We start from the raw sequence: 114,208 nt of genomic DNA on the forward strand, positions 1-114,208 counted from the left end.
GATATACGGTTGGGTTTTTGTTTTTCATACGTGGGTTATACCGATCCCCCGGCCAAACGCCCCCCGGCCGAAGATAGCAGCCATTAACCGACCGCCCCCCCACCGAATCCGGTGGGGGCGCGTTCCGTTCTTCCGGTCCCCTCCCCCGCCGCGCAAAACCTCTGTGCACACACCCCTTCCCGCAGCCACACACGAACTACACGCCGAATCCCCGTGTGCACCCCCGAAAACCTGTGTGCATCCACCGCCAGACGCGAGGCCGACACCACCGCGCCCCACACACCCCTCACTCCCCGCCGGTCACCCCACACCGGCGCTGCCAACCCACGCGCCCCCTCGCAAAACCTCTGTGCACACCCCTCTTCCCGCACCCACACACGAACTACACGCCGAATACCCCTGTGCACCCCCGAAAACCCCTGTGCACACGGCGGCTGCACAGGCTCGACCTTGCAACCGACGCCCCGCACTCCCGCACCTCCAACACCCCTGTGCACACGGCGGCTGCACAGGCTCGACCTTGCAACCGACGCCCCGCACTCCCGCACCTCCAACACCCCTGTGCACACCCCCGATGCAGCGCCCACACCCCTGCTACACGCCCAACACCCGTGTGCACCCCCGAGAACCTTTGTGCACACCCCACGCGCCAGCCAGTCGACGCCACCGCGAGCGCAAAACCCGTGCACAAACCCCTTCCCCCACCCACACACGAACTACACGCCCAACACCCGTGCGCACCGCCGAAAACCCCTGTGCACACCCCATCTGCCGACCGGGTGAATCGGCACGGCGCGTGCCCGCGGTGCGGAGCGAAATCGGTTGTCCACAGCACCGCCCTTCATCCACAGGGCGCGGAATCGTCGGCTCGTCCGAGCGCGGGCGTCGGGCACGATGCGGTCATGGGGGAACACATCATTCGACGTGCCGAGGCATTGCGACGCGGCGCGACGGACCGCGAGCTTCAGCGACAGTGCCGGACGGGCGTGTGGAACCGACTGCACCCCGGCCGGTTCACCCACGCATCGGTCTTCCTGGACCTGGACGCCGAGGCCCGGCACCGTCTCCTCGTCGAAGCGGTGCTCGACGTGGCGTCACGGGAGGCGGTGCTCAGCCACCAGTCGGCCGCCGTGGTGCACGGTTTCGACCTGTGGAACACCGCGCTGTCGCGGGTGCACCTGACGCGGAATCGAACCTCCGGCGGTAGCTGCACCTCGCGGCGTCACGTGCATTCAGTCCCGCTGCCACCGGAGGACGTCACCACGGTCGACGACCTGCGCGTGACGACGCCGGCGCGCACCGTCGTCGACCTGGCGGCGACGCTGGGTTTCGAGCAGGCCCTCGTCGCTGCGGACCACGCGGTGCACAGCAGGTCCGTCAGCCTCGCCGGGATCGCGGCCGCGCTGGCGTCCGACCGAAAACACGCGGGCCGGGTACGCCGGGTGCTCGATCTTGTGGACGGCCGCGCCGAGAGCGTCGGCGAATCCCGCAGCCGTGCGCTGTTCATCCGTGAACAGTTGCCGCTGCCGGACCTGCAGGCGACGTTGCACTCCGAGAAGGGTGTCCGGCTCGGCCGCGTCGACTTTCTGCTCGACGGAGTCGTCGGCGAGTTCGACGGTCGCATCAAGTACGGCCGACTCGTCCCTGCCGGCGAACTCTCCGAGGAAGTGCTGTGGGCGGAGAAGAAACGGGAGGACGCGATCCGCGACGCCGGCTGGCAGGTGGTGCGCTGGACCTGGGACGAGCTTGCGACACCCGCGGTGATCGTCGACCGGGTCATGCGCGCCGTCGCCCGTGCCCGCAGATCCGAACCGCCACTCGGTCACGTGGTCCGGATGCCGCGGATCGGGTGAGCACACACCCGTCCCCGCGATCACACCCCTACTGCGCGCCCACCACCTGTGTGCACCCTCGAAAACCCCTGTGCACCGCCTTTTTCCCAGACCGGGGAGCAGCTACTTCGCGGCCAGCGAGGGGTGGACGTTGATGCGCGACAGGTCGCCGTCGTAGTGCTCGAGGAGCAGTGGGTCCATCACCCGCCGCCACAGCGGTGGCACGAACGCCAGCAGGATCAGTACCGCGTACCCCGCGGGCAGCTGTGGCGCGTTGGGCATCGATCGCAGGGTCTGGTAGCGGCGCAACGGGTTTGCGTGATGATCGCTGTGCCTCTGCAGGTGGTACAGGAAGAGGTTGCTGCACACGTGGTCGCTGTTCCAGCTGTGTTCCGGCGCGACGCGCTCGTAGCGTCCGTCGGCCCGCTTGCGACGCAGCAGACCGTAGTGCTCGAGGTAGTTCGCGGCTTCGAGGAACGTCACCCCGAGGACGGCCTGCACGACGAGCCACGGTGCGACGCTCCACCCGAATGCGGCGATCAGCACCGCGAACAGCACCACACTCATCGCCCAGGCGTTGAGGACGTCGTTGCGGATGCTCCACGTGCGTCGACCACGCCGGGCCAGTCGAGTCTTCTCGAACCCCCAGGAGGAGCGGATGCCCCCGACCACCGACCGCGGCAGGAACGCCCAGAACGACTCGCCGTAGCGTGCGGACGCCGGGTCCTCGGGGGTCGCGACGCGCAGGTGGTGCCCGTGGTTGTGCTCGACGTAGAAGTGCCCGTAGAAGGACTGGGCGAGCGCGATTTTCGCGAACCACCGTTCGTGCCGGGGACGTTTGTGGCCGAGTTCGTGGGCGGCGTTGATGCCGACGCCCGCGACGACACCGACGGTGGCGGCCATCGCGAACCGTTCCGGCCAGCCCATCGGTGCGGTGGTCCACATGTAGCAGGCGAACACCAGGCCGGCGTACTGCAACGGCAGGAACAGATAGGTGCACCAGCGGTAGAACCGGTCGGCTTCCAGCGCGGCCATGACGTGCTCGGGCGGGTTGGACTTGTCCAGCCCGGAGACCAGGTCGACCAGCGGAACGATCACCACCAGCAGGATTGCACCTGCGGCCCAGAACAACCCGAGCCCGAACAGCTCCACCAGCGCCCACGCCGCGAACGGACTCAGCGGCGCCAGCAGCCCGAGCAACCAGAGATAGCGCCTGGAATCCCGCCACGGCACCCCAGGCGTCGTCGGCGTGAGGTTCCCACCCACTGCACGAAGATCCGACGTCACGTCACTCCATCCCCCCGATGTCCGCACGCTGTGCTTGTTTAACGCGGCGGTAAGTATCGCTAACCGCGGCGGACCCCACAAGCCGTCCAACCCGACGAATGGGTCACAGCGCGGGCAGCCAGGCCCCGTGCAGCCCGGAGGGCACGCGGATCGGCATCCGAACCCTGGCGATGGGCCCGGATTCCGGGGCGTCGGCGGGCAGGATCACGAACCATGAAGTGACGGTGCCGCGGTCGGTGCCGAGCATGCCCCAGTAGTCGTTCTCTGCGCCGGGGAGGAAGATCGGCTCACCGACGGACAGCGCACCCGCGTCCCAGGACGTCTCGGTGCCGGTGTCGGGGTCGAAGAACCACAGCGAGTCCATGTGCCCGTCGCGGGAGCCGCGCTTGCCGATCGACGCGAGCGGCCCGGCGGCCCGCGTCAGCGTCCGGTCGTCGACGCGCGGAAATTCGATGTCGCGGTCGCACACGACCTCGCGGTCGACGCTGCCGCGGTCGGGGTCGATCCGCGCGCGCACCAGACCGCCGCGGCACTGCGCCTCCGCGGTCGTGAAGGCGGCCGGGTACTCCCATTGCGCGTAGTCCACCTGCACCCGGCCGTCGGGCAGGTCCCGGGCGCCGGCGAAGTGCCACACCCAGAACGCCTCGCAGGTCGCCCACCGCACCGGTCCGCCGTCCCGCGGGATCAACGCGACGCGGGTTCCGTCGTCGGGCCGCCAGTCCAGCGGTGAGCCGCCGGTGAGGATGCCGGCCATGTCGAACACCAGGGGGCACAGCACCAGCACCACATACCGTTCGGTCAGGGCCATGTCGTGGATCATCAGCGGCCGGTCGAGGCCGTCGACGACGGTCGGCGGACGCGACAGCGACCCGTCCGCGGCGACCACCGACCACGTCAGGTACGGCGCCTCGAGGAGGTAGTTGAACAGCACCAGCTCGCCGGTGACGGGGTCGATCTTGGGGTGTGCGGTGCTGCCGATCGGCATCGCCCCGTCGCAGGTGTCGGGGCCGAGGGTGGTCAGGTCGTCGGGGTCGAGCCGGTACGGCCGGGTGGTCTCGGCCATCGCGAGCAGCCGGCCGCCGTGCCGGACGACGTTGATGTCGGGAAGTTCGCGTGCGGTGCCCGCGAGCGCGGGCCCGACCTCGTCGGCGTCCGGGGTGTAGAGGTCGGTGGCCCCGCCCCAGATGGCGTGCCCGGCACGTTCCTCCGCGACGACCATCGGGGTCCGCACGAACCGGTTCGTGTAGCGGGCGTGGCCGTCCTCGAGTTCGATCCGGTGCACCATGCCGTCGCCGTCGAGCGGGTACACGTACCGGCCGATCGGGTCGAAGCGCGGGTTCGGCCCGTTCCGCAGGTAGGCGCCGTGCAGGTCCGCGGGGATCTCGCCGACGACGTCGAGGTCGTGGACGTCGACCTCCTCGCGTTGCGGCGCGAACACCCCGGTCAGGTGGGTGTGGTGGGCGAGGTCGACCGGGGCGGGACGGGGAATGCCGGGTGCACTCATGGGATGGCCGCTTCCGTGTGGTCCGTACGTGGCGCCACAATCCAGAATCCTCCTCCGCTGACCACCGGTCACGCGGAATAGACCAAGATGTCGGGCATGGGGGGAACAGGGAACACGATCGTGCTGCCGATTCGAGCGCTCGCCGGGCGGGGGGTGCCGCCCGAGGGACCCGAGCACGGCAGGGGCCCGTACTGGTACGTCCTTGCCTGTCGGACGCCGAAGGTCTGCACGGCACACGGACTTCCGCAGGTTCGACGGATCTCGGTGGGCGCGCGGACGAGGCCGGTGGCCTCGCGTACCCCGGCGCGGCGTTTCGGATTCGCCGCCAACATCTTCTCGACCGCGGCCGGGTTCTCCGAGGACGCGCAGCGGGCCGTCGTCGTCAGAACGCGCTGGCCGGTGTGCCGAGCGTGCGACCGTCGTCGCCGCGGCTACTTCACGCTCTTCCTGGTCATGCTCGTCGGCGCGTTGCTGGGCTGGATCGGCGCCGCGGCGGTCGCGGTCACCTCCGGCCCGAACCCGGCGTTGGCATGGCCGTTCGTCGCGTGCCTGGCGCTGGCCCTGGGTTCGGTCGTCCCGTTCGTCGTCGGATCGTTGCCGCGGCTGATGCGCATTCACGCGGCGCCCGACGGCTCGGGTCTGATCGTGGAGGATCCGGACCCGAAGTTCGTGGCCGCGCTCGCGCCGGGTGGATCGACTCGATCCGAGCGTGGACCGGTCACCAATCCGAGCTGAGGATGCCTCGGATCGGGCGGTCGCCGTCGTCGTCGGACGTGGCCGCGTCACGACGCCGGTCAAGTGTTCGCCCGAGTTCGTCGAGCCTGCGCCCTCCTTCGTCCGCCAACGCCTCCCGGACCGACTCGTCGAGCTGCAGGTACTCCTCGGCGAACGATCGAACCAGCGGACCGAGCACCTGATCGAAGACGGGCGACGCGGCGAGGTCGCGAAGGCTGCGCCTGCCCGCGACGACCTCCGCGGTCGCTGCCGTGAAGTCCGCGTCACGGCACTTCGCCGCCAGCAGCTTCAGACTCGATGCGAGGTGAGCGGACACGGCGCGGTCACCACGCGCGACATCGAGCGGAGTCTCGTCCGGCGTTGTCATCTAGACCCCCGGATGGTCGTAGGAACGGACCGGGAGCCGGTTGGCATCGAGATCGTGGAGGCCCCCGAGCGTGCCCGCGATCACGCCGACGCCACCCTGGACCGCGTTCCAGGTGTTCGAGTGCAGGGTCAGCACCTCACCCCACACACCCATCGCCCTGGTGATCGTCACCGCGGCAACCGCGCCCGCCAGCAGGGGCCCGATCACCGTCGTCCCGGCCGCCGCCGCGGCAGCCATCTCCACGGCAGCCTGGATGAGGAGGTCCATCAGGAACTCCCACAGCCCCTTGAGCCCCTGCGCGGCCTCGCACATGCCGGTCGCCATGGCCGTGAGCTGGTCGCCGATCTGCTCGACCACCCTCGCCTGGTCGTTGACGGCACCACCGAGCTCCGCGAAGTAGGCGGCCGCCGCATCGGCGGCGTTGCCGTCCCAGGAGTGCCGTACCCCTTCGACACCGCTGCGGATCACGTCGGCGCAGGTGCGGTTGTACTCGGCGAGGTTGGCCAGTGCGTGCCCCGCCTTGCTCACGACCTCCCAGTCGCCGGCGAACTGTTCGGCGACCCACTCCCACGGGTTGGTGCCGCAGACGAGGTCCGCGACCTGCCCGACCCAGTACGACGCGCTGATGTACTGCGATCCACCGACGATGTTCTCGACGAGGTCCGGCACCGGATCGGTCGCGGTGGGGTCCGTCAGGTGCTCGAGCGGGTTCGGCGCCATCAGGCCACCTCGTACGCGGCGTCGAGGTTCGCCGCGTTGGCGGCGTCCATCTCGCGGTAGGACCGCGCCGCGCGGTTCAGTTCGGCGCCGGCGTCGGCGCTCAGCGTGGCCAGGCCGGTGTACGCGGGGCCGAGCTCCGCGAGCACGTCGGAGACCTTCTCGACGACGGGCGCGAACATCCGCCCCTCCGCGTAGCCGATCTGCAGCCATTTGTGCAGGTAGTCCTTGGCCTGCTGGGTCTGCGACGCGAGTGTTGCCAGCGTCGCCGCGAACGAATCCACGTCGTCCGGGTCGACCTTGAATTCCGACATGTGTGTCCCCCTGCTACATCCCCCAGCGCGCGAGCCCGCGCACTCCCGCGCGCAATCCATCACCGGCGCGGCCCCGTTTCGCCTGGTGCGGAACCGCCCCGCAACCACGCCTGAACTGCCCCGATCGGCCGTTTCGTGCCGCCCGCGACGCTCCCCCGGCCAAAAATCGCTTTACCGACAGTGGCACGATGGTCGGGTGACCGCTTCGGAGCCCTCCCACCACGCCCACATCCAGCCGCGCGTCCTGAACCAGTCCGCGAAGCTGCAGAACGTGCTGTACGAGATTCGGGGCCCGGTACACGCGCACGCCGCACGGCTGGAGTCGGAGGGGCACCGCATCCTCAAGCTGAACATCGGCAACCCCGCCCCGTTCGGGTTCGAGGCGCCGGACGTGATCATGCGCGACATGATCGCCGCGCTGCCCACCGCGCAGGGCTACTCGGAGTCCAAGGGCATCCTGTCGGCGCGCCGCGCGATCGTCACCCGCTACGAGCTGGTGCCGGGCTTCCCGGATCTCGACGTCGACGACGTCTACCTGGGCAACGGCGTGTCCGAGCTGATCACCATGACGATGCAGGCGCTGCTCGACAACGGGGACGAGGTGCTGATTCCGGCACCGGACTACCCACTGTGGACGGCGACGACGTCGCTCGCGGGCGGCACCCCGGTGCACTACCTGTGCGACGAGGCCGACGGCTGGAACCCGGACATCGCGGACATCGAGTCGAAGATCACGCCGCGCACCAAGGCGATCGTGGTGATCAACCCGAACAACCCGACCGGCGCGGTGTACTCGCAGGAGGTGCTCACCCAGATCGTCGCGCTGGCGCGCAAGCACTCGCTGCTGCTGCTGGCCGACGAGATCTACGACAAGATCCTCTACGACGACGCCAAGCACATCTCCCTGGCGACGCTCGCGCCGGACCTGCTGTGCCTGACGTTCAACGGCCTGTCGAAGGCGTACCGGGTGGCCGGCTACCGGTCCGGCTGGGTGGCGATCACCGGCCCGAAGGATCACGCCACCAGCTTCCTGGAGGGCCTGAACCTGCTGGCGTCGATGCGGCTGTGCCCGAATGTGCCCGCGCAGCACGCGATTCAGGTGGCGCTCGGCGGCTACCAGAGCATCGAGGATCTGATCCTGCCCGGCGGCCGGCTGCTCGAGCAGCGGGATGTGGCGTGGGAGCGGCTGAACATGATCCCGGGTGTCTCGTGTGTGAAACCCCGTGGCGCGCTGTACGCGTTCCCGCGGCTGGACCCGGACGTGTACGAGATCCACGACGACGAGAAGCTGGTGCAGGACCTGCTGCTGCAGGAGAAGATCCTGATGGTCCAGGGCACCGGATTCAACTGGATCGACCACAACCACCTGCGGATCGTGACGCTGCCGTGGGCCCGTGATCTGGCCGTCGCGATCGAACGATTCGGCAACTTCCTCGCGAGCTACAGCCAGTAACGATTCCGCAGCGGATTCACCGTGAGTCCGCGCGTCGGACATTCATGCGCATGGTCCCGACCGTAGGGTGTTTCGCGAACCGCCCCCTACCCAGTACGGAGCGCTGCACGCATGACAGTTCGACTCGTGCCTCAGATCGTCGTCGCGGGGGTGGCTGCCGCAATGGTGGCAGTCGTCCCGCCGACGGCACAGGCCGCCCCCGTCCGGCAGGACGCGTCGCTGCCCCTGTCGACGGTCAGCGGCGTTGGAACACTGAGTTTTTCGGGCCGCACCGACGAGGTGACGCTCCAGATCCCGGTCCCGCAGGGGCTCAGTCCGGCAGCCCTCCGCGGCACACTGCAGGTGCCGGCGGGTGCCGGTCGCGGGTGGGTCGACGTGCTGTCGGGCGGCCGGGTGCTCGGGCGGGTCGAGGTGCCGTCCGGCGAACCGACGGCACAGGTCACGCTGCCGCTGGCGGGTGCCGCGGTCGTGAACAACGCTGCGCAGGTGACGCTCCGCTCGTATCTCGTACCGGTGGACGACTTCTGGTGCGCGGACGACTGGTCCGACGGGTCGCTGTCGATCGTGAACGCCACCGTCGACTACACCGGTGACGAGGCGCCGCCGACGGTTCTCGCGGACTACCTCCCGCCGGTGCTCACGCGCCTGTCGATATACGTGCCGCCGGAGCCGACGCACGACGTGACCGCGGCCGCGCTCGAGTTCGGCGCCGCGATCGCCGCCCGCTACGCCAACCAGGACCCGGCGATCGAACTGCGGGCGCTGGCACCCGGCGCGGCACTGCCCACCGATCCGGTCGGCCGGCTGGAGCGCCAGGTCGTGGTGACCGAGTCGGACGTCAACTCCACCACCCTGACCACGTCACCGGCCGGGGTTCCGGTGCTGACACTCACCGGTAGGGCCGACGGACTGCTCAATCAGACGCGGCTGCTGACGAGCAACCTCTCCACGATCACGGTCGCCACGGAGGCCACCGCGGGTTCCCTGGCCGCAGCGCCCGGCATCGCACCCTCCCTGACGACGCTCGGCGACCTGGGCGCCAGCAAGCTCACAGCGACGTCGACCGGCCGCGTCCAGGTGCGGATCGGGATCGACCAGACCAAGCTCGGCCGACCGGCAGGCCCGGTGGACGTACACCTGATCGGCAACTACACGCCGCTGCCGAACACCCAGAACGGGCAGATCACCATCACCGTCGGCGACACGACCCTCGACCGGTGGCCGGTGGACGCGGACGGCCGCATCGACCGCTGGGTGACGATTCCTCCGGAGTCGATGTCGCGGTACACCGAGCTCGTGGTCACGTTGCAGGTGGCGGGCGCCATGACCTGCGGTTCGACCCAGCCGGTGACGCTGAGCCTCGATCCCGCGGGCGCGGTGCGGAGCGAGACCACCCTCCCACCGCAGCCGGGAGGCTTCCAGGCCCTGCCCCAGTCCCTGATGCCCACCACCCAGATCGGGTTGCAGGACGGCACATTCGCCGATGCGCGGCGGGCGATGACGATCGTCACCGGCCTGCAGGGGCTGACCGTCACCCCGTTCCGGCCCGAGCTGGTCGACCTCGACACGGCCGTGAACTCCGACAGCCCGGCGATCCTGATCGCCGCGGACGGCGGTCTGCCGGACTCGGTCCCGCTGCCGCTGCAGGTGACCGGCGACGACACGGTGGAACTGACGAACCTGACCGCGGACACCGCGCCCGAGACGGTGGACGTGCCGGGATTGCGGTTCGGTTCCCTCCAGGCCGCGTGGGACGACGACCACGACCGGATGCTGTTGGTGGCGACGTCCACCGACGCGCCGCAGAGCGTGGACCGAATCCTCGACTGGCTGTCGGCGGACCGGAACCGGTGGTCCTCGCTGTCCGGTGATGCGTTGTTCCAGACCGGCGACCGCGACCCGGTGACGGTGTCGGCCGAGCAACCCGCGCCGACGGTCGACGAGACCACCGGGGTGGTCCGTGGGGTGCTCGCCGCCGGTGGGCTCCTGCTGCTGGCCGGGGTGGCCGTCGCGGCGGCCCTGTTGATCCGCACCCGGCGCCGATCGAAGTCCTGAGTCGAGCGCTCGATGACGACGACATCCGTGCCCGTGCCGGTGGCGCCGGAGCCGACCGGCGGCCGGGTGCTGGGCACGATCGTCGCGCGGTTCGCGCTGATCGCGGTCCTCACGGGGATCGCGTTCTGGGAGTCGTTGACCCGCACCACCATCGACACCCTGCCCGGCGGCCTGCTCGGCTATCTGCTGATGGTGCCGCTCGTGGTACTGGCGATGGCGATCGGGATCACGCGCCGCAAGCACGACGAGCTGCCGATCCACGATCGTGAGGTGGACGTCATCGTCGGCGGTATCGCGCTGGCGCTGTCGGTCGCGACGTACGGGCTGCTCGTTCCCCGCTACCGGGACACCTTCTACCTGCTGCGCACCGACCTGTTCGCCCTGCTCCTCTTCCTGTTCGGTGCGTGCGTGCTCCTGTTCGGGCTGCGCCCCGCCGGCCGGTTCTGGCCGATCTGGTTCCTGCTCGTCCTGGTCTCTCCCCTGGGCTACCGGATCGCCGTCACATGGCTCGGGGGAACGTGGGTTTCGGTGGCGCTGGTGTCGACGCTGCTGATCTCGATCGGCATCGGGGTTGCCGTCGCTCGTACCGATCGGCTGGGCTGGATCGGCTTCCTCGGGACATTGACGCTCTCGCTTGCGCTGCTCGCCGTCCAGCTGCTGGCCGGCCGGCCCGAACTGCTCGGCCCGTTGTCCTCGCGGCTGGCGCCGGTCACGGCCGGAGCCGTGGTGGCGTTCACGATGCTCGGCTGGTCGGTGCGGCGACGGGACGTCAACTGGTCCCTGCGCCCCGAGCGGCCGTCGCCGGTGACCCGGCCGTGGAAGACCGCCCTGTTCGTGACCGCGACGGCGGCGGTGCTGGCGATGATTCCTCTTCCCAAGGAGCTGAACATCCCGATCGCGGAAGGCCCTCCCCCGGCGGACGCCCCCGGCCTGGCGACTCCCTCGGGCTGGACGCAGACCGGTTTCGCGGGGTACGACTGGGCCGACCGGTACTTCGGCCCGGACGCGGCCATCGTCCGCCAGACCTGGACCGCGGACGAGGTCAATCCGGCCTGGGACGACAAGGGCCGGCGCCGGACGGTGGTCGTCGACTCGCTGCTCACCCACGATCCGGACTCTCTCAACATCTTTCCGGGTGAGACCCTGTATTCGACGCTGAGCGGCCGCCGGTCTCCGATCGTGCGGGTCGACCTCGGCTCGGGGGTCACCGGGTTGCTGTACACGATCGTCGATCAGGACCTGTTCCTGACCTGGACGAAGCTTCACTTCGACTGGACTCGTGGTGACGGGACGGTCCAGGTGGTCAACCTCATCGCCGTCGACAACCACGAGCCCGACGCCCGGTTCCCCGATCTCGACCCGGAGGCCGCATCGGTGGCATCTCAGACGGTGAACGTGCTGTTCCGGGGCAACGCCGTCGAGGTCGACGCGAACCCCGACTACAAGGATGTCGACCTGCTGTCCGCCCTGGGCCGCGATGTGGTCGCCCGGCAGTGGGAGGAGTTCGGATGACTTCTCCGGACGTCGGCCGGGTGCCGCCACCCGATCCGGCGACAGCGTCCGCCGAGTTCCGCGAACGCGCACTGCACGACGCCGTGCAGGGTCTGCGGGAGCGGAACCCCGACGCGTCCGCCGCGGTCGCGTTCGTGCCGTGGCAGCGGAACCTGCTGATCGTGCTGGTGGCGATCTTCGTGGTGTGCATGGTCGTGTCCCCGCTCGGCACACTGACATTGATGACGGGCATCTGCACGATCGCGTACGTGCTCACGCTGGGCGACCGTCTGGTCATCTTCCGGAAGGGACTGGCCGCGGACGCCATCATCCGGGTCACCGACGACGAGGCCCGCGCGATCGCGGACGAGGACCTGCCCCCGTACACGGTGCTCGTGCCCGCGTATCACGAGCCGGAGGTGATCGGGCAGCTGATCGGCGCGCTCGCCCGCCTCGACTATCCACGCGACAAGCTGCAGGTGCTGCTGCTGCTCGAGGAGGACGACGACGTCACGATCGAGGCGGCCCGCGAGGTCGGTGTCGACGAGATCGTCACCGTCGTCCTGGTTCCCGAGTCCCAGCCGCGCACGAAACCCAAGGCGTGCAACTACGGCATGCACTTCGCGACCGGCGACATCATCACCATCTACGACGCCGAGGACCTGCCCGAGCCGCTCCAGTTGCGCCGTGTCGCAGCGACGTTCGCGATGCTCGACGATCGGGCGGCGTGTGTGCAGGCGAAGCTCGCGTACCGCAACGGCTCGCAGAATCTGCTCACGGGCTGGTTCACGGTGGAGTACGGGGTCTGGTTCAGCTACCTGCTGCCGGGGCTGATGCGGCTGAAGGCACCGATCCCGTTGGGCGGCACGTCCAATCACCTGCGCCGCGCCGTCCTCGACGACATCGGAGCGTGGGATCCGTTCAACGTCACCGAGGACTCCGATCTGGGTGTGCGGATCGCCGCCAACGGCTACACGACCGCGGTGTTGGAGTCGACGACGCTGGAGGAGGCGAACAGCGACCCGATCAACTGGTTGCGTCAGCGCTCGCGCTGGTACAAGGGCTATCTGCAGACGTGGCTGGTGCACACCCGGCACCCGGTGAAGCTGTGGCGGGCGATCGGCGCGTGGCCGTTCGTCCGGTTCACCCTGCTGCTGGCGGGGACGCCGCTGATCGCCTGCCTGAACATGGTGTTCTGGTTCATCACGATCGCGTGGTTGCTCGGACAACCCATCCTGATCGGCAGCATCTTTCCGCCCGCCGTGTACTACCCGGCGCTGGTGTGCCTGGTGTTCGGCAACGCCGCCACGATGTACATGAACCTGATCGGGGCGCGCGAGACGGGTACGCCGCGACTGCTGCTGTCGTGCCTGACGGTGCCGCTGTACTGGTTGCTGATGAGCATCGCCGCGATCAAGGGGGTGTGGCAGCTGCTGTTTCGTCCGTCGTACTGGGAGAAGACGTTCCACGGTCTCGACGGCGGCGGGGTCGACGACCACGCCGGTGCGGCCGCCACGCGGGCGGGCGGGCCGACGCCATGAGGATGCTGCGCAGCCCCGCCCTGATCGTGTACGCGGCGAGTGCCCTGCTGTATCTGGTCGTCGGATACGTGCTGGCCGTGCACAACGGCTTCCTGCTCGGCGACGCGCTCAGCCGGGTCCAGTCCGCGCAGGGCGTCCTGTTCAGCCGCGACCCCCACCTGGCGAGCATCGGCTTCATCTTCACGCCGATGACGGCGCTGGTCGAGGTGCCGCTGGCCGCGTTCAACTCGTACTTCCCGAGCCTGACGCGGTACGGGATGGCCGGTGTGGTGATGTCGGCGTTGTTCATGGCCGGTGCGGCGGTGCAGATCTGGGCGATCGGCGGGGACCGCGGTGTGCCGCGGTGGCAGCAGATCGTGATCACCGTGCTGTTCGTCGCGAATCCGATGATCGTGTTCTACGGCGCGACCGGGATGAGCGAGGCGCCGTTCGTGTTCCTGATGTGCTGGGCGGCGCGGCGGCTGATCCGGTGGACCACGACCGACGACGTGCACGACCTGATCGGCTCGGGTGTGGCCCTCGGGTTGGCGTATCTGACGCGGTACGACGCCGTGGTGCCGATCGCGCTGGGCGCGTGTTTCGTCGCGCTGGTGACCTGGCGGCGGGCGTCGACGCACCGGTGGCAGACCGCGCTGATGGACGGTGTGATCCTGGCGGCTCCCGGCGCGTTGGCGTTCCTGGCGTGGGCGGCGACGAGTTGGCTGCTGACGGGTCAGGCCTTCGCGCAGTTCAGTTCCGTCTACGGGAACACGGCGATCCTCGAACAGTCCGGCGGACCGGCCACCTCGGGGCCGGCGACGTTCGCGTACTCGGCCGCCGAGCTGCTGGTGCTCGCGCCCGCGCTGCCGTTGCTCGTCCCGGCGGTCGCCGTGCTCGCGGTGCGACGCCGGGATCTCGAGGTGCTGGCGGCGACGCTGCTGTTCGGTTCCGTGCTGGCGTTCCAAGTGGTTTCGTATGCGACGGGCACGACCTTCCCGTTCCTTCGCTTCTACATCTGTGTCATCCCGCTGATGTGCATCTACGCCTTCCAGATCAGCCCCGCGCGCGGCGACCTCGGTGCGCGTCGGCCGGGTGCGTTCACGGAGCCGCACGAGATGCAGGGCCCACGTCTGCGTGCGGTCGCGGTGGCGGCGACGGTGCTGCTCGCCGTGAGCGTGCCGCTGACCGCGGTCGGTATGGAGAGCCGCGGACTGTCCGTGCAGCAGTACGCCGTCGGGGCGTTGCTGCCGTTCGATCCTCAGGAGGGCACCGAGCAGGACCGGCAGCTGAGCATCCTGCGGTCGTTCGCCACCGAACGCGAGATCGCCGATCGTCTCGACGCGATGGATCTGCCGGATGGGTCGATCCTGGTGGACACGCTCTACGGGTTCGCCGTGGTCGCGGCGTCGGACCATCCCAAGCGGTTCGTGCTGCCCTCCGACCGTGACTTCGTGTCCGCTCTGAGCGAGCCGGCGGCGCACGGCGTGCAGTACATCCTCACCGTTCCGAACGAGGGACGGGGCACGGCCGACGCGGTCAACCGGCGGTACCCGACGATCTACGACAACGGCGCGCAGATCGCGATGCTCGAGCTGGCGATCCCGAACGACGGTGCGGACCAACCGGACTGGCGGCTGTACCGGGTCCTGAACAACCCGACCGAACCCGAGTGAGATCAGGCGGGTGCGGGCCTCCCCGGCCCGAGCAGCCGGAACAACGGATCGCCGGGACCGATGTCGAAGGTGCACTCGGTGTGACGCGGGTCGGGCACGAACGCCCACAGCAACGCACCGGCGGTGCCCGCGGCACGCTGCCCGACGATCTTGGTCTCGATGTCGAGCGCTCGTTGCGACAGTGACAGACAGCTGCCCGCGGCCTGGCCGATCTCCGCGACGAGGAGCGGCTTGCCGAGCGCCGTCGTCTGGTCGATCCGGCGCGCCAGCCCGTTCCACTGGTCGCCGGGCAGGGGTACGCCGTCGGCGCCGTAGTCGTGGTATTGGAGCACGTCGACGTTCGGGGACCGACCGATGTACCGGTACTCGTCGCCCTGTGTCCCGCACTGGCCGCCACCGGTGAGGCCGGCGGTGATCAGCCGCTGCGGATCCAGTGCCCGCACCCGCTCACCGGCGTCGTCCATGAAGGTGCGCAGGACCTCGGCCGCGTCGGGCGGGCACACCCGGTTCCCGAAGTCGCAGTCGCCGCCGGGGCACACGCTGGTCTCGGGTTCGCCGACGAGTTCCCAGGCGGCGAGGGCCGGCGACGTCCGCCACCGCCGCACGGCGGTGCCCACCCAGTCCGCGAACGACATCGTCATGCCGGGCGCCTGCTGCTGCCAGCCGGTGGCGTACCAGTCGCGTTGCTTGAAGACGTCGTCCTCGCAGGCACCGTCCTGCGCGGTCAGCACCGGGACGACGAGTTGCCCGTGCCGCTCCGCCGCGGCGAACACCGCGTCGATGGGCGCGAAATCCACTGCACCGGTGAACTTGTTGGTGGCGAGCGCCGAGAAGGCGTTGAATCGGGTGAGCGTCACCCCGGGGAGCGAAGAGAAGTACGCGTCGAGGTCCACCTGGGCGCCGCATCCGCGGTTGATCGACCAGTTCGTGGCGAGTTGGTAGGCGTTCAGCCCGACCGGCCACCACGGCTCGCCGTCGAGGGTGAGCGCGGTGCCGTCGGCGCCCACCCGGGCGGGGGCCGGGTCGGCGCTCGCGGCGCCGCCCGTCAGCACGGCGACACCTGCGACGACGACGGCCGTGCAGATTCCGATCCACCGTCTGACCTGTGACCCGACCACGCAGGCAGGGTATCCCGACCGGTCGTCACCGTCGCGGTGATCGGCTCCGCCGGAACGATCTGCCGGGCCGTGAGACAGGGCACATCGAACGTCGGGAACACCACCGCTCGAGGCTACCGTCGGGGAACGGGTCGACTGCCGGGACAGGCCGCGGGGCCGGATCGGTTACCGTGAATCGCGTGTCCTCCGATGTGAACAGCAGCCCCGCCCAGCCGAGCGAGTCCGGCCCCACCCTGTCGGTGTACGACGCGATTCGGATGCGGCGCGACGTGCGCGCGGAGTTCACCGGGGAGCGCATCGCGGACGCGCAGCTGACGCGGATCCTGCAGGCCGGTCACAACGCCCCGAGCGTGGGCAACACGCAGCCGTGGGACTTCGTCGTCGTGCAGGATCCCGACACCCTCGACACGTTCGCCGATCACGTCGCCGCCTGCCGCCGGAACTTCGCGGACTCGCTGCCGCCGGAGCGTCGCGAGACGTTCAGCCCGATCAAGATCGAGGGCATCCGCGAGTCCGCGACCGGGGTCGTGGTCACCTACGACCCGAGCCGGGGCGGGGCGAACATCCTCGGCCGGCACACCGTCGACGACACCGGAGTGTTCTCCGCGGTGCTCGCGATCCAGAACATCTGGCTGGCGGCGGTCGCCGAGGGGATCGGCGTGGGCTGGGTCTCGTTCTACGACGAGGACTACCTGACGTCGCTGGTGAAGGTCCCGGCCCCGATCCGGCCGATCGCGTGGCTGTGTGTCGGGCCGGTCTCGGAGTTCCAGGAGACCCCGGACCTGGTGCGGTTCGGGTGGCGTGAAGGCCGTCCGCTCTCCGAGGCCGTGCACCGCGAATCGTTCTGACCTGCGATCTCGGGTCGACAGTTCCGGATTCACGGCGTATCGATTGAACTCCGACACGAAATTCGACCCCCCGTGAGACAGATCCGGAAAGACACGGTAGATTCGGACACGACACCAATGGTGTCCAGCACGCTCGATTGCACCTCCCCCCCTGTGTGCAATCGGGCCGGTGGCGGGGAGACACCCCCCTGTACCCCGCCACCCTGCTGGGGGGATCCTCTCTTTCACCTCCGCCCTCGTGGTGTCCGGTCCGCGTTCCCGCCGACCGGACGGTCCCCGGGCGCTCGGTACCCTGACGCCATGCGGAGTCAGGCATCCACTCGATGAGCCACGGTCACGGCCACGGCCACACCGGTCCCGTCCCCGTCGGCCCCGTCGCCGCCCGCGTGGTGGTCGGCCTGCTCTCCGCGATCGGGCTCGCCGTGGTGATCGGCGCGATCGCGCTGTGGCCCAGCCGGCACAGCGTCGAGATCCCCCTCCCGTTCCAGACCGCAGGCGGCGGCGCCGTGGTGACCGAGGCGGGATCCGTCGTCACATCTGACTTCGGCCCCTGCGGCAGCCCGTCGGTCGGGCGCCCGTTCACCGGCAATCCGGTTCCCCCACCGAACAATTCGTACGAGTGCCAGCGCAGCGTCGTCGCGATCGAGTCGGGCCCGAACGAGGGCACCCGCACCCTGCTGGAGATCGGACCGGGACCGGGACAACCGAACCTGGTGGCCGGCGAGAACATCCGGCTGGTGCGGCAGACCGACAACACCGGCGCCACCGCGTACTCGTTCGAGGACTACGCGCGCGGCTGGTCGCTGCTCGCGGTCGTGCTGGTGTTCGTGATCGTCGTGATCGTGGTCGCGCGGTGGCGTGGATTCCGCGCCCTGCTCGGCATTCTGGTGGCGTTCGCGGTACTGGTCGGTTTCATGCTCCCCGCGCTGCTCGACGGCAAGCCCGCGGTGCCGGTCGCGCTCGTCGGCGGCGCGATCATCCTGTATGCGGTGCTGTATCTGGCGCACGGGGTGAGCCTGCGGACCAGTTCGGCCCTGCTCGGCACGCTCGCGTCGATGGCGCTGGCGGCGGTGCTGTCGTGGGCGGCGATCGAGATGACCCACCTCACCGGCTTGTCCGAAGAACAGAACACCAACGTGCAGACCTACATCGGGCACGTCTCGATCACCGGGCTGCTGCTCGCCGGGTTCATCATCGGCTCGCTGGGCGTCCTCAACGACGTCACGATCACGCAGGCGTCGTCGGCGTTCGAGCTGGCCCACCTCGACCCCGACGCGAACCGGCGGTCGGTGTTCTCGGCCGCGATGCGGGTCGGCCGCGACCACATCGCCAGCACCGTCTACACCCTCGTGCTCGCCTACGCTGGCGGCGCGTTGCCGCTGCTGCTGCTGTTCTCGGTGGCGGGCCGCTCGATCACCGACGTGCTCACCGGCGACGCCGTCGCCATCGAGATACTGCGCTCGGCGGTCGGCGGCATCGCGCTGGCCCTGTCGGTGCCGCTGACGACCGCCATCGCCGTCGCCCTGGCCCGGCCGCCGCGCTCGCAGGTCCCCCTCGCCGCACCCGCACCGGCCGTCCCGGCCGCACCCGTCCTGCCCACGCACCCGCACATCCCGGCCGTCGCCCCTGCGCCCGGCGGACCCACCACACCCGGTCGACCCCCCGCACCCCGGCCCCTGCCCCGGCCCGCCAGCGGCAGCGGCCGCCACGCCCGTCGCGAATGAACGGAAGCGTTCAGTCGATCAGATCGACTGAACGTTCCGTTCACTCGTCGGATTCGGTGGCCGCAGGTCGCGCCTCGTGCCGGTGTCGGCAGCGGTCAGCGGATCATGCCGGGCGGCAACTGGATACCCGGCGGGACCTCGATCTGGATCGGCTGCGGCAGGTTCAGATACCGCGGCCCGGGCGGCGCCGGCGGCGCCTCGGCGACAGTGGTCGGTTCGGGCTCCGACGTGACGACCGGGGCGACGGGCGTCGGGGACGGTGTGGTCGTGGTCGTCGGTGCCGTCGTCGTCGGCCTCGTCGTGGTGGGCGCCACGGTGGCCTCGGCGACCGCCGGTTCCCGCTGGCTGGTGGCGTCGTCTCCGCGGTCGAGGGTCAGCCCGATGGCCGCGACCACCAGCAGTCCGCTCGCTGCCGACCCGGCCAGCGCGAGCTGCCGCCGCGACGCGCCGCGCTGCCGCCGATGCGAGGCGACGGGGGCGACGTCGTTCCAGTTCGGTTCGGGCAGTTCGGGTTCGGGTGGCACTTCCACCGGCGTGGCCAGCAGGGCGGCGCCCTGCGCTGCAACCATCTCCGGCTCGGGCGGCAGGACGGTGGGCAACCCCAGCCAGCCCTGCAGGACGCCCTGGACGAGCGGGATGCGCGCGCCGCCGCCGAGCAGCACCAGCACGTCGGGATGGCGTCCGGAGGCGGTGATCACCTCGCGGGCCAGGCGGGCGGAGCTCTCGACCGGCACCCGGACGAGCGCCTCGAAGCGTTCCCGGTTGAGCAGGATCAGCCCGCCGTCGCCGGGCACGCACGCGGCGCCGCCGGTGGAGAGCTGTTCCTTCGCGGTGCGGCAGCGGGCGGTCAGTTCCGCGGCCGCCCAGGTGTCGACGGGACGTGTCAGGCCCCGCTCCCGCACCTGCTGCTCGGCGATCAACGCGTCGAAGACGTCGCCGCCGACCACGTCGCTGCGCTCGCACGCGATGACGCTGCGGGAGTACCGGTCGACGACGCTGATGGTGACGCCCGAACTGCCGAGGTCGTAGAGGACGAGGGTATGGGTGTCGGGGCCGAGCTGGCCGACACTCTCGAGCAGGGTGACCACGGCCGCCGACTCGGGCACCAGGTGATAGTTGTGCAGGCGCTGCCGCGCCATCGCGTCGTGCATCGCGTCGGCCTCGACGACGCTCCCGTATGCGACCGCGGTGGCCTCGAGGTTGCCGTGCCACTGATGTTCGAGCAGCACCCCGATGGACTGGGCGGCGACGTCTTCGACGGGACCGGACACGACCTCGACGGCCTGCTGGTCGAACCCCGCCGGCATGCCCGGCGGATTGTCGAAGCCGGACCGGGTGGCCATGCGGACAGCACTGGCCCCCACCGACACTCCCAGTACCGCACTCATCGAGTCGTCCTTGTCTGACGGTGTGCGCCCCCGATTGCGCGCACGCGAAACCCGGGGCAGCTTATCGAACCGTCGCCTCGGCACCAGCCCCAGATTCGGGCAGATCAGACTCGGCGGGGACGGCTCACGCCACCCACTTCATTAACCGTTCGTTAGCCATTGCATCCGTGGCCGAGCCCGGAACGGCACCGGCCGCCGACGGGCTCGAGCGTGCGACCAGGTACACACCTGGACGGTGCCGCCTCGCGCCCTTCCGTCGCGGGAGGTGTCGCCACGAGTTGCCCGAAGCTTCGACTCGAATTCGACGTGACTCCGGGCACGCCCGGCGAATCCCGAACTTCGGGCCGGCGTCTTCACACCTGCGCGGATCCGCATGGCGCGAGCGGCTACGGCGTCGGGGCCTTCGCGAAGTTCAGGTACGCCTTCGACGGCGTCGGACCGCGCTGGCCCTGATACTTCGAGCCGACGGCAGCGCTGCCGTACGGGTTCTCCGCCGGGCTCGTCAGCCGGAACAGGCACAGCTGGCCGATCTTCATCCCCGGCCACAAGGTGATCGGCAGGTTCGCCACGTTCGACAGCTCGAGGGTGATGTGCCCGTTGAAGCCGGGATCGATGAACCCGGCCGTCGAGTGGGTGAGCAAACCGAGACGACCGAGGCTGGACTTACCCTCCAGGCGGCCCGCGAGGTCGTCCGGCAGAGAACAGAACTCGAGGGTCGACCCGAGCACGAACTCGCCCGGATGCAGCACGAACGGCTCCCCCTCCGCCGGCTCGACCAGGCTGGTCAGCTCGTCCTGCTGCTGCGCCGGGTCGATGTGCGTGTACTTCGTGTTGTTGAAGACCCGGAACAGGCGATCCAACCGGACGTCCACACTCGACGGCTGCACCATCGACTCGTCGAACGGATCGATGCCCAGACGGCCACTGGAGATGGAGGAACGGATGTCACGATCGGAGAGAAGCACGATCTAGAGGGTAGACGCACGAACATCGGGACGTCTGCTAGAGTTGCCGCTCGCAGGGTGTTACACCGCCGATTCGGCGGAAATGCCCAGCGTGCCGATGTAGTTCAATGGTAGAACATCAGCTTCCCAAGCTGAATACGCGGGTTCGATTCCCGTCATCGGCTCTCTCTGTCTCTCTCTTCAACTGAAGGCCCTGGCCAGCGCAGCGCGCAGCCGGGGCCTTCGTCATCCCTGGGTGGCCCGTACCTCGGTGGTACCTCCGGCCGACTCCAGACCGCTGCGCTGCTGACGCAGGCCGTGCATGTCGCAGTCGTCGGATGACATACTCACCTGAGATAGTGGCTGCCGCACAAACTCAGAGGTGGACGTTGCTCGACAAGAAGACCCGCGTGAGCCTCGTGCTTGAGATCGCCAGTCAACTAGACTCCGCAGACTTGCGCCGGGATCACGCGAACATCATCCTTCAGACGTATGGTGTCCAACCCTTGGACGACGACCACTTCGGTCAGACAACGGCCGAGACAGTCAACACCGCCACAGACGAACAGCTCATCGAGCTGGCGGAGCACTTCGAGATCGAGGCTCCTAGCGACGCGCCAGCAGCAGCCGTGACGTCCACTGTGAAGAGTGCGCAACCCCTGTTCGTTTTTGCCTCTCACCTCGCGCAACAAAGGGCGCTGGTCCACAACGTCGCGACCGCGCTAGATGCATATGGAATCACTTTGTTCGTCGCGCATGACTCGATCACGGTGGATTCTCAGTGGCACACAGAAATTGAGAAGGCACTCGACCGCGCCGACGCCGGACTGGTGTTCCTTCACAGCGGCTTCCAGCAAAGCGCATGGTGCGATCAAGAAGTCGGCTGGTTGCTCGGCCGACGTGTGCCGGTGATGGCGCTTAGGTACGACGTCGATCCGTATGGGCCGCTGGGCAAGCACCAGGCGCAGGTCGTACGAAACCAGACCCCCGCGGACGTGGCCGAGCAGACCGTCGATCGCGTCCTGGCAAAACCTGAGCTTGCCCCCGCACTCGCCGCGTCCCTGATCGTCGCGATGGAGCGATCGGGAAGCTTCGCAACGACGGACGCCATCTGGAAGCGCCTTCGTGAACTTCGGACCCTGGACGCAGACCAGTGCGCCCAGTTGCTCCAGGCCTCGAAGTCAAACAACCAAATTCATTGGGCAGGATCAGCACTGGACGAGACTTCGTATCCACGCGCGATAGTGAGTTTTCTGCGCAACCAGCCTGGACGGGAAGTCATTGCAGCAGATATCGATGCCTACGAAAAGTACCTGGACGAAAAGGACGCGGAGGACAGGCGCCGATCGGAAGAAGTCGTTGCCCAGCTAGATTCGTAGCAGTAAGGACCGTTCAATACCCCTAACCCGGTAGTCCTCACACGACAGCGCGGCCGCCATCCTCCCCGGAGCCCGCTGCAGTGACGCCCCTAAGGTGCAATTCCTCTGCCGAACCGTCGTGGGATTCCGGCTTGGTCGTTACCTGGGACGACGTAGGACATGCCAGGGCGGTTCTTCAATCGCTCCGGGCCTTCGTCCATCAGCGCCTGACGCACCCTAGACTCGGCGGTATCAATTTCTTTCAGAACCGCGTTGTACAAATTTCTAGCGAGTTCCCGACACGTATGAGCCAACTCAACACCGATTGGCAACCCGGTGCCGGTCATGAAACCAACCGCCACACTAGGATTTTCCGGATCAGATGAGTCCACCATCCCACCGACCATTACGAATTCGAAAGGGCTAATTGAATGTGCTATATGCTTGTCACGCATATTCTTGATATAGTCATGAATTTCGCGTGCTGCGCCTGGCTGAGATTGATCTAAGGTATCCAGAATTGCTAGATCGAGTCCGCCGCGCACTCCAGTGCCAAAGCATCGGGAGTACGCAATTGCCGCGGCCGAGAAGTAAGCCAGAGCCGGCGCATGATCTTCCCGCTCGGGCTCTTCGAGACATTTCTTGAGGTTGTCGAAACACTCTGCGGCAAACTTAAGGTCGATTGATACGCCGATGAGGTTGTAAAGTTCAGTAACGTGAGGAATGTCCTCAATATTCACCAACTGCGTCCATTGGCCGCCATTCTCGTCCGTCGTATCAGCTTCCTCGACAGCAGTATCGTTCACCACAACGCTCAAGGTAACAACACGCAGTCAGATCTAGACCGTGACACGCCATCCTGCTCCCGCCGATGCCGAGATTCCACAGATGACGCCCCCGCGCGCTAACCAGTCGCGCCTCGGCGGATCGGCAGTACGTTCCCAGTACTCACCTGAGGAATGGCCGTACCCATCGCTCCGAGCGCGGCCATAGCGTCGGCGTGGTCGTCCTCGAACAGGTGCGCGTAGACGCTGAAGGTGGTGGTCACCTTGGCGTGGCCCATGAACCGCGCCAGCTCCAGCGGCGGGATGCCCGCAGCCACGCAGAGCGAGGCGTAGGTGTGCCTGAGAGAGTGAAAGCGGCAGGCTGGCGGGAGCTTCGCGGTGCCCTGCTCGGCGGCAATCCGGTTCGCCCTGAGCGCCGCTGGCCGATAGACCGCCTTGTAGAACGTCTGATGCCGCAGCGGTGCATCCCAGGCCAACGTCAGCCGGGCTTCGGCTTCGTACACGGTGCGCGCGGCCAAGGCGTCTTCGGCCTTGGGGACGATCCGCTTACCGCTGGCGTCGGTGGCCTTCACGCCGGTGGGCTTCTGCGCAACCAGCCGCATCGCCGGGAACAGCGGTGCCGTGGGCTCGTCGGCGCGGGGATGCCGTGCTAGGTAGTCGCGCAGCAGCTCCACCGTCGCGGGGGTGAGCGGGACTCGTCGCCGGCTCCCCCGAGTCTTCGGGGTGTCGTACACCAGCGCGCCGTCCACCGTGATGATGGTCCGCTCCACACGCAGCGTGCCGGGCTTCGGGCGGGCGTTCGGGTTGAGCGCCCGCGCCGATAGTTCTACGTCGCCCACCTGCAACCCGGCCAGCTCAGCGGCACGCAGGCCCGCCCACGCCGCCACATGCACGTGCACGTTGTACGGCCAGGGCGTCGCGTTGGTCAGCGCGGAAACCTGTTCCGCCGTGAGGAACTGGCCGGGGCCGTCCACGACCCCGGGCGCTCCCCCGTGGGTGCTGTGCTCGCTGGGGAGCTTCACGTAGTCGGCGGGGTTCTCGGTCAGCCGCCCGTCCACCACGGCCTGTGCCAGCACCATCCTCACGACGAAGTAGGCGTGGCGCACGGTCGAAGGCTTCTTGCCCGCGGCAGTGAGAGCGCTCACCCACTCACTGATCTGCTGCCGGGTGATCGCGTTCAACGGGTAGCCGCCGAACGTCGCGTCGATGGATAGCCCACGTGTGGCGATCGGTCCTCTCGTCTTCGGCCGCAACAGATTCTCGTACTCCGCACGGGTGCGCGGCTTCAGATCGTGGCGGCTCTCCAGCCACTCCCCCGCTGCCGACGCGAAGGGCACCGCTCCGGCCTTGGCATCCCATGTCTGCCCGCGATTGGTGTTGTACTCAACCTCGGTCGCGTAGTCCTCGGCGGCCTTCTTCGTGGTGAACCCGCCCTTGCTGCGGCCCTTGCCGTCTGGCGTCCGGTACTTGACCACATATCGCACCGCGCCGCCCTTGGTGGTGCGCTTCTGCACGTGAGCCATCACGCCACCGCCTGACGAGCCAGCACGTCGCGCACCGTGGAGTAGTGCCACGTGTCGCCACCGCTGGGCGTGGGCACGCCCTCGTCCGTGAGCTGGGCTGCAATCGCCTTCGGCCCGAACCCTTCTGCATGGAGTACCTGGATGCGCCGCTCGACCTGCGGAGTGATCCGCCGGGGTCGGCCGAGGCGCTTGCCTTCACGACGAGCGCGGGCCAGACCCTCGCGGGTGCGCTCGCTGATCTTGCGGCGCTCCTCGGCAGCCACGGCCAGCCGCACATCCGCGACAAGGCGCTGGCTGGGCTCGCCGCTGTCGGCACCGTCGCAGTCCATCAGCCGCCACCCGTAGCGCTCCGCGCGCTTGAACAGCTTGGCTGAGTCCTCCTGGTCGCGGCTGGCACGGTCGAGTGCCCGCACCAGGAGCGCGTCAGCGACGCCGGTCTCAATCGCGGCGATGGCGACAGCCCGTCCGTGCATCAGGTCGGCCTTGGCGCCGCTGACGACGTCGGTCGTAACCGTCAGCAGGTCGTGCCCCTTCGCAGAGCACCAGTGCTCCAACGCTTCCCGCTGAACAGCGAGTCCGTACCCGTCGTCGCCCTGTTCCTTGGTGCTCACTCGCACGTACCCAATGACTCTCATACCCGTTGTCTCCCTTGCCCGTTTGGGGGCGGTAAACGCCAATGGGGCGTTTGGCGTTTACCACCCCACCACCGTACCTCGCACACCTGTTCGAATGACACTGCGTTATCGCAGGTCAGGTGCGCTTTCACCGCGCCTGCGGGCGGTGTTTTCGACTTCGGATTTGACGGCCCACTGGCGGGCGGGGCGGGCACTTACCCCACCCCGCCCGTCAAAGCCGCTGGAACGACGGCCAGCCCGGTCTAATGGCCGCCACGGCGGCGGGCCTGCGGGGCGGGCGGCGGCGTGGTGGCGCGTAGCTGGGCCAGGGCGTCCTCGATGGGGAGAAGTCCTCCCGCCTCGCTGGCCTGCGGATCGCCGGCGAACGGGGCAGGGTCGCGCGATTCCCGAACGTCCACCACCTCGGTGTCCTCGACGTAGGCGGCGTTCAGCTCGTCCGCCAGCCAACCGGGGAGCGGTGCATCCTCCGCGCCGCGCGGGACTCGGCCCGACTGCCGGTACCCATCGCCTGCGTGAGGATCGCTTCGTAGGCGGGCGTGGGGCCAACCTCCACGGAGACGGCGGTCTTCGCGCTGAGGCCCGCCCGATCCAGCGCGTCCTTGATCGCGGCCAGTTTCACCGCCGCCGGGGCGTCGTCGTCCACGGCGATCCGCAGCAACTCCTTCGTCATGCGGTCGGCGGCGTTCTCCAGACGCGCTCGGGCCTTGCGCTTTACGTGCGAGGCCGAGCCCCCGTGAGTGGCGCACACGGTGCCGCCCCGGATCGCCGTCTTGCGGCACGGTTCGCCGTTCGTCCTGTGCTCGGTGCAGATCCGCGACGGGTCCGGAGTCCGGCCGTCCTTCCGCAAGGGTTCCATAGGTGCCGGGCTCGAAGACTTCCCACGTCGATACCTCCTCACCACGTTCTACGAGCTGGGTTTTCCAGGAATTCGATCTGCTGTTCCAGTTCCTCCCAAGCTCCTGTCGCGCCCGCGGCGCGGGCACGGGTTAGGTGGTGACGAGCGTCGTGCACCTGGTCACGGACGGTCGGTGCAGGGGGCTCACCTCCGGCCTGCGGCTGAATGCATGGTGTACGCCGTTACGCTCCACCGCATGACAGACGGCGATTTGAAGGTATTTACGAGCTGGTCGGGCGAGTTCGCGCGTGACATCACCCGGGTGATCCGGAACTGGCTCCCCCAAATGCTCGACAGGGTGGACCCGTGGATGTCGGACGTCGACATTCAAGCTGGCACACGGGCGCTTCAGGTCATCGAAGACAAACTCAATGAGAGCGAGTTTGGGATCATCGTCGTCACAACTGCGAATCAGCACAGCACTTGGTTGAATTTCGAGGCAGGAGCACTCTCGAAACGATTTGAGGGCAGGGCCTCACGTGTCGTACCGGTGCTAGTGAATTTCGATTCGTTCTACGAGATCGAGGGCCCAATTCGTCAGTTCCAGGGCGTCATGTTGACCAAGAAGCCCACCGCGGACGACGGAGGGCCGGTGGCAAAACGCATCGTGAACAAGGACGGTGTGCGCGAATTGTTGAAGGCGGTGAGCGATGTTGCGGGGACCAAGTGGCCCATGGTTGAAGCGCGTTTCGAGTGGTCGTGGTCCGGATTCGAGTCAAAGGTCAACGAGGTAATCGAACGGGCCGGAAAGCAGCCGACCCCGCCCGCGGTCTCCGTTGAGTCCCTGATGGCGGAACTCCTCGACCGAATGACACTCCTGGAGACTGGCCGGGAGACCTCGATCTCGCGTCTGGAAGGGTGGCCAGCCCATGCCGATCGGCACAAGCGTGAAAGACAGCTCGCACGAGCTCGTGAGGCTCGAATTATGGTCGATAAGACGCTGACGCATTATGGACTCGAAGGCACCGCGTACTCGATTAGACGGTCCCCAGATGGCAGCCTGACGGTGCTGCTCAGCTTCCCCTCGGGTGCTCGCAAGGTTGTACACGATGTGGCGAGTGCGCTTGAGGGGTACGACTTCAGCGTGGAGTGGAACTACTTGCCGACCGCGGAGGATGAATAGCACGTGCGGCGGGTCACCGCGACTCTTGAAAGCTCTGCATGCGCGGTTCTCGGCACCGTCGCATTCCTCGTCATCCACATTTCGATCCAGCCCTCTGACCTGAGGTGGCGCGCCCGCACGCAAGATGGCCCACGTATACCGCCGGTAGAGTTGTAGCTGACGTTCCACTCCACTGGCTTGTGCTCCCGGCTAGCGCCCTCGCCCTACGCGCGAAACTTCCTATGCTCTGATGTGTGGATACAGCACAACTCGCGCTGGCAGTGGCCGGCACTTCACTTGCGTGGAACATCATCTCTACTGTCGTCACATGGAGGCGCGCGGGGGCTCGGGTGCGCGCCACCTACGACGGCGTCACATACGGCGTCGACAACGACAGCTACGTGATTGGCCGGCTCCACGTTTCGCTTGTCAATACGGGGGCTCGGGACGTTTCAGTGACGGGTTTGAAGCTGCTATTGGTTCCGTTCATCGCCGCGAATAGGTCGCAACAATCCCTCCTTGGCTGGTCGGCACGGCGCAATAAGGCAGCGCGGTTTGGACAAGCCCTGAGCAGCCGACGGTCTCACGAGAGCATGTCACGTGGATGGCTGAGCGGACCAGAGTTCCCAGTCACGATCGAGCCTCTCCACTCAGGCCAATGGGAAATCGACATGTCCTATCTCGCAGGGCTTGAAAACCGCGTCCCGCCATACACACTGACCTGTACCTTTACTCTGGGTAGCCAGAAGGACGTGCAGGTCGATATCCCAATGGCTCAACGGGACCATGCCAGCGCGATCGAGCTCACGAAAGAACGCGCCACGGGCCAACGCCGCCAAATCAAGCTTCAAACTGCGAAGCCCCCCGCTGCAGATCGCATGCGGTAGCACGTCGGGGCTCGAGCTGAACCGTCCCGGGTTTGATACCGATTCCTCCCAGAGCGAGGATTCAGTTCATTCCCAAGCGTTGCCCACACGGATCAACCCCATGCCGGGATATATCGGGTGGCGACCCGACGAAGGCAGACCGACCGAGCCACGCCTGGGATGCCCCGCGCGAGCAGGCCGGTCGGACAGCTTCACGCGCGGATCTTCGGCTGAAACAACGCGCACCGCCCGTTCGTAACGTGCTGCGTATCAACCGATCCGAACCAGAGGATGCGCCATGTCCTACACGTCACTGCTGATCACCGCCACTATCGCCATGCACACGAGCACCTGCGGCAACACGATCGATCTGGCCGCAGTGGGGGCCGACAGCGATCCGAACGATCCTCCGGCTTGGGAGACGGAGATCCCGGTGCTCGACCACCAGACGACGGCCTGGGGCCAGCCGCTCGGCGACGACATCCTGGCGGCGAACAGCTACCGGAGAGAAGGGCAATGGCGGTCCAGCACCGACCTCACCGGCTGCCCGTCGTGGACCACCGATGTCGTACACGAGTAATCGATCAGCTCTCCGGCCTCGTCGTACAGCACCGCGCCATCGCTAGTGTTCGCTTGTGACCAGTGAGCATGGCGACAGCGAGAACTACGTTCCACTTCCGAAGTGGAACAAGAACGACCGAATTGGAGACCGCTGGGTTCTGAAAAAGAAACTCGGCGGTGCCCATGTGTGGTCCATAGATAGCGTCATCCATCGACCCAGGCAACCTCCCGAACGCGCAGTAGCCAAACGCATGCGGCATGACGACGCCTCAGAAAATGCCCGGGAACGCTTCTTCAACGAGGTCAAAGGGTTGGAGGCGTTGGGGAACATCAAAGGCGTGGTTCCTCTCCTTGATCGGGAGCCTGGAGAGCGCTCCCGATGGTTCGTCATGCAGGCGGCGACGCCCCTGATAGACCACGTTCACGGCAAGAGTTTCCGCTCGTTGGTCAGATGGTTCGCTGAGTTGGCGGAGACCCTTGCTCAGCTCCACCATGACAAGGGGGTCACTCACCGCGACATCAAGCCGGACAACCTGTTCTGGCTTGACAACACACCCGCGTTTGGCGACTTCGGAATCGCAGGCTGGGAAGACCGTGTGAGACACACCCAAGAACTCAACAAGCTCGGGCCGTTCGCTTACCTAGCTCCCGAAGCACTGAACCCGAAACCCGCTACGTATTGGCCCGCTGCGGACGTGTACTCACTCGTAAAGACAATGTGGTCTCTGGCTGAATACCAGTACGAGTGCGCCTTGAGGGACGCGACCGGAGAGCTAGCAGATGTACCGATCCTGTTCCCACCACAGGGCGAGATGAACTCAACCACGGAGTGGGCCTATTCGTTCCGCCGCTTCTTCGGACCAGCGGGTTATCACCTCGACCCACTTCTCCGGGATGCCACATCGAACGATCCATTCCGAAGACCGACCGCACGGGATATTCGGGACGAATTCCGTGCCTGGCTTCGTTTGACGAAGGGCGTAGAGCCCGCGCCGTCTCCTCGCAACGTCTACGGAACATTGGTGAACAACGTCGAGCGGTTCAACCAGGCCAAAGCCCAGTACTTCACGACTCTTCAGTCGGAGATCAAGTCCGCACTTGAGAACGTGGACTTCGACTCAAGCGTCAACGTTGAGTGGCGTTTCGATCCCGATCATGAGGTCGATGGCCCAGCAGTCTTGGCGTCCCATGGCCGGAAGGTCGCCATTGATGATTGCGAAGAAGATGGCCCGCGCCCGCCCAACCCATGGGAAGGGGCATTGATTCTTCGACTCCTGCCAGACCAGGGAGACCTTCAGGCGATTGTCGGCGGCGTGATGGGGGACGACTCGGCCCGCCCGATGGTCGACCTAGTCGCGGAGGTCCAACGGACCGATTCCGAAGGAAGACGGAGTTTGGTCAGAGAGTGGACCAAGAACAACATCAACGCCGAAGGGCCTGTGATTGTCGAAGCACTCCGCGACATCCTTCAAGAAGTGACCGCTGAGATTCCTATCCCCCCAAGCACCTGGTGGACCAGCAGCAGGGTGCGCTAGGGATGCGGCTCGTCCCCCTCCCTCTCTCCATCCATCCACATCCATCGATCCAAGCCTCTCTTCTCTCTCTCGCTCCATCCATCGCCGCTCTTCAGCCCTTCTCCGGGCGCCCTCCCTCAGCTTGAAGCTGACGATCGCACCACCATGATGGGTGACGCGACGGTGGCGGCGGACACCTCCAACTGCTGGTGCACCTTCGCCGCGCACACCGACACAAGCCGGGCTGCCGACAGCAGAGCAGGAGCGAGATGGCCCCTGGGTACCAGTAACGGTTGATGCCGTGGGTTGATGCGCTCCCGGGGGCGCCGCGCGAGGCTCCGGTGCATGACTTCACAACTACCCCGAATATGGGCGCCGACAACGGTATACACGCTCGTCGTGTTTCTGGCCGGCGGCATTCTCGCCGCAACGCAGTCCGCGACCGGCCCCGATGCAGACTTGCCCGAATTGGTGCAGTTCGCACCCGCGGTCGCGGTGGGTGCGGTCCTGCTCGCATGGCGGGGCCGGCGGGTTGCGCCGCTCGAGGTGAGCCTGTGGCGGCCCGACGCAGTTCTGGCGGCCAGCGCCGCCGGATCGTTGCTGGTCGTCTTGGCCCTGCCTGCGGTGGTGGTGGTCGCGCTCGGTGGCCGCGTCAGCCTCTCCGCGGTGCACGCCGGGTCGGCGCCGATCGGGCTGCTCGTCCTCGCGCAGTGTGTCGGCGCCTGCGGCGAAGAGATCGGATGGCGCGGATTCCTGCAGCCCTACCTGCGTGGCAGATACTCCGTACTGGTCACCGGCGTGCTGGTCGGGACCGTCTGGGGTGTGTGGCATGTGGAGATCTTCATGGCCGGGATCGCGTATGCGGCCGCCTTCCTGATGGCGACGATTGCCATATCGGTGTTGTTGGCAGTTCTCTTGGACCCGTTCTGCAGCGGGAACCTACTCATCGCCACCCTGTTTCATGCCGTCGTCAACCTAGGGCTGCTCGCGTTCGGCGATATCGACGGTCGCGAGCCTCTTGTCTGGGCGTTGATGGCGCTCGGCGCGGCCGGCTCCGCCGCCGCGATCGCGGCGGTCACCTCCCGCTCCTCTCGACACGTCACGAGAACCGCTTGGCGATGGCCGAGACGATCTCGTCCGGTGCGTGTTCCTGAATAAAGTGCCGAGCACGGTGTAACTCGACGACGTCGAGATCGGCAAATGTGTCGCGTATACGCGGGATACACGCTTTCGGCCGGAAGATCGGGTCCCGCATCCCCCACACTGCCAGCGTCGGCTTGTCTCCCAGTAGGGCGGGTACGTCTCGGGCGAGACGGTCCAGCAGCGGGCGCGCGGCACGAATTTCCCTGGGCATGAACGTGAGACCGCGTCGCGCATCCTCGGTGGGTTGCACCAGGCGGTAGTGGTCGGCCTCCTCCTCGGTGAGCGTGCGCCCCAGTTCCCCGAGCAGGAACCGCTCCACAAGCAGGTTCTGCCCGACGATGCGGCGCTGCATGGGACGGCTGCTCATGATCACGCTGAATGCCCGATTGGCCAGTGCCTCGATCGGCCAGAACACCGTGTTGCCCAGCACGATTCCTCTGACACGATCCGCGCGCACGGTCGCCGCGCTCAGCCCGATGGGTCCACCCCAGTCGTGCCCCATCACGACGAAGCCGTCCAGTTGCAGGTGGTCGATCAGCTCACCCAGGACCGTCGAGTGCTCGGCGATCCTGTAGCCGAAATCCTCCGGCCGTTCGGACAAACCGAAGCCCAGGTGGTCCACCGCGATGCACCGATACCGGCCGCGCAATCCCTGCACGATGCGGCGGTAGAGGAAACTCCACGTCGGCGAGCCGTGACAGAACAGGATCGGCGGTCCGGATCCCTCATCGATGTAGTGAAGCCGACCGGCAGACGAGTCGAACCATCGCGACTCGAACGGGTACAGGGCCTCGTCTGGAACGAAATCGATCATCATTGGGCGCCCTCCTCGTCCGGACCATCTCTTCACGCCGCGCGACAGGCCCGGGGCGGCCGAATCCAGCCCCGCGGCAACCCGCACCTCCGACTGCGCTACATCTGTAGCGACGCCTCATCAGTACGCTACACCTGTAGCATCAGATTGTGTCTGCAGAAGCAAAAGGTGGCGATGAACGCCGAGAGCTGGTCGCGACCAGCGCTATCCGCATCATTTCCCGCGACGGGCTTCGCGCGCTCACGCACCGAGCCGTCGACCAGGAGGCCGGAATCCCGCAGGGATCGACGTCCCACCATGCACGAACCCGGCTCGCACTACTCGAACTCGTGGTCGACACACTCGCCGAGCGCGCGATAGCAGACGCCGAACGGGCCGCAGACGCACTGGGCACAACGTCGCAGGGCGAACGCCAGCTGAGCATCGCCGAGCTTGCCGGCGTCATCGCCACGCTCGTCGAGAGACTCGCGGAACGCCGCGACGACATGAAAGCCCGCTACGCACTCATCCTCGAACTCGATGACGCTCCTCTGCTGCAGCGGAAGCTGACGACACAGTCCGAAGTCCACGCGATCACCCGAGAGGTGACCTCGTCACTCCTCGCTGGCGCGGGTCTTCCCAATTCCGACGAACGGATCGAGGAGCTGATCTCGCTCACCGATTCCCTGGTCTTCACGCGAACGGTCATCCACGGGACCACTCCCTTGGAATCCATCCTCACTGCCTACCTGCGAGGTGTCGCACCGCTTCCAGCCAGTGCTACCGACAAGTCGTAAGGTCCGACGCCACCACGGGCCGACAGCCGGTCGTGTGAGCAGCGGCCGCCAAAGAATGTGATTGTCGACTGGGAACATAGCGAATCCACCTGCCTCAGCGGGTAAACCGCCATCGGTGAACACCCCTCTCTCTCGCGCGATGGTCCGGCGCCGTACGTTCGCGACCGCATTATCTCGAGTCCGATCGACATGAATGCGTTCAGCAGAAGACACCGAGAACCCTGCCGGTCGTCCGTCCCTGCTGTACCGTCGGCCACGGCCGCAACTGGCGCGGGTGGACAACCACCGGGGAGCGGCTGTTCACCGATTCGAGTGCCGCCCGCCTGGGTGCTCCTGTCAACGATGTCCTTACGAGGGAGTGTTGACGTGGAGCTTCGTTACGGGATCAATCCGCAGCAGCGTCGTGCCGATGTGGTGCCGATTCATGCCGGGCAGTGGCCGGTTCGGCTTCTCAACGGTGAGCCGTCGTACATCAACCTGCTCGATGCGCTCAATGCCTGGCAGCTGGTCAGCGAAGCGAGTGTGGCTCTCGGTAAGCCGGCTGCTACGTCGTTCAAGCACGTCTCGCCGGCGGGTGCCGCAGTGTCCGGACCTGTGGACGAGGTCGTCAGAGACCTGTACGCGCGGTCCGTCCGCCGTCTGCCCGATCCGGCGTCGGCCGTATCGGGGCTTTCGCTTCGGTGCGTAGCCACTCGGCGCGTTCCGCGGCGGTCAGTACACCGGACGGCGCGCGCCACACCGCGCCGCACACGTTCGCAAGGCGACGAAGCATGACGCGTTCCGATTCATTCGTATGTCCCGAACGTCCGAGTACCTGTTTGACGCCTACCGAAACATGTTTCTCGCATTCGAGGCAGTGCTGAGTGACATCTACCCACAACCGCCAAGGGGCATGAACGAGAGCACCTGGTTCAAAGCCGCGCTGCAAAAGGCCGACGAGTTGGTTCCGGTCTCGCCGTTGCTGGCTCCAAGCGGAGTGCCCTCGGCGATCGATTGGGTTTACGAGAACATCTATCGCGATGCACGATCCGGCCTCATGCACGCCAAGCAAGGTCGTGCCTACCATCTGCCGCAAGACGACCAGAGTCGCCAGGAGTTACAGGCTTCACTCAACAGCATGTGGCTCTACATCAGTCGGCTACTGGACACACATCTGGGCGTAATACACATGTCCGGCGGACTCTTTCAGGCCGGATTCCAGATGATGGCGGAACCCTACCTTTCGGGGGTGATTGCTGCGGTATCGGCGGACGCAACTCCTATCGCCCTCAACGAAGAGCTGTTCGCACCAACAGGGGAACGGGTTGTCGAGCTGATATCAGGCCCGGTCGTGGCGGCTGAACCGTTTCTGGCAACGGTGTTGGCGTCGTGCGACGCAGCCGAACTAGTCGACCTTCCCACCATCGGTCGAATCGGGTCTACGGACACGATGGGCAATCTCCATGTTCTGTCCGCCCTGCCGGGACCGATTGAGGTCGGCAGTTCGGTGAAGCGGTTTGAGATCATGCTCGGCATTAGGGGCGTCAACGCCGCTGGTCCACGAACCCACTTCTCCGCCTAGGCCGTGTTTCTGAAGTCGACCAGAGGGCCGTTCCGGACCGCGACCTATCCGCCAAGCACACCCTGTTCACGAACGCGCCGGCGACGACGCTCCGCAATCAGGCCGACCGCAACCAGCACCTGGCCCAGCATTAACGAAACCGGCAACGCAATCAGCTCCCACCCAGTCGAGCCGAACTGCAATGCCCACACCACGATCGCCACGGCCAGGACCAGCGTCGTCAACTGCCCGAGCGTCATCAGGAGCGGAGGCACCCACACTCGGGCGGTGCCGCGTACGAGAACGATCACACCAGCCACCGCTCCCACCAACGCGGCAACCAACCCGATCGGCGTCGGCAGCACCACCATCAATTCGAAGAACGGACCCGGCTCAATGACCCCCGAACTCACCAACTGAGGCATCACATAGAGCCACACCGATACGAAACACAGCACCGATACGACCGACGCAGTCACAAGCATCTTCATCGCTGCAACCTAGCTCGACACCCACCGTCCACGGCGCTGCCCTGGCTTCGAAACGCTGGCTACTCGACCCCTATCTCAATGCTCGCGACACTGTGCGCGCCGCCGAATGCCAGTGGCGTGCCCACTACGTGCCCACTCAGCCCCCGTAACGTGCCGTAACCCGCGTGGTACGTTTGCCCTGGTGGTCGACCTGTTTAGGTAGTCTGCCAGCGCAGGCAAAACGTGTGTGTTTCAGGTTCCCAAGCTGAATACGCGGGTTCGATTCCCGTCATCGGCTCTCTCCCCCTCTCCCTCCTCTCCTCTCTCTCCAGGGTGTTCACCCATTGAGGCCGCTTGCATTCACCTATTGAATCTGCGGACGAAATTAGTACCGAAATTCCGTCGCGAGTCCGCCTGACTGAACAAACTCGGCCGATCCTCGCGCTGACTGTGGAGCGAAATGAGCCGACTTGCACGCTAACGGCGCCTGTGAGCCGGCAAATTCCGCGGTGGGCCGAAGTGAAGCCGCGGAATCCGTGGATTTCGCTGCGGTGCGGGGTGGCTATCTGCCGACTCGACTGGACACCGAAGTTTCTTCGTGGCGGCGGGGAACAACGCGACGCGGCCGCTCACAGATTGTGCGCGCCGGCTCAGCCTCCCCCAGGAACTGACCCCACGGATCCAGGCGTTCGCGCTTGGAATACCAGTCGTGCAGATTGAGCAGGTTCGGTGCGGCGAGGGTGAATCCGACAAGCGATGTGTAGCGGCTGATTCCGAAGCCGCGGAAGTAGCCGTGGTGCACGTGGAGTCGGTTCTGCTTCAGGTCGGCGAACACGCTCTCAATTCCGGGGTGGCGGTGATACGACTCCGCCCACGCGACGGTGCCATTTGAAACGGCATCCGCGTGTCGGGGTAGTCGGTGTCGTGCAAGGCAATGGTGCGTCCGCATCCGCATTCCCTTGATCGCCCTGAGGCGGCCGGAGACCGGCGCCTTCAGGATCCTGATCACGTTCGGGTATTACGCTGTCGTTCAGTCTGATTCCGCCAGTTCGGGACTCACCCGAAGGAGTCGATCCGTCACGACCAGATCGGCGAATCGGTCGCCCTCCGCGTGCGGAGGATCTCACGCAGCCGACGCTGGTATCGGTCCGGAGACATCCCGAAGGTCACGAAGATCTCGGCGGGCGGAGCGCCCCCGAACGGCGCCCAGATCACGGCGAACTGGACCAGGTGCCTGTCCTCATGATTCATCCCGTCACCCCAGCAGGTTGCCGTCGGGGTCGATCGCCCTCAGATAGTCGAGTTCCTCGGCGGTCGGGGCCGGCAGCGGATGCGCGTCCGCGGCCAGCGGGACGTCCCACCCGGTCGCGTCCCGGGCCCGCGCGAGCGCGTCGTCGGCGCCGTCCGCCGCGTCGGCGAACCAGGCCGCGAGGACGTACCTGCCGTCGTGTTTGCGCAGATGCCCGATCTCCGTCGCGATCACGGCGAGATTTCCTCCGTGGTAACTGACGAACTCGGCAGTGTCCACAAACTTTCTCCGGTCGGCGGCCACCACTGCGATCGTCGGGACCCGGGACGCGATGTCCGTGCTGCCGCCGCCGCCGACCAGGAACTGCCCGGCCGGGGTCCGGTTGCTGTTCGCGTTCCCGTGGTGGTCGAGGACCCCGGCCGAGAGCACGGCGATCGTGGTGTCGGCCGTGGACGGCAGGAGCATGCCGAGCACCTCCAGCGTGCTGCTGAGGTGGCGAGCGGTGGGCAGGTTTCGGGTGTTCGACAGCGTCGCGTCGTGGGGCCTGGGTATGTAGCCGAGCACCCCGCCCTCGAAGACGAGGTCGACGACGTGCTGATTTTCGAGTAGTGCTGTCCTCCCCAAAGCGGCCGCGAGATGGGAGAGCCCCGCCCCGGCAACCACCGTCCGGGAACCGGATGTGCTGGCCAGCTCCGCCATCGCGCGGGCACCGGAGACGGCCAGGCGTTCGCCCAGGGTCGCCGGTCCCGTCCGGGGCGCGTCGGGTTCGGCGTCAAGTTCGTCGATTCGCCAGGATTCGTCGAGGTCCATCGCGAGGAGATGCTCGATCCGCCCTCGGCCCAGCTCGCCCAGATATGTCTCCCGCGTGGGTTCGTCGATCCACCGGCGGCTGAAGGTGTCGGCCTCCTCGACCGTCCGTAGGCGCCCCAGTTCGGTGAGGAACCGGTAGTCCTCGCCGTATCCCGCGACTCCCTCGATCCGAACCGGCACCGGCGACGACGCCGGGTGTGCTCCGAACGGAACATGTGCGACCCCGAGAACCCGGGCGGCGGGAACCCGCACGTGGCCGGCCCACCGGCGCAGGTCGGCCGGGGACACGACGTGGTCGGCGGTGAGGATGACGCCCTGGCGGGCCGCGTAGACGGTGTGTAGGTCCTCCGCGAAGGGCGGGAACAGGACCCCGTTTCCGTCCCAGTCGGCGACCGGGCAGTGGACGAGCGTGACGTCCGGTCGGAGCGCGGGCATGACCGAGCACTCCGTGCCGTCGAACGGATCGACGATCCGCTCCGTTCCGCCGTCCCAGGCGCCCGCGGGCAGGTCCGTCCCGTCCATCGTTCGGGCCGGCACGAACGGCCACCCTAGCGCAGCCGCGAGCACCCGCTGGACAAGGGCCAGGATCGACCACTCCTCGACGACGAGCGACCCGTCCTTGAGCGCCTGCGCGAGGATCGTGTTGGGTCGAACTGCCGGATAGGTCGTGGCAGCGAACGACGTGATCAGCTTGTCGACGCCGCCTGAGGCGACGAGCAGTCCGACCTCGGCGCGCAACGATGCCGAGATGACCGTCAGTTCACGGAGGCGGCCCGCGCGTGCCTGTCGGATCACTTCGAACAGCGCGGCGTAGGCCCGGGTCGACAGCCACGGGAAGTGGATCGCAGCGCCCGACCGGACATGCTCGCCGACCAGTTGATCGAGCGGACGCACGCGTGGTCGGGCCGGTGCGGTGGCGGCCTCGTCGTACCGGAATCCCGCGAATGCCTTTACGGGCCGTCCAATTTCGGGAAATGTGATGGTTTCCACCGAGACTCCTAGTCAGTCACAGGTCGAGGACCAGCCGCGCCGACCGCGCGCGCCCGACGCAGATCATCATTCGGTCGCCCTCCTCGCGTTCACTGTCGGACAGGATCACATCGCGATGTTCGGGGTGGCCGCCGAGTACGCGCACTTCGCAGGCGCCGCAGTACCCCTCCTCGCAGTCGGAGATGAAATCCGGTATCGCTTCGCGCACGACGTCGAGCAGTGTGCGATCTGTGGGCACCTCGAGTACGGCCCCGGTGCGGCGCAGCTCGACCTCGAAACCCTTGTCCTCGGGGGCGATCGGCAACTGGTCACCGGGCGGTGCGCCGAACCGCTCCACGTGCAGCGCCCCGGCGGTCCCGGCGGCCGCGGCACGCTCCTCGGCGGCCCGGATCAGACCCTCTGGACCGCAGCAGTAGACGGCGGAGCCGGGCGATGCGTCTTTGAACACGGCGTCGAGGTCGAGCATCCCGCGCACGTCCTGCGCAATGATGTCGATGTTCTGCTCGCCGAGCCGTTCCAGCTCGGCGACGAACGCCATGGACTCCGCGCGCCGGCCCCCGTAGCTCAGCCGCCACGGCAGGCCGTGGCGACTGACCTCCCGTACCATCGCGAGGATCGGGGTGATCCCGATTCCGCCGGCGACGAACACGTACGACGGTGCGTCGACGAGCCGAAAGTGGTTGCGTGGACCCCGGACTGAGATCTTTCGCCCGACCCACGCGGTGTCGTGAATCTCGAGCGAACCCCCGCGGCCGGCCTCGTCCCGCAACACCGCGACCGTGTACGCGGACCGGTCGTCCGGATCGCCGCACAGCGAGTACTGACGCGCCTTCCCCGAGGGCAGCAGCAGGTCCAGATGCGCGCCGGGGGTCCAGGCCGGCAGCGGCTCGCCGCCGGGATCGGTCAATCGGAGCGAGATCACGCCCTCGGCCTCCCACGTGACCTGCTGCACGCGCAGTTCGAGCACGTGCTGCGGATTCCTGTCCGGGTCACCTTTGGTCATGCGAATTCACCCATTCGAAAAGTTGAAGATCGTCCTGCGGACTTGATTGCCCGGTCTCGGTCCACGGCGGCGCCGGGCACGACGCCTCGACGCCGCCGCGGTCGGCCGGGTGGTTACGTGGGGATCTGCCGGTCGCTGATCGCCTGGGTCCAGGTGAACTCGAGCAGGCCCTCCATGCCCATCTCGCGTCCGTACCCGCTGGACTTCACGCCGCCGAACGGTGCGCCCGGGTCGAACGCGGCCATGCCGTGCTTGTTGATGAAGGTGACGCCCGCGTCGACCTGATCGGCCATCGCCCACGCGCGGCTCGGGTCCGACGTCCAGATGCTCGACGTCAGGCCGAACGGGGTCGAGTTGACCAGTGAGATCGCCTCGCTCTCCGAGTCGAAGCCGATGATCGGCAGGGCGGGGCCGAACTGTTCCTCGGTGACGATTCGCTCGCGCGCATCGACCCCGGTGACCAGCGTGGGCAGGTGGAAGTACCCGTCGTCCCAGGACGAGCGATCTCGGGCGTGCCCGAACGACGTCACCTGTGCACCGGACGATTCCGCCTCGGCAAGCAGGGCGGTGAAGCGCTTGAACTGTCGCTCGTTGGCCAGGGGGCCCATGGTGACCTCGGGATCGAGACCGTCGCCCACGACCACCTCCTGCAGCGCATCACCCAGCCTGGCGGTGACCTCCTCGAGCAGGGTGCGGTGGACGTACAACCGCTTGACCGCGAAGCAGACCTGGCCCGAGGTCATGGTGAAGGCGGCGACCAGCTTGCGGATCAGGTCGTCGTCGACGGTGACATCGTCGAGGAGGACGGCCGGGTCGTTGCCGCCCAGCTCGAACACTCCCCTGCGCAAACGTGATCCGAGTGCCTGCGCGACCGCGCGGCCGGCATCGAGGCCACCGGTGAACGCGATCATGTCGACGTCGGGATGGGTGCTGAGTGCGGCGCCGACACGTTCACCGGCGCCGGTGACGACGTTGACGACACCCGCGGGCAGCGCGGCGCCGATCGCCTCGACGGCCTTGAGCACGCCCATCGACGCGAACGGGGACGGCACGGCCACGACAGTGTTACCCGCGAGCAGGGCCGGACCGAGCTTGACGCCGAGCAGGGCGATCGGCCAGTTCCACGGGACGATGGCGCCGACGACGCCGACCGGCCGCCGACGGATCTCGATTCGGCCGGTGTCGTCGAACCGACGATCCCCCAGGATCCGGTCCAGTTCATCGAGGTTGTCGAGGTAATGCGACCAGGCCCAGGGCGGGGACTGGAAGTCCATCACCGACTCGGCGAGGATCTTGCCCATCTCGCGGGTGAGCGTCTGCGGTCCGGACGGATCGATCGCGGCGAGCCGCGCGCCGGCCTCCGCGACCAGCGCCGCGCGTTCCGCGAGCGGACGACGGGACCATTCCCGCTGTGCCCGCTTCGCGGCGGCGACCGCGTGGTCGATGTCCGCGGGCCCGCCGCCGGGAATCGACCCGACGATCTCCGTCGCGCGTGCCGGGTTCACGACATCGATCCGCCCACCGGCGGCCGCCTCGCGCCAGCTGCCATCGACGTACATGCCCATCTTCGATGCGGTCACAGCAGCACCACTCCCTTGGTGATCTCGTTGGCGGCGAGCCGATCGAGCGCCTTGGGGACATCGTCCAGAGAGAAGGTGGCGTCGATCACCGAGTCCAGCGGCAGCCGCCCGTCCATGTACAGGTCCACGAACGCGGGGATGTCCCGCTGCGGGAGGATCGACCCGGCGTAGGTGCCGGTCAGACGCTTCTGCATCAGGAACCCGAACAGGTCGAACGTGGAAGTCACCGCGGCATCCATCACACCGATCGCGACCGTCAGACCGCCCGGGCGGATCCCCTGGAGCGCGGTCTCCAGCGTGCCGGGGGCGCCGACCGCGTCGAAGCCGTAGTCCGCGCCGCGGCCGTCGGTGAGGTCGCGGATCGCCGCCACCGCGTCGGCGCCGGAGAGGGCGAGGGTGTGTGTGGCCAGCCCCAGCGCACGTGCCCGCTCGAGCTTGTGGGCGGCGATGTCGACCGCGATGACGGAGGTCGCCCCCATTGCCCTGGCACCCATCATCGCGGCCAGCCCGACCCCGCCCGCCCCGATCACGACGACGCTGCTCCCGGGTCGCACCTCGGCCCGGACGATCGCAGCGCCCAGCCCGGTCGACCACGCGCACCCCAGGCCGGCGAGCTTGTCGAGCGGCGCGTCCGGGCGGACCTTCACCGCGGCGGTGGCCGGGACGACCGCGTACTCGGCGAAGGATCCCTGACAGAAGAGGGTGTGCACGTCCTCGTCGCCGGACCGGAGCCTGGTGGTCCCGTCGAGCATCGTGCCCGAGAAACCCACCGCGCGTTCACACAGCGCGTATTCCCCGCGCTGACACTGGAAGCACGAATGGCACGAGGTGATGATCGAACAGATGACGTGGTCGCCGACCTCGAGGTGGTCGACCCCGGGACCGACCTCGTCGACGACCCCGGCACCCTCGTGCCCGAGCACCATCGGTCGCGGCGAGGGCAGATGCCCCGCCAGCACCGAGACATCGGTGTGACAGATCCCGGAGCTCACCAGGCGGACCCGGACCTCACCGGCCCGCGGGTGCGGGTCCGGCAACTCCTCGATCCCGATCTCGCCGACTCCGCGGCTGACTGCGGCTCTCATGTGACTCTCCTGCGCGTGATGGGGTGCCTCCGTGACACCCGAATCGGGCTGTGAATGGTCATGATTGGGGTGTGAACACGATCGGTAGCGAGCGGATGACCCGCGTCTGGCCCTCGGAGATCCGAACGGAGCCAGGATCGGCCAAGCGGTAATCGGGGAGCCGCCGGAGGATCTCGTCGACCATGATGCTCAGCTCGAGCCGAGCCAGCGGCGCTCCCGGGCAGCGGTGAACGCCCGCGCCGAATGCCAGGTGCCGGTTCGGCTTTCGGTCAAGTACGATCGACGATGGTTCGTCGAATGCCGCCTCGTCGTGGTTTGCCGACAGCCAGGACACCCAGACCCGGTCTCCCTCGGGGATCACGGTCCCGGCCACCTCGACCGGACAGGTCGTGGTGCGGGCGAACCCCGGCACGGGCGAGACGTACCTCAGGAACTCCTCGATCGCCGAGGGAAGCAGCCCGCGATCGTCCTGCAGCTGCGCCCGGAGCTCGGGGTGGCGGTCCAGCAGTGTGAAGATGTGATTGGCCGCCGCTGCGGTCGTCTCGCCACCTGCTCCGGTCAGGGACAGGTAGATGTCTAGCGTCGCCTCCTCTGTGACCGGGCGGCCGTCGACAGTCGAGGCGAGCAGGTGGCTCGCCAGGTCCTGCGTCGGGCGGTCGCGGCGAGCGGCGATCAACTGCACGTAGTAGTCGCGGATCTCCATCTGGAGCGCCATCCCCTCCTCCGGACTGCCGACCGAGACCAGCCCCAGCGACCACTCGCTGAACCGCGACACGTCCTCGTCGGGGATCCCGAGCAGCCAGGTGATCACCCGGGAGGTCAGCGGGAAGACGAGGTCCCGCGCCAGATCCGCCTCGCCGGCGGGGGCGAATCCGTCGATCAGCTCGACGACGTGCTCACGCACCGCGCTCTCGAGTTCGGCGACACGGCGGGCGTTGAAGACCACGTTGAGCAGGGCACGGTACTTCGAGTGCTCCGGCGGGTCCGATTCCATGGGGATGAAAGGCCGCGGCGCGCCGACGTCGGGCAACGTGATGGTCGGCAGGGAGGAGAACCGCGCGGTGTCCCGCGTTGTCGCCTCGACCTCCTCGTAGCGCGTCAGCGCCCAGAAGCCGCCGTAGTTCTCGCTGCGATGAACCGGACACGCGGTCCGCATCTCGGAGTGAATCCGCTCGGGATCATCGAGAGTGGCGGCGTGACGGTGGTCGTAGTTTCGGTTGCTGATGTCCACTGCTCCCCCAAATCGGGATGGGCCAGAAGCCGGTGATTGTTGTGCCCTGAGCCGGGCGATACGTCGACACTAGAACCTTCCGATCGGAAGTTCAATGGTCATTTTCGGAGGATCCCACCGAGCTGAATCAGCCCGCCACACACGGTGAAGATGCGCATCGATTCACACCAATCTGACTGCAGACCAACGGCATCCGATGCTTGCGGCGCGCGCCCGGCGCCCGGCGGGATCGGGGCGAATCGTGTGGGTGCGCGGGTGAAGTCGACGTGACGATCCCGCGCACCCACACCGTTCCTCTCGTCAGCGGGCCGGTTCGGCCGCGCCCGCGTCGGCGGCGATGCCCTCGGCCGGTTGGGTGAGTCAGTGCCACCGCGAGTAGTCGGCCGGACGCTTCGCCAGGAACGCGTCGCGCCCCTCGTCGACGGATTCGGCGGGCACGCCCATGGCGATCATGTCGAGGCCGTTGACCATGGTGTCGTAGGAGTAGTTCCACCAGACATTGCTGCCGGCCTTGGCGATCTGGAGTGACTGGGGATGCAGCGCGAGCAGCCGCTCCGCCCATTCGCGGGTGGTCGACCTGAGATCGTCATCGTCGACGACCGCGTTGACCCACCCCCACTCGAATGCCTGCTCGGCCGAGACCTTCTCGCTGAAGAAGACGATCTGCTTTGCCCGCTTCTCGCCGATCTGCAGCGGCAGGATGTTGGTCCCGCCGAGGACGGGGCACGCCCCGATCATCGTGCCGGCCTGCCCCAGACGTGCGCTTCGTGCGGCGATCGCGAGATCGGCGGCGATCACCAGTTCGTTGCCGCCGCCCACCGCAGTTCCATTGACCATCGCGATGACCGGCTTGCGGCAGGATCGGATCGATGTCATCGCCCGCAGCGCGTAGACCCCGGTGTCCACCAGACCCTTCTTGGTGAACTCCCGCACGTCGCCGCCCGCCGAGAATGCCCGGCCGTTGCCGGTCATCACGACGACGCCGACCTCGGGGTTGACCGAGAGCCCGTCGAGCAGATCGGCGAGGCGATGGAACTGGGCTGGGCCAAAGGCGTTCAACGTCTCCGGGCGGTTGAAGGTGATCCAGGCGATCCGACCCTCGATCGAGAGCAGGATGTCCTCGTCCGATCCGTGATATCCATTCAGCGACATGGTTGTTCCCTTCTGGTTGAGTGAATCAGTCCCACCACAGCGCCCGGCCGAAGGCCGGTCCAATCAATCTCCCGTGCCCGCCGTTCGACCACGGTCTTGGCGAATCGTCTGACGGTTGCTTGAAGTTCGACGTGCTCGTCGGGCAGTGCGGCATACACGGGTTCTCCAAATACGTTGGGCGGTGTCGAGGGTCAGGGCGTCAGGGCCCACTGGGCGAAGCACATGCCAACCCCGTACCCGGATTCGGTGCGGTAGGCCGGGACGTAGTCGAAGATCTCGGCGGGCGCCTGCGCGCAGGCATCGGCGATGATCCAGTCGGTGATCTCCGACGTTCCGTTGAGCCGTAGCGGCAGGCCGTGGTTCTCGTGGGCGAGCCGCAGCTCGTCGTCGCCGATCGACCGCCAGGCACCGAGGTCGGCGGACCGCAGGGCAGCGAGCACCCGTGCGTCCAGTTCCTCGTCGAGCACGAGGTGGCTGAGCCCGCCGGAGGCCAGGACCGCGACCCGTGCCTGCGAGGGGGCCGCGGCGATCGCCTGCCGCAGTGTCTGGCCGAAGGCCACACAGCGATCGATGCTGGGCACGTTCGGCGGGTTCCACACGTTGGTCACGATCGGCAGCAGCTCGAGCCCCGCGTCCGCGAGGTCGAGGAAGCGCATCGGCCAGGTAACCGCGTGGCCGATGCCGTACTCGTCCGAGGTCTCGGACACGTGTGCAACGTCGAATCCGCTGTGGCACAGATACTCCAGGATTCCGCGACCCAGGTGATGAGCGACCGGAACCGAGATCCGGAACTGGTCGGGGCCCTCGTCCCGTCGGTTCGCGGCGCTGGCCTCGAGGCGCTCGCCGAGGTACATCTCGAACACCGGCGCGGAGCGCGGACCGAAGTTCTCGCCCTGGTCGCTGCCCACGATCAGCAGCACGTCGGGCTCGGCCGCCAGGATCGCGGCGCGCAGTTTTGCCGTTGCGACGTCGTATCGGTCCTGGTGCTCGTCCCAGTGGTCGCGCACGTTGCCGACCAGCTCCGCGAGTGTGGGTCGTGGGATCTTCGGTTCGAGTGCCGGCCAGTCGGAGACCGGCGCGATCAGCGCGGGGCTGTGCGAGGTCCCGAAAACGCCTACGAGATTTGCCATTGTCCTCATGCTCCAATGTCGATGACGCGATTGCGCTGACGGCCGAGACCCGTGATCTCGCTCTCCAGAACGGATCCGGGGCGCAGCCACTGCTGGGGTGTGCTGGCGAGCCCGACCCCGGCCGGTGTCCCGGTGCTGATGACGTCGCCGGGTTCGAGCGTCAACGTTCGGCTCAGGTCCGCGATCAGCGCGGCGACGTTGTGGATCATCAGTGCGGTGGTGGACCGTTGCTTCTCGTCACCGTCGACCCAGCATCTGAGCTCGAGGACCTGTGGGTCCGGGATCTCGTCGCTCGTGACGATGAACGGTCCGAACGGTGACGACGCCTCGATGCTCTTGCCCTTCCACCACTGATTGCGCGAGAGCTGGACGTCCCGCGCGCTGACGTCGTTGAGCACGGCGTATCCGAAGACGTGGTCGAGTGCCTGCTGCGGTGCGATGTCGCGGCCGGACCGACCGATCACCACCGCAAGCTCTACCTCCCAGTCGAGCTGCGTGCTCACCCGGTGGTCGTAGCCGATGTCGGCGAAGGGTCCGCAGATGCTCCGGACATCCTTGGTGAAGTACACCGGGGCATCGGGCACGTCGATCTCGCCGACGGCGCGCTCGGACTCCTCGATGTGTTCGCGGTAGTTGACCCCGACGCAGATGACGTTGCGCGCCGGCCGGCCGAGTGGCGCGACCAGGGTGAGATCGTCGACCCGGCCGGCGACATGGTCCGCACCCGACCGCTCGCAGATCCGGCGCAATTGCTCGATCCCGCCGGGGCCGAGTTCGACCCAGCCCGTCATGGTCCTGGGGAGGTCCTCCCCCAGGACGTCGACGAGTGCGGTGGCGTCCACGACCGAGTCGTCGACGCCGACGACGCCGACGTGCGGCCGTCCGCCGGACAGAAAGGAACACAGACGCATGAGAAACACCTCTCGAGTGGATGTCAGGGACGCGAGAAGCGCCGGGGGGTGTTTCAGAGGTGGTGATCGACTTCACAGGGCACGCCGTTGCGCCTCGGTGGCCGGCGGTTGATCCGCCCGCAGGGGCCAGATCCGGCCGTACACATCACATCCCCCCGGCACAGGTCGTGTCTAGTACGGCCCTGGTGTCCGGTGGACGCCGAGCTTGCGTAGCTGCTCGCGTAGCTCCGGGGAAAGACCGGGCCAGCGACCGGCGGCGATGTCCTTGAGCAGCATGGACTCCCGCTCGACGCGGTCCTTGGCCCGGGCGAGCACCTCCTCGGCCGACTCGGCGGGAACGACGACGACCCCGTCGTCGTCCGCGACGACGATGTCGCCGGGCCGGATCAGGGTTCCGCCGGCGACGACGGGTGTGTTGACCCAGCCCGGACCCCCTTTGGTGGTGCCGGACGCGGAGATGGTCTTGGACCAGACCGGCAGCGACAGTCGGCGCAGCTCGCGGACGTCGCGGACCCCGGCGTCCACGACGAGTCCGGCGGCGCCGCGCGCGATGAGGATGCTGGCGATGATCTCGCCGACCATTCCCGACGTCGACGCGGACAGGTTCGCCACGACCAGGACGTCGCCTTCCTGGCACAGGTCCAGTGCGGCCAGCAGCATCAGGTTGTCACCGGGCTGGTTGAGGCAGGTCACGGCGGGCCCGGCGACCCGGGCCCCCTCGACGAGCGGCTTGATCGCGGGATCCATCAGCCCGCTGCGCCCCTGCGACTCGTGCACGGTCGCGACGCCGAGCTCGGCGAACTCCGCGGAGAAGGCGCCCACTCGACGATCGATCCGGTCGACAATCGTGGGACTGATCAGATGGTCGGACATCAGAACAGACCCCCGGCCGCCGGCAGGAAACGCTCGAATGCCTCGGCGTGCGTGACCTTCCGGTCCAGCAGCAGACCCGCCATGATCGCGCGGTACCGGGCCCGCTGCTCGTAGACCTCGATCATGAACTGCTGCACCTGCGAGCACTGCATCATCTCGAGCTTCTGGTCGGCGACGTCGCTGATGTCGATGTAGGTGTCCGGCTTGAAGTCGCAGAATTCCGGGAACTCGGGTTCGTAGCCGTGGATCTGACGCACCACGAACCGCTCCGCCTCGGGAAGGCGCCCGTGTGCCCGGGCCCAGATCGCGGCGTCCTCGACGAGGCGGGCGGTCGCGACGTGATCAGGGTTGTTGGGGTCACGGCGACCGTGGGTCAGGACCACGTCCGGCTTGAGCTCCCGGAGCAGCCGGACCATCTCCAGGCGGCGCTCGTCGTCGATGATCATCGGGTAGTCGCCCCAGTCGTAGGTCCGCAGCTCCACCCCGGCGACGGCGGCGGCCTTCTCCGCCTCGCCCAGGCGGACCGCACGGACCTGCTCGGCGGTCTGACCGGGCTCCGCCCACGCCGACGCGGACTCGCCTCGCTCCCCCATCGACAGGCAGACGACGGTCACCTCGGCGCCGGCCTTGACGTACTTGAGGATCGTCCCGCCCGTGCGCCACACCCAGTCCATGCCGTGTGCGCTGACGACTGTCACCTTGGTCATACCTGTCTCCTTCTTTGTCGCTTGAACTCTGTTGTGCTGCTATGCATTCGGGATTGTGGGTGGCATCGCGCGGACAAGGCTTCCGTCCGCCGCGACAGGTCCGAGGTTCCGTGCCCCTCCCGGCGAACCGATGGGTTCGTCGCGACCCGGCAACACGGTCTGGAAGAACTCGACGGCGTCGGCGACGAACGGTTCGAACTCCTCGTCGTCGTCCCGATCCGAGGCGATGGCCTCCACCGGGCAGGCCGGCTCGCAGGCACCGCAGTCGATGCACTCGGCGGGGTTGATGTAGAGCTTGCGCTCGCCTTCGTAGATGCAGTCGACCGGACATTCCTGCAGGCAGGATCGGTCCATCACGTCGACACACGGGGCGCCGATGATGAAGGTCACGACGTCACTCCTAGCTCGCGTGAAGGCGGTGACTGAACCGACCGGCCCGCGAGATCGCGGCCCGCGCCGTAGCCGAACGCCAACGCCGGGCCGATGGTCGCGCCGGCCGCCCAGTAGCCGTTGTTCGACGGCGAGGCGGCGCAGTTCCCGACCGCGTAGAGCCCGTCCACCGGGCCGTTCGCGCCGAGCACCTGGCCGGCGCGCGTGGTTCGCGGACCGCCCTTCGTATCGAGCGTTCCGAGCCCGATGAGCACGGCGTGATACGGCCCCTCCTCGTGCAGCGGCGCCATCACCGAGTTCGGGCCACCGCCCGGGCGCGGTTCGCCCGTGAAGAACGCCTCGATCGGCTCGACTCCGCGACCGTGATCGATGTCGACGCCCGCGCGGGCCAGATCGTTGAAACGGGCGACGGTCGCCGCCAGGTTCGACGCGAAGTCGCTGTGCAACCGCGTGCCTCCGGTGGCGCCGGCCAGTGCGTGCAACCGTTCCTCGAGACCGGCGGTCAGTTGTCCCCAGCTGTCCCCCGACACCAGGTGTGCGGTCGACTCACCCGGCAGGGCGAGCGGGTAGGCGAACTGTTCCGCCGAGAAGAGTTGTTCGGTCCGGCTGTCGAATACGAGCACCAGCAACTCCGGCGCACCCGCGCCGATGTGCACCTTGGCGCGGTCGCTGTAGAACTGCTTCTCGTTGCCGATCCGGCGGCCCGCGAGGTCCACGATCAGCGACGAGTCGCCCGGGGCGACCCACATTCCGGCGCGGGTCTCGGTCGACTCCGCCGAGGTGTGCTCGACGGCAACCTGATCCCACCAGGCGCAATCCATGTTGTGCAGCGGGACGCCGAGGGACTCGAGCACCGGGAGCGCATCTCCGGTGTTCGTGCCGGCCGCACAGCCTCCCCACACCCGTGCCGGCAGGTGCCGGTTCCTGCGGGCGTTGTCGTGCGTGAAGCCGCCGACCGCGAGGATCACACCGAGGCGGGCCCGGACGTCGATGTCGCGGGCGTTGCCGAGATCGCGAACGACCGCGCCGGTCACCCGCCCTCCGTCGAACCGAAGGTCCGTGAGTGCGTGACGCGTCACGATCCGCACGCCCAACCGCCGTGCGGCGGCGGCCAACTGCGCGATGAGGTCGGCACCGCCGCCCGGTGCACCGTGCTCGTCCGCCGGACACAACGCCCGTCCGTACACCCCGCCCTGCTCCGGGAGGCCCATGTGATAGTCGGGAAAGCGCAAGGCCACCTCGATCGTCGAGCGGAGCGCGCCGACGCCCTCGAGAAACTCCACCGCCTCGGACGCCAACCCGTAGTACCCGGTGAGGAGGTCGTGTTCCCATGCCGTGAGCCCGAGCAACGCATCGTCGGAGCGGTAGCGATCGGGCGCGCTCACCCTGGCCATGTACCGGACCGCACGGTCCTCCGGATCGTCGATACCGCGCCGGCGCATGAGGTGGTTGTCGGGAATCCAGTACACACCTCCCGATTTCGCCGTGGTGCCACCGATCGCATCGGCCTTCTCGAACAGCACGACCTCGCACCCTGCTGCGGCCGCCGTCACGGCGGCCGCGAAGCCTGCTGCCCCGGAGCCGAATACGACGACATCGGCGCCGTCGATCACGGTCTCGGCGCCGCGAGTTCGGGCGCTCATCGGACGGCCTCCGCGCCGGACCCGAGTCGGGTGTCCAGCTCGACGACCCTCAGGTCGAAGCGCCATCCGTCCGGGGTGCGCACCAGGCTGTCCGTGTAGCGCCCCGTCGCCATGAGCGTGGGTCGGGCCTGGTCCTCGTAGCGCCGGAACATCACCAGGTTGCAGCGCTGTTCGGCGCGATCGCCGTCGACGGTCACCTCGGGATCGAGGGTCATGTGCAGGATGCCCCATCCGCGTGACCGGCAGAACCCGCCGAGCTCGTCGTGCCCGGTGTAGGTGACACCCTCACCCGCGACCTCGAGACGTCCCGACGCGAGGAAGGTCCCCGCCCAGCCGGCGGCGTCCGACTTGTCGAAGCAGCGGTTGTAGGTCGCGGTCAGCTCGCGGATCGCCTGCCAGTCCGCGAAATCGACACCGGCCGACTCAGACATAGCGCGCCTCCGCGCCCGCGGCGGTGCGCCAGTCCTCGGCGGTGTCGAGGGTCATCGCGACCCCGGCGGTGACCGGCCTGACGTGAGGATCCTCCTGGCCGAACACCTCTCCGTTCTTCTCGTGTGCACGAACGGAACTCAGCAACAGTCGGCGAGTCCTGACCACGGCGATGTCGCTGGTGCCCAGCTTCTCCCGGGTACGGTCGACGATCGGACCCTGGCTCTCCTGGATCGCCACGTCCTCGAGAATCAGGTTGGAGAACCCGGAGAAGTGGCCGGTTGCCATCAGGGTGCGGTCCTGGCCCCAACTGTCCTTGCCGCGGGCCAGCGAGGCGAAGTCGTCCGGCGCGACCGTCAGATCCCGGTACCAGTAGTCGGTGTCGGTGTCCTCGGTGAGCGGGTGGTCGTCGTTCCATCTGATGAACCACTGCCGCGAGTGCTCGTCGTCGATCGGCGTCCCGATGATCGCCACCCGGTCCTCGTCGCCGGTGGGGATGTACGCCGTCCACGGCATCACGAACTCGGTCACCCGCACGTGCATGCCGTCCGCACCCGCGTGCCGGATGGCAGCGAAACGGATGCCATATCCGGTGTCGTCGGACTCGTAACGCGGTGCGGAGTCCTCCGCGGTCTCTCCCAGGCTTCCTGTGCTCTGTCCCAGCCAGGCCCGATGGAGGATCGACACGTGCGAGGAGTCCAGCGTCCCCTCGACCGCCTGCAGCCAGTTGCAGTGCGTCTGCGCGGTGAGTGCCCGGACGTGATCGGCCGGGAGTCCGTCGAACGGGAACCGCGGGAAGGGCGGCGGATCGTCCTGAGATCCGAGGTACACCCAGACCACCCCCCCGGCCTCCCGGGACGGGTGGTGGCCGACGTTGATCTTCTGGGCCATGTCCTCGAGGCGTTCCGCGGGCTCGGACGGCACCTCGACCACCGCTCCGGACACGTCGATCTTCCACCCGTGGTAGATGCACCGCAGGGCGCAGTCTTCGTTGCGCGCGAGCGCGAGCGAGGCTCCCCGATGGGGACAGGCCTCGTCGAGGAACCCGACCGTTCCGTCGGATGCCCGGAAGGCCACGAAGTTCTCCCCGAAGAGCCGGACCTTGACCGGAGCGCCGTCGGCGACCAGCCGCTCCGAACGCACCGCGGGCGTCCAGTACTCACGGAGGTACGCGCCCATCGGCGCCGACCCCTCGACCCGGGTCAGGAGTTCATTGTCTTCATGCGACAGCATGCGGATCCTCCACTCGTCCACGCCCCGACCGGGCGGGCTGGCTGAATGAGCCCCGGCGCCACCTTCTCCGAGACGGGAGAGGGGGTTGGTCCAGGCGGCTCGACTGTTACCCTGTCGATTGGAAGGTTATCCGCGTCACACCGGCGGATCAAGACCCGAATCGAAGAGATTTCAAAGTGTTTCGCATCCGACCCGTGATGCACGATCCCCAATACAGGAGGCAGCAATGCAAATCGCCGAATCAGTCGCCGTGATCACCGGCGCCGGTGCAGGTTTGGGCCAGGCCACCGCTCACATGCTCGCGAAGCACGGGGCGAAGGTGGCCGCGATCGACCTGACGACTCCGCCGGGAACACCCTCCCCGGCCTGGCTTTCTCTGACCGCGGACGTGAGCTCTGCGACCGAGGTCGACGCAGCGTTCGACGAGGCGGTCGCGGTGTTCGGCCGTGTGGACATCGCCGTGCACTGCGCCGGGGTCGCCGGGGGCTTTCGGCTCATCGGAAGGGACGGGCCGGTCGATCCGGACCGGTTCAAGGCGGTGATCGACGTCAACCTGATGGGCACATTCCACGTCATCCGCGCCGCGGCGTGGCGGATGAGCAGAAACGCGCGAACCGACACCGAGAACGGCGTGATCGTCACGACGGCAAGCATCGCCGCGTTCGAGGGGCAGCAGGGGCAGCTGGCGTACTCGGCAACCAAGGCCGGCGTCGCCGGCATGACGCTGCCCGCGGCCCGAGAGCTGGCACAGTATGGAATCCGCTGCGCCGCAATCGCCCCCGGTGCGTTCGCCACATCGTTGACCACCGACCTGCCGCGGGAGCTGCAGGATCAGTTGACCGCGTCCGTCGCCTATCCCGCGCGACTGGGCAAGCCGGAGGAATTCGCCGACCTGGCGTGCGCGATCATCGGCAACGAGATGCTCAACGGCGAGGTCATCCGCCTGGATGCGGGCTCCCGGCTCGCGAAGCGCTGACGGGTGCGCCCGGGGAGCGGGACGTCAGTTCCCGCCCGCTCCCCCGGCGCGCCGGACCCGAGGGCGGGGACGCAATCCGTCGAAGGCCATGTCGAGGATCTTGTCCACGAGCGGACGCAGCGGCCCGTGCTCGTCCTCGTTGTACCAGAAGGCACACCAACTCATGCTCCCCATCAGCCCGTTCACCGTCAGCTGGGGATCGACCCTCTTGAAGATGCGCTTGCGCGAACACAACGCGACGGCGTCCTCGAACGTCCGCTGGTACTCGCGGACGATGTCGGGCTGGCGGCCGCCGGACTGGGCGGACGATGCCGTCCACAGATGCATGAAGCCGACCAGGACGGGCGACGACACCCGCAGCGTGCAGTGCTCGGCGTGGAAATACAGGAGCTCGCGGAGCCTCTCGTCCGGGGCGAGGTCGTCACGTTGGGCGATCTTGGCAAGCTCGTGCTCGGCGACCTCGGTGAACCGGGCCTGGATCAGTCCGACCAGCTCGTCCTTCGACGAGAAGTAGGTGTTGAGGCTGCCCTTCTTGATGCCGACGGCGTCGGCGATGTCCTGCAGGCTCGTGCCGTCGATGCCCTTCTGGCGGATCAGTTCGATGGCGGCGTCCAGGACGTCGGCATGCCGCTCCGCGGAGCGCTTGGGTGGCACGGGCTTTCCTCCGGCTGGTCGGCGCGGCACCGCGGTCAGTCCAGCGGCGGCTGACCTTCCGCGGTGCCGCGCAGTGCGGGTACGGTTATCCTACCGAACGTCTGGATTGCGTCGAGCACCGCGGCGTGCGGCATGTACGGATGATAGAGGCGGAAGCAAAGGTGGGCGTCGGATCGGCCCGCGAATCTGCGCTCGTAGGGCCGCAGCGCCGCCGTGACGTCGTCCACCGTGCCGATGAGGTTGTACTGGCGGACCGCCTCTTCCGGGGTGAGAGTGGCGTCCGGCTCGACCGGGGTGCCGGCCTCCTCCCTGGCCCACCGGGCGTGCACGTCCATCGTGTAGGTCATGCCCCGCCCGGCGAGCTTCCAGCCGAGGTCCGGATCGTCCGAGATGAAGCCGGACCGCAACTGACCGAACGAGAACCGATCCCGCCGATCGGCCGGCACCGACTCGAGCACGGCGTCGAAGGTCGACATGGCCGTGTCGAACGGGGTGCAGACTCCGAAGTATCCGTCGCCCAGGCGGCCCGCGCGGACCAACGCCCGCGGGCCGGTACCCCCGAGCCAGATCGGCGGGCCCCCGGGGGTGAAGGGCTGCGGTCTGACGATCGCGCTGTCGATCCGGTGCACCCGCCCGTCGAATCCGAACCGTTCGCCCCGCCACGCGAGCCGGAGGATCTCGACGGTTTCCTCGAGGGTCCTGCCGCGGGTCGCCGGGTTCATCCCGAAGGCCCGGAACTCACTGTGGCGCCATCCCGTTCCCATACCCAGGATGAATCGTCCACCGGACATCTGGTCGAGGACCGCGACGTCCTCGGCGAGCCGGAGCGGGTCGTGAAAGGGTGCCAGCAGAACCGCGGTGCCCACGACGAGCCGCTTCGTCGACGCGAGGATCGCGGCCGCGAGCGGCAGCAACGAGGGCAGGTACCCGTCGGGCGCCCCGTGGTGCTCGCTCAGCCAGATCGAATCCAGGCCCGCCTGCTCGGCCAGCTTCGCCTGCTCGATGATGCGGGCGTACTCGTCGTGGAAGCCGATGTCCTCGCCCGGCGGCACCTGGCCGGTGTACAAGCCGATCCCGTACTGCATATCTCCTACCTCCGAGGTTCGTATTCGATTTCCACTGCCAGATCGATCACCGGGACGGAGGCAGGGTGACCCAGCCGCCGCCGTGAACAGCGACCTCTGCACCGCTCACATAGGAGGCATCCGGTGAGCAGAGGAACGAGACGACGGCTGCGACTTCCTCGGGTGCGCCCCCGCGTCGAGCCGCGATCGCCGCGATGTTGTGCTCGAGCACCGCCGGATCGACGTCGGCGACGATGTCGGTGAGGATCGTGCCCGGCAGCACCGCGTTGGACGTGATGCCCCGGCGCGACACCTCCAGGGCCAGGCTCTTCGACATCGCCAGCAGCGCAGCCTTCGACGCGCCGTACCCGCTGTCCCCGGGGCCGCCGGTGGCTCCCAGCACCGAGCTGACGAAGACGACGCGACCCCAGCCGGCGTCGTACATGTGGGCAAGCGCCGCCCGCGTGACGGACCACGCTCCGCGGACGTTGGTGTCGAGCATCTGGTCGAACTCGTCGCGGGTCTGCCGGATCATCGCCCGGGACCGTTGAACCCCGGCATTGTTGACCACCACGAGCGGCGGCCCAAGCAGCCGAGCGGTCTCATGGACGAGTTCCTCCCCCGCGCCCTCGACCGAGACGTCCGCCCGCACGGCGACCGCCGTACCTCCGTTCGCGATGATCTGCTTCACCACCGCCTCGGCGTCCTGCGCGGATCTGGCGAAGTTCACCGCGACGCTGTACCCCTGTGCCGCAAGGCGTATCGCGCAGGCCGCCCCGATCCCGCGAGAGGCTCCCGTCACGAGCGCGACCCGCTCCCGACCAATGTTCGAAGTGGTCATGACACATCCCTTCCATGCGCCGACCAGTGCGGCCGGCGCAGGGCCAACTTGTCGATTTTGCCGGGGCCCGTGCGCGGCAACTGGGCGTGGAACTCGTAGGAACGGGGGATCTTGTAGCCGGCGATCAGCCCTCGGCAGTGCCGGTCGAGGTCCGACTCCGTCGTCTGCGCGCCGTCGCGGATCACCACCGCCGCATGCACCTGCTCGCCCCACTGCGACGAGGGGACGGCGATGACCGCGGCCTCGACCAGATCCGGATGCTGGGCGAGCGCGGCCTCCACCTCGGCGGCGTAGACGTTCTCGCCGCCGCTGATGATCGCGTCCCCGGCCCGACCCACGATGTAGAGGTGGAAGTCCTCGTCGCGGTAGGCCAGGTCACCGGACCAGTACCAGCCGTCCCGGAACCGCTCCGCGGTGATCCCGGGTTGCCGCCAGTATCCGATCGCGAAATTCGGTCCGCGGGCGACGATCTCGCCCGTCTCGCCGACCTCGCAGTCGCTGCCGTCCGGCCGCGCGACCCGCACCTCGACACCGACGACCGGCCGGCCGGCCGACCGGAGCACGATGCTGTCGAGCAGTCGGTCCTCGCGGGGCAGGAAGCTCAGGATCGGTCCGGCCTCGGTCATGCCGTAGGACTGGGTGAACGAGCACCCCAGCCGCTCGATGGCCCGGTCCAGCAGTGCCGGCGAGATCGGCGCGCCGCCGTGCACGACGAGCCGCAACGATGACAGGTCCGGATCCCGTCCCGTCCGGTCCAGGTATTCGAGCAGCAGGGTGAGCATGGTGGGCACCAGGAAGGTGCAGGTGACCCCGTGGTTCTCGATGGCGTCCAGGACGGATTCCGGGTCGAATCGGGGGATCACCACGTGGCCGCCCCCGGCCCAGGTCATCGGGTGGGTCGACATGCCGTCGCCGAGGTGGAACATCGGGGAGCAGTGCAGGTAGACGTCGTCGGCGTTGTAGCCGAGCCCGGCGATCATGTGCAGTGCGTTCGCGGCGAGGTTGGCGTGGGTGAGCATCGCGCCCTTGGCCCGTCCGGTGGTTCCGCCCGTGTAGAAGATCGCCGCGAGATCGGTTGGCCTCACCTCGGTGTCGCGGTGGTCACCGGGCCGCGCGTCCGGCTCGGCGAGCAACTGTGTGAAGGTGACCACGCCGGTGCGGCGGGCCCCGGTGAGCGCTTCTGCTCGCTCCCGGTGCGCCTCGTCCACCACGACTATGGCAGGCTCGCAGTCGTCGAGGACCTCGCGCAACTCGGCATCGGCGAGCCGGGAATTGAGCGGGACCAGAACGTGCCCTGCCGTGGGGATCGCGAAGTACGCGGCGAGGTATTCGGCACTGTTGGCGCCGAGAACGGCGACCCGGTCCCCGCTCACGGCCCCGCGCCGGGCCATCCCGGATGCCATCCGGTCGCACCAGGACTGCAGGTCCGCGTAGCTGATCCTGGTCTCGCCGTCGACGACCGCGACGGACCGGCCTCGCAGTCCGGCGGCTCGGCGCAGTGTCCAGGCCAGGTCGGGCGACACGGTGACCCCGGTGCCGCCGCCACAGGGATCGGGCAGCGACCACGTGGCGCTCGGCGTCACGGGCAGGCCGATGCCGTCGTCGTCTGCGGGCATGGGCTCTCCTTCGGGTGTGTTCATCGGGAGTAGGTGAAGAAGCCGCGCCCGGTCTTCTCGCCGAGGAGCCCGGACTCGACCATGCGCAGCAGCAGCGGCGGCGGGGCGAACTGGGGGTCCTTGAACTCCTCGTACATCGAGGTAGACGCCGCCAGCAGGATGTCGAGACCGACGAAGTCCGCGAGCGACAGCGGACCGATCGGGTGGGCGCAGCCCTCCACCATGCCCCGGTCGATGTCTGCCGCGGAGGCGAATCCCGACTCCAACATCCGCACCGCGGACAGCAGGTAGGGCGTCAGCAGGGCGTTGACCACGAACCCCGCCCGATCCTGGGACCGGATGACCAGCTTTCGCAGGTCTTCTCCGACGAAGCGCTCGACGCGGTCGATCGTCGCCGCCTCGGTGTGCAGCGTCGGGATGAGCTCGACGAGACGAAGCGCGGGCACCGGATTGAAGAAATGCAGGCCGACGACCCGCTCGGGTCGGGTCGTCGCGGCGGCCAGCTTCGTGATCGAGATGGACGACGTGTTCGAGGCGAGAACGGCGGTCGGGCTGGTCACCACCTTGTCGAGCGCGGCGAACAGCTCCGACTTGACGGCCTCGTCCTCGACAACCGCCTCGATGACGATCTCGCGGTCGCCCAACTCTTCGAGCTCCGCCGTGAACCGCAGCCGCGACACCGCAGCCGCGCAGTTCTCGTCGCTGATCTTCCCGGCCGACACGGCCCGGCGCAGCGAGCTCTCGGTGCGCGTCCGCGCCGCCTCGGCCCGGTCCGCATCCGCCTCGCAGATCACGACGTCCGCCCCGGCGAGCGCGCAGACCCGCGCGATGCCCGTTCCCATGAGGCCGCCACCCACGACGCCCACCCGATCGATGATCACTTCGTTCTCCTCTGTTATCAGTGCAGTTGTGTGTTGCGTGGCGGGTGTGGGTCTACTCCGGGCCCGAACCCACCAGCCAGGTGTCGCTTCCCGCGATGACGTCGGACAGATCAGGGATGTGACCGTCGCCCCGAGCCTCGACCAGCTGTGCGTTGACCAGGTCGTCGTAGGCGGGACGCGCCACATCACGGAAGATGCCGAGCGGGGTGACGCCGTCGGGCCGGTCGGCGAGGCGCGAGAGCATGTACGCGGTGGATGAATCCTCTTGATGGACATCATGAACAAGCAGATCAGCCGCATCGGTGTCCTCGACGGTCACGATCTCCAGGCCGCCACGCGGGTTGACCCGCACACCCTTCCTGGTCGTCGATCCGAACACCACCGGTTCGCCGTGTCGCAGCCGGACGGTGACGTCGCCCCGGGTGTCGGGGTCCTTCAGCGCGTCGAAGGCTCCGCCGTTGAAGATGTTGCAGTTCTGGAGGATCTCGACCAGCGCCGTCCCGCGGTGCTGTGCCGCGGCCCGCAGCACCGACGTGAGGTGGCCGCGGTCGGAGTCGATCGTGCGCGCCACGAACGTCGCCTCCGCACCCAGCGCGAGGGAGATCGGATTGAGCGGGTGGTCGACCGAACCCGCGGGCGTCGACTTGGTGACCTTGCCCGTCTCGCTCGTCGGCGAGTACTGCCCTTTGGTGAGGCCGTAGATCCGGTTGTTGAACAGCAGGATCGTCAGGTTCACGTTCCGTCGCAACGTGTGGATCAGGTGATTGCCGCCGATGGACAGGCAGTCGCCGTCACCGGTGACGACCCAGACCGACAGGTCCGGCCTCGACATCGCCAGACCCGTCGCGATCGCGGGGGCACGACCGTGGATCGAGTGCATGCCGTAGGTGTTCAGGTAGTAGGGGAACCGGGACGAACATCCGATCCCGGAGACGAAGACCATGTTCTCGCGGGCGACGCCCAGCTCGGGCAGCAATCCCTGCACCGCCGCCAGGATCGCGTAGTCCCCGCACCCCGGGCACCAGCGCGCCTCCTGGTCGGTCTTGAAGTGGTCGGTCGTCAACGCGACGGACGATCGGGTCGCCGATGTCGAATTCGCCTGCACGATGAGGTTGTCGAACAACTCAGATCAGCTCCTCGATCCGGTCCACGAGCTCCCGTGCGGTGAACGGCAGGCCGCGGACGCGGTTGTATCCGACGGCGTCGACGTCGAAGGCCGCCTTGATCAGCACGACCAGCTGACCGAGGTTCACCTCGGGGACGAGCACCGTGCGGTATCGGCCCAGCACCTCGCCGGTGTTGGACGGAAACGGGTTCAGGTGACGAAGGTGGGCCTGGGCCACGCGTCCACCGCGTTCGCGGACGGTGCGCACCGCCGCGGCGATCGCGCCGTGCGTCGAGCCCCAGCCGAGCACAAGGACGTCGGCGCCGCCGCCGGGGTCGTCGACCTCGAGGGGCGCCACGTCGGTCGCGATCCCCGCGACCTTGGCGGCGCGGGCCCGCACCATCGCCTCGTGATTGTCGGGGTCCGAGGAGATCGTGCCCCTACCGTCGAGCTTTTCAAGGCCGCCGATGCGGTGTTCGAGTCCCGGCGTGCCCGGTGGCGCCCACGGGCGCGCCAGCGTCGTCGGGTCCCGCAGGAACGGCCAGAACTCGCCGTCCCGGTTCGGCTCGGTCGCGAACCGGACCCCGGTGCCCGGGAGGCGGTCGAGGTCGGGCAGGCGCCAGGGCTCCGAGCTGTTCGCGAGGTGGGCGTCGGACAGCAGCACCACGGGTGTGCGGTACTTCGTCGCGAGCCGGACCGCCTCGCACGCCGCGTCGAAGCAGTCGGACGGCGACCTGGGCGCGAGCACCGGAACCGGCGACTCGCCGTTGCGGCCGAACATTGCCTGCAGCAGGTCCGCCTGTTCCGTCTTCGTGGGCATGCCGGTGGAGGGGCCGGCGCGCTGGATGTCGCACACGACGAGCGGCAGCTCCAATGCGACCGCCAGGCCGAGCGCCTCGGCTTTGAGGGACATGCCGGGGCCGCTCGTGGAGGTCACGCCGAGGTGGCCGCCGAACGAGGCGCCGATGGCCGCCGCGATGCCGGCGATCTCGTCCTCGGCCTGAAAGGTCCGCACCCCGTGGGCCTTGTGTCGGGCCAGTTCGTGCAGCAGGTCTGATGCGGGGGTGATCGGGTAGGCGCCGAGGAACAGGGGGACACCGGCTCGCTGGGCACCGACCAACAGTCCATACGAGAGCGCAAGGTTTCCGGAGATGTTTCGGTACCGTCCCTGCGGGAGTCGGGCCGGGCGAACCTCGTAGCGCGCGGCGAAGGTCTCGGTGGTGTCGCCGAAGGCATAGCCCGCGCGGAAGGCGGCGATGTTCGCCTCTGCGAGTTCGGTTGGGAATCGGCGGCGCAGGAACTGGACGGTCGACTCGGTGGGCCGGTCGTACATCCAGCACAGAAGCCCGAGGGCGAACATGTTCTTCGCCCGTTCCGCATCCTTCGTGCTGATCGGGAACTCTCGCAACGCTTCGACGGTGATCGACGCCAACGGGACGGCATGCAGCCGGTAGCCGTCGAGGGTTCCGTCCTCGAGCGGGTTCGATTCGTACCCGACACGCCGGAGACTGCGCCGCTTGAACTGGTCGCTGTCGACAATGATCTCCGCGCCGGCCGGGAGGTCGGCCAGATGCGCCTTCAGCGCCGCCGGGTTCATCGCCACCAATACGTCGGGGCTGTCCCCGGCGGTCTCGATCCCGTGGTCCGCGAAGTGCAACTGGAATGACGAAACGCCAGCGAGCGTCCCTGCGGGAGCGCGAATCTCGGCGGGGAAGTCCCGCATGGTCGAGAGGTCGTTACCGAGGTGGGCGGCCTCGCCCGTGAACCTGTCGCCGGTCAGCTGGACACCGTCTCCCGAGTCTCCGGCAATTCGGATGACCACACTCGATAGCTTTTGTGTACCAATAGAACTGACACTCATAGGAGTCACTACTCCTCGCTTCGGAGTTGCTCACGACGTGCAGCCAGATCGGCGGACCGTCGTTACCCGACCACTGAAACCGGATCGGTTGTGCGAGGAATCTAATTCCTTACGATCGGAAGGTCAATAGAGAGGTCGGTTGGCGAGGCCTCCACGGTCCTCACGCCCGGCAACACCGCCGTCGATCCACTCTCACCCGCAGCCCGACAGACCACAGGAGCATCAGCCCGTGCAGCCGTGATAGATCAGCCCGTCGGTGACGCTTCCATGCGCCCGAAGAAGTCGACCCAGCCCGACTCGAGGCGGCGACGATGGAGCGCCACATGCATTCGCGGCCTGCCGTCAACCCCGAATGCCCTCGTGAACAACACAATCCGTTGACAGCCCCCCAACGGTCGTATACCTTCCAATCGTTAGGCTAACCGTGACGAGGTTCACACTCTGGCCGGCTCGGGCGATGAGAAAAGTGATTTGAGGCCGCCACCGGGCGATATGACGACCGAATGGAGTCAGAAATGGCGCTTGATATCCACAACCCAGATGTCGAAAGTCAGGGAAGAGGGCTCGTTCGGTCGGAGCCAACCCTTCTCTCCGACCCCGCCCCCCGGGAATTGTGGTGTCCTCTCGTCTCGGTGGACGATCATGTTCTCGAGCCCGCAGATATCTTCACCAGTCGGACCAGCTCGCGGTACCGCGACCTGGTACCAACAGTTGTCCCCGATCAGCACGGAATCCCGTACTGGCATATTGACGGCGACCGAATCCCCATGCGCCTCACGATGTGCGGAGCAGTCGGACGACCCATCAAAGAATGGAGCCTGGCGCCTCAAAAGTACGAAGACTTCCGACCCGGTGTGTGGGACGTTCATTCGCGGGTCAAAGATATGGACCTCAACGGAGTGTACGCGTCTCTGAATTTTCCATCCTTCGTCTGGGGGTTTGCCGGCAAGCGGTTGAGCGGAATGCGTGATCACGAGGCCGGTCTCGCCTCCGTTCGCGCCTACAACGACTGGATGCTCGAGGAATGGTGCGGCGCGTATCCCGACAGATTCATCTCATGCCAGCTTCCGTGGCTCCTTGACCCCGAGGTGGCCGCAATGGAGATCAGAAGCAACAAGGAACGCGGTTTCCAGTCTGTGACATTCTCGGAGAACCCCGAGGGGCTGGGGCTCCCCTCCCTCTATTCCGAGTACTGGGATCCGTTCTTTCGCGCATGCGAAGAGACCGAAACCGTAGTCAACTTGCACGTGGGGTCCTCCGGATCGATCTGCCAGCCGAGTGCGGCATCCCCTGCAGACGTCACAGTCGCGCTCTTCCCGCTGAACTCCATACAGGCAGTGGTTGATTGGATCTTCTCCCGGATCCCACTGCGTTTTCCGAAGCTGAAGATCGTCCTGTCCGAGTCCGGCGTCTCATGGGTGCCGATGATCATCGAGCGACTCACCCGCTCCTACAGGCAGGCTGCCAGTTCGAACACATGGAGCACCTCGGACCCGGACCCCGTCGACATCCTGCGACGAAATTTCTGGTTCACGTCGATCGAAGATCCAGCGGCATTCCGGATGCTCGACATCATCGGCGTCGAGAAGGTAATGGTCGAGACCGACTACCCGCATGCCGACTCCTCGTGGCCCGATTCACAAGAACTCTTCAGCCGGGACATGAAGTCATTGCCCCGAGACACGGTCGAGAAACTCTGTTTCCGGAATGCGAGTGCTCTCTACAAGCACCCTCTCCCACCCACGGGGTTGATCGATTCATCGCTCATTTCCGAAAGTTGATCCGCAACAAGAGACACTACGACGCCCGACTACCTTCTCCCTGGAGTGCCGACAATGCACACCCTTGAGCTACCGACTCCGCCCACATTCCTTTCACTTGATGAAGAGCGAAATCATAGGAAGATTCGCCTTGCCGCGGCCTTCAGGGTTTTCAGTAGGTTCGGCCTCGACGACGGAGTTACCGGACATATCACCGCCCGAGACCCCGAATACCTCGACCACCTTTGGGTCAACCCCTGGGGTGTGTCTTTCAGTCAGATCCGCGCATCTGATCTATGCCTGATCGATGCGGCCGGAAACCTGGTAGAGGGCGTAGGCCCCGTCAATCCAGCAGCAATCACGATACATGCCAGTGTGCATGACGCCAGACCTGATGTCGTAGCCGTCGCGCACAGCCACTCGCTTCATGGAAAGACTTGGTCCGCGTTCGGCCGGAAGTTGGATCCGATCACCCAGGATGCATGCGCATTCTACGAGAGGCACTCCGTTTTTGATCAGTACAACGGTGTCGTGTTGGACGACATCGAAGGTCGTTCCCTCGCAGAGAGTTTGGGAGGGAATCGCGCCGCGATCCTCAAGAACCACGGCATACTGACGGTCGGCGCAACCGTAGACGAAGCCGCATGGTGGTTTATATCTCTCGAAAGATCTTGCCAAGCACAGCTTCTCGCGCTCGCAGCCGGTGAGCCGGACTCCATTCCAGCGGAGACTGCCCGAGAGGTGGCCGCACTCTACGATCAGCGGGCTGGATGGTTCAATTTCCAGCCGATATTTGCGCGGATCATGCGGGAACAGCCTGATCTCGCTGAATGAGTTGCCCGATTCCGATATCGGCAACTGACGGACTTCATCCAGGGCACCGGTCACTCCAGTCGGGGATCGTAGCCCCCTCTAGCTATCCACCCCGGGCCTGGCTATGGCGCGAGGGCCCGTTCAACAACCACAGCTTTGCCATTCCGTCGGGAATGCGAATACGGAAGGTTATGTCATGCCCACGTCCTTTCACATCAGCAGACTTGTTTGCGGGGTCACCACCGCTGCGGTAGCTCTGTCACTCGCCGGCTGCGGGGCCGCAGGTAATGCCGAATCACACGGCGATGTCATCAAACTCGGTGAGACGAGTGGAATCAGTGGACCGGCCGGGGGTTACGGCAAGGCCCTGAGCGAAGGGCAGCAGGCGATCTTTCGGGCAGTCAACGATGGCGGCGGTGTGAACGGGAAGAAGATCGAGCTGACACTGCTCGATGACGGGCTCGATGTGGCCCGCGCAGTGCAGAACGTGCGGAAGCTGGTGACAGACAAGAACATAGCGATTGTCGGCGGCTCTGGCTCAGGCTCGATCGATGCGATTGTCCCGGTTCTGGACAAGGAAGGTGTTCCCCTACTCTTCCCCGCAAAGTCAAGTCCGTCCTTCGTCAACGCACTAGTGCCACACGCCTTCGCGATGGTTCCCACGTTCCCTGATCAGGCACATGCTCTGGTCTCCGCGGCATTCGAGAAGACCGGACCCGGAAGGGTTTTCCTTGTTCGCACGGTGTCCGACCAGAATGACCCGATACTGACGAAGGTCGAGGCGGCAGTACAAGAGGGCGGTGGCTCATTCCTCGGCACGGCGATCGTGCCGTTCGGGGCCGATGTGACACCCGTGGCACTCCAGGTCGCCGAGGCGAAGCCGGATTACGTCGTCTTCACCTCAGCCCCCGCCGAGACGACCAAGATCGTGAATTACCTTGCCGGCAAGGACCAGCTCCCGAGAAGGGCGATCCTCGGTACGACCTCGCTTCCCGGTGATACCTTTCTGCAGGGAACACCGCGGAGCGCACACGATCTTCTCTTCAGCCTGGCCATCACCAAGCCACCCACGGACCCGAGCGCAGCCGCTTGCCTCGACGCGGTACGCAAGTACTACCCGGACTCACCGATCGACACAGTGACGACGTTCGGTTGCGCGATCGCGCAGGCCGTGGTCGCGGGCCTCGAACTCGCTGGGCCCGACCCGACCAGCGAGAGCCTGGTCGAGGCACTTGCCGCCATGCAGGACCATCAGGTGAGTCCCCTCATCCCCCCCATGACCTTCTCTCGAGAATCGCACATGGGTCTGACTTCACTGCCGGCGGTCACGGTCAAGGACGGTCAATACCAGGCGACCGAGACCGTCGACGTACCTGTACTGCCGTGAGGTTCACCGACCAACCATAGGAGAGTGTCATGGGCCTGTTCCTGGAAACGGTCCTGAGCGGCGTGACCGTCGGAATGCTGTACGGACTCCTGTCCTTCGCGATGGTTGTGCTGTACAAGGCGACGGCCACCGTGAACTTCGCCCAGGGAATGATAGGTACTGCCGCCGCCTTCATCGCCCTGACTGTCATGGTCGAGTACGGCGTCCCATTTGGCGCGGCCGTCATCGTCGGATTGTTGTTCAGCACCTTCTTGGGTGTTCTCACGTTCTACTGTGTCATTCGCCCCAAGCCGAGTGCAGGTAACACAAATGTGATTATCAGGACGCTCGCTCTGTCGCTGGTGTTAGCAGCTTTCGTGGACCGATTCAGGGGCGCCGGTCAGCCATTCCAATTTCCTCAACTTCTCGGGTCCGGCGGCGTCAACCTATTCGGAATCCAGATCAACTATTCACTGATGCAAACTTTTGCCGTTGCCGGGGTCCTCCTCGGCTGCTTCAGTCTCTATTTTCGATATACCGGCGCCGGCTTGCTCACACGAGCCATGGCCGAATCCCGCGAAACGGTCAAGCTGCTCGGCGTCCGTAGCGATCGCCTATTTGCGGCCGCCTGGGGAATCAGTAGCTTCTTGGCCGCGATCGTGAGCCTACTGTCCGCCAACCGTGTCTACGTTTCGACCTTCATGCTCGAAGGCTACTTGCTCTACGCGTTCACAGCGGCGATCGCTTTTGGGCTCACGAGCCTGACGGGGGCGGTTGTCGGCGGCATCTGTGCGGGTCTTGTGAGCAATGTGGTCGCAACATACTTCGGACCCGACGCGGCCAACCTCGTCATCTTCGCGGCGCTGATTGCCGTCCTAGTCATTCGCCCACAGGGAGTTTTTGGAGAGCGGAGAGTACATCGTGTTTGAGCACTCGGTGCAGCGGCAACTACCGACAGTCGTATTGCGACGGTACTCGGGCGTGGCAACGGCGCTTGTGACGCTCGCAGCCCTCGGGGTGATCGTCCGCGAAGCCTCGTGGCAGTACGTCCTGATACTCGGCATGGCCTGGGGCGCAGTGGCCGTTGGAATGAACCTCTGGCAGGGATACCTTGGCGAACTCTCGTTCGGACATGGGGCTCTGGTTGCCATCGCCGCGTATGCCTGGACCGCGGCGAGATCCGCTGGGCTGTCCCCGATCCTTGCGCTTACCATTTGCGTGGGACTTACCTTGATTTCGTGCGGAATTATTGGACTTGCGGTGGTGCAACTTTCACACTTCGGTTCCGCCGTTGTCACCTTCTTTATGGCATTTGTGGTGTGGTCCGGTCTGCAGTCAAGTGCGTTCGTCAATCTCACCGGTAGCCAGTCCGGTCTGCTCGTGCCCGAGCTGTACGTTCTTGGTGTCGATTTCGGCAACGGCGTTGGCTTGTACTACCTTGCGTTCGGTTTCCTGGCTGTCGTTCTGTTCTCGTCCGCAAATTTCGGAGTCGGAAGACGCGGTCACGAACTTCGGCTGGTGCGGTCGAGCGAGCAGGTCGCATCCCTACTCGGTGTCAGGGTCAAGAAGGCCAAGTGGAACGCCTTTGTTTTCACAGGTCTTGGTGCAGCCTTGGCCGGTGTTGTAATTTCCCAGGCGCTTACGGTCATCACACCAGATTCATTCACCGTCGCGGTATCCATCACCCTAGTGGCGATGGTTGTCGTGGGAGGCCAGGGTACATTATTGGGACCATTGCTCGGTGCACTCTTTTTTGCGGCGTTGCCCTCCATCTTTCAAGGCGCTCCCGAGAACCAAGCCTTGTACGCAAGTATCACGTTTCTTGTCTTTGTTGTGCTGGCTCCGGCGGGAATCCTGGGAGCCCTGTCCAGGTGGGGCGGTGCTACCGCCAAGCGGCTGTCGAGTCGGCCGCAGGCTTCGACCGGCACCGCCCGCGGGTCCGAAAGCACCGACGCCTGCGATACACCGTCCGAGGCCTTCGATGCCCCAGCAGCGGCAAACTCCGGCCAGACGTATTCCGACGACTGCGACACTGCAGCGACTGCAGCGACTGCAGCGACTGCAGCGACTGCAGCGGCCGCAATGGAGATTGCCGGCGTAGGTGTCGCTTTCGATGGAGTACAGGCACTGAGTGGAGTCGACATCATGGTGACCCAGGGACAGATCCATGCCCTGATTGGCCCAAACGGTGCTGGTAAGACGACGCTGATCAATGCCATCACCGGTCTACTCCGACCGACGAGTGGAGAGATCCGAGTCAATGGACTTGCAACCACCAAGCTGTCGCCACCGGAGATTCGTGCTGCTGGAGTGGGGCGGACCTTTCAGAATCCGTCGCTCGTCGACGATTTGTCCGCAGTCGAGAACGTGGCACTGGGACTGCTGAGCCAGCAAGGGCGCTCGATGCTCGCGGATCTGCTACGCCCTACCCTCGGGCGGAAAGCAGACGCTGATGCTCGAGCAAGGTGCGAAGGGGCCCTGCGCCTGGTCGGGGTTTCGGAGTCCACATGGAACAAGAGGGCCGATGAACTCTCGCTGGCTGACCGGAAACTGGTCGACCTGGCGAGGTCATTCGTGGCGGAGCCGACGATCTTGCTCCTCGACGAGCCGACCGCCGGACTGGGAGAACACGAGATCCACACCGTTCAGAACGCGATACTCAAACTTCGTTCCAATGGACGCGTAACGGTCTTACTTGTCGCGCACCATGTCGCCTTCGTTCGGCGTGTGGCCGATACGGTCACCGTACTGAACGGAGGGCAGGTACTAGCCTCCGGTCAACCAGAGCAGGTCACGTGTGACGATCGGGTACTGGAGGCTTTCGTCGGCAGGCCTGTCGAACCGCTGAATCGGGAGGGTGAATGTGGTTCCATGGCAGGGGAACCCGCTTTCTGCTCGTCGGCCGAATCGACTGAGAGCGCTCCGCCGTACTCAGAGAAATTCCAGCCGAGAATATCTCGCACAGAGACGTCGTCACAGGGGCTGACTGTGACCGACCTGACCGTAGGGTACGGGCCGGCGCGCGTGCTCGACGAGATTTCCCTGCATGTCTCCCGAGGGGAACTCGTGGGGCTTACGGGTCGAAATGGTGCGGGGAAGACGACGTTGCTTCGAGCCCTTTCCGGCATGATCGGTCGCGGTGCCGGCCTCGTCACCGTGGACGCGGTCGCCGTTGCCCCGTCACCGGTGGACGCAGCCAGGTCCGGATTGATCCACGTGCCCGAGGGGAGGGGCATCGTCGGATCACTGTCCGTTCTGGAGAACCTACAGGTCGGCGCCTTGGCGGTCGGACACAAACTGACCAACGAGAACCTGGATCAAATTCTGAGCCGATTCCCCTCACTCAGGCCGCTACTGCAGCGCCCCGCCGGGTTCCTGAGTGGCGGTCAGCAACAGATGCTCGCGATCGCCCGAGGACTCGCTGCCGAGCCTTTCATCTTGATGGTGGACGAACTCAGCCTCGGGCTATCCCCCAAGGCCACCAGCGAAGCTCTGCAGGTCCTGCTGAGGCTTACCCGCGAAAGCGGCGAGGGTGTGCTCGTCGTTGACCAAAACATCCAGACCCTGTCCAGCGTCTGTGATCGGATGTACGTCCTAAGGAATGAGTCCCTCTTCGAGTTCGAGGGAAACAGCGGATCGATTCACGAACTGCAGGAAGTCTATTTCTGACCCGGGTTCCGCAGTTGATGTGTGGCCTGGACACGGGATCCGGGGTCTGACCTGCAGGGACGACTGATGGCACTGTCACGTTGTTGAACGCGGCAAACTGGGAGAAGGTGGCGTGACCACCCCAATGCCGTCGTACAAGGGCCACCCGAGAGTTCTTCCCGCCGTCAGGCCTTCTGACCCGCGCCCGCGTCGACCCACGCTGCGATCTGCGCGCGGGTCGTGAAGCCCAGCTTGGTGAGGACGTTCTCCACGTGCCCCTCCGCAGTGCGCTGTGAGATCACCAACTGCTGCGCAATGGCCTTGTTGGTCATCCCCTGTGCGACGAGTTCGGCGATCTCTCGCTGCCGTCGGGTGAGCCGCTCCGTCGGCGCGCTCGCACTCGGCTCGGCGGACGTCTGGTCGCCGAGTGCGTAGGCGATGGCCGCGTCCACGCGGAGGGCGCGCCCGCGCGCGAAGGCGGCCTCGAACGCTTTCTGGCCGATGGCATCTGTCGACTCGCGAACGATTCGATCGTGATGACCGAACAGGTCGCGGACCACGATCGTGGGGCTACCGGCAGCCTCGCCCACCCATGCCGACGCGCCCATCAGTACGGCGACCCGCTCGGGACGGTCCGCGCCGATCCAGGCCAGGATCTCGAGACACATCGCGAGGCCGAGCGGATCGTCGACGACGCGGGTGAGCCGCACCCCCTCCTCGATCAGCTTCGTCGCGCGCGTGGTGTCGCCCTGCTCCCACAGCGCCAGGCCCAGCATGCCCAGCGAGTACGACCGGTACATGGACTCGCCGAGCGACTCGGTGAGTTCGACGACCTCCTCGTGGCAGGCGATCGCGCGCTGAGCGTCGCCCGCGAGCCCGCATGCCATCGCGAGTCCGACGAGGGTCCCGACGCGTGACAGCGGAGGCCCCTCGACACGGAGTGTCAGCAGCGCTTCCTCGAAACATTCTGTCGCACGGGCGAAGTCAGCGGTGAACGTGGCGAGGTAGCCGGTCGCGGAGACCGCGACCGCACGCACCGCGGGATCCCCCTCCGACTGCGCCAGGGCGCATGCACCGTCGGTCCACACCTGGGCCGCCTCGACATCGCCCTGCATCGACGCCAGCATGCCGCCGAAGCACATCGCCGTCACCCGTGACGCGGCCGGAGCCTCGTCGGCACGGGCCAGCGCCCGCTCGATCCAGTACCGCCCCTCGCTGTGCAACCCGCGGGAAACCCAGTACGGATAGATCGCAGCGACCATCCGCAGCGCCGCGTCCGTGTCGGCCGCGGCAGTGACGCTGAACTCCAGCGCCCCACGCAGATCCGCTCCGGTGCGATCGAATCGAGCGATCCACTCGAGCTGCCGCTTCCCCATCCACTCGGCCTCGGCCTGCAGCGTCAACCGAACGCACCAGTCATGGTGACGTTGCCGCAGGAGCGCCGACTCGCCCGCCTCTGTCAACTTCTCGAGCCCGTACTCGCGAATCGTCTCGAGCATCCGATACCGGACGACCTCGCCCGTCTCCTGCCGGATCAGGATCGACTTGTCGACCAGCGAGTCCAGCACGTCGATCAGCACGTCGTCGGCGAAGCCGCTGACCTCCGCTGCGGCGTCGAGCTCGAAGCCGCCGGCGAACACCGCCAGCCGACGCCACAGCGTCCGCTCGCGGTCGCTCAGCAGGTCGTGACTCCAGTCGATACACAGCTGCAGCGTCTGCTGCCGCGACGGAGCGACGCGGTTGCCGGACGTCAGCAGCCGGTACCGGTCGGTGAGCCGCAGGAGGATCTCCTTCAGCGACAGTGCGCGCAACCTGGCCGCGGCCAGCTCGATCGCCAACGGCAGACCCTCGAGCCGCTGGCAAATCTCCGCGACCGTGACCTGGTTGTCCACGGTCAGGCTGAACCCGGGAACCGCGGAGCGGGCACGAGCTTCGAACATGACGACGCCCTCGTAATGGCCCAGACCCCGCAGCGCCGCTGTATCCGGATCCGGAACCGTCAGTGGCGGAACCCGCAGCACCGCCTCCTCCCCGGAGGCCAGAGCCTCCCGACTGGTCGCCACGATCCGCACCTCGGGGCATGCGCTCAATACCGCCGTCGTGAACTCGGCGACCTCCGCCACCAGGTGCTCGCAGTTGTCGAGAACGATCAGCGCGCGCCGGCCGGCCAGGAAGTCGATGAGTAGTGGGAGCGGGGAGCGTGCCGCCCGTTCCCGAAGCCCGAGTGCGGCCACGACCGTGTCCGCCAGCAGGTGCGGCTCGGCGAGCGCACCGAGTTCGACCAGCCAGACCCCGTCCTCGAAGTCCTGCTGCAGACTCGCGGCGGCCCGCAGCGCGAGCCGGGTCTTGCCGACACCACCCATGCCGGTCAGGGTCACCAGACGCGACTCGGTCAACAGCTGACGAACCTCCGCGAGCTCGCGGCGACGGCCGACGAAGTTGGTGAGCTCGTGTGGGAGATTACCGATCCGTTCGCGCACCGCCGACGACATCGGGGACATCCCTTCGTGATCGCGGCGCCACTACCCTGGGCACCTGAGGGAGCAAGGGTATCGCTACCCGGATCCGAGTGGGCGAATCGCACTCTGATCGGAACTCGAGCGGTCGAAAGATGTTCTGCCGGGAATGATCCCATACGCCTCGAGCGAAGGGGCGGTCGGCGTATCATTCGCCCGGTTGCCGAAGTGCGGCGACGGTCTCGACGGGCGAGCAAACACGAATGGTCGAACGTCCTGAGCAGCGTGGTGGCCGGTGGTCCGGGAACTATGTACCCAAGCTCCTCGCAGCCTCCGTCCTCGTCACCGGGATCGTGCTGGGCGAGATGGAAATGGGAGTTGCCAGATGGATCTGGTCGTCACCGACACAGACCACGTAGCAACCCAGTTCGAGAAACTTGCGTCGGGCATTCTCCGCTCACTCGAGTCGTTTCGAGGTCCAGTGGAACCACGGGACACCCTCGAGGCCGACTGGTCGGACGCAACGGTCGAACCCCACCGGCAAACGCTGTGCACAAATCGACACCAGCACAACAGAATTCTCGATGCAGTCAACATGATCAAAACCAGCCACCGACTCGACGAGCGATATATATCGTCCTCCACGACGTCTCTCGGCGTCGACACAGCACTAGCGCAGAGGATCCATCTTGAAGCGATCAATCATCGTTGCATTGGCCGGCGCAGCCATCACCCTCAGCACCGTGGCTTCGGCGTCTGCCGCGCCCGCAGACCTCGACGATCCGGCACTCCCTGTCCCCTGGGCCGGCAGCAGTTCCGGCAGCAGCGACTTCTTCTACCCGCACGACGGCCAGAACTCCGGATCCACCGACCTCAGCAACATTGTGTTTCTGGCGCCGTTCAGGTTGCTGTGCTGGGCGTTCACCGGCGAGCCGCTACAAGCCTGCATTCCGGACAATCTGTGATCCATGATGGGAAAGGCGACGCCATCCCGCGTCGTCAAAGTTCCGGTTTCGCCGTTGAGACCCTTGGTTCGGAACTGTGTCCACCCGTTGGAACCGACTCCTGCGCACCGACTTCGAAATGCGCTTCTCCCCGCCCCACTTCTCCCTGAAGCGTGTGATGGTGCCGCCAGTCGACTAGCGTCCCTGCCGTGGCGCAGGCGAACGAGAACAGTTTCGGTGCCGTCCTGCGGCGTCTGCGCAGATCCCGCAGCCTGACCCAGGAGGAGCTCGCCGAGCGAGCCGGTCTCTCGGTCAAGGCCGTGAGCGCGCTCGAGCGTGGGGAGCGGCAGCGTCCCTACCCGCACACGGTCCGCGCACTGGCCGCCGCGCTCGACCTCGACGACGCCGACCGCGACCATCTCAGCGCTGCGATTCCCGCCTCCGCGCGTCTCGCGCCTCGCAACACAGGCACCTGGTCGGTGACCGCGCCGGCCACCGACCTGATCGGTAGGGACGGTGACATCGAGCGCATCGCGGCACTGGTGTCGTCGGGCAGGCGCCTGATCACGGTCACCGGGACGGGCGGCGTCGGCAAGACCCGGGTGGCGTGTGCGGTGCTGGAGCGGCTGGCTCCTTCGTTCGACGTCGCCGTCGCGGTGGACCTGGCCCCCGTCCGCGATCCGGCACAGGCCCTGCCGCAGCTCGCTGCCGCGGTCGACCTTCCCGAGCGCGGCGCAGGCGGCGTCACCGACCGGCTGGTCGCCTCGTTCATGGGTCGCCGTGCGTTGGTCTTCCTGGACAACTTCGAGCACCTCCTCGACGCGGCCCCCGAGGTGGCCGACCTGCTGCCCCGGTGCCCCGGCCTGGTGCTGCTGGTCACGAGTCGTGCGGCGTTGCGCGTCCGGGCCGAGTACGAAGTCGGTCTCGGCCCGCTGCCTCTCCCCCGGAGCGACCGGTACGCCGACGTGCGAACTTCCGCGGCAGTGCAGCTCCTTCTCGACCGCGCCACCGCGGCGGGAGCCGATCTGGCGCTCGACGCCGACAATGCTCCGGTCCTGGCGGCCATCTGTCGTCGCCTCGACGGGCTGCCTCTGGCGCTCGAGCTCGCCGCCGCGGGCGCGCGCCTGCTGCCCCCGGCAGCGCTGCTCGCTCGCCTCGAGGTCCACGAGGCGCCCCCGGGGCCGCGTGACCTGGCGGAGCGCCAGCGGACGATGACGGCCACGCTCGACTGGAGCGTCGACCTCGTCACCTCCCCCAACGCCGCGGTGTTCGATCAGCTCGCGGTCTTCTCCGGCGGCTTCACCCTCGATGCCGCGGCCGCGGTGACCGGGATCACCGACGTCCTCGACCCGCTCACCGTGCTCGTCGATCACTCACTGGTCGCCCGCAGCGCGGCGACCGATGATCAACCACGCTTCCGGCTGCTCGAGCCGGTGCGCCAGTACGCAGGACACCGACTCATCGCCGCCGAAGGTGCCGTGGCTGCGGCCGATCGCCACGCTCGGTGGTACCGATCCTGCGCCCTCGACGCGGGCCCGCGGCTACGCGGTCCGGCTCTGCGCACCGAACTCGATCGCCTGGAAGCAGAGCATGCCAACCTGCGCTCGGCGTTCCTGCGCCTGCTCGAATTGGAGCGCGGCGACGACGCCGCAGAGTTGGCTGCCACCGTGTGGCTCTACCTCGCCCTTCGCGGGCATGCCCGTGAAGGCCTCGAGTGGTTGGACCGGGCGACCGTCCAGGGATCCGACACAGTCCGTGCCCGAGCGCTGGTCGGCCGGATGGGCCTGCTGTTCGCCAGCGGTGACATCGCCCGCATGCGGGAGGTGGCCCGCGCCGCGGTCCCGATCGCCCGTCGTGTCGGCGACGCAGGCCTGGCAACCGAGGCGGCGACGCTGGCCGGGCACGCCGCGGTCTTCGTCGGTGACCTCGACCGAGCCCGCGACCTGCTCGACGAGGCGCTGGCAGGCGCGTCGGGAGCCGGGTTGAGGTGGGAAGAGGCGCACACGCTGGTCGCGCTCGGACAACTCGCGCTGGTCCACGGCGACCTCGACGAGGCCGACCGGGTGCTCGGCCGTGCCCTCGAGATCGCGCGGAGCGTCGGAAACGACTTCACCCTCACCACCAGCCTGAATCGCCGGGCCACGGTCACCGCTCTCCGGGGTGACACGGCCGGCACGGCTGCCCTGCTCGCGGAATCCATCACACGGTCTCTCGATGCCCGCCTCAGCTGGCCCCTGAGTTATGCGCTGCCCGCCCTGGCCGGGGTCGCCGTGCGGCTGGACGAACCGCGCGCCGCTGCCACACTCCTCGCTGCGTCGGCGTCCCTGTCGGTGGCCGACGCGGTCGACCCCCGATTCCCGGTGTCGCGCGAGCTTGCCGCGCAGGACCTGGCCACCGCGCGCAGTCTCCTCGGCGACGATGCCTTCCAGGAAGCCTGGAACGCCGGTCGCGCCGCGGCAGCGCCCGAGCTCGCCGACCTGGTGGACGGGCTCACGCGGCGCGCACGCGCGTGATGTAGCGCCGATACCGGCGGGCACCGACAGTGCGCAGGAACAAGCGCACGGGGATCGGGAGCTGTGCCAGCATCCGGCCCCGTTCGTCGGCGTCGGCCTCCTCGAGGATGGCGCCGAACATCAGCGGGAGCTGCCGGGCGGACATCGCGTCACGACCGTGGTCTCCGAGGCTCTGCCACTCCTCGACGGTGATGTGACACAACACGAGCGGCAGGATCTCCCGCTCCTCGAGCTCGAGGTGTTCGAAGAGCGCGGCCGCCAGGCCTTCGACCGTCCGCGCGAGCTGCTCGCCACCGATCGGTGTCGGCGCCTGCGCCCAGATCGCACTCTGCGTCCGGACCTCCTCGGTGCGGCTGTCGACGATCCCGTGCTGGTGCTGCATCGTCTCGACGAGTGCCGTCGACGGGGCTGCACGCACCTGCAGCAGCGGCCACAGCACCGCGTCCTCGCCGGTGTGATGCATGTGCAGCCCGTCGAGGATCAGTGCGAGGTGCTCCGCGACCAGCCTTGCCCGCGCGACGTCGCCCTCGGCGACCGCCCGGATCAGCGTCGGCAGCGCGGTGAACTCGCGCCGGAAGACGCGGTGGATGACAACCATTTCGTTGACGTCGGGGCGGGACGGGGCGGCGGGGCTGATGACGTTCATGTGGGCCTCCGGGGTGGGTGCGTTCGGTACGTGTCCAGCCTCTGCTGCGCCACGCCAGGCTCCCAGCCACGCGACCCCCACACTGGCCCCACAGCTCGCCGCTGTGGCTGTTACCCGCCGGCCGTTCGAACGACTATCGATGCACACGGCGACCGCACGGGCCGCCCGACACGAGGAGCCGTCCATGGCAACCGCCACCACCACATCCCCCGCCACGGTGACCACCAGCGCCGTCCCGTGGGTGCTCGCCGCCGCGTTCACACTGTCCGCAGTCCACACCGTGTACGCAGCGGTCGCAGGCATCGAAGACCCGACCTTCACCGTGACGACACCTGCCGCCTGGCTCTTCTACGTCATCGGGTTCGGCTCGGTGTGGCTCGCGCGCCGACAGGAGGCCTGGGCCCAGATCGGCGTGCTCGCCTACCTCGTCGTGCTGTTGGCGATCAGCGTCTTCTACTACCCGACCACGTTCACCGCGGAAAAACAGACCGTGTTCGGCTGGTTCGAGAACGACGTCTACGTCGGATTGCTGATGATCGCTGTGTATCTCATGGTCGGCCGGGTCCGGTCGTCGCTCTCGGTGCGTTGATCCGGGTCAATTCGCTCATCGGCTCTCCACTCCCTGTTCGTTCACCGCCAGGGACCGTTGTGCGTTCACCCCACAGCTCCGCGGAACTGTCCGACGGGCCGACGGGAGTTCCATGGCGAGCACCAGTTCGACGCGATTGTCGAGTTCTTCGCTGCGGACGCCGTTGACGATCTGCACGCCGGCGATCGACGCGACGTGCCCGACCATGCTGAGACTCGTGGCCAGGAAGGCGGCGACGAAATCGGCTGCTGTGGCGGCGCCGGACGCAGATATCACCGCCAACGCCGGGCGGGCGGAGAACAGGTCGATGGCCGGGCCCACGAAGTTACCGAAGATGACACCAGACCGACGAACGCACACGCCCAGTAGATGACCGGCGCCTGGTTGAATCGGGTCGCCAATGCCAGTGCAGTGCAGGCAGTTCCACGATCCATCCCGGGGAAGCGGCGCGATCAGTCCCATCCGAAGTCGCGAGAGGACTGCAATGCGAACGCAATTCCGGCAATCACGCCGGCGAAGGAGACGGCCAGTAGCAGTGGCTACCAGTGGTTCCGCGTCGCTGGCCGGGCCTCCTGGACCCAGCCCAGCGGGTTGACCTACGAAGCCCAGACGGGTGCCTCGATTGCGCGATGCGCCGATCAGGGACCTTCCGTTTCGAGGGAGTGAAAGGGCTAGTTAGTTAGCCTCTATTCCTGCGACGGAACGGAATACGACACCAGATCACAGATGCGTAAAGTTGCTCAATTCAGGGCCACTCACAAAGCCCACGACGGCACTCAAGCCTTCACGGATCGCCGGGGCCCGTCGGTCACCGAGGCGGGTTGACGAATGATGATGGATGCGCGGACAATTCCGGTAGGACATCCCCCTGCGGAAGGTTGTGGTCGCAGATGAGTCCAAGGCCGCCGGAAATGTCTGGGGCACCGAACGATCCGATTCCGCCCTGCACTCAGACCGGCATCACTACATCGGACTACACGCTTCAGTTCAAGGTGCCGAAAGGACTCATGCCGGACGACGCCGCGTTCAAAGATCGCGAAGCATCCCTGCGAGTGCACCGCGTCAGCCCCACCTACGATTCCAGCTTCTGCAAGGCGCGGATGGCGATCGTGCTCGTGCACGGCAAGACGCTGACAGGGTCGGGTTCGTTCGACTTTCAGCACACCTCCCCGACAGGTGCCTCGCTCAGCCTTCAGGAAGCTCTCGCTCGCGCCGGCATCGATACGTTTGCTCCCGATCTCCTTGGGTACGGGTTGTCGACGCGCTTCGCCGACGGCCTCGACAACCCCGCGAACGCCAGCCGCGAGCCGGGCTACGACAAAACTCGCAGCGAAAGGGTATTCCCCCTCAGACAGCAAACGAGGTACCTCGGCGACGACATCACACCGTCCGCCGATGGACTCGGGGTCAATCCCCTCAGTGACGGCCCCCGGCCGCACACCAGTTCCAAATACTTCGCCAATACCGATGTCTGGGCACGCGACATTCTGCAGGTCATCGAGGATGCGAGAGACAAAACGCACCAGAAGGTCGCCCTGCTCGGCTACTCGTTCGGGGGGCCACGTGTCGGCCGGGCTCTCTACAAGCTCGGCGCGAGCGCGCATGGGAAGATCAGCCAAGTCATCTTCATGTCGTCACTGTTCGACGCGCTCCCCGGGGCGCCTGGCCAACCCCCGGTCGCTGTGCTCTATCCGAAAGAAGAAAAAGATCTGTCGGAACTCGAGAGATCGACGACGTTCCCATTGACGCTCACCCAAACCCGCAGCCTGTGGGACAAGGGCAGGGTGGGGGCGGACGGCCAATGCACCGGACGGGTTCCTCCGGACGCACCCGAGGCACTGGCCAAACAGGAACAAGCACTCGACCCGATCGGCGCCAAATGGGGCGGCTCGGATCCGTACGGCCCCACAGGTCTCATCCGTACACCTACATTCACGGTCTCCGGGTGGAACAAGGAGGTCGCAGCGGACCTCAGGTTGCCGACGCTTGTTCTCCACGGCTCGATAGACGGAATAGCCCCTGTCGAGAACGCACACCACCTCTACGACGCGCTGACGACCACCGAAAAGAAGGTTCTCCTCGAGATCCGATGCGCCAGCCACATGATGCAATACGAAACGGCGCCAACCTGGGAAGGACCGCACAAAGCGACCGCTGACGCCATCATCGAGTGGATGTCCACCGAGACCTACGCAGGCGAATCCACGGGCCGCTTCTCGATCGATGCAAATGGTAACCGCGAGAGCATCATCACGAATCACGTTGTTGTATGACCTGATCGTTCAGCTCGGAATCAGGCAACGGCCGGAGGTGAAGTCGTCCCATCCCCCACACGACGACTGAAATGACACCCACCCACGGCCGGCGCCGAGCGCATCGGCGCGGTTGCCGGCGGACGCCCGGCCGATTCGTCGACCAGCAGGCGGTCGGCGAACGTGGGACCCGTCAACTCTTCGGCGGAAGCGAGCGAGCGAATTCGACTCCGCGGGTGGGCCACTCGCGCGGATCTGCATCGTCCTCGACGCCTGCGGCCGTGACCCTCACCCAGCCGGTCATTTCACGCTCGCCCATCTTCGCCGGCAGGACCGAGAGATCGTCGACGAGCCGGTCGCGCAGTTCGGGTCCGACGCGCACAAGCAGACCCCGTCACCACTGGCCGCGAGGGCCAGGTTGCCGCTCACCATGAAGGACAACCCTCCGAACATCTTTCGTTCGGCAATGGTCGGCCCCGATTCGATCAGATCCCGGATGCGGTCGGCCAATTCCTCGTCGTACGCCATTGGGCGAGTGCGAACCGATCACCCGCACTGTGCTGGTAAGTCCAGCAGGCGAAAGCGATGACTTCCGGGCCCGAATCGGGTCGACACTGGTAGTAGAGATCCCTTCGACTCCGGGAGAGGCCATGACCCGACAGACCGCCAATGCCCTACCTCCGATCGTCGGCCAGCAGACCTGGCGGGCAGCGCTCGACGACTTGCGGAAACGGGAGAAGGCCGCCACCCGCGAACTCGACGCCATCGCAGCGCAGCGCCGCAGGCTGCCGATGGTCGAGCTGCCCGACTACACGCTGATCGGCCCGAACGGCCCGATTCGACTCGCCGATGTGTTCCAGGACCACTCACAGCTCATCGTCTACCACCACATGTGGTCCGACGGCGCGGAGTGGCAGTGTGGCGGCTGCACCGGCCTCACGTCGCAGTGGACCCGGCTGGGCATCCTCGACAACTACGACGCCCGCATGGTCATCGTCACCAACGGGCCCATCGAAGAAGCACTGGCCTACAAGGCCAAGGTCGGCAACAAGATGGACTGGTACTCGTCCGCGGAGAGTTCGTTCGGCGCCGACGTCGACGCGCCGCCCGGCGGCGGCTTCGCAGTCAATGTGTTCCTTCGCGACGGCGACAAGGTCTACCGCACCTGGCACACCGCCGGCCGCGGAACCGAACAGCTCAGCTACACCTTCGCCCTGATCGACATCCTTCCGTGGGGCCGCCAGGAGGAATGGCAGGACTCCCCGGAGGGCTGGCCCAAATCGCCTACCTATTCCAAGTGGCTCGACTCCCCAGATGTCGCAAGGCTCTACGGCCCGGCCACTGACGCCCAGTAGGGGCACCCCCGATCAGCAAGCGCACGGCCGCACCTTGACACCTCGCACCTGAACGACCCTCACTCGGCGAGGTAGCGCAGCATCACCACGGTGGCGAAGTGCCTCGTTTCGACCAATCGGAGCGGCAGACGCTTGTCCGATGTCGGGAACATCGGTGTGCCGCCGCCGAGCACCATGGGCGAGAGGAACAGCTGGTACTCGTCGATGAGGCCGTGTGGGATCAGCGACGCTGCGAGGTTCGCGCCACCGACCTCCATGACGCCATCACCCGCGGCCTTGAGCTTGCGAACCTCCTCGACTGCGTTGTCACTGACCAGGCGGCTGTTCCAGTGGACCTCGGTCAGTGTGCGGGAGAAGACGACCTTGGGCTTCTTCGTCCAGAGCTCAGCGAACTCGCGTTCGATGCTCGACGCGTTGTCGGGCACGTGCGGCCAGTACTCGGCCATCAGCTCGTAGAGTCGGCGGCCGTGCAGCGCGATCTCGATCTGGCGGTATCTGTCGTTGTGGAACTGGTGCAGTTCGTCGTCGGGTTCGGTCCAGTCGATGTTGCCGTCGCGGTCGTTGATGTAGCCGTCGAGGGTCACGCTGTACCCGTAGATCAGTTTCCTCATGATCGGTTAGACCTCCGGTGCGCCCAGAACTCATCGGTTCAGGTTTCTCACCGAGAGTACGAGGACGGTCCTGTTCGCGGTCGAGATCCGCGGCGGGGTGATCGGGAATCCGAATGTCACCGCGTTCCGGCACCCCTCCGCCGACCGTCCCCCGTCGTGGTTGCGGACGCTGTGAATTCATCGGGTCGGTGAGCCGGCGACACGTGGATCGGTGAGAAATCGGACAGGCCACTGCCGGTCGGGCGCGCATAATGGAGCCAGGAGGTCATCATGCGCGCCTTACGGGGCCTGCTCGACGTGGTCCTGGGACTTCTCACGGCCGTGCTCGGCACCGTGCTGGGGATCGTCGCGGCCCTGCTGTGGCTCGTCGGCGGATTGCTTTGCGTGACGCTGATCCTGATTCCGCTGGGGCTCCCCGTCATCAGGCTCGCCGGTCGGCTGTTCGGCCTCGCCGGGAAGCTGATGCACGTCCCCTGACCCGTCTCGTCAACTATGCGACATCGTGTCCTGCGCGCGTTTTCTGCGCGATCGCCGGCAGTCGAGCGACCGCACTATTGCAGTGCGAGTGTTCGGATCAACGCGTTCGGGGCATCGGCACCGAGATCCGCGCCACGATGTCCGCGTTCGCTGGATCGGCATACGGATCCGGCTGAATCCAGTGCACCGTGCCACGGCTCCGCGGCTCGAGATCGACCCTCCGGCGCGTATCGTCCGGAGACTTCGCGGTGAGGCCGACGACGGCGACCCATTCCGTGCCGTCGGCGCTTTGCGCTTTGTCGGCACGTCGCGACTGGGCCATCACACGGGCAACGGTGGCCGGATCATCGACCGGGATGAACTGCCGCTCGTCGAGCATCCGCACCGGGTGAGCATCGGGATCGACACGCACCACACCGTACCTGCGATCATTGCTCAGCATCGGATACGTTGGGCCGACAAGGAATAGGCGTCCAGCGACGACGACGCTGCTACCGCCCTCGGCACAGACCCGTTCAATGGTCAGCGTCCCGTCCCCGGCACGATCGCACCGGAACACCTCATATCGGGAGGTGATCCAGCATCCGTCGCGGTCGGCGTGGACCTTGCGGGTCCACTGGTCCGTCGGCGGCTCGATCGTCAGCGGCAACAGATACTCGACTGTTCTCGGCGGTGCGTAACCCGTATCAACATGCAGTAGAACAGGATTCGACCGGTCCATCACCCACACGTCGGGCCCGTCGACGGAGACCGCGCCGGCGACGAACTCCCCTTTGGTGGCCGGTACGTCGTCGAGGTCCAGGTCGACCAGCACTCCGGTCCCCTGGAAGTGGTCCTCGGTCGAGGGCATGTCCCAATTCGACCAGTGGCGATGCGGGGTTGACTCGACCTCGGTCAGCCGCTCGGTGCCGTCCACGACGCGCAACCCCCTGCCGGCGTGTTCGATGCGCTGTTCGACAAGCTGGACCCGTCGAACCCTGCCGCGAACCCGAACAGGATGGTCGGACCCTGCCCAACGGATACCGGCGAAGAGTCTTCCGGTGAGCTCGACTCGCCCCGCCAGGGGCCGGTCGGACAACCACTCGGCGGACCATCCGTCACCGATCACCTCGAGCGGCCACCGCAGTCCACCCTCCGGGTGGTTGTAGGGGGTGTGCCCGAACACCGGCCGTACGGTTGCCCGCACGGACTGCCCAAAGGGTGAGGGCGTTGGGCCGGTGAGGTCGAAGGTCAGCACGACTTCGACGACGTCACCGCGAGCGGGGGGTGCGAGCGCGCGATCATCGAGAACCCATCCCGGGACGAACACAGCAAGAGTGCGATCAGCCGTTTCGGCAGTCATCGTCAAAACCCCACGCACTCGACGATCCGATGGGCGACGCCATCGGGCGCAGGGCTACCTTGCTCCGAAGAATACCGTGACGGTCGATCTCGGGGTATCCATCGAAAATCGACGAACGGGCACCTGCCGACACCGACGTGACCTAGCAGAATTGGGGGCGTGCAGCAGCGCATTGGTCGGTTGACGACGACCGACGGCAGCACCCTGGCGTACGCCACGATCGGCGCCGGCCGGCCCCTCGTCTACGTCTCCGGCTGGCTCAGTCACCTGCAGCTGAGCTGGGAGCTGCCGGAGGAGCGGGCGTTCTACGAGGGTCTGGCGCAGGGCTGTCGGCTCGTGCGTTACGACCGAGCTGGTTGTGGGCTGTCGGCACCGTCGGCGCGGTCGCCGTCGCTGGCGCATGAGCTCGACCAGCTCGACGCGGTCGCCGCGGCCGTCGGTCCGGAGCCCTTCGACCTGATCGGCACCTCGATGGGCGCGCCGGTCGCGGTGGCGTGGGCGGCAGCGCACCCGGACTCCGTCCGGCGGTTGGTGCTCTACGGCGGCTGGGTGTCCGGCGCGAACATTTCCCCACCCAGCGTGCGGGAACACGTCCTCGGACTGGTCGAGTCGCATTGGGGACTCGGCTCGGACGTGCTCACCGAGATCTTCGCTCCCGACGCCGGTGCCACGATGCGCGAGGCGGTCGGTCGCTACCAGAGGGCCTGCTCCACCGCCGCCACGGCCCGGGCGCTCTTGGCGATGAGCTACGAGCTCGACGTCAGCGCCCTTCTCGCTCAGGTCCGCGCCCCGACGTTGGTGCTGCACCGAGCCCACGACCGGGCCGCTCCCGTCGAGCAGGCCGCAGCACTCGCCGAGGGCATCGCCGGCGCGCAGCTCATCGTGCTGCCCGGCCGCTCGCATCTGCCGTACGTGGGTGACGCGGACGCACTGGTGGGGACGGTTCGCCGGTTCTTCGGCCTGCGCGTCTCACGGCGGGGCACCCGAACGTTGACGGCCCGGCAGCGCGAGGTCGCGGCGCTGATCAGCGAGGGGTACACGAACCGCGAACTCGCCGCGCGGCTGGGCATCGATGAACGGTCCGCCGAGGGTCATGTCGAACGGATCCGCCTGCGCCTCGGATTCCGCTCGCGAGCCCAGATTGCTGCGTGGTACGCCGCAGGGCGCGACCGGCCGGAATCGGCGGGGTGAGGTAGTTCCACGCCTGACACGCCTCACGGTGTCGCGCATCGTTGTGAGATCGACAAACAACGAGACACCGCTGGAGCAGAGATGATCGACACGACTACCACCACCCCGTCAGCGACCGGCTTCGAGCCGCACGGCGGTCGGGGCCGCTTCAATGCCGCGTTCTTCCAGGTCATGGGTCCGTATCTGGAGTGGAACCTCCGCCCGCGCAAACGACGCGTGTTCAGCGGGCTTCCGCGCGAGGTCGTCGAGATCGGCCCGGGTGTCGGCGCCAACCTCCGATATCTCCCGCCCGGCGGCGCCCTCGTCGCCATCGAACCGAACAGGTACATGCACGGCCGGCTGCACGCCGCAGCGCGCCGCCACGGCGTTCAGCTCGACCTGCGCGAGCGCACGGCCGAGCAGACGGGCCTCCCCGACCACAGTGTCGACAGCGTCATCTCCTCGCTCGTGCTCTGCTCGGTGCAGGATCCCGTTGCCGTGCTCACCGAGATCCGGCGCATCCTGCGCCCCGGCGGCACCTTCCGATTCGTCGAACACGTGGTGGCCAGGAGCGGCACACCGACCCGTGCCGCGCAACGGATCCTTCGCCGTCCGTGGGCCTGGACCTTCGAGGGCTGCTCGTGCGAACGAGACCTGGAGCATTCCATGCACACCGCCGGGTTCGAGAGCGTCACCATGGACCGCTACCGGGTTCACACCCCGTTCCTCCCGTTCAATACCCACATCGCAGGCACTGCGACGGCGTGAAGCAGCGCATCACAGTCGACCGGGAGCGTGAGCCGCTACTCGATTCCATCCTCTCGCTCGATCGTCATACGTCGCTCGCAGCCGCGGACATCGATTCTCGGGAAGAATCGGACACGTCGAGATCCGGAGACAGAATTCGGACATTTGCCGGATCTTAGGGGAGTTCGTCATGTGCCGGTCGCGGGCCAGGTTGGGATTGCCGGCGCGACCTGGTGGTGAATCCGAATGCACCACAACACATCTCCGCAGGCGCTGTTCAATACGAGTAAGCGAGCCGCGCAGCATGTTGCCGCGCGGCTCGCCAGATCTACCGACCCGTCGGCTTCTTCGACTTGCGCCGTGAACCACCAGCGGGCCGCAGCCGGTGGATCAGTGGATGCGCTGAGCTGTGTGAACCGCTCCCGCGAGTCCGGAGGCTGCTCGGGCCGCGACCACGAAGCACCGGTTTGCTCAGGCCACTGAGGTGGTGGCCTGAGCGATGAGGTGTTCGACGAGCGTTATCAGTACGGATTTGCACGACTCGCGATCACGCGCGTCGCACAGCACGACGGGGGTACTGGTGTCGAGGTCGAGTGCCTCGCGAACCTCGTCGGTTGTGTAGGCCTGGGCGCTGTCGAAGCAGTTCACCGCGACCGCGAACGAGACTCCGCGCCGTTCGAAGAAGTCGATGGCGGCGAACGAGTTCTCCAACCGACGGGTGTCCGCCAGAACGACGGCACCGAGGGCTCCGCGCACCAGTTCGTCCCAAAGGAACCAGAACCGGTCCTGTCCAGGCGTACCGAACAGGTACAGAACCAGCCTTTCATCGATGGTGATACGACCGAAGTCCAGCGCCACCGTGGTCGTGGTTTTGCCCTCCACGCCCGACAAATCGTCGATGCCGGTGGACAATTCGGTGATCGTTTCCTCGGTGCGCAGTGGTGCGATCTCGCTGACTGCGGACACCATCGTGGTCTTACCGACTCCAAAGCCGCCGGCTACGAGGATTTTGACCGAAGCAGCCAGGTCGGCTGAGGACGCATTGTCATGCATGGTTGTCTACAGCTTTCGGATTCCATCGAGCACTGCTTGCAGAATGTTCAGGTCGCCGATCCCGGCAATGTCGTTGACGGAGTCGTTGCCGGCGGGAGTCCGGAAGTTCAGCATTCCCTCGGCGATGAGATCACCGACCAGGATTTTGGTAACCGCCAGAGGCAGATTCAGGTGTGCCGAGACCTCGGCCACCGACTGCGCAGTGCGGCACAACTGAACGATCTCCTCGTACTCCGTTTCGACGTGCTGCAGCCGCGGAGCGGGGGACACGGTCACGACCAGCGTGAGCATGTCGAGATCGTGTCCCGCGCCCATCGTGCGGCCCCGTGTGACGGCGTACGGGCGAACCAGAGGACCCGCCGCATCGTCGAACCACGCTTGCCCCATACCTGTCACGGCAACCTACGCTCCATGCTCGGCCGCGCCGATACGAGGATCGGCGGACAGATGGCTACCGACTCGCTGCACGGTCAGGTTCATTTCGTACGCGACCATACCCAGATTCGCGGTGTCGGCGGCCTGCAATGCGATACATGCGTTGCTACCGGCCGCCGTCACGAACAGCACCGCGTTCTCCAGTTCGATGACGGCCTGGCGAACACCGCCGCCCTGAAAGCGACGTCCCGCGCTGCGTGCCAGCCCGTACAGAGTGGCCGACATGGCGCAGAAGTGCTCGGCGTCCTCACGGCTCATGGACGTGGACCGGCCCAGCAACAGCCCATCGGTGGAAAGCACGACCGCGTAGCGCACCCCGGCAAGACGATTGACCAGATCGTCGAGAAGCCAGTTCAGATCACCTGAGTTAGAAGTCGTCACCTTCACCTTCCTTCACCTTCCATTTCGTCCCCGGTTGTATACCCGGGCGGGGGTGCCGAATGCCGAGCCTGCTCGGTACCGTACGCGATCGCGGAGAACAGATCTCGCGCCTGTTCCGCCGATCGTGACGGCTGCTGCGCTTCCATCTCGAATTCAGGATCGTGCGCCAGTTCCGGCGCCAGACTGGCCTGCCGACGACGGCGAGGAAGGCCTGGGCGACCGTCACCACCGTTGTCGGGCAACGGTTGCGGGGTGCGGTACTCCGGTTCGACAGCTGCTGTCGGCAGCTCGTGCCACGGCGTCGTCACATCATGCTCCGTGTACTCGGCGTACGGCGCGTTGTCGGTCTGCTCGACGATCGCCCACTCCTGCGACGGTTCCACCGACCGCACGGGCTGTTCGGGGGGAAGCTCCGAAATGGGCGGTGCCAGTGTTGCGACACCCGTTGCAGCCGATGCAGATTCGGTCGACTCGAGAGCCGGCATCGCGGTGGCCATCATCCTCTCGGTGCGACGTCCGCCGAATCGATCGGGCTGGTGGTCGGCCATGGGTGCCGCGTCGGCGGCGACCACCGAGTTCGGCACCAGCACGATGGCGCGAATGCCGCCGTACACGGATTCGGTCAGCTGAACCGAGATTCCGTGCCGTGCCCCCAGCTGCGAGACGATGAACACGCCCAGGCGTGAAGTCGCCGAGAGGCTGTCGACACCGAAATCCGGGGGATTGCGCAGCGTCTCGTTGACGCGGTCGAGCTCTTCCGCGGACATTCCCATGCCCTGATCGATGATCTCGATCGCGACTCCCTTGCCGACCACGTTGCCGCTCACTTCGACGCGTGACTGCGGCGGCGAGAACGCCGTCGCATTGTCGACCAGTTCGGCGAGCAGGTGGATGAGGTCGGCGACCACGTTGCCGACGATGTACACCTGAGGCATGCGGCGGGTGTGGACCCGCGTGTAGTCGAGGCTCTCACCGATCGCGCTCCGCACCAGATCGACGAGTGGCACCGGACTCCGCCACTGGCGGCCGGGCTCGCCGCCGCCGAGAATGATGAGGTTCTCGGCATTGCGGCGTTCGCGGGTCGCCAGGTGGTCGAGTCGGAAGAAGGTCTCCAGCATGGCGGGATCCTCTTGGCGCTGTTCGGCCTCGTCCAGGACCTCGAGTTGCCGGTGCACCACCATCTGGCTTCGGTGGGCGATGTTGAGGAACACCGCGCGCACCCCCTCGCGGGTGCGAGCCTCGGCGACCGCGGCGGACACGGCCGCTTCGTGCGCGCGGTTGAAGGCCTGCGCCACCGAGCCGATCTCGTCGTCACCGAAGTCCAGGCGCGCAGCACTGGGATCGATCTGCTCACCCGCACCCAGCTTTCGCATGGTTTCGGGCAGTTCGACCTCTGCCAGGTCCAGTGTTTCCTTGCGCAGGCGCTTGAGCCGCCCGATCAGTCGGTTGGCCAGCCACAGCGACAGCAGGAACGCCACGAGCGCGAGCGCCAGCACGGCCGCACCCACCAACAGTGAGTTCATCGCGGTGCGTTTGCCCTCGTCGGCAGCAATCCGGTTCGCCTGGTCGTTCAGGCCGTTCCACGCGTCGATCACGCCTTCGGACATCTGTTCCTGCGCGGTGTGCCACTCGGCGAAGGTCATGGGCGGTGGGGCGACGTCACCGTCCTTGTCCGGCTCCGGGGGATTGATGAGGTAATCCTCCATCGCGGCCACCTGCTGCCAGCCGGGGGATGCCAGTGCCGCCTGGATCTTCTCGGCAGCAGGATCGGTACCCAGGTCGGCGGCGAGCTGTGGAAGTGCGACCCGGTAGGACCCGACCAGATTTCGATAGTCGTTGCGCAGCGGACCGCTGCTGAGCTGTCCCTGCAGTTCGGCAGCGGTGAGCGCGGCGGAGCGCGACATTCCCTCCATCGCGTGCAGGATGCGCACGCCATTGATGAGTGCGACGCCGACCTCGGCGCTGGGCGCGTTGGTGGTGATGAGGTTGGTGCCGAGCGCAACCGCGTCGAGAATTTGGTTGTAGATGGAGTACGTGTCGACGATCGACATTCGTCCTGCGTCGATCTGACCGCGAATCTGAGGCAGGGCGGCGGCCAAGGTGTCGAACCCACCCGTGTCGGCACCCATGGCGCCTTGCGATACGCTCTGCAGCTTTGCTGCGTAGGGGGCCAGCTCCGCGAACGCGGCGTCGAGCGTGGTCCGTGCTACGCCCAGCGCGGCCGGATCGCTCTGTTCACCGGAGAGGTGCCACAGCGACAGCATCCGCTCCTGTTCCACACCGGCAACCACGTCGCGAGCGCGGCTCACGGCATCCCGGTTCGCTTCCGCCCACTGTTCGGACTGTCGGCCTTCACGGATCAGGTAGCCAGCTGTGCCTACACCGATTCCGAGCAACGCCAGGCTGGGAACCAATGCGATGGCCAGGATCCGGGCTCGGATGCCGAGGCGCACTTTAAACATCGGGGGAATATAGCTGGCCGAATCTCATATGTGTACTTCGGCCTCGATTACCCGATCCTTCCTGATTCGGCCGGGCCGCTTGGTGTTTAACGCTAACCCAGGACGCGGCAAACATGGATAGCAAAGCTAACGAATTCCTTTGTTCGCGGAGTGCTGCTCGATACGATGCGGACCTGGCCGATGGGGACCACCCCAGCGAACAGCTGGCGCGTGACACAGGTTTCCGACAAAGAGGGACCGGTTTCGCACGAAGATGCACGAATCGAAGAGGCCCCCTGGTCCTCCGCCGTACGGTCGCCGTCCTCTGAACACGCCCGAAGGCGCCGATTCGAGTAGATGACCACTCGTGGCGAACGATGAACGCCAGCCCGAGACGGACACGAGCCCCACCAGTTGAGGCCCCGAACACAACCCACCGGCTATCCCACGGGAAATACCCGAACCGGAGCTGCGGCCATCATTTTGCAACTCATGACGTCTACTGGTGCGGCCGCACGGTCACCCCAAACCCCTCGACATCCCAGGACGCCTGATCGCCCTACCGTGAGAACAGCGGACGCTTCGTCCCGCTGTTCGCCGATCACCGCATCGTCTCCGGTTTCGTGTCCAGGAATCGACCGATATCCGTTCGCCACTGCCACACAGTGCGTCCCCCACCTGCTCGTCGGCGAAAGCGTCCAGCGGGCGCGTCCGACGCGAGGTGGCGTGGCCGGATGCGCAGGCGCAGCCGTTAGCGTTGACGCCATGGAACTTGGAGTGCACTTCGCGCTTTCCGACCGCCTGGCAGCGGAGCTTCTCGACGCGCGTGGCGACGACGGCAGGCTCGGCGGGGTCGTCGAGGACATCGAGGAGACAGGACGCGCCGAGTTCTCGTGCGACACGGACAAGGCGTGGGACCCGATCCTGTGTGCCCTCTCCAGCGCCGGGTACCAGCGCGTGCCCGAGAACTGGCCGGCGTACGGCGTGATCCTGGGGGACGAGGACCTCAACACGGACACCGACGACCAACTGATCACCTACCTGGCACCCGACCGGGTCGGCGAAGTCGCCGGGTACCTGACCGGCATCACCGAATCCGATTTCGGCGCAGGCTACGACGCGATGCCGCTCGACGATCGCAACCCCGAGTACGGCGCGGACGAGCGCGCATATGCCTGGGGTTGGCTGCAGGAAGTGAAGGACTTCTTCCAGCGCGCGGACCGCGACGACCGGCACGTGGTGTTCACCGTGCGATTCTGATTGCCCGCTCAGGCCGTTCGAAACCGCCCGCGCCACGGCGGACACCGGCGATCGCATGAACAACCACGGCCCACTCGAGGGCAGACCAGCATGCGGGCTCGATCTCGGCTACTGGTCCGACACGCTGTCCGTCGCGCTCGACGGCCCGCGGTAGGCAGGGCCAACACAAGCCTGCTGACCACGGACCCGGTCTGGACCCTCACAGCGCGTGCGATCATGTTGACGTGGGTGCTGGGGCTACTGCCGCGGCGTGGGCCGAGCAGCAGATCGCTTCTGTGCGCGACGATCCGGCTGGCCGGATCGCGCTCATGCACCGCTGCTACCACGGCCCGTACGGCCAGGCCCCGCGGCATCTCCCGTTCCGCCGGGCCGCGATGTCGTTCATGCGATGGCAATTCCGGCGAGGTTTGCTGCAACCACTGTCCAGCGACCATCCCGGTAGCCCGTGGTGGCGTGCGGTGAACGAGCGGATCATTCGTGACGGATGTGAGGCCGTGGCCCTGAGCGGGGACTTCACCGGGCCGACCTCCTCGCAGACGGTCGACTTCTGGATGTCCTTCGCCGACTACCCGACCGCTAGGGCCTGGTATCGGGCGCACAACGGGAGCGTCGTCGCTGCCTACCTCGAGCACCGCGACCTGGCGGGCGACGAGAACGAGGCCGAGCGCTTCTTCATGAACGTCGTGCTCTGCCGAGTGCTGTACAGCCACGCCCTCGTCGCAGCCCCCCGAATCTCGCTGGGATGGCTACGCCCCCTCGCCCCGTTCCTCGGTGACCCGAGACTGGGGATGACCGGAATCTTCCTGCAGCTGTCGCGGGTGCTTCCGGACGAGTACCCACTCGGCGAGGGGGTACGTTCCTACCTCGATGCCGAGCTCGGATTCGGCCGGGCCCTGGACTACGGGGTGATCATCCCACGGCTGCAGCAGCTCTACGAGTGGTCGTCTCACGAGCTCGCAGCGCCCGGCCTGCTGGACTGTATCCGCGACGGAGCCCCAACCTACGCATGGTCATTCGAGGACCGCGACGTCTGGCAGCCCCCGCAGTCGTTCGTCGTCCGGATGGCCCGACGGGCGCTCCGACCGGAGCGACGAGCCTGAGCGGCCGACATCAGTGTCCCCCACCGATACTCGGGCCCTGTGCCGTGATGGAACGGGGCGTCAACCTCTTCTGATCGGAGCCGTCCGGATTCATCGAGGCGAGCTCCGGACGGCTCGAGGTGGACACATCGGTCACCGGATCCCCCGACTGCGTCGTCGCCCTGGTGTAGAGGATGCGAGAACCGTCGGGGGTGAACTCCGGATGAACCGCGTACGTGTCGGTCAACGGCGTGATGTCTCCACCACCGGCGGGCATCGAGTAGATCTCGGAGCCGTTGTTGCCGCCACGGTTGCTCGAGAAGACCAGGGTGGAGCCGTCAGGTGAGTATGCAGGGTCCGCGTTCCAGAACTGGTCCCGCAGAATCACCTTCGATTCCCCACCCGCCGTCGGCACCTCGACGATGTATCCGCCGACGTTGAAGACCACCCGCGACCCGTCGGGCGTGAACGTCGGCCCGGAAGCGGACTCCTCCTCGGCGATGACCCGCACGTCGGAACCGTCGGTGTTCATGATGCTGATACTGCCGCCGCTCGCGAACGCGATGGACGACCCGTCCGGCGAGAAGGCCGGCTGATAGCCACCCTCGTGAACAGTTCTCGTCTCACCCGATTCGAGATCCACCACCTCGATGAACCTCCCGCCCCGGGTGTAGGCCAGCAGCGCGCCGTCCGGTGACAGCGCGGCGTAGGTGCCGTATCGGCCATCGGACATGTCGTCGGCCACGGTCGGGGTGACCTGCCGCAGACCGCTGCCGTCGATGTTCGCCACGAAAACCTGCCCCCACCCGTCGTCGAAGGACACGATCACGGGCGAAGGTCGCGAGTCGTCCGCGCACCCTGCCAAGACGGATGCGGCGGCGAGAACGGGCAACAACCGGGAGAATCGCATCGAGTGATGATCGCAGCAGCCGGCCGTGCGGGCCGGGAAGCCGCACAGAATCGGAGTGCTGGACAACCGCCGCCCGAGGGAGCAGCGGGTAGCCTACTGCCATGGTCGTTCAGCGGACTTCCCACCATGTGGCCGGATCCCGCGACGCCGCGGTCGAGGGTGACAAGCCCGTGCGGATCGCCAGGATCGCACCGGCTCCTTCGGGACCGAATGGGCGTCACGCCACTCACCGGGGCACCCGGCCGGCGGCCGGCCCTGCCGAGCCCGTCACCCCGACGAAGCAAACCACCGGCGCGCCGGAGCGGCTGTGGCGTGAGGTTGTCGGAGAGCAGATCCGCCGGATCCGCACCGAGCGCGCCGAGCGTTTGACGGACGTCGCGCAGCGGGCCGGCGTCTCGCCGCAGTACCTGTCGGAGATCGAGCGCGGCGTGAAGGATCCGTCGTCCGAGTTGCTTGCCGCGGTCGCCGGCGCGCTCGGCACCACCGTCGAGGGTTTGGCTCAGCGGGCGTACCGTCTCACCCCGGTCGTGCCGCTGGGTGCCGCACCGCGTGCAGCCACCGGACGACGGGCACTACAGGGCCCGGTGTGCCTGGCGGCCTGAAGATTCCGCGGCGGTGCGGCTGGCGCACCGTCGCCCGTGCCGAGGCATCGTCAGGCCATCTCGCGGTCGGCGACGACGGTGTCGACGATGCCGTAGTCGATCGCCGCTTCGGGGGCGAGAACGAGTTGCCGCTCGATGTCGCGGCGTACCTGTTCGGCCTCGCGTCCGGTGCTGTCCGCAAGGATCTGTTCCTGCAGCCTGCGGACCCGTTCGATCTCCTCGGCCTCGAGGACGAGGTCGGGGATGGCCGCACGACCACCCTCGGTCATCGGTGGATGCAGGACAACTCGCCCGTGGCGCAGGATCGCCCGCCGGCCCGGGGCACCCCCGGCCAACAGCAGCGCCACGCTGCCCACCGCCTCGCCCACACAGGTCGTCTCGATCGGCGCGCGGACGAACTGCATCGCGTCGTACACGGCCAGGACCGCAGGGACGGCACCACCCGGAGAGTTGATGTACAGCGAGATCGGCCGGTCCGGTGCCTCGCTCTCCAGGTGAAGTAGTTGCGCGATGACGGCGTTCGCAACTCCCTGATCGACTGCGGTGCCCAGGTACACGATCCGCTCGGCGAGCAACCGACTGTAGACGTCGACCGTGCGTTCACCCGTCGAGGTCGTCAGCGTGACGTAGGGGATGGTGTAGGTGCTCACCTGGCCACCCCCAGACCGAAGGACCGCGGGAGCCGACGCGGGACGACCTCGTCGAGGGTGGTCACGATCCGGTCGACGAAGCCGTAGTCGAGCGCCTGGTCCGCGGTGAACCAGCGGTCCCGCACCGAATCCTCGGTGACCTGAGCGAGAGATCTGCCGGTGTCCTCGGCGATGCACGCGAGGACGGTGTCACGGGTGTGGCGGATGTCGTCGGCCTGGATCGCGATGTCGGGAGCGGAGCCTCCCATACCGCCGGACCCCTGATGCAGCAACACCTTCGCGTGTGGGAGGGTCACTCGCTTGCCGTGGGTTCCTGCCGACAGCAGGAACTGCCCCGCGCTGTAGGCCATGCCGAGGTTCACGGTCGTGACATCGTTGGGCACGGCGCGCATGCAGTCGCGAATGGCCAGCATGCCCGGCACCGAACCGCCCGGCGAGTTGATCACCAGCGCGATGTCCGACTCCGGGTCCTCGGCGGCGAGGACCAGCAATGCGGTGCAGATGCGGTTCGTGTTGGACTGTTCGAGCGCGTCGCCAAGCAGAATCATCCGCTGCGCGAACAGGCGTTGGTTCAGGTCGCGGTCGAGGACCGCGGTGGGATCAATCGTGTTCTCGGACATGCCCCAACCCTGCGGTCCGGAAGTCCGGCGGGCAACGCCACGCTGCTGTGAGCGGATCCGCCGACCGCGAAACCAACCTACGTCAGGCCCGGTACAGCCTGCGGATCACATTGATCGCCCGGTCGGTGTAGGGCGGGTAGGTGAGCCGGAGATCGGGGGTGAACGGCTTGCGCAGCACGGCCTTTCGGTTGCTGAGGGTTTCAAATCCCGATCTGCCGTGGTACCGCCCCATCCCGCTGGAGCCGACACCACCGAAGGGGAGCTGGGGCGCCACGAGCTGGTAGGTGAGGTGATTGACCACCGCTCCCCCGGAGCTGACCTCGGACAGCACACGACGGCGAGCCCGCGCCGAACGCGTGAAGACATAGGAGGCCAGGGGTTTCGGCCGTGCGTTGACGAAGGCGATGGCCTCGTCCAGTGAGTCGACGGAGAGCACGGGCAGGATCGGCCCGAAGATCTCCTCGCTCATGACCGGTTCCTCGGGGCTCGGGTCAACCAGCACGGTGGGTTCGATCGTCAGTGTGGTGGGATCGGAACCGCCCCCGAGCGCAACCCTCGACGCGGTGTGCGCGAGGTACCCGGCCAACCGGTCGAACTGGCGCTCATTGACGATTCGCACGCCGCGCGTGGGTTCTTCCGCCCGGAATTCGTTGAGACTGCCGATGATTTGGTCGATCAGTTCGTCCCGGACGGCGCGTTCGACCAGCACGTAGTCCGCCGCGAGGCAGGACTGGCCGGAGTTGGCGACCTTCGTCCAGGCGACGCGACGGGCGGTCACGGCGAGGTCCGCGTCCCGCATCACGATCGCCGGGTTCCGACCGCCGAGTTCGAGCGTCACCGGTGTCAGGTGCGGCGCGGCCCCCGCCAGGATCTTCCTGCCGATCTCGGTGCCGCCGGTGAAGAACACGTGGTCGAAGCCCTGTGCGAGCAGGCTCTGGGTGGTCTGCCCGTCACCCTCGACCACCGCGATGGCCTCGGCGTCGAGGTATTCGGGGAGAATCCGGGCCATCAGGCGCGAGGTCGCGGGAGCCAGCTCCGAAGGCTTGACCACCGCGCAGTTCCCGCCGCCGACAGTGCGGCGACCAGCGGTCCCAGGGTGACCGACAGAGGTGCGTTCCACGCCCCGATGACGAGCACCACCCCCAGCGGCTCGTACTGCACCCAACCCAGCGCGGGCATCTGCTGCAGCGGCAGCGGGCGCGGGCGGCTGCGCATCCACCGGCGCACCCTTTTGCGTGCGTGGGCGGCCTCGATCTTGTTCGGGAGGATGTCGACCATCCAGGACTCGAAGGCATCACGTCCGAGGTCGTCGGCCAGGGCCCGGGCGATCTCGGCCTCACGCTCGTCCAGCATCCGCTCGATTCCTCGCAGTTGATCGATGCGCCATGATGCGGGTCTGGTGCGGCCGACAGCGTAGGTCGCCCGGAGCCCCGTGACGATCTCGGGAATCGTGATGCCCTTGTCAGTGGTGCCGGGGTGTGCGTTCAGCGTCTTCTTCGCGGCTTCCTCACCTCGATGTGAGTTCGGCGCGGCACGACATGCGGTCGACGATGGTGAGTTTCGTGGAGCCGAAACCAGCAGATCACTCGCCGACATGAACCGCCTCGTGCAATCAGATGCTATCGGCAATACTGGTGGAACCACAGGGGTGCCACACATCCGACCTGTCCGGGGTGGTCGATGACCACACTCGACGAATCCTCTCGCCTGACAACGCGTACCGCGGTCGGCCCCGGATCGAGACTGCGAACCTGCGCAACGAACCTTGATCTGTCGCCGACATGGCAACACCCCGCGATAACCCTCGTGCCCAACATTTTTCGCGTGCCCGCCGCGCCCGACTCGCAGTGGTGGCGGTATGCCGAGCCGAAGCAGAGCTGCCGCGCCGAGGGCGGGCGAGCAGGTCACGGTGCGAGCACGTAGCGGCCGCGCACCCCGCCCGTGGCCACGGCCCGGTGGGCGTCGGCGACGCGGTCCAGCGGTACGACCGCGTGCACGCGTGCCGGAAGTTCACCCGATGCGGCGCGGGCGAGCAAGGCGGCCAGGCGGACACCGTCGGGTTGGGTGTTCACGGAGGCGACGGTGATGCCGCGCTCGGTGGACGGTTCGAGGTTCGGCCGGACGCCGACGTACCGGCCGCCGTCACGGACCAGGGCGAGACCCCGCTCGAGCATGGACGCGCAGTCCGCAACGGCGTCCCACCCGGGTTGGGCGCGGGTGGTGAAGTCGGCACCGAGGCTGCGGACGAACTTCTCGTCGTCCGCCCGGGCCAGCCCGGTCACCCGCCAGCCGCGGGTCGGCGCGAGGATGGCGAGGTATCCGCCGACCGCCCCGGCCGCGCCGGTCACCAGTAGTCGGTTGCCGTCAGCGGGCGCGTCGCCGAGCAGGTCGACGATCCCGGCCGCGGCCGACCCGTTGAGCGGCACGGTCGAGGCCGTCACCAGATCCATGTCGTCGGGCACGACGGCGACGTCGGTGGTCGGCACGACCAGTTGCTCGGCGTAGGTGCCGAAGTCGCGGTCGAAGCCGCCGACGAGACCGGCGACCCGGGTCCCGACGGCGAGGTCCACGCCCGGTCCGGCGGCGAGGACGGTGCCGGCGAAGTCCCAGCCCAGGCCGGTGTGTTCGGGTTGGTCGATCAGTCCCGCGGCGTGGAAACGGCCCTCGGCGACGGCGAGGTCGACGGGGTTGACCGGCGCCGCGGCTATTGCGACCCGCACCTCGCCGGGTCCGGCGTCGACGACGGGAACGTTGATGAGTTCGATCGAGCCGGGTCCGCTGGGGGTGCGGACGACGGCGGCGCGAAAGGTCGCTGTGTTCATGACGTCGCTCCTCCTGCTTGTCTGTGGGGACCCCCTCGCTTCATGATTGGTGGGTAGCTTCCCAGCGGGAAGTACGCACTTCGAAGTGCGTAAGCCACCCTCCGCGAAGAAGGAGCGGGGCGATGCCGACCACGACGGCTGCCCAGAAACGGGCACAGGCAAGGCAGGAGTACGACGCGTTCCTGGCGAGCTGCCCCAGCCGCCGGCTACTCGACCGGATCTCCGACAAATGGGTCGCGCTGATCCTGGCCGCGCTCGGCGGTGGACTCGCGCGACCGACCGGTCGCAGACCGCGCGACGCCCTCGACGGGACCGCCCCCGGAGACCGGTGTGGCCGGTCCCGGGGGCGGGTGAGCTGGATTCGGCGCTGCTAGGCGAGCTCGGCGAGCGCCGTCTCGATCTCCGCAGGCAGGACGGTCGGCTCGAAGCGCTGCACGACCTTGCCTTCGGGGTCGACGAGGAACTTGGTGAAGTTCCACTTGACCGCGTCGGTGCCGATCGACTCGGGCATCGTCTTGCTGACGTGCTCGAACAGGAAGCCGTGGTCCGGGCCGAAGTCGCCGGGCGCCTCGGCGCGCAGGTGCTGGTACAGCGGGTGCGCGTCGTCGCCGTTGACGTCGATCTTGCCGTACACCGGGAAGGTGACGTCGTAGTTGACGCGGCAGAACTCCTGGATCTCGGCGTCGGTGCCGGGTTCCTGGCCCGCGAACTGGTTGCACGGGAAGCCGATGATCTGCAGGCCGAGATCGTCGGACTTGCGGTTCAGTGCCTCGAGGCCCTCGTACTGGGGGGTCAGGCCGCACTTGCTGGCGACGTTGACGATGAGCAGGTACTTGCCGGCGTAGCCGCTCAGGTCCTCGGTGGTGCCGTCGGCGGTCGCGACGGTGAAGTTGTGGACGCTCATGAACACTTCCTCTTGATGTCGTGCGGATGGAACGGAACAGCTGTTTCGGATCGTGCACAGGAATTCTCGTGTACAGGGGTTTCAGCGCGTTCTCGCGGCGTAGCAGGATGCCCTGAAATCACACTGGATGTTACGGCTCGCGTCCCAACCGTGGATCCTCCACACCACCGGCTCCGCCCGGCGCATGCACCGGACGCGGGCGGGCCGTGCCGAGGAATCGTCCGAGGTCGGGAACCTCTTCGATCGGACGAGCGCCGCCGGAACCACCTGGCAGTCGCCGAACGAACTGACGGCCGCCTGGAGACCATCTTCGGCTGCTGATCAGCGTCGGTCGTTCGCCACCACGGATGCCTTCGCGATCAACGAATGTAAACCCAGTGTCCAGCCGAGCACTGCTGCTTTCGGCCATCCGGGGTGTACGTGATCACTCCCTCTTCGCCCGTGCCACAGGGGCCCGCAACAGCTCCTCCGCCTCCCATCGTCCCCGGCGGGTTGGGCGGATTGTTCACCGCGTCGAACTGGTCGGCGCAGTACTGCGTCCACGGCGACCAGGAACCGTCGACATAAAAGGTGGTTCCTCGGTTGTGGACATTCTTGTCTGTTCCACACCCCGAAATCTGTTGGGGTCCGCGTATGGGCTCGAGCGGCTGGTCAGAAGTCACTTGCGGATCGAGTGGCGCCTCGTCCGGTTCCACAGGTGCGTCCTCAACATCCGAATAGCCGCCGGCCGCAGTCTCCTCCGGTGGCGGCGTCGCGGCTGCCACCGGAGCACTGCTGACGAAAGGCGTTGGGGAGACCGCCACGACAGTCGGAGTTGCAGACGATGCACCCCCCGTATCGGTCGGCGTGCTCCCGTCAGCACAACCGGCAACCACCAGCCCCAAAGCAACCAACCACACTGCAGCAGTTGTCCTCATCCCCACCCCCAGTTTCCGGACCGCGCCGAACCCCCGACACGGTCGATAGCCCGCGTGTCAACACCGAGAACATCGACGACTGCGGCACCAGCATTACAGGCCGGTCGGGCTCGCGGGGCGAACCGGCAGGCCCGGCAAGGAAATCCGAAATCTCCTGTGCATCCGAATCAACGCAACGCCGGGTCGATGCGAACCCGGTCAATCCGCTTGTAGCCCAGACCCTCGTCGCGGTCCGTGCGAGCCCGCGAATGTCGCTAGGGGGCCGGTGACCACTGCTGAATCGCGACCGTGACATCGGTCAGAGTGCTCGCATCAGTGCTGGCGGCGAACTGGAACGCCGGAACGTGACAGGCATCCAAGTCCATCCACCCGGCGTTCGCCGTGACCAGGGACGGGTCCCGCGGAGCCTGGTCCGTCGCGATCACGGTCGCGTTGGGATTCAGTGCGCGCCACCGAACCAGGATGCGACCACTGTCGCAGTGATTCTGGGGTGCGGTGTACGGCATGTTGTCCGGTCCCGGGGCCGCCGTCCACTGTCCCGGGAATGCCCGGGCCGTACCCGTCCAGGACCGCGACAGCGTCCATTCCGGAAGTGTCGTGGGGAAATCCGGCGAGGGCGCCGCCCCGGACCTGTTGGGGCCGGGCCACTGAGTTCCCTCCGCCGCGTGCGAATCGGGGTGAGCCTCGTCCGGTCCGGCGGTTGCGCTGTCAGCGTCCGCCGAGCCGCTGGACCCAGCGTCCGCGGGTTGCGGCGCGGTAGCTGCAATCGGGGCACCGCTCGTGAAAGGCGTTGGGGAGACTGCCGCGACCGTGGTGGTCACCGAGGACTCACCCCCCGTGTCGGCCGGCGTGCCGCCATCAGCGCAACCAGCGACCACCAGACCCGAAGCAACAAACCACACTGCAGCGGTTGTTCTCATACCCACCCCTTGTTTCCGGACCACCCCGAACCCCGACACGCACGACCCGCGCGTGTCCCGACACCGAGAACATCGGCTGCCTGTGCACCACCATTACAGGACCGACGCGTTCGCCGGGACAGGAGGGGAATCCAGAACCACTCCCGCGCATCCGGATCCACGCACACTGTGCGGTGTAACGAACACGGCAAACCGGACGATGCTCGAAGCATGAAAATTTCACATCGATTTGCTTCAGCCGCAGCCGCCGGGCTTCTGGGCACTGCGATGTTCGTTGCGGCGCCGGGCGTGGCCGGCGCTGCCGATTCTTGTCAGCTCGGGTGGTCGAATGTGGGACCACGAACGTGCGCCATGACCGACGTCGGAATGGCCCCGGTGTGGACGCTCGGAAACGGCATCTGTGCAGGCATGCTGGTCGCTTCCGGGAACGCGTTCGACGGACCTCTGTGGGAGTACTCCGCAGCTCCGGGGGCCGTCCATTCCGTCGAATTGAGAATCTCGCAAGGCTTCTCACCGCTCGGCGAGTGGGCGCCGACCGTCCTGGCGTGCGACGTGACTGCGATCGTCGAGTGGCAGAACCTCGACACCGGTCAAAGTGGCACGGTGAGCCGGTACGTTCCCGCGAGCAACACGAGCACCCGGCCGATGAACGTGCATGTGGGTACGGGCCCGGGACGCGTTCGGCTCACCTTGCGGACCGACCACCCGAGCATTCCTGTTTCGACGGAGGTGGTCGTCCCCTGACGCCACCGCTGGGGGTGACGGCCCGGGGTTCCGCACCTCGCCGCCGCTCACGTCATCGAGCAAGACCCCGCAGGGCACTGACTCGAATCACCGGAAATGGGAGGCATATTCGCTGAAAGGTACCTGGCCGGTGGGGCTCGACCTGACGGCGTCGGCAACCGCCGAAGGAATGGGAGCCCAGTGGGCGGGCATCGCCGCCGCGAGGGAAGGCTTCAATATGTAGAGCAGGGCGAAGTTCACCATCCAGAGCGGCGGCGCCATCGACATGCCCACCTGCGAACTCACACCTGCCTTGGTATTGGTGACCAGTTGAGCTGTGCCCGAAATCTGCTGCGCTGCGAAGCCATAGACGGCCTGCACCGTGTAGGCCGACCGGTAGAGCGCCACCAGGCTTCGTGTCGCACCGTTGTTCCGCAGCCAGGTGCCCACGAACCCGCCGGGAGCGATCAACGAGTTCACCTGCCGCGTCGGCGCGTCCGCGTTGGCCGGACTCTCCAGCAGTCCGCTGGTGTTCACGTAGAGCCCGTAGCTGGCCAGAACCGACGGTATGGCGTGGCCGTCGACGTCGGAATAGAGAGGACGGCCGTTCGTATTGGTGAGGATCCGGGCGCATGCATCGATCACCTCGGCCGCTTCGCGGCTGCCGCCCACCCCGCCGCCGGTGACGAGGTCGCGATACTGCTGCTCGGACAACGCGTCACTTGGGTTCAGCCCGATCCGACCGGCGATCTCGTCCGCCGCCTGCTGACCGAGTGGCTGATTGAGCTGAGCCGGACCGGTCGTCTGCGTCGGTGCCAGGAGCTCGTAGCCGGGTGCCCCGGAGAAGGGGATCGCGAACCCGGTGTCGACCGCGTCTGCCGCGGGTGCGCCGCTCGCTGTCCGGCCGGCTGTCGGGGAGAGAAGACACACTCCGACGAGTGCCAGGACCGAGAGGGTCCTGGGGTAGCGCGCCGCGCCGTGTCGACGCGTCACGCGAGCCGGTCCACTCGACCCATCACCCAGAGATGCAGAGGGTTTCATGTCAGCTGCCGCCCACGCCGAGGGCGGTCAGCAGCACCAGCACCACGGTCACCACGGCGAATACGCCGTGCCCCGCGACGACGGCAACAGGGAAGTGCTTCTCCGCCGGGTCCGGTGCTGCGGGGGCGGGCGGGGCGCCGACAGCACCGGCCGCGGCGCGGTAGGTCGGTATCCATCGCACCAACATGGCAAATCCCAAGAGCGCGACGGGTATCAACAGGACGAAGGCAATCCAGGCAACCGCGTCCTTGTCGGCGACGAGGTAGACGATCCACACGATCAGACCGATCACGGCGAGTGCGAAGTGCCCGAATATCAGTGCCGGCGGAAAGTGGCTGCCATGTGGTTGTCGTGACCCGCCTTTGGCGATCCAGGTGGCCAGCATGTAGAAACCGCCGACCGCCGTCAGTAGCCACGTCACGAGCGCTGCGACACCCATGTCATCTCCTAACAAGTGGTGGACAGGACGGATGATTACGACTGCACCGACCGCTCGTGTCCGGGGGGCGGACCGAAACCCTCTGCCTGGGTTTCCTCGTCAGCTACCCGAACCCCGTAACGGAACGCGAGCTTGCCACCGAGATATCCGGACACGGACAGGGCGACCACGCTCACCACCGACAGCGCGATCTCCCCGACACTGACCGGATGTGGCTGCCCGTACTCCGACTGACGCCAGAGAAAGTTGACCGCGAACGCCGCTGTCACCGCGAGATTGAGGGCCATGTGCACCAGGCCGGTGCGGAACGCCGGCGTCCCCGGCGGTATTGCGAACAGGTCGAGGAAGCCGATCATCGCCGCGGCCAGAGCCCCGAGGACCCCGATCGCGATCAGCCACACCGATCCTTGGGTGAGGAAGCCAGGCTCGTCGACGACCCGCGACCCAATGTCGAACACCAAGCTCGCCACCCATGCCCCGATCGGCACGTTCACCAGGATCGGGTGGAACGGATGGCCGTACGGCCCGGCCAACCCCGCGCTGACCGGGTGCTTGCCTCGGTCCGCTTCGACTGGCACACCGACCACCTACTTCACGCCGGCGAGGTTTGATGGTTTCAGCGTGGTCCAATTGCCCAGTCCGGTCAAGACCACCCGTTCGGTTGCCGAAAGCCACTTTCTTTCCAGCGGCCACCTCGCACGTGCCGACGTCATCGCTGGACTGATCAGCGACGTCCGCACCCGCAAACCGGCCTGGCACCATCGATATCGTGCCACGTCAATTCTCCACTCGCTGTTGTGAAGTGGAGCCCTGCCTCAGGTCGTGGCCTCGGCCTTGTCGAATCGCGCGCGGTTCTCCTGGATCTCGTCGTGGTGGGTACCGGCCCAATCGATCAGGGTGGTGATGGCGATGAGCAGGGTGGCACCCAGATCGGTCAGTGCATACTCCACGCGCGGCGGCACTTCGGGATAGGCGCTTCTGGTGACGAGACCGTCACGCCGCAGCTGGCGCAGGGTGTGCGTGAGCATTCGCTGCGAGAGACCGGGAATGGAGCGCAGCAGGTCGGTGTAACGCAGAGGCCCGCCCCGCAGCGAACCGACGACGAGCACGGCCCACTTGTTGCCGGCCCGCTCGATGATCTGCCGAATGGTCTCCCCCTGCTCCGCCGGCCATCGGGAGCACGGCCCGGGAAGCGCCCCGTTGTGCCCCGTGTTCGGATCGGGTTCCATGGCGCACCTGCCTTCCGCACACGCGTGTGCGTTTTGTATCGCCTTCGATACTGCCCCATCATGGAGTCACGCACTATTCGTAAGGCACCAGTTCAGAGCTGTGTAACCAGGCACCGTCGACGAACGACCTTCCGCAGCGTCGATCGCCTGGATGCAGCCCGCTGGCACCTGCACGGGCGGCGGCCCCCGCGCCGGGCTGTCACGCCTCCGGCCGGTTTCGACGGTCGGGCTTCGCCCACGAGCAGCAGCGGAAGTTTCAGCCGATGCGGGAGCCCGCGCCCGCACCCCTCCCCGAAGGAAGACCATGTTCATGCGCGCCGCAACCGTTTCCCGCTTCGGCGGGCCCGAGTCAGTGGAGATCACCGAGGTCCCGGTACCGGTCCCGGGACCCGGGCAGGTGAGGATCAAGGTCGGCGCGGCTGCGCTGAATCCGGTGGACGTTGCCATGCGTTCGGGAGTCTTCGGCAACGATGGGGAGCGGATCGGTTTGGGCTGGGATGTCGCCGGCACGATCGATGCCGTGGGCGCCGGGGTCGACTGGGCGGTCGGGGATCGGGTCATGGGCCTGGCCACCGGCCACGTGAAACCGCTTGGCACACATGCCGATCACGTCGTGCTCGACGCGACCGCCATTGCCCCGTCGCCCGGATCCCTCGACGACGTGCATGCCGCGGCGCTCCCCCTCAACGCGCTGTCCGCCGCTCAGGCCCTGGACATGATGGCGCTGCGGCGGGGGCAGAGCCTACTGGTCACGGGAGCGGCCGGCGCAGTCGGAGGACACGCGGCGGAGCTGGCTCACCGGATGGGCCTGGAGGTCACAGCACTGGCCTCTGTCGGTGACGAGCCCTTCCTGCTCTCGCGCGGAGCCGGGCACTTCCTGTCCCGCGGAGCGGACCTTGGGTCTGCCGATTTCGACGGCGTGCTCGACGCCGCGGGCCTGGGCCGTGAGGCGATCGACGCTGTCCGCGACGGTGGCTCGTACGTCGGCTTGTGGCCGGGGCAGGAACCGGAGTCGGAGCGCGGCGTCAGCGTCGACGCCCTGGACGTACGGGCCGACGGCGCCCAGCTCGCCGAGCTCTCCCGCCTCGCCGACCAGGGGGTAATCGTGGCCCGCGTCGCACAGACCTACCCGCTCGAGGATGCAGCGGCAGCCCACACCCGGTTGGCCGAAGGCGGCGTGCGCGGACGACTCGTTCTCATCCCCTAACGCCCGAACAGGCGCCCGACCGGGCCAGGGCAGGCGGTTCTCGCCGCGGAACGGCCGGCCGCCCCGACGGGGACGGTCCGGCCGCGGCGCGCTCTCAGGCGGCGATCAGGTCGTCGATCTGGTTGATCGCCAGCGAGGAACCCTCGATCACTCCCATGTCCAAGACCTGCTGCAGCGCCTCGGCCGACTCGAAGGTGCTCACGTAGGTTGCGCGAGTGCCGCCGTCATGCTCGGCGAAGGTGTAGACGTTCCGGGAGACCGGCAGGGCGGGGTTCGGGTTGAAGTCCGTGTCGGCGAAACCGTCGACGAAGGAGAAGCTCGTCGGCTCGTCGACCGCCGTGATCTGCCAGTATCCGGCGAACTTGTCGCCGTCCGGTCCGGTCATGAAGTACGTCGTGCGGCCACCCGGGGTGAGGTCGTGGTCGACCACGGTCGCGGGGTGGCTCGGCGGGCCCCACACCTTCTCGAGCTGGCGCGGGTCGGCGTAGATCTGCCAGATCCGCTCCACCGGTGCGGCGAAATCGGCCGTGATGGTCAGGGTCAGGTTGTCGAGATCTTGCTTGACGTCGGTCACAGGCATTCCTCAGCCCTCCTTGGTCGAGTCTGATGCGATGAGTTCGTCGATGCGTGCGATGCGCCCACGCCACACCTGCTCCAACTCGGTGAGCATGGACGCCACCGATCGCACCGCCGCCACGTCGCCGCTGGCCAGCTGCTCCCGACCACTGCGTCGCTTGACGAGCAGCCCGGCCTTCTCCAACACGGCGACGTGCTTCTGCACCGCGGCGAAGCTCATGTCGTACTCAGCCGCGAGCGCGGAAACCGAGTGCTCCCCGGCGAGCACGCGGCGCATGATGTCGCGCCGGGTGCGGTCGGCGAGCGCGTGGAACAGGGCGTCCGCCCGGTCCTCGTCGTCTCCATTCACAGTTCAAACATACAACCGCTTGGTTGTAGATTGTCAAGCCCTTTCGGCAATGCCGTCCACGCACCCGGCGCGCGGTCAGCAGTCGAACACCGACCAGCAGATGGCATTCCGCAGCTGCTGGTCGTCGAGGACGAGCTCGCGAATCGCCTCCGGAAGCCGGCCCCGCTGCCACCGGCACTCGAATCGCCCTGCGGCCTCATCCTCGCCGTCCGGCGCGGCAGCACGCGCGGCCTTGATCGCATAGGCGGCCGCACCGAGCTCGTGCGCGGCGACGTGTGCGACGACCCCGGCCTGACCGGCGGCGTACGCGGCGTGCCGTGCCGCCCCACGCAGGTCCCTGGCCGCGCCCATCGCGTGACCACCCGCGGTGCGAGCCTGGGTCATCGTCACCTCGCCACGCGCCCAGGCACGGGCATGCTCGATCGCCTGACGCGGCCGCGGGTCCTCGGGCCGAACCGACTCGAAGTACCCGAGGACGTGCTCCGCGCACGACGCCGCCCACAGAGCGAGGAGATGGTGATCCGAATCGGTGAGCGTCCCACCGCGACGGATCGTCACGAACCGAGGGTCTCGGACCTTCGGAAGGATCATGGTTGACACCCCTTCTGCTCGCATCCACCCAACACCCAAGGGGGCGCAGGCGCGACCGGGCCGTTGCGCCGGCACGGGCAGTCCGGAATTCGGGCCGCTAGGCCCGGCCGGGCAAATGGGCGCGAGACCGCCCGCAGGCCACCCGGTCGCTGCTAGTTTTACGCGGTCAACACGGCGGGCGACGTCCGCATCACTCGGAAATTCGGCCGGCCCGGCTCGGGTGCCGACCACCGCTGTCGTCCTGGGGGTTCAATGACATCGACATCGCAGGCGAATCCGCTGGACCTGCTGCGCTCGGACGTTGCGTCCTGGAATTCCCAACGGGCCGAACGCGACTCGAGCGTCAGCCTCGTCGATGCCGATCTGTCGGGCGCCAACCTGGCGAACGCCGACCTCGCGGGCGTGGACCTCACCGGCGCCGACCTGTCGGGAGCCGACCTCACGGACGCCACGCTCGCGGGGGCCGATCTGACCTCCGCCGAGTTGGTCGGCACCGACCTGGCGAGGGCGGATCTCACGGGGGCGGTCGCCCATGACGCCAACTTCACCGGCGCGTATCTCACCCGGGCCGTCCTGCGGAACGCCGACCTGACGATGGCCTACCTGACGTCGACCTATCTCGGGCACGCGGATCTCACCGGCGCAGACCTCTCCGGTGCGTACATGACCGGCGCCTACCTCGGCGAAGCCGACCTGACCGACGCCACCCTGGTCGGCACCTACCTGGGCAAGGCCAATCTGACCGGCGCGAACCTCGCCGCCGTCGACCTGGCCGGTGCCGATCTCACCGACGCCACCATGCCGGACGGCACGGTGCCCGACTGACCGGCGGCGACCGGCAAGGGCACCGAACCCGATCGACCGCCGCTTCCGACGCCGCAGGTGTCCCTCATCGGCGTTGATCACCTGGTCGAGCCGGACGTACTCGTCGAAGTCGAGGCGCCCGCCGTCATCGGCTGAACACGATCAGGACATCACCACACCCGAAGACACATAGCAGGGCAGCAAACCCGCCACCTGGCTCAGGACGGGACCCAGCCCGACGCTCGCCGGAACCGCGGCATTCATGAACGCGAAGCCCTGGGCGCCGGTGGTCAGGTTGGTCCACTGGACGATGGCTCCGTTCCACTTCGCCAGCGGCGCGGTGGTCGTGTAGTTGATTCGGTCGGGTGCCACCCGCTCGGCCGTGAATGTGAGCCATTCGCCGGGCGCGCAACTCGATATCGAGGACGGTACGAAAGCGGCGGGCGCGGCCGACGCGGCCGGCGGTGCCGCCAACGAGAATGCGCCCACCACCGCGATCAGCCCCGCCGTTCGACCAAGAGCTTTGCCTTTGCACGTGAACATCGGAAATCCTTTCGTCGTACCGGGTTCTGCCCGCTCCAAGTTGACGAATCCGCGTCACCGAGAGTTGACGGCTTTCTGAAGCGATGGCCCGAGGCGGACACACTCGGTCGGCCGTCGAGACATGCGGTGACGTCGACGACGTGAAAGACGCGGGCACCGGCCATCGAAGGCGCAGGATCGCCTCATCCTTCGTCCTGTGGTCCACACGGAAGCAAGTCAGACAATCCTATCCCCTCAACTCCGGACAGAGGGGATCCGAATGTCCGAGCATCCCACTCTGGACCACGAACAATGTTGGAACTGTTCCAAATTCGTCTTGGGGCATGCGGCGGTGCGCGACCACCGACCCGTCGAGCGTCCGGACCGATGCAGCGGCATCCCGGGGACCGCGATGCCGCACAATGGTGAACCGTGACGACACTCGAGGAAGTTGCCCCGCACGTGTTCCGTGCCACCGGAACGGACGTGAACGTGGTGATCCTGCGCGACGGCGACGCCCTGACCCTGATCGACGGCGGCTACCCCGGCGACGTCCGCGCGGTGGAACGCGCCATCCACTCACTCGGCCGACGCCCCGAGGACATTCGGGGACTGCTGCTCACCCACGCCCACATCGATCACATGGGTGCGATCGTCGCCTTCCACGAGCGCTACGGGACACCCGTGTTCACCGACCCCACCGAGGTCGCCCACGCACGGCGCGACCATCTCGAGCAGGCCACCGGCAAGGACTTCATCCCGATGGCGCACAGGCACGGCGTGCTGCCGTGGCTGCTGCGGATCGCGCGGGTCGGCGCCACCAGGTCGCTCTCCGTGAGCGACGCTCGCGCGTTCACGTCGGACGGCCCTCTCGACCTGCCGGGGGCGCCGGTGCCCGTCGCGACCCACGGCCACACCTCCGGCCACACGGCGTTCCACCTGCCGCAGCACGGGGTGATCATCACCGGCGATGCTCTCGTCACGGCGCACCCGCTGGCGAAAATCATCGGCCCGCAACTGCTCCCACCGGTCTTCGATCACGGGAAGCCGGACACCGTCGCCGCACTCGACCGTCTCGCGGTTCTCGACGCCGACACGGTGGTCCCCGGACACGGGCCCGCGGTGTCCATGCCCATCTCGGCAGCCGTCGAGCAGGCCCGCGGCCGCACCGGACGCGGTCGGACCGGGTCACCGCACCGACAACGATGACGGAACGCCTCCCCGGGTCCTCCCCGCCACGCGGACAGGCGCCCACGGCTCGTCGAGCTGCAGGCGCCTGTGCGGCATCCGACCGACGGCGGTGTGCCGGTGTCGGTCCGGGTCAGTCCGATCCGAATCCCGATGCCGGGCGGGTGAACACCTCACGCAACATCGGCACGAAGTGATCGATCGGGAGGGTCGGGTAGGCCGGGTCGAAGGACACCTGGTCCCACTCGGCGCAGAAGTGGGCACATGTGTCGAAATACGGTGAACTGCGGAACTTCTCGCGGGCGTTCGTGTCGAGCCCGAGACGGTCCCAGTAGTGGTACCCCTGGAAGATGCCGTGGTGCTGCACGACCCAGGTCGACTCCGCGTCCAGGTAAGGACGGACGATCGAGGCCGCCAGCTCCGCGTGGTTCGCCGGTGCCATCGCATCGCCGACGTCGTGCAGCAGGGCGGCGACGACCAGATCGGTCCTGGCCCCTTCGCGGTGGGCTCTCGACGCCGTCTGCAGCGAGTGCTCGTAGCGGTCGACCTGGTAGCCGAGCGTGGGTCCCTTGAGGGAGTCGAGCAGGTCGATCATCGTGTCGACCAGGCGATCGTTCAGAAACTTCTTCGACTCGGTGACGATGAGTTCGATGTCCTCCTTCGTCGACTCGTCCATTCTGGTGAAGCCGACCATGGGTGTCGGCTGGTCGATCTCGGTCACGGGGACCTCCTTTTCGCGGGCGGACAGATCTGGAACCACGGGCGTGTTGTCTTCGTACCGGCGGCGGGGCGACAACTGTGGTCAATTCTCAGCGGGTGGAACTCTCACGACGACCGACCACCGACACCGGCACGTGGGCTCCGGTCGTGGGGGCGGACTCCTCGGACACGAAGTACGCGACGGTCCGAGCGACGAGTTCGGGCGCAACCCACCCGGCCCGGTCCGCATTCGGTTGCGACCTGCGATTGGCGGGGGTGTCGATCACCGTGGGCAAGAGGGCGTTGGCCCGCACTCCGTCTGCGCGATACTCGGTGGCCAGCACGTCGACGAGGGAGAGCACGGCGGCTTTCGAAGTGACATAGCCGCAGGCCCCGAGAACGGGGCGCGGACGGCCGTACTCGAGACGCACACGATCGACCCGCCTCCGGCCGCGATCATGTGAGGGAGCACCGCCCGGCAGGCGAGGAACGTCGGGCGCACGTTCAGGCGCAACTGTGCATCGAAGTCCTCCACGCTGGTCTCGTGGACTCGTCCACCCATCGCGAAACCACCGACCAGGTTCACCAGTCCGCGCAGAGGGGCGTCGGGCCGCGAGGCGGCCACCTCGACCATGCGACCGACCGCCGCCTCGTCCAACGGGTCGGCACGGACCAGTTCGAGTCGCTCACTGTCGGCGAGCCCGGCCAGACGTCGATCGGCGTCCACGGAACGAGACGGCACCACCACGCGGCGGCCGTCGCGCAACAACCGCTCGACGACTGCCACACCGAGTCCGCCGCTCCCGCCGGGAACGAGCACCGTCGCAAGAGAACTCATCCCGACGCTCCCCTGCCTGCCTCGACGCGAAGGTCGACGCCACCCGCGGCCTCGATGTCACCGGCGGCTCGCGCCGCCAGGGCCAGATCCCGGACCTGCCCCTTGGCCAGCTTTCCTCCCGAGGAGCGGGGCAGTTCGTCGACCACGAGCAGATACTCGGGCAGGTACTCCTTGGTCATTCCGTGCCCGGCCAGATGCGTGGTCAGGTCCGAGAGCGTCAGCCCGGCAGCGGAACTCCCGCTGACCACCACGCAGACCCGCTCGCCGAAGACGTCGTCCGGCAGTCCCACGGCCACCGCCATCTCGACGTCGGGGTGGGTCTCGACCTCCCGCTCCACATGGGCGGCGGAAATGTTCTTTCCTCCCCGGATGATGATCTCCGCCTTGCGCCCCACGACGGTGAGGTAGCCGCTGTCGTCGATCGTGACCAGGTCACCCATGAGCAGCGAGCCGTCGGGTGCATAGAGTTCGCCGCTGGCCACCGGATCGTCGTAGTACCCCAGGCTCAGGAGCGGCCCGGTGCCACCCGGCTGCCCCGGTCCGCCACTCGCGGTGATGTCTCGTCCCTCGTCGTCGTACAGGCGAACGGTCATCGACGGCACGATCCGTCCGGCGGTCGTCAGCCGCTTCTCCCGGGGATCCTTGGTCGTCGTGTAGCTGAAGGCGCCACTCTCGTTCGACCCGAAGAACTGCAGCACTGTGGCCCCGGTCCGGTCCTCGAATCGTGCCGCGTCGCGGTACGGCACCGCCTCGCCGCCGGTGAACATGACCCTCAGGGACGACAGGTCGACCTGATCCGCCAGATCGGACGCGAGCAGCATGCGGAATTGCGTACTGACACAGAACAGGACGGTCGCCCGCTCCTCCGCGATCTTCCGTACCATCTCGTCGGCGTTGAAGCGGGGCAACAGGACCGCGGGCGCCCCGAGCATCGTCGGCGCGAAGTGGCTCGTCCACAGCCCGAAGCCGAAGGGGGCCGGCACCGCCGCGAGGAACACCTCGTCGTCGCCGAGTTCGCCGGCCTCGATGGCCAGTTGGGAGAAGTGCATCCAGCGGTTCTGAAACTGCACCACGCACTTCGGCAGGCCGGTGGTCCCCGAAGTGGAGTTCAGCATCGAGACGTCGTCCGGGCCGAGGGCACGCGGACGCACCTGATCGGCCGGTGCGAACTCGACCGGGACCTCACGCCAGCGTCCGGCGTCGAGCCGACGGAGCGCCTGCACCCGCCCGGCCCCGACAACCAGGTGCACGCGGACCGACAACCCGGCCGCGAGCACGAGCTGCCCGAGTTGATCGAGGCCTCGGCCTCGATCGTCCGCCCTCGAGATCAGGGCGACCGCGCCGGAACGACCCAGCAGGTGGGTGATCTCGGCATCTCCGGCACGTGCCCCGATGCCCATCGCCACGAGCCCGGCGCGCTCGGTCCCCACCAGCGCCGCATGCACATCGGCGGTGTCCGGAAGGAGCACACCGACACGGTCCCCCGGCTCGATTCCCGCGGCCACCAGCGCCGCCGCGATCGCGTCGGCGTAGGTGTCGTACTCACGCCAGCTCGTCCGGTCCGCGCCGGCGAGGAACGCCGGCCTCTCCGGAATCCTCCCCGCGTGGTCGGCGATCACCTGACCGAGCGAACGCGTACCCCACCAGCCGGCTTCCCGATAGCGCGCAGCCGCCGCGTTGTCCATCACTGCCTCCCAGGCCCGAACTCATGATCGTGTCGGCCGTCACACGACGGCCCGGCCACCCACGGTAGCGTCAAGAGTCCGTTCGATCAATCGCTTGATTGGGACTACCAACCGTGTGTTTGATCAATAGGTCTTCGGGCGCTACGGTGTGCATCATTCGTGACTCAGCTCACATGACGAGTCCCACTGGAGCGGGTCGTGGTTTCGCGTGGGCTCACCGTTTCGCTGTGCGTGGCGGAATACCCTCGCCGCGAGAGAGATTGGATCGACATGGACACCCTCGACTACGCCGACACCACCCGCGGACCGTCGGCCACGGACAAGTTGCATTACCACGAGGCAGGCGAGGGCCATCCCCTCGTTCTGTTGCACGGGTCGGGCCCGGGCGTGTCCGGCTGGTCCAACTTCTCGAAGAACCTGCCGGTCTTCGCGCGCAACTTCCGCACCATCGTCGTCGACATGCCGGGCTTCGGCGCGAGCCCGGACCTGGAGTACGACCGCCCGTATCCCGAGATCGCCGCGGAATCGATGGTCACGCTGCTCGACGATCTCGGCATCGAAAAAGCGCATCTGCTAGGCAATTCCATGGGCGGATGGGTCGCACTCGAGACGGCGGCGATCGCACCCGAACGAGTCGAGCGCATGGCGCTGATGGGACCCGGCGGGCTGTACGCGCCGCTGCTCGGGCCGATGATGAGCGAGGGCGCCCGGCGCCTCGGCGACTTCCTCGTCGACCCCACCCGAGAGGCACTCGAGGCGTGGGTCGACTCGATGGTCTACGACCCCGCCATCGTCACGCCACAACTGCTCGACGAGCGCTGGAACAATGCCACCGCACCCCGAGCCATCGAGCGCATGCGCGCAGTGATGGCGTCGCTGGCGCTGCCCGGCAAGGCACCGCTGTGGGCGCGGACCCACGAGATTCCGCACAAGACCCTTGTCACCTGGGGCCGCGACGACCGCATGCTCCCGCCGGACGGCGCCCTGTTCGCGCTGCGGCGCATGCCCAAAGCCGACCTGCACATCCTGGGCGAATGCGGGCACTGGGCCCAGGTCGAGCGCAAACACGACTTCGAGTCGCTCGTGACCGAGTTCCTCACGCGCTGACCCGGCACTTCTGTCGTCGAAAGCATCCGTCACACATGGAAAACCGGCACGATGTCGTGGACACCGCCAACACAGACCCGAAAGGGCGAACCACGGCGGCAGTGGAGCGGCCCCGAATCCTGGTGCTCACGCCGGAGCCCGCGATCGAGCAGGCGGTGCGGCGCGCCGTCGGCGATGCCGCGGCCGTCGTGGTGCCCGCTGCCCGTACCGTCGACGAAGTCCGGGTCCTGCTGCCGGACGTCGACATCGTCGTTGCGGACTGGAGCGGGCGGTTGCCGCTCGGCGCCGCGGAGGCGGCGATGGGCGGCCACCTGCGGCTGATCCAGCAACCCGGGGTCGGCATTGCCTACATCGACGTCGATGCCTGGACGAACGTCGGTGTCCCGGTGGCGAACACGCCGGGAGGCAACGCCACGTCGGTGTCGGAGTGGGCGGTCGCGGCCACGGCCGGTCTGTGCCGTTCGATCGGCTGGGCCGATGCCCAGATGCGGGCCGGACGGTGGCAACAGCACAGACCGACGGCCTGATCTCCGCCCGCGAATTGGCATTGCTTCCCCCGGAAGCGCTGGTGGTCAACGTCGCTCGCGGTCCGGTTGTCGACGAAGGCGCGCTCGCCGCTGCGATCCGGTCCGGGTCGGTGGCGGGGGCCGCGCTGGACGTCTTCGCCCGTGAGCCACTCGCGGCCGACAGTCCAGTGTTCGGGTTGGACAACGTCCTACTGAGCCCGCACGTCGCCTGCGGCAGTTCGACCGCCCGCGAGCGGATGTTCGAGATGACCGCCGCCAACGTCGCGCGAGTGTGCCGTGGCGAACAACCGCTGTGGACGCGTGGGTGATCCGGCCGGACGCAACTGCATCGACACCCGCAACCCAAGTTCAGTAAGTTTGGTAACTTTGCGACGGAAGGACGACCGAGACCGGAAGGATGTGACGGCGGTGTCCGCACAGGGACAGGACCGGAAGTCACCGGCCCCCGACCCGAGCAGCCTGCGCTGGCGGCGACTGGCCGAGATGGTAGCGGACCAGATCCGCGAGCGGATCCTGCGCGGCGACCTCGCCGAGGGCGACCTCCTGCCGAAGGAAGCCGAGCTGCGCGAGCAATACCCGGTCAACGTCCAATCCCTGCGCGAGGCGCTGAGGATCCTCGAGGCCGAGGGTCTCGTCCGGGTCCGCCGCGGAAATCGCGGCGGCGCCGTGGTCCATCGCCCCACCCCCGGAAACGTCGCCTACAGCCTCTCGATGGTGCTCGCGATGTCGGGAACCGACATCGACGACGTCGGCCGGGCCCTGCACGAGGTCGAACCGATGTGCGCCGCCCTGTGCGCGGAACGCGACGACCGCGCCACCGAGGTGGTTCCGGTCCTGCGCGCCCTGCACGAGGAATCGCTGTCCAAGGTCGACGACCTCGTCGCCGCGACCACGCTCTCGCGGCGGTTCCACGAATCCGTGGTGAAGCTGTGCGGAAACCGGTCACTGATCGTGTTGGCCGGCGCCCTCGAAGCCCTGTGGTCGAGTCACGTCACGGACTGGGCCAACGAGCGAGCCGACCCCGAGAGGATTCCGCCGGCCGAACGAGCGCAGGCCCTGGCCGTACACGGCCAGATCCTGCAGTGCATCGAGGACGGCGACGCCGCATCGGCCCGGGTGATCGCGGCCCGGCACCTCCGGGACGTGCAGACCTATCCGCACGACCCGGAGCGCCCTCCCGTCTCCCTCGACCCCGCGGTCGCGCGGGACCGCCTCTTCTTCGGCTGAGCGGGCCCGGCCGACCCGGACCCGCCCAGCCCTCGGTCAGAAACTGTTCGGGTCGTCGATCACGCTCTGCGGCACCGGATGCCGGTACAGCTTCGAGGCGTTCTCCCACGTGATCTTGCGCAGTTCGTCGGCCGAGAGCCCCTTCATGGACTCGCTGACGACCTCCATGGTGCGCGGCCACAGGCTGTCGCTGTGCGGGTAGTCCTCCTCGAGGAGGATGTGGTCGATACCGATCCGGTCCCGCAGCACCATCGTCGACGGATCCTCCACTGCGCAGAACCAGAAGTTCCGCTTGAGCACGTCCGCCGGGGAGATGTCGACACCTTCCCAGGTGCCGTACATCGACGAGTACGTGGTCATGTGGTCGAGGCGGTCGAGAAGGGCCGGAACCCAACCGATTCCACCTTCCGACATCACGATCTTGATGTTCGGGAAGCGCACCGGAATCTTCGAGAACAGCCAGTCGACGGTCGCGAACATGGCGTAGCCGAAGAACAGCGTGCCGGACACGTCCGGCGGGGCGTCCTCCGACGTGCTCGGCGACGTGCTGGACGAGCCGATGTGCAGGTTGATGACGGTCTCCGTCTCCTCACACGCCCGCATGATCGGATCCCAGTGTCCCGAGTGCACCGACGGCAGCCCCAGCGCGTGCGGACCCTCCGAGAAGGTCACCGCCTTGAAGCCGCGCTCGGCGTTGCGGTAGATCTCCTGTGCACCGATCTCCGGGTCGAGGAAGTACGGGATCTGGCAGGGGATGATGCGGTCCGGGTACGGGCCCGCCCACTCCTCCAGGTGCCAGTCGTTGTAGGCGCGGGTCGCGGCGAGCGCCAGTTCCTGATCGTTCGTGCTCAGCTGCAGACGCTGGCCGGCGAATCCGGGGAGGAACGACGGGAAGTTCAGGGACGCATACACACCCGAGAGGTTCATGTCCTTGACTCGGTGGTGGATGTCCCACGAACCGCGGCGCATGTCCTCGAAGCGCTGCGGGTCGAAGCCCCACTCGTCGACCGGACGTCCGACGACCGCGTTGAAGCCGACGTTCGGGATCTCCTTGCCGTCGTACACCCAGATGTCCGCGCCGTCACGGTGGATGACCTTGGGAGCCCGGTCGGCGAGGTTCGCCGGCAGGCGACCCTCGAAGGTGTCCTTGGGCTCGACGATGTGGTCGTCGACCGAGATGAACGGGAAGGGCCGGTGCGCCTTCTCCGGCTCGGGCAGGAAAGTCACCTTTCCCTTGACGTTCTGGGTGAAGTCGGTGTTGTGGATCAGTTCGTCGAGATTGGCCATCTCGCACACTCCTCGATTGTTCGTGGGTCGGTGAATCCGGCTGCGCTACATACGCAGCCCGGAACGGGGATTGGGGTGGACGGACTCAGTCGAGAACGTCGGGATCGGTCCGGAGCAGCT

General features: G+C 67.0%; 108 protein-coding genes, 1 tRNA gene, 3 pseudogenes and 1 riboswitch (1 of these 113 cut by a window edge). Of the genes and pseudogenes, 45 read left to right on the plus strand and 67 right to left on the minus strand.

Features of this window, described 5'->3' with window-relative positions:
* Window positions 1-902: 902 nt before the first annotated feature.
* Entirely contained in the window at window positions 903-1,853 is a 951-nt protein-coding gene (locus tag ACWDU4_RS10970) for a hypothetical protein (protein ID WP_450113928.1), read from the plus strand.
* 102 nt (window positions 1,854-1,955) lie between these two features.
* On the opposite strand, the gene ACWDU4_RS10975 is transcribed toward ACWDU4_RS10970, so the two are convergent.
* Window positions 1,956-3,098, minus strand: a complete 1,143-nt coding sequence (locus ACWDU4_RS10975; protein ID WP_450113929.1) for an alkane 1-monooxygenase — start codon at window positions 3,096-3,098, stop codon at window positions 1,956-1,958.
* A 124-nt stretch (window positions 3,099-3,222) separates the two neighbouring features.
* On the minus strand, window positions 3,223-4,623 hold the full coding sequence (locus ACWDU4_RS10980) for a carotenoid oxygenase family protein (protein WP_450113930.1): 1,401 nt from the start codon (window positions 4,621-4,623) through the stop codon (window positions 3,223-3,225).
* Window positions 4,624-4,719: 96 nt separating this feature from the next.
* Here ACWDU4_RS10980 and ACWDU4_RS10985 point away from each other — a divergent pair, with 96 nt between their 5' ends.
* Entirely contained in the window at window positions 4,720-5,358 is a 639-nt protein-coding gene (locus tag ACWDU4_RS10985) for a hypothetical protein (RefSeq protein WP_450113931.1), read from the plus strand.
* On the opposite strand, the gene ACWDU4_RS10990 is transcribed toward ACWDU4_RS10985, so the two are convergent.
* Genes ACWDU4_RS10990 through ACWDU4_RS11000 form a run of 3 tightly spaced genes read right to left on the minus strand, consistent with a single transcriptional unit; the run spans window position 5,342 to window position 6,756 of the window.
* Window positions 5,342-5,725 (minus strand): hypothetical protein, encoded by a 384-nt coding sequence (locus ACWDU4_RS10990; protein WP_450113932.1) that lies wholly within the window; start codon window positions 5,723-5,725, stop codon window positions 5,342-5,344. The genes ACWDU4_RS10985 and ACWDU4_RS10990 overlap by 17 nt on opposite strands.
* Entirely contained in the window at window positions 5,726-6,445 is a 720-nt protein-coding gene (locus ACWDU4_RS10995) for a hypothetical protein (protein WP_450113933.1), read from the minus strand.
* Entirely contained in the window at window positions 6,445-6,756 is a 312-nt protein-coding gene (locus ACWDU4_RS11000; protein ID WP_450113934.1) for a type VII secretion target, read from the minus strand. The genes ACWDU4_RS10995 and ACWDU4_RS11000 overlap by 1 nt, the downstream gene beginning before the upstream one ends.
* A gap of 196 nt (window positions 6,757-6,952) precedes the next feature.
* Here ACWDU4_RS11000 and ACWDU4_RS11005 point away from each other — a divergent pair, with 196 nt between their 5' ends.
* The 5 genes from ACWDU4_RS11005 to ACWDU4_RS11025 all read left to right on the plus strand — a co-directional run bounded on the left by ACWDU4_RS11005 (window position 6,953) and on the right by ACWDU4_RS11025 (window position 14,948).
* Window positions 6,953-8,209 (plus strand): pyridoxal phosphate-dependent aminotransferase, encoded by a 1,257-nt coding sequence (locus ACWDU4_RS11005; protein WP_450113935.1) that lies wholly within the window; start codon window positions 6,953-6,955, stop codon window positions 8,207-8,209.
* Between the two features lie 111 nt (window positions 8,210-8,320).
* Window positions 8,321-10,264 carry a hypothetical protein gene (locus ACWDU4_RS11010; RefSeq protein ID WP_450113936.1) on the plus strand — a complete coding sequence of 648 codons (1,944 nt, stop codon included), beginning with the start codon at window positions 8,321-8,323 and terminating at the stop codon, window positions 10,262-10,264.
* A 12-nt stretch (window positions 10,265-10,276) separates the two neighbouring features.
* On the plus strand, window positions 10,277-11,776 hold the full coding sequence (locus ACWDU4_RS11015; RefSeq protein WP_450113937.1) for a hypothetical protein: 1,500 nt from the start codon (window positions 10,277-10,279) through the stop codon (window positions 11,774-11,776).
* Complete coding sequence (locus ACWDU4_RS11020) at window positions 11,773-13,296, plus strand: glycosyltransferase (protein WP_450113938.1); 1,524 nt, start codon at window positions 11,773-11,775, stop codon at window positions 13,294-13,296. The genes ACWDU4_RS11015 and ACWDU4_RS11020 overlap by 4 nt, the downstream gene beginning before the upstream one ends.
* A 2-nt stretch (window positions 13,297-13,298) precedes the next feature.
* On the plus strand, window positions 13,299-14,948 hold the full coding sequence (locus tag ACWDU4_RS11025) for an ArnT family glycosyltransferase (protein ID WP_450113939.1): 1,650 nt from the start codon (window positions 13,299-13,301) through the stop codon (window positions 14,946-14,948).
* Window positions 14,949-14,950: 2 nt separating this feature from the next.
* Here the strand turns inward: ACWDU4_RS11025 and ACWDU4_RS11030 are convergent, their stop codons facing one another.
* Window positions 14,951-16,066, minus strand: a complete 1,116-nt coding sequence (locus ACWDU4_RS11030; RefSeq protein WP_450113940.1) for a beta-mannosidase — start codon at window positions 16,064-16,066, stop codon at window positions 14,951-14,953.
* A 239-nt stretch (window positions 16,067-16,305) separates the two neighbouring features.
* On the opposite strand from ACWDU4_RS11030, the gene bluB reads away from it, so the two are divergent.
* Both bluB and ACWDU4_RS11040 read left to right on the plus strand, forming a co-directional pair.
* Window positions 16,306-16,914: a 5,6-dimethylbenzimidazole synthase gene (gene bluB, locus ACWDU4_RS11035; RefSeq protein ID WP_450114047.1), complete on the plus strand. Its 609-nt coding sequence runs from the start codon at window positions 16,306-16,308 to the stop codon at window positions 16,912-16,914.
* A gap of 323 nt (window positions 16,915-17,237) precedes the next feature.
* Window positions 17,238-18,638, plus strand: coding sequence for a YibE/F family protein (locus ACWDU4_RS11040; RefSeq protein WP_450113941.1), 1,401 nt, complete (start codon window positions 17,238-17,240; stop codon window positions 18,636-18,638).
* Between the two features lie 95 nt (window positions 18,639-18,733).
* Here ACWDU4_RS11040 and ACWDU4_RS11045 read toward each other — a convergent pair whose 3' ends face one another.
* Entirely contained in the window at window positions 18,734-20,026 is a 1,293-nt protein-coding gene (locus ACWDU4_RS11045; protein WP_450113942.1) for an Hsp70 family protein, read from the minus strand.
* Window positions 20,027-20,412: 386 nt separating this feature from the next.
* Window positions 20,413-20,991 carry a dCTP deaminase gene (gene dcd, locus ACWDU4_RS11050; RefSeq protein WP_450113943.1) on the minus strand — a complete coding sequence of 193 codons (579 nt, stop codon included), beginning with the start codon at window positions 20,989-20,991 and terminating at the stop codon, window positions 20,413-20,415.
* A gap of 93 nt (window positions 20,992-21,084) precedes the next feature.
* On the opposite strand from dcd, the gene ACWDU4_RS11055 reads away from it, so the two are divergent.
* Together ACWDU4_RS11055 and ACWDU4_RS11060 are read left to right on the plus strand one after the other, a co-directional pair.
* Window positions 21,085-21,155, plus strand: a tRNA-Gly gene (locus ACWDU4_RS11055).
* A 204-nt stretch (window positions 21,156-21,359) separates the two neighbouring features.
* The gene (locus ACWDU4_RS11060) at window positions 21,360-22,349 is read left to right on the plus strand and encodes a toll/interleukin-1 receptor domain-containing protein (protein ID WP_450113944.1); all 990 of its coding nucleotides are present in this window, start codon (window positions 21,360-21,362) and stop codon (window positions 22,347-22,349) included.
* Window positions 22,350-22,438: 89 nt separating this feature from the next.
* Here the strand turns inward: ACWDU4_RS11060 and ACWDU4_RS11065 are convergent, their stop codons facing one another.
* The 5 genes from ACWDU4_RS11065 to ACWDU4_RS11085 form a co-directional block, all read right to left on the minus strand.
* Window positions 22,439-23,137: a hypothetical protein gene (locus tag ACWDU4_RS11065; protein WP_450113945.1), complete on the minus strand. Its 699-nt coding sequence runs from the start codon at window positions 23,135-23,137 to the stop codon at window positions 22,439-22,441.
* 95 nt (window positions 23,138-23,232) lie between these two features.
* Window positions 23,233-24,636 (minus strand): tyrosine-type recombinase/integrase, encoded by a 1,404-nt coding sequence (locus tag ACWDU4_RS11070; protein WP_450113946.1) that lies wholly within the window; start codon window positions 24,634-24,636, stop codon window positions 23,233-23,235.
* Entirely contained in the window at window positions 24,636-25,271 is a 636-nt protein-coding gene (locus tag ACWDU4_RS11075; RefSeq protein WP_450113947.1) for a recombinase family protein, read from the minus strand. The genes ACWDU4_RS11070 and ACWDU4_RS11075 overlap by 1 nt, the downstream gene beginning before the upstream one ends.
* Window positions 25,272-25,513: 242 nt before the next feature.
* Complete coding sequence (locus ACWDU4_RS11080; protein ID WP_450113948.1) at window positions 25,514-25,669, minus strand: hypothetical protein; 156 nt, start codon at window positions 25,667-25,669, stop codon at window positions 25,514-25,516.
* A 29-nt stretch (window positions 25,670-25,698) separates the two neighbouring features.
* On the minus strand, window positions 25,699-25,941 hold the full coding sequence (locus ACWDU4_RS11085) for a hypothetical protein (RefSeq protein ID WP_450113949.1): 243 nt from the start codon (window positions 25,939-25,941) through the stop codon (window positions 25,699-25,701).
* A gap of 421 nt (window positions 25,942-26,362) precedes the next feature.
* On the opposite strand from ACWDU4_RS11085, the gene ACWDU4_RS11090 reads away from it, so the two are divergent.
* From ACWDU4_RS11090 to ACWDU4_RS11110, 5 genes are all read left to right on the plus strand, one after another.
* Window positions 26,363-27,289 (plus strand): TIR domain-containing protein, encoded by a 927-nt coding sequence (locus ACWDU4_RS11090; RefSeq protein WP_450113950.1) that lies wholly within the window; start codon window positions 26,363-26,365, stop codon window positions 27,287-27,289.
* A 233-nt stretch (window positions 27,290-27,522) separates the two neighbouring features.
* A complete protein-coding gene (locus tag ACWDU4_RS11095) occupies window positions 27,523-28,155 on the plus strand; it encodes a hypothetical protein (protein ID WP_450113951.1) in 633 nt (210 codons plus the stop codon).
* Between the two features lie 277 nt (window positions 28,156-28,432).
* Window positions 28,433-28,714 carry a hypothetical protein gene (locus ACWDU4_RS11100; RefSeq protein WP_450113952.1) on the plus strand — a complete coding sequence of 94 codons (282 nt, stop codon included), beginning with the start codon at window positions 28,433-28,435 and terminating at the stop codon, window positions 28,712-28,714.
* 55 nt (window positions 28,715-28,769) lie between these two features.
* Window positions 28,770-30,230 (plus strand): protein kinase domain-containing protein, encoded by a 1,461-nt coding sequence (locus ACWDU4_RS11105; RefSeq protein WP_450113953.1) that lies wholly within the window; start codon window positions 28,770-28,772, stop codon window positions 30,228-30,230.
* A 378-nt stretch (window positions 30,231-30,608) separates the two neighbouring features.
* Window positions 30,609-31,367 carry a CPBP family intramembrane glutamic endopeptidase gene (locus ACWDU4_RS11110; protein ID WP_450113954.1) on the plus strand — a complete coding sequence of 253 codons (759 nt, stop codon included), beginning with the start codon at window positions 30,609-30,611 and terminating at the stop codon, window positions 31,365-31,367.
* On the opposite strand, the gene ACWDU4_RS11115 is transcribed toward ACWDU4_RS11110, so the two are convergent.
* Window positions 31,309-32,169 carry a haloalkane dehalogenase gene (locus tag ACWDU4_RS11115; RefSeq protein ID WP_450114048.1) on the minus strand — a complete coding sequence of 287 codons (861 nt, stop codon included), beginning with the start codon at window positions 32,167-32,169 and terminating at the stop codon, window positions 31,309-31,311. The two genes, ACWDU4_RS11110 and ACWDU4_RS11115, sit on opposite strands and share 59 nt — an antisense overlap.
* A 146-nt stretch (window positions 32,170-32,315) precedes the next feature.
* On the opposite strand from ACWDU4_RS11115, the gene ACWDU4_RS11120 reads away from it, so the two are divergent.
* The 3 genes from ACWDU4_RS11120 (at window position 32,316) to ACWDU4_RS11130 (ending at window position 34,503) form a co-directional block, all read left to right on the plus strand.
* Window positions 32,316-32,942, plus strand: a complete 627-nt coding sequence (locus tag ACWDU4_RS11120) for a TetR/AcrR family transcriptional regulator (RefSeq protein WP_450113955.1) — start codon at window positions 32,316-32,318, stop codon at window positions 32,940-32,942.
* Between the two features lie 251 nt (window positions 32,943-33,193).
* Window positions 33,194-33,278: riboswitch (ZMP/ZTP riboswitch) on the plus strand.
* Window positions 33,279-33,284: 6 nt separating this feature from the next.
* On the plus strand, window positions 33,285-33,716 hold the full coding sequence (locus tag ACWDU4_RS11125) for a hypothetical protein (RefSeq protein ID WP_450114049.1): 432 nt from the start codon (window positions 33,285-33,287) through the stop codon (window positions 33,714-33,716).
* Between the two features lie 118 nt (window positions 33,717-33,834).
* Window positions 33,835-34,503 (plus strand): hypothetical protein, encoded by a 669-nt coding sequence (locus ACWDU4_RS11130; protein ID WP_450113956.1) that lies wholly within the window; start codon window positions 33,835-33,837, stop codon window positions 34,501-34,503.
* A 44-nt stretch (window positions 34,504-34,547) separates the two neighbouring features.
* Here the strand turns inward: ACWDU4_RS11130 and ACWDU4_RS11135 are convergent, their stop codons facing one another.
* The 17 genes from ACWDU4_RS11135 to ACWDU4_RS11215 all read right to left on the minus strand — a co-directional run bounded on the left by ACWDU4_RS11135 (window position 34,548) and on the right by ACWDU4_RS11215 (window position 51,368).
* Entirely contained in the window at window positions 34,548-34,973 is a 426-nt protein-coding gene (locus ACWDU4_RS11135; RefSeq protein WP_450113957.1) for a hypothetical protein, read from the minus strand.
* 541 nt (window positions 34,974-35,514) lie between these two features.
* On the minus strand, window positions 35,515-35,961 hold the full coding sequence (locus ACWDU4_RS11140; protein WP_450113958.1) for a hypothetical protein: 447 nt from the start codon (window positions 35,959-35,961) through the stop codon (window positions 35,515-35,517).
* Window positions 35,962-36,029: 68 nt separating this feature from the next.
* Window positions 36,030-36,203 (minus strand): hypothetical protein, encoded by a 174-nt coding sequence (locus tag ACWDU4_RS11145; protein ID WP_450113959.1) that lies wholly within the window; start codon window positions 36,201-36,203, stop codon window positions 36,030-36,032.
* A 4-nt stretch (window positions 36,204-36,207) separates the two neighbouring features.
* Window positions 36,208-38,001, minus strand: a complete 1,794-nt coding sequence (locus ACWDU4_RS11150) for a CoA-transferase (RefSeq protein WP_450113960.1) — start codon at window positions 37,999-38,001, stop codon at window positions 36,208-36,210.
* A gap of 16 nt (window positions 38,002-38,017) precedes the next feature.
* A complete protein-coding gene (locus tag ACWDU4_RS11155) occupies window positions 38,018-39,004 on the minus strand; it encodes a PDR/VanB family oxidoreductase (protein WP_450113961.1) in 987 nt (328 codons plus the stop codon).
* 113 nt (window positions 39,005-39,117) lie between these two features.
* Window positions 39,118-40,584, minus strand: a complete 1,467-nt coding sequence (locus ACWDU4_RS11160) for an aldehyde dehydrogenase family protein (protein ID WP_450113962.1) — start codon at window positions 40,582-40,584, stop codon at window positions 39,118-39,120.
* Entirely contained in the window at window positions 40,581-41,669 is a 1,089-nt protein-coding gene (locus ACWDU4_RS11165) for a zinc-binding dehydrogenase (protein WP_450113963.1), read from the minus strand. The genes ACWDU4_RS11160 and ACWDU4_RS11165 overlap by 4 nt, the downstream gene beginning before the upstream one ends.
* A gap of 58 nt (window positions 41,670-41,727) precedes the next feature.
* The gene (locus ACWDU4_RS11170) at window positions 41,728-42,900 is read right to left on the minus strand and encodes a cytochrome P450 (protein WP_450113964.1); all 1,173 of its coding nucleotides are present in this window, start codon (window positions 42,898-42,900) and stop codon (window positions 41,728-41,730) included.
* Between the two features lie 360 nt (window positions 42,901-43,260).
* Entirely contained in the window at window positions 43,261-44,052 is a 792-nt protein-coding gene (locus ACWDU4_RS11175) for an enoyl-CoA hydratase/isomerase family protein (protein ID WP_450113965.1), read from the minus strand.
* Window positions 44,053-44,243: 191 nt separating this feature from the next.
* Entirely contained in the window at window positions 44,244-45,182 is a 939-nt protein-coding gene (locus ACWDU4_RS11180) for a DODA-type extradiol aromatic ring-opening family dioxygenase (protein WP_450113966.1), read from the minus strand.
* Between the two features lie 5 nt (window positions 45,183-45,187).
* Complete coding sequence (locus ACWDU4_RS11185) at window positions 45,188-46,093, minus strand: fumarylacetoacetate hydrolase family protein (protein WP_450113967.1); 906 nt, start codon at window positions 46,091-46,093, stop codon at window positions 45,188-45,190.
* 171 nt (window positions 46,094-46,264) lie between these two features.
* Window positions 46,265-46,966: a 4-carboxy-4-hydroxy-2-oxoadipate aldolase/oxaloacetate decarboxylase gene (locus ACWDU4_RS11190; protein ID WP_450113968.1), complete on the minus strand. Its 702-nt coding sequence runs from the start codon at window positions 46,964-46,966 to the stop codon at window positions 46,265-46,267.
* Window positions 46,966-47,673: a PIG-L deacetylase family protein gene (locus tag ACWDU4_RS11195; protein WP_450113969.1), complete on the minus strand. Its 708-nt coding sequence runs from the start codon at window positions 47,671-47,673 to the stop codon at window positions 46,966-46,968. The genes ACWDU4_RS11190 and ACWDU4_RS11195 overlap by 1 nt, the downstream gene beginning before the upstream one ends.
* 39 nt (window positions 47,674-47,712) lie before the next feature.
* Window positions 47,713-48,063: a ferredoxin gene (fdxA, locus tag ACWDU4_RS11200; RefSeq protein ID WP_450113970.1), complete on the minus strand. Its 351-nt coding sequence runs from the start codon at window positions 48,061-48,063 to the stop codon at window positions 47,713-47,715.
* A complete protein-coding gene (locus ACWDU4_RS11205; RefSeq protein ID WP_450113971.1) occupies window positions 48,060-49,706 on the minus strand; it encodes an FAD-dependent oxidoreductase in 1,647 nt (548 codons plus the stop codon). The genes fdxA and ACWDU4_RS11205 overlap by 4 nt, the downstream gene beginning before the upstream one ends.
* Window positions 49,703-50,137, minus strand: a complete 435-nt coding sequence (locus ACWDU4_RS11210; protein WP_450113972.1) for a nuclear transport factor 2 family protein — start codon at window positions 50,135-50,137, stop codon at window positions 49,703-49,705. Before ACWDU4_RS11210 ends, ACWDU4_RS11205 begins: the two co-directional genes overlap by 4 nt.
* Window positions 50,130-51,368, minus strand: a complete 1,239-nt coding sequence (locus ACWDU4_RS11215; protein WP_450113973.1) for a Rieske 2Fe-2S domain-containing protein — start codon at window positions 51,366-51,368, stop codon at window positions 50,130-50,132. Before ACWDU4_RS11215 ends, ACWDU4_RS11210 begins: the two co-directional genes overlap by 8 nt.
* Window positions 51,369-51,594: 226 nt before the next feature.
* Between ACWDU4_RS11215 and ACWDU4_RS11220 the strand changes: the two genes are divergently transcribed.
* Window positions 51,595-52,344, plus strand: a complete 750-nt coding sequence (locus ACWDU4_RS11220) for an SDR family NAD(P)-dependent oxidoreductase (protein ID WP_450113974.1) — start codon at window positions 51,595-51,597, stop codon at window positions 52,342-52,344.
* Window positions 52,345-52,368: 24 nt separating this feature from the next.
* On the opposite strand, the gene ACWDU4_RS11225 is transcribed toward ACWDU4_RS11220, so the two are convergent.
* The 7 genes from ACWDU4_RS11225 to ACWDU4_RS11255 are packed head-to-tail and all read right to left on the minus strand — an operon-like array spanning window position 52,369 to window position 60,366.
* Window positions 52,369-52,998, minus strand: coding sequence for a TetR/AcrR family transcriptional regulator (locus tag ACWDU4_RS11225; RefSeq protein ID WP_450113975.1), 630 nt, complete (start codon window positions 52,996-52,998; stop codon window positions 52,369-52,371).
* Window positions 52,999-53,033: 35 nt separating this feature from the next.
* Window positions 53,034-54,083: an LLM class flavin-dependent oxidoreductase gene (locus ACWDU4_RS11230; protein WP_450113976.1), complete on the minus strand. Its 1,050-nt coding sequence runs from the start codon at window positions 54,081-54,083 to the stop codon at window positions 53,034-53,036.
* A 46-nt stretch (window positions 54,084-54,129) separates the two neighbouring features.
* Window positions 54,130-54,903 (minus strand): SDR family NAD(P)-dependent oxidoreductase, encoded by a 774-nt coding sequence (locus ACWDU4_RS11235; protein WP_450113977.1) that lies wholly within the window; start codon window positions 54,901-54,903, stop codon window positions 54,130-54,132.
* Window positions 54,900-56,519 (minus strand): class I adenylate-forming enzyme family protein, encoded by a 1,620-nt coding sequence (locus ACWDU4_RS11240; protein ID WP_450113978.1) that lies wholly within the window; start codon window positions 56,517-56,519, stop codon window positions 54,900-54,902. The genes ACWDU4_RS11235 and ACWDU4_RS11240 overlap by 4 nt, the downstream gene beginning before the upstream one ends.
* A 20-nt stretch (window positions 56,520-56,539) precedes the next feature.
* Complete coding sequence (locus ACWDU4_RS11245) at window positions 56,540-57,400, minus strand: 3-hydroxybutyryl-CoA dehydrogenase (RefSeq protein WP_450113979.1); 861 nt, start codon at window positions 57,398-57,400, stop codon at window positions 56,540-56,542.
* A 52-nt stretch (window positions 57,401-57,452) separates the two neighbouring features.
* Complete coding sequence (locus ACWDU4_RS11250) at window positions 57,453-58,508, minus strand: 2-oxoacid:ferredoxin oxidoreductase subunit beta (protein ID WP_450114050.1); 1,056 nt, start codon at window positions 58,506-58,508, stop codon at window positions 57,453-57,455.
* 16 nt (window positions 58,509-58,524) lie between these two features.
* Window positions 58,525-60,366 (minus strand): 2-oxoacid:acceptor oxidoreductase subunit alpha, encoded by a 1,842-nt coding sequence (locus tag ACWDU4_RS11255; RefSeq protein WP_450113980.1) that lies wholly within the window; start codon window positions 60,364-60,366, stop codon window positions 58,525-58,527.
* Between the two features lie 515 nt (window positions 60,367-60,881).
* Here ACWDU4_RS11255 and ACWDU4_RS11260 point away from each other — a divergent pair.
* The 5 genes from ACWDU4_RS11260 to ACWDU4_RS11280 all read left to right on the plus strand — a co-directional run bounded on the left by ACWDU4_RS11260 (window position 60,882) and on the right by ACWDU4_RS11280 (window position 67,974).
* Window positions 60,882-62,147 carry an amidohydrolase family protein gene (locus ACWDU4_RS11260; protein WP_450113981.1) on the plus strand — a complete coding sequence of 422 codons (1,266 nt, stop codon included), beginning with the start codon at window positions 60,882-60,884 and terminating at the stop codon, window positions 62,145-62,147.
* A 54-nt stretch (window positions 62,148-62,201) separates the two neighbouring features.
* Window positions 62,202-62,960: a class II aldolase/adducin family protein gene (locus tag ACWDU4_RS11265; RefSeq protein WP_450113982.1), complete on the plus strand. Its 759-nt coding sequence runs from the start codon at window positions 62,202-62,204 to the stop codon at window positions 62,958-62,960.
* A 175-nt stretch (window positions 62,961-63,135) separates the two neighbouring features.
* Window positions 63,136-64,326 (plus strand): ABC transporter substrate-binding protein, encoded by a 1,191-nt coding sequence (locus ACWDU4_RS11270; RefSeq protein ID WP_450113983.1) that lies wholly within the window; start codon window positions 63,136-63,138, stop codon window positions 64,324-64,326.
* A 29-nt stretch (window positions 64,327-64,355) separates the two neighbouring features.
* Window positions 64,356-65,234 (plus strand): branched-chain amino acid ABC transporter permease, encoded by an 879-nt coding sequence (locus tag ACWDU4_RS11275; protein ID WP_450113984.1) that lies wholly within the window; start codon window positions 64,356-64,358, stop codon window positions 65,232-65,234.
* A gap of 52 nt (window positions 65,235-65,286) precedes the next feature.
* Window positions 65,287-67,974 (plus strand): branched-chain amino acid ABC transporter ATP-binding protein/permease, encoded by a 2,688-nt coding sequence (locus ACWDU4_RS11280; protein WP_450113985.1) that lies wholly within the window; start codon window positions 65,287-65,289, stop codon window positions 67,972-67,974.
* Window positions 67,975-68,138: 164 nt separating this feature from the next.
* Here the strand turns inward: ACWDU4_RS11280 and ACWDU4_RS11285 are convergent, their stop codons facing one another.
* The gene (locus ACWDU4_RS11285) at window positions 68,139-70,445 is read right to left on the minus strand and encodes an ATP-binding protein (protein WP_450113986.1); all 2,307 of its coding nucleotides are present in this window, start codon (window positions 70,443-70,445) and stop codon (window positions 68,139-68,141) included.
* A gap of 653 nt (window positions 70,446-71,098) precedes the next feature.
* On the opposite strand from ACWDU4_RS11285, the gene ACWDU4_RS11290 reads away from it, so the two are divergent.
* Both ACWDU4_RS11290 and ACWDU4_RS11295 read left to right on the plus strand, forming a co-directional pair.
* The gene (locus ACWDU4_RS11290; protein ID WP_450113987.1) at window positions 71,099-71,374 is read left to right on the plus strand and encodes a hypothetical protein; all 276 of its coding nucleotides are present in this window, start codon (window positions 71,099-71,101) and stop codon (window positions 71,372-71,374) included.
* A gap of 188 nt (window positions 71,375-71,562) precedes the next feature.
* Window positions 71,563-73,866, plus strand: a complete 2,304-nt coding sequence (locus ACWDU4_RS11295; RefSeq protein ID WP_450113988.1) for an ATP-binding protein — start codon at window positions 71,563-71,565, stop codon at window positions 73,864-73,866.
* On the opposite strand, the gene ACWDU4_RS11300 is transcribed toward ACWDU4_RS11295, so the two are convergent.
* A complete protein-coding gene (locus ACWDU4_RS11300; protein WP_450113989.1) occupies window positions 73,844-74,512 on the minus strand; it encodes a hemerythrin domain-containing protein in 669 nt (222 codons plus the stop codon). The two genes, ACWDU4_RS11295 and ACWDU4_RS11300, sit on opposite strands and share 23 nt — an antisense overlap.
* A gap of 184 nt (window positions 74,513-74,696) precedes the next feature.
* On the opposite strand from ACWDU4_RS11300, the gene ACWDU4_RS11305 reads away from it, so the two are divergent.
* On the plus strand, window positions 74,697-75,101 hold the full coding sequence (locus ACWDU4_RS11305; protein WP_450113990.1) for a hypothetical protein: 405 nt from the start codon (window positions 74,697-74,699) through the stop codon (window positions 75,099-75,101).
* Between the two features lie 15 nt (window positions 75,102-75,116).
* Here the strand turns inward: ACWDU4_RS11305 and ACWDU4_RS11310 are convergent, their stop codons facing one another.
* Window positions 75,117-75,563 carry a hypothetical protein gene (locus ACWDU4_RS11310; RefSeq protein WP_450113991.1) on the minus strand — a complete coding sequence of 149 codons (447 nt, stop codon included), beginning with the start codon at window positions 75,561-75,563 and terminating at the stop codon, window positions 75,117-75,119.
* 545 nt (window positions 75,564-76,108) lie between these two features.
* Here ACWDU4_RS11310 and ACWDU4_RS11315 point away from each other — a divergent pair.
* The gene (locus ACWDU4_RS11315) at window positions 76,109-77,374 is read left to right on the plus strand and encodes an alpha/beta hydrolase (protein ID WP_450113992.1); all 1,266 of its coding nucleotides are present in this window, start codon (window positions 76,109-76,111) and stop codon (window positions 77,372-77,374) included.
* Window positions 77,375-77,653: 279 nt separating this feature from the next.
* Here the strand turns inward: ACWDU4_RS11315 and ACWDU4_RS11320 are convergent, their stop codons facing one another.
* Window positions 77,654-77,881, minus strand: a complete 228-nt coding sequence (locus ACWDU4_RS11320; protein ID WP_450113993.1) for a hypothetical protein — start codon at window positions 77,879-77,881, stop codon at window positions 77,654-77,656.
* Between the two features lie 122 nt (window positions 77,882-78,003).
* Between ACWDU4_RS11320 and ACWDU4_RS11325 the strand changes: the two genes are divergently transcribed.
* Entirely contained in the window at window positions 78,004-78,708 is a 705-nt protein-coding gene (locus tag ACWDU4_RS11325; RefSeq protein WP_450113994.1) for a DUF899 domain-containing protein, read from the plus strand.
* 59 nt (window positions 78,709-78,767) lie between these two features.
* Here the strand turns inward: ACWDU4_RS11325 and ACWDU4_RS11330 are convergent, their stop codons facing one another.
* Entirely contained in the window at window positions 78,768-79,319 is a 552-nt protein-coding gene (locus tag ACWDU4_RS11330) for a dihydrofolate reductase family protein (protein WP_450113995.1), read from the minus strand.
* 270 nt (window positions 79,320-79,589) lie between these two features.
* Here ACWDU4_RS11330 and ACWDU4_RS11335 point away from each other — a divergent pair, with 270 nt between their 5' ends.
* The gene (locus tag ACWDU4_RS11335) at window positions 79,590-79,796 is read left to right on the plus strand and encodes a hypothetical protein (RefSeq protein WP_450113996.1); all 207 of its coding nucleotides are present in this window, start codon (window positions 79,590-79,592) and stop codon (window positions 79,794-79,796) included.
* 97 nt (window positions 79,797-79,893) lie between these two features.
* Here the strand turns inward: ACWDU4_RS11335 and ACWDU4_RS11340 are convergent, their stop codons facing one another.
* The gene (locus ACWDU4_RS11340) at window positions 79,894-80,712 is read right to left on the minus strand and encodes a hypothetical protein (protein WP_450113997.1); all 819 of its coding nucleotides are present in this window, start codon (window positions 80,710-80,712) and stop codon (window positions 79,894-79,896) included.
* Window positions 80,713-81,297: 585 nt separating this feature from the next.
* On the opposite strand from ACWDU4_RS11340, the gene ACWDU4_RS11345 reads away from it, so the two are divergent.
* Together ACWDU4_RS11345 and ACWDU4_RS11350 are read left to right on the plus strand one after the other, a co-directional pair.
* Window positions 81,298-82,329: an alpha/beta fold hydrolase gene (locus tag ACWDU4_RS11345; protein WP_450113998.1), complete on the plus strand. Its 1,032-nt coding sequence runs from the start codon at window positions 81,298-81,300 to the stop codon at window positions 82,327-82,329.
* Window positions 82,330-82,410: 81 nt separating this feature from the next.
* Window positions 82,411-83,076, plus strand: a complete 666-nt coding sequence (locus ACWDU4_RS11350) for a methyltransferase domain-containing protein (protein ID WP_450113999.1) — start codon at window positions 82,411-82,413, stop codon at window positions 83,074-83,076.
* A 450-nt stretch (window positions 83,077-83,526) separates the two neighbouring features.
* Here the strand turns inward: ACWDU4_RS11350 and ACWDU4_RS11355 are convergent, their stop codons facing one another.
* From ACWDU4_RS11355 to ACWDU4_RS11370, 4 genes are read right to left on the minus strand one after another with little or no spacing between them, the layout of a single operon-like run.
* Complete coding sequence (locus ACWDU4_RS11355; protein WP_450114000.1) at window positions 83,527-84,108, minus strand: GTP-binding protein; 582 nt, start codon at window positions 84,106-84,108, stop codon at window positions 83,527-83,529.
* 6 nt (window positions 84,109-84,114) lie between these two features.
* Window positions 84,115-84,504 carry a DUF742 domain-containing protein gene (locus ACWDU4_RS11360; RefSeq protein ID WP_450114001.1) on the minus strand — a complete coding sequence of 130 codons (390 nt, stop codon included), beginning with the start codon at window positions 84,502-84,504 and terminating at the stop codon, window positions 84,115-84,117.
* A gap of 6 nt (window positions 84,505-84,510) precedes the next feature.
* Window positions 84,511-84,924, minus strand: a complete 414-nt coding sequence (locus tag ACWDU4_RS11365) for a roadblock/LC7 domain-containing protein (RefSeq protein WP_450114051.1) — start codon at window positions 84,922-84,924, stop codon at window positions 84,511-84,513.
* Window positions 84,925-84,926: 2 nt separating this feature from the next.
* Window positions 84,927-87,386 carry a sensor histidine kinase gene (locus ACWDU4_RS11370; protein WP_450114002.1) on the minus strand — a complete coding sequence of 820 codons (2,460 nt, stop codon included), beginning with the start codon at window positions 87,384-87,386 and terminating at the stop codon, window positions 84,927-84,929.
* Window positions 87,387-88,130: 744 nt separating this feature from the next.
* On the opposite strand from ACWDU4_RS11370, the gene ACWDU4_RS11375 reads away from it, so the two are divergent.
* Both ACWDU4_RS11375 and ACWDU4_RS11380 read left to right on the plus strand, forming a co-directional pair.
* Entirely contained in the window at window positions 88,131-88,625 is a 495-nt protein-coding gene (locus ACWDU4_RS11375) for a DUF1877 family protein (protein ID WP_450114003.1), read from the plus strand.
* A 224-nt stretch (window positions 88,626-88,849) separates the two neighbouring features.
* Window positions 88,850-89,725: a hypothetical protein gene (locus tag ACWDU4_RS11380; protein ID WP_450114004.1), complete on the plus strand. Its 876-nt coding sequence runs from the start codon at window positions 88,850-88,852 to the stop codon at window positions 89,723-89,725.
* A 10-nt stretch (window positions 89,726-89,735) separates the two neighbouring features.
* Here the strand turns inward: ACWDU4_RS11380 and ACWDU4_RS11385 are convergent, their stop codons facing one another.
* Window positions 89,736-90,533: a TolB family protein gene (locus ACWDU4_RS11385; RefSeq protein ID WP_450114005.1), complete on the minus strand. Its 798-nt coding sequence runs from the start codon at window positions 90,531-90,533 to the stop codon at window positions 89,736-89,738.
* A gap of 182 nt (window positions 90,534-90,715) precedes the next feature.
* Between ACWDU4_RS11385 and ACWDU4_RS11390 the strand changes: the two genes are divergently transcribed.
* Entirely contained in the window at window positions 90,716-91,216 is a 501-nt protein-coding gene (locus tag ACWDU4_RS11390; RefSeq protein ID WP_450114006.1) for a helix-turn-helix domain-containing protein, read from the plus strand.
* 50 nt (window positions 91,217-91,266) lie between these two features.
* On the opposite strand, the gene ACWDU4_RS11395 is transcribed toward ACWDU4_RS11390, so the two are convergent.
* The 4 genes and pseudogenes from ACWDU4_RS11395 to ACWDU4_RS11410 form a co-directional block, all read right to left on the minus strand.
* Window positions 91,267-91,866, minus strand: coding sequence for a ClpP family protease (locus tag ACWDU4_RS11395; protein ID WP_450114007.1), 600 nt, complete (start codon window positions 91,864-91,866; stop codon window positions 91,267-91,269).
* Window positions 91,863-92,486, minus strand: coding sequence for a ClpP family protease (locus ACWDU4_RS11400; RefSeq protein WP_450114008.1), 624 nt, complete (start codon window positions 92,484-92,486; stop codon window positions 91,863-91,865). The genes ACWDU4_RS11395 and ACWDU4_RS11400 overlap by 4 nt, the downstream gene beginning before the upstream one ends.
* An 82-nt stretch (window positions 92,487-92,568) precedes the next feature.
* Window positions 92,569-93,974: pseudogene (locus ACWDU4_RS11405) on the minus strand (aldehyde dehydrogenase family protein).
* Window positions 93,975-94,390: 416 nt separating this feature from the next.
* Entirely contained in the window at window positions 94,391-95,308 is a 918-nt protein-coding gene (locus ACWDU4_RS11410; RefSeq protein WP_450114009.1) for an NADP-dependent oxidoreductase, read from the minus strand.
* A 122-nt stretch (window positions 95,309-95,430) separates the two neighbouring features.
* Between ACWDU4_RS11410 and ACWDU4_RS11415 the strand changes: the two are divergent.
* Window positions 95,431-95,592 (plus strand): annotated as a pseudogene (locus ACWDU4_RS11415) (winged helix-turn-helix transcriptional regulator); the annotation flags it as partial.
* Between the two features lie 86 nt (window positions 95,593-95,678).
* Here the strand turns inward: ACWDU4_RS11415 and ACWDU4_RS11420 are convergent.
* Entirely contained in the window at window positions 95,679-96,212 is a 534-nt protein-coding gene (locus ACWDU4_RS11420; protein WP_450114010.1) for a glutathione peroxidase, read from the minus strand.
* 2,188 nt (window positions 96,213-98,400) lie between these two features.
* Between ACWDU4_RS11420 and ACWDU4_RS11425 the strand changes: the two genes are divergently transcribed.
* Window positions 98,401-98,793 carry a hypothetical protein gene (locus ACWDU4_RS11425; RefSeq protein ID WP_450114011.1) on the plus strand — a complete coding sequence of 131 codons (393 nt, stop codon included), beginning with the start codon at window positions 98,401-98,403 and terminating at the stop codon, window positions 98,791-98,793.
* A gap of 87 nt (window positions 98,794-98,880) precedes the next feature.
* Here the strand turns inward: ACWDU4_RS11425 and ACWDU4_RS11430 are convergent, their stop codons facing one another.
* From ACWDU4_RS11430 to ACWDU4_RS11445, 4 genes are all read right to left on the minus strand, one after another.
* Window positions 98,881-99,813, minus strand: a complete 933-nt coding sequence (locus tag ACWDU4_RS11430; RefSeq protein ID WP_450114012.1) for a hypothetical protein — start codon at window positions 99,811-99,813, stop codon at window positions 98,881-98,883.
* Window position 99,814: 1 nt separating this feature from the next.
* On the minus strand, window positions 99,815-100,252 hold the full coding sequence (locus ACWDU4_RS11435) for a hypothetical protein (RefSeq protein WP_450114013.1): 438 nt from the start codon (window positions 100,250-100,252) through the stop codon (window positions 99,815-99,817).
* A gap of 35 nt (window positions 100,253-100,287) precedes the next feature.
* Window positions 100,288-100,830 (minus strand): DUF2231 domain-containing protein, encoded by a 543-nt coding sequence (locus tag ACWDU4_RS11440; protein ID WP_450114014.1) that lies wholly within the window; start codon window positions 100,828-100,830, stop codon window positions 100,288-100,290.
* Window positions 100,831-101,067: 237 nt separating this feature from the next.
* Window positions 101,068-101,481: a winged helix-turn-helix transcriptional regulator gene (locus ACWDU4_RS11445; protein ID WP_450114015.1), complete on the minus strand. Its 414-nt coding sequence runs from the start codon at window positions 101,479-101,481 to the stop codon at window positions 101,068-101,070.
* Window positions 101,482-101,791: 310 nt separating this feature from the next.
* Here ACWDU4_RS11445 and ACWDU4_RS11450 point away from each other — a divergent pair, with 310 nt between their 5' ends.
* Window positions 101,792-102,688: an NADP-dependent oxidoreductase gene (locus tag ACWDU4_RS11450; RefSeq protein WP_450114016.1), complete on the plus strand. Its 897-nt coding sequence runs from the start codon at window positions 101,792-101,794 to the stop codon at window positions 102,686-102,688.
* A gap of 94 nt (window positions 102,689-102,782) precedes the next feature.
* Here ACWDU4_RS11450 and ACWDU4_RS11455 read toward each other — a convergent pair whose 3' ends face one another.
* From ACWDU4_RS11455 to ACWDU4_RS11465, 3 genes are all read right to left on the minus strand, one after another.
* Window positions 102,783-103,268 (minus strand): SRPBCC family protein, encoded by a 486-nt coding sequence (locus ACWDU4_RS11455; protein ID WP_450114017.1) that lies wholly within the window; start codon window positions 103,266-103,268, stop codon window positions 102,783-102,785.
* A gap of 3 nt (window positions 103,269-103,271) precedes the next feature.
* Window positions 103,272-103,613 (minus strand): ArsR/SmtB family transcription factor, encoded by a 342-nt coding sequence (locus ACWDU4_RS11460; RefSeq protein WP_450114018.1) that lies wholly within the window; start codon window positions 103,611-103,613, stop codon window positions 103,272-103,274.
* A gap of 75 nt (window positions 103,614-103,688) precedes the next feature.
* The gene (locus ACWDU4_RS11465; RefSeq protein ID WP_450114019.1) at window positions 103,689-104,204 is read right to left on the minus strand and encodes a putative immunity protein; all 516 of its coding nucleotides are present in this window, start codon (window positions 104,202-104,204) and stop codon (window positions 103,689-103,691) included.
* Between the two features lie 252 nt (window positions 104,205-104,456).
* Between ACWDU4_RS11465 and ACWDU4_RS11470 the strand changes: the two genes are divergently transcribed.
* Window positions 104,457-105,029 (plus strand): pentapeptide repeat-containing protein, encoded by a 573-nt coding sequence (locus tag ACWDU4_RS11470; protein WP_450114020.1) that lies wholly within the window; start codon window positions 104,457-104,459, stop codon window positions 105,027-105,029.
* A 141-nt stretch (window positions 105,030-105,170) separates the two neighbouring features.
* On the opposite strand, the gene ACWDU4_RS11475 is transcribed toward ACWDU4_RS11470, so the two are convergent.
* Entirely contained in the window at window positions 105,171-105,590 is a 420-nt protein-coding gene (locus tag ACWDU4_RS11475; RefSeq protein WP_450114021.1) for a hypothetical protein, read from the minus strand.
* A gap of 372 nt (window positions 105,591-105,962) precedes the next feature.
* Between ACWDU4_RS11475 and ACWDU4_RS11480 the strand changes: the two genes are divergently transcribed.
* Window positions 105,963-106,739: an MBL fold metallo-hydrolase gene (locus tag ACWDU4_RS11480; RefSeq protein ID WP_450114022.1), complete on the plus strand. Its 777-nt coding sequence runs from the start codon at window positions 105,963-105,965 to the stop codon at window positions 106,737-106,739.
* 112 nt (window positions 106,740-106,851) lie between these two features.
* Here the strand turns inward: ACWDU4_RS11480 and ACWDU4_RS11485 are convergent, their stop codons facing one another.
* The 3 genes and pseudogenes from ACWDU4_RS11485 to ACWDU4_RS11495 all read right to left on the minus strand — a co-directional run bounded on the left by ACWDU4_RS11485 (window position 106,852) and on the right by ACWDU4_RS11495 (window position 109,940).
* The gene (locus ACWDU4_RS11485) at window positions 106,852-107,439 is read right to left on the minus strand and encodes an HD domain-containing protein (RefSeq protein ID WP_450114023.1); all 588 of its coding nucleotides are present in this window, start codon (window positions 107,437-107,439) and stop codon (window positions 106,852-106,854) included.
* An 88-nt stretch (window positions 107,440-107,527) separates the two neighbouring features.
* Window positions 107,528-108,255 (minus strand): annotated as a pseudogene (locus tag ACWDU4_RS11490) (SDR family NAD(P)-dependent oxidoreductase).
* On the minus strand, window positions 108,252-109,940 hold the full coding sequence (locus tag ACWDU4_RS11495; RefSeq protein ID WP_450114024.1) for a class I adenylate-forming enzyme family protein: 1,689 nt from the start codon (window positions 109,938-109,940) through the stop codon (window positions 108,252-108,254). Before ACWDU4_RS11495 ends, ACWDU4_RS11490 begins: the two are co-directional and overlap by 4 nt.
* Before the next feature lie 270 nt (window positions 109,941-110,210).
* Between ACWDU4_RS11495 and ACWDU4_RS11500 the strand changes: the two genes are divergently transcribed.
* The 4 genes from ACWDU4_RS11500 (at window position 110,211) to ACWDU4_RS11515 (ending at window position 112,801) form a co-directional block, all read left to right on the plus strand.
* A complete protein-coding gene (locus ACWDU4_RS11500; RefSeq protein ID WP_450114025.1) occupies window positions 110,211-111,047 on the plus strand; it encodes an alpha/beta fold hydrolase in 837 nt (278 codons plus the stop codon).
* Between the two features lie 101 nt (window positions 111,048-111,148).
* On the plus strand, window positions 111,149-111,574 hold the full coding sequence (locus ACWDU4_RS11505; RefSeq protein ID WP_450114026.1) for a hypothetical protein: 426 nt from the start codon (window positions 111,149-111,151) through the stop codon (window positions 111,572-111,574).
* On the plus strand, window positions 111,547-111,882 hold the full coding sequence (locus ACWDU4_RS11510) for an NAD(P)-dependent oxidoreductase (protein ID WP_450114027.1): 336 nt from the start codon (window positions 111,547-111,549) through the stop codon (window positions 111,880-111,882). The genes ACWDU4_RS11505 and ACWDU4_RS11510 overlap by 28 nt, the downstream gene beginning before the upstream one ends.
* A 100-nt stretch (window positions 111,883-111,982) precedes the next feature.
* The gene (locus ACWDU4_RS11515) at window positions 111,983-112,801 is read left to right on the plus strand and encodes a FadR/GntR family transcriptional regulator (protein WP_450114028.1); all 819 of its coding nucleotides are present in this window, start codon (window positions 111,983-111,985) and stop codon (window positions 112,799-112,801) included.
* A 36-nt stretch (window positions 112,802-112,837) separates the two neighbouring features.
* On the opposite strand, the gene ACWDU4_RS11520 is transcribed toward ACWDU4_RS11515, so the two are convergent.
* Together ACWDU4_RS11520 and ACWDU4_RS11525 are read right to left on the minus strand one after the other, a co-directional pair.
* Window positions 112,838-114,088 carry an amidohydrolase family protein gene (locus ACWDU4_RS11520; RefSeq protein ID WP_450114029.1) on the minus strand — a complete coding sequence of 417 codons (1,251 nt, stop codon included), beginning with the start codon at window positions 114,086-114,088 and terminating at the stop codon, window positions 112,838-112,840.
* 85 nt (window positions 114,089-114,173) lie between these two features.
* Window positions 114,174-114,208, minus strand: the end of a protein-coding gene (locus ACWDU4_RS11525) for a class II aldolase/adducin family protein (RefSeq protein WP_450114030.1). 757 nt of this gene lie beyond the right edge of the window; only the last 35 of its 792 coding nucleotides appear in the window; its start codon lies off the right edge, out of view; its stop codon occupies window positions 114,174-114,176.

The organism is Rhodococcus sp. NPDC003348 (assembly GCF_053589375.1).

Bases quoted from the DNA above. Each gene is read 5' to 3' on its own strand.
- ACWDU4_RS10970 (WP_450113928.1), top strand. From the start codon at position 903: ATGGGGGAACACATCATTCGACGTGCCGAGGCATTGCGACGCGGCGCG.
- ACWDU4_RS10980 (WP_450113930.1), bottom strand. From the start codon at position 4,623: ATGAGTGCACCCGGCATTCCCCGTCCCGCCCCGGTCGACCTCGCCCAC.
- ACWDU4_RS10985 (WP_450113931.1), top strand. From the start codon at position 4,720: ATGGGGGGAACAGGGAACACGATCGTGCTGCCGATTCGAGCGCTCGCC.
- ACWDU4_RS10990 (WP_450113932.1), bottom strand. From the start codon at position 5,725: ATGACAACGCCGGACGAGACTCCGCTCGATGTCGCGCGTGGTGACCGC.
- ACWDU4_RS10995 (WP_450113933.1), bottom strand. From the start codon at position 6,445: ATGGCGCCGAACCCGCTCGAGCACCTGACGGACCCCACCGCGACCGAT.
- ACWDU4_RS11000 (WP_450113934.1), bottom strand. From the start codon at position 6,756: ATGTCGGAATTCAAGGTCGACCCGGACGACGTGGATTCGTTCGCGGCG.
- ACWDU4_RS11010 (WP_450113936.1), top strand. From the start codon at position 8,321: ATGACAGTTCGACTCGTGCCTCAGATCGTCGTCGCGGGGGTGGCTGCC.
- ACWDU4_RS11015 (WP_450113937.1), top strand. From the start codon at position 10,277: ATGACGACGACATCCGTGCCCGTGCCGGTGGCGCCGGAGCCGACCGGC.
- ACWDU4_RS11020 (WP_450113938.1), top strand. From the start codon at position 11,773: ATGACTTCTCCGGACGTCGGCCGGGTGCCGCCACCCGATCCGGCGACA.
- ACWDU4_RS11025 (WP_450113939.1), top strand. From the start codon at position 13,299: ATGCTGCGCAGCCCCGCCCTGATCGTGTACGCGGCGAGTGCCCTGCTG.
- ACWDU4_RS11040 (WP_450113941.1), top strand. From the start codon at position 17,238: ATGAGCCACGGTCACGGCCACGGCCACACCGGTCCCGTCCCCGTCGGC.
- ACWDU4_RS11045 (WP_450113942.1), bottom strand. From the start codon at position 20,026: ATGAGTGCGGTACTGGGAGTGTCGGTGGGGGCCAGTGCTGTCCGCATG.
- ACWDU4_RS11070 (WP_450113946.1), bottom strand. From the start codon at position 24,636: ATGGCTCACGTGCAGAAGCGCACCACCAAGGGCGGCGCGGTGCGATAT.
- ACWDU4_RS11075 (WP_450113947.1), bottom strand. From the start codon at position 25,271: ATGAGAGTCATTGGGTACGTGCGAGTGAGCACCAAGGAACAGGGCGAC.
- ACWDU4_RS11085 (WP_450113949.1), bottom strand. From the start codon at position 25,941: ATGACGAAGGAGTTGCTGCGGATCGCCGTGGACGACGACGCCCCGGCG.
- ACWDU4_RS11090 (WP_450113950.1), top strand. From the start codon at position 26,363: ATGACAGACGGCGATTTGAAGGTATTTACGAGCTGGTCGGGCGAGTTC.
- ACWDU4_RS11100 (WP_450113952.1), top strand. From the start codon at position 28,433: ATGTCCTACACGTCACTGCTGATCACCGCCACTATCGCCATGCACACG.
- ACWDU4_RS11115 (WP_450114048.1), bottom strand. From the start codon at position 32,169: ATGATGATCGATTTCGTTCCAGACGAGGCCCTGTACCCGTTCGAGTCG.
- ACWDU4_RS11125 (WP_450114049.1), top strand. From the start codon at position 33,285: ATGTCCTTACGAGGGAGTGTTGACGTGGAGCTTCGTTACGGGATCAAT.
- ACWDU4_RS11130 (WP_450113956.1), top strand. From the start codon at position 33,835: ATGAACGAGAGCACCTGGTTCAAAGCCGCGCTGCAAAAGGCCGACGAG.
- ACWDU4_RS11135 (WP_450113957.1), bottom strand. From the start codon at position 34,973: ATGAAGATGCTTGTGACTGCGTCGGTCGTATCGGTGCTGTGTTTCGTA.
- ACWDU4_RS11145 (WP_450113959.1), bottom strand. From the start codon at position 36,203: ATGAATCATGAGGACAGGCACCTGGTCCAGTTCGCCGTGATCTGGGCG.
- ACWDU4_RS11155 (WP_450113961.1), bottom strand. From the start codon at position 39,004: ATGACCAAAGGTGACCCGGACAGGAATCCGCAGCACGTGCTCGAACTG.
- ACWDU4_RS11165 (WP_450113963.1), bottom strand. From the start codon at position 41,669: ATGAGAGCCGCAGTCAGCCGCGGAGTCGGCGAGATCGGGATCGAGGAG.
- ACWDU4_RS11175 (WP_450113965.1), bottom strand. From the start codon at position 44,052: ATGTCGCTGAATGGATATCACGGATCGGACGAGGACATCCTGCTCTCG.
- ACWDU4_RS11180 (WP_450113966.1), bottom strand. From the start codon at position 45,182: ATGGCAAATCTCGTAGGCGTTTTCGGGACCTCGCACAGCCCCGCGCTG.
- ACWDU4_RS11185 (WP_450113967.1), bottom strand. From the start codon at position 46,093: ATGCGTCTGTGTTCCTTTCTGTCCGGCGGACGGCCGCACGTCGGCGTC.
- ACWDU4_RS11190 (WP_450113968.1), bottom strand. From the start codon at position 46,966: ATGTCCGACCATCTGATCAGTCCCACGATTGTCGACCGGATCGATCGT.
- ACWDU4_RS11195 (WP_450113969.1), bottom strand. From the start codon at position 47,673: ATGACCAAGGTGACAGTCGTCAGCGCACACGGCATGGACTGGGTGTGG.
- ACWDU4_RS11205 (WP_450113971.1), bottom strand. From the start codon at position 49,706: ATGAGCGCCCGAACTCGCGGCGCCGAGACCGTGATCGACGGCGCCGAT.
- ACWDU4_RS11210 (WP_450113972.1), bottom strand. From the start codon at position 50,137: ATGTCTGAGTCGGCCGGTGTCGATTTCGCGGACTGGCAGGCGATCCGC.
- ACWDU4_RS11215 (WP_450113973.1), bottom strand. From the start codon at position 51,368: ATGCTGTCGCATGAAGACAATGAACTCCTGACCCGGGTCGAGGGGTCG.
- ACWDU4_RS11220 (WP_450113974.1), top strand. From the start codon at position 51,595: ATGCAAATCGCCGAATCAGTCGCCGTGATCACCGGCGCCGGTGCAGGT.
- ACWDU4_RS11230 (WP_450113976.1), bottom strand. From the start codon at position 54,083: ATGCAGTACGGGATCGGCTTGTACACCGGCCAGGTGCCGCCGGGCGAG.
- ACWDU4_RS11235 (WP_450113977.1), bottom strand. From the start codon at position 54,903: ATGACCACTTCGAACATTGGTCGGGAGCGGGTCGCGCTCGTGACGGGA.
- ACWDU4_RS11240 (WP_450113978.1), bottom strand. From the start codon at position 56,519: ATGCCCGCAGACGACGACGGCATCGGCCTGCCCGTGACGCCGAGCGCC.
- ACWDU4_RS11255 (WP_450113980.1), bottom strand. From the start codon at position 60,366: ATGAGTGTCAGTTCTATTGGTACACAAAAGCTATCGAGTGTGGTCATC.
- ACWDU4_RS11260 (WP_450113981.1), top strand. From the start codon at position 60,882: ATGGCGCTTGATATCCACAACCCAGATGTCGAAAGTCAGGGAAGAGGG.
- ACWDU4_RS11265 (WP_450113982.1), top strand. From the start codon at position 62,202: ATGCACACCCTTGAGCTACCGACTCCGCCCACATTCCTTTCACTTGAT.
- ACWDU4_RS11270 (WP_450113983.1), top strand. From the start codon at position 63,136: ATGCCCACGTCCTTTCACATCAGCAGACTTGTTTGCGGGGTCACCACC.
- ACWDU4_RS11275 (WP_450113984.1), top strand. From the start codon at position 64,356: ATGGGCCTGTTCCTGGAAACGGTCCTGAGCGGCGTGACCGTCGGAATG.
- ACWDU4_RS11285 (WP_450113986.1), bottom strand. From the start codon at position 70,445: ATGTCGTCGGCGGTGCGCGAACGGATCGGTAATCTCCCACACGAGCTC.
- ACWDU4_RS11300 (WP_450113989.1), bottom strand. From the start codon at position 74,512: ATGAACGTCATCAGCCCCGCCGCCCCGTCCCGCCCCGACGTCAACGAA.
- ACWDU4_RS11305 (WP_450113990.1), top strand. From the start codon at position 74,697: ATGGCAACCGCCACCACCACATCCCCCGCCACGGTGACCACCAGCGCC.
- ACWDU4_RS11310 (WP_450113991.1), bottom strand. From the start codon at position 75,563: ATGGGACTGATCGCGCCGCTTCCCCGGGATGGATCGTGGAACTGCCTG.
- ACWDU4_RS11315 (WP_450113992.1), top strand. From the start codon at position 76,109: ATGCCGGACGACGCCGCGTTCAAAGATCGCGAAGCATCCCTGCGAGTG.
- ACWDU4_RS11320 (WP_450113993.1), bottom strand. From the start codon at position 77,881: ATGGCGTACGACGAGGAATTGGCCGACCGCATCCGGGATCTGATCGAA.
- ACWDU4_RS11325 (WP_450113994.1), top strand. From the start codon at position 78,004: ATGACCCGACAGACCGCCAATGCCCTACCTCCGATCGTCGGCCAGCAG.
- ACWDU4_RS11330 (WP_450113995.1), bottom strand. From the start codon at position 79,319: ATGAGGAAACTGATCTACGGGTACAGCGTGACCCTCGACGGCTACATC.
- ACWDU4_RS11335 (WP_450113996.1), top strand. From the start codon at position 79,590: ATGCGCGCCTTACGGGGCCTGCTCGACGTGGTCCTGGGACTTCTCACG.
- ACWDU4_RS11350 (WP_450113999.1), top strand. From the start codon at position 82,411: ATGATCGACACGACTACCACCACCCCGTCAGCGACCGGCTTCGAGCCG.
- ACWDU4_RS11355 (WP_450114000.1), bottom strand. From the start codon at position 84,108: ATGCATGACAATGCGTCCTCAGCCGACCTGGCTGCTTCGGTCAAAATC.
- ACWDU4_RS11370 (WP_450114002.1), bottom strand. From the start codon at position 87,386: ATGTTTAAAGTGCGCCTCGGCATCCGAGCCCGGATCCTGGCCATCGCA.
- ACWDU4_RS11375 (WP_450114003.1), top strand. From the start codon at position 88,131: ATGGAACTTGGAGTGCACTTCGCGCTTTCCGACCGCCTGGCAGCGGAG.
- ACWDU4_RS11390 (WP_450114006.1), top strand. From the start codon at position 90,716: ATGGTCGTTCAGCGGACTTCCCACCATGTGGCCGGATCCCGCGACGCC.
- ACWDU4_RS11400 (WP_450114008.1), bottom strand. From the start codon at position 92,486: ATGTCCGAGAACACGATTGATCCCACCGCGGTCCTCGACCGCGACCTG.
- ACWDU4_RS11410 (WP_450114009.1), bottom strand. From the start codon at position 95,308: ATGAACACAGCGACCTTTCGCGCCGCCGTCGTCCGCACCCCCAGCGGA.
- ACWDU4_RS11420 (WP_450114010.1), bottom strand. From the start codon at position 96,212: ATGAGCGTCCACAACTTCACCGTCGCGACCGCCGACGGCACCACCGAG.
- ACWDU4_RS11425 (WP_450114011.1), top strand. From the start codon at position 98,401: ATGACCGACGTCGGAATGGCCCCGGTGTGGACGCTCGGAAACGGCATC.
- ACWDU4_RS11430 (WP_450114012.1), bottom strand. From the start codon at position 99,813: ATGAAACCCTCTGCATCTCTGGGTGATGGGTCGAGTGGACCGGCTCGC.
- ACWDU4_RS11435 (WP_450114013.1), bottom strand. From the start codon at position 100,252: ATGGGTGTCGCAGCGCTCGTGACGTGGCTACTGACGGCGGTCGGCGGT.
- ACWDU4_RS11445 (WP_450114015.1), bottom strand. From the start codon at position 101,481: ATGGAACCCGATCCGAACACGGGGCACAACGGGGCGCTTCCCGGGCCG.
- ACWDU4_RS11450 (WP_450114016.1), top strand. From the start codon at position 101,792: ATGCGCGCCGCAACCGTTTCCCGCTTCGGCGGGCCCGAGTCAGTGGAG.
- ACWDU4_RS11455 (WP_450114017.1), bottom strand. From the start codon at position 103,268: ATGCCTGTGACCGACGTCAAGCAAGATCTCGACAACCTGACCCTGACC.
- ACWDU4_RS11465 (WP_450114019.1), bottom strand. From the start codon at position 104,204: ATGATCCTTCCGAAGGTCCGAGACCCTCGGTTCGTGACGATCCGTCGC.
- ACWDU4_RS11470 (WP_450114020.1), top strand. From the start codon at position 104,457: ATGACATCGACATCGCAGGCGAATCCGCTGGACCTGCTGCGCTCGGAC.
- ACWDU4_RS11495 (WP_450114024.1), bottom strand. From the start codon at position 109,940: ATGGACAACGCGGCGGCTGCGCGCTATCGGGAAGCCGGCTGGTGGGGT.
- ACWDU4_RS11500 (WP_450114025.1), top strand. From the start codon at position 110,211: ATGGACACCCTCGACTACGCCGACACCACCCGCGGACCGTCGGCCACG.
- ACWDU4_RS11520 (WP_450114029.1), bottom strand. From the start codon at position 114,088: ATGGCCAATCTCGACGAACTGATCCACAACACCGACTTCACCCAGAAC.